The 115,343-nt window shown below is 42.7% G+C and carries 108 protein-coding genes and 1 pseudogene (1 of these 109 running past the window's edge); 77 read left to right on the top strand and 32 right to left on the bottom strand.

Annotation, left to right across the window (positions count from 1 at the left end; translation table 11 throughout):
- Nucleotides 1-166 precede the first annotated feature (166 nt).
- The 4 genes from LC454_RS24420 to LC454_RS24405 all read left to right on the top strand — a co-directional run bounded on the left by LC454_RS24420 (nucleotide 167) and on the right by LC454_RS24405 (nucleotide 2,652).
- Entirely contained in the window at nucleotides 167-532 is a 366-nt protein-coding gene (locus tag LC454_RS24420; RefSeq protein ID WP_223585059.1) for a hypothetical protein, read from the top strand.
- Nucleotides 533-658: 126 nt separating this feature from the next.
- Complete coding sequence (locus tag LC454_RS24415) at nucleotides 659-1,177, top strand: hypothetical protein (RefSeq protein WP_223585058.1); 519 nt, start codon at nucleotides 659-661, stop codon at nucleotides 1,175-1,177.
- Nucleotides 1,178-1,537: 360 nt separating this feature from the next.
- Entirely contained in the window at nucleotides 1,538-1,906 is a 369-nt protein-coding gene (locus LC454_RS24410; RefSeq protein ID WP_223585057.1) for an SMI1/KNR4 family protein, read from the top strand.
- A gap of 122 nt (nucleotides 1,907-2,028) precedes the next feature.
- Nucleotides 2,029-2,652 carry a hypothetical protein gene (locus LC454_RS24405; protein WP_223585056.1) on the top strand — a complete coding sequence of 208 codons (624 nt, stop codon included), beginning with the start codon at nucleotides 2,029-2,031 and terminating at the stop codon, nucleotides 2,650-2,652.
- A gap of 154 nt (nucleotides 2,653-2,806) precedes the next feature.
- Here LC454_RS24405 and ilvD read toward each other — a convergent pair whose 3' ends face one another.
- From ilvD to LC454_RS24390, 3 genes are all read right to left on the bottom strand, one after another.
- Nucleotides 2,807-4,495: a dihydroxy-acid dehydratase gene (gene ilvD, locus LC454_RS24400; RefSeq protein ID WP_223585055.1), complete on the bottom strand. Its 1,689-nt coding sequence runs from the start codon at nucleotides 4,493-4,495 to the stop codon at nucleotides 2,807-2,809.
- Between the two features lie 10 nt (nucleotides 4,496-4,505).
- Nucleotides 4,506-5,075 carry a Crp/Fnr family transcriptional regulator gene (locus LC454_RS24395; RefSeq protein WP_223585054.1) on the bottom strand — a complete coding sequence of 190 codons (570 nt, stop codon included), beginning with the start codon at nucleotides 5,073-5,075 and terminating at the stop codon, nucleotides 4,506-4,508.
- A gap of 589 nt (nucleotides 5,076-5,664) precedes the next feature.
- Complete coding sequence (locus tag LC454_RS24390) at nucleotides 5,665-6,174, bottom strand: dihydrofolate reductase family protein (protein WP_223585053.1); 510 nt, start codon at nucleotides 6,172-6,174, stop codon at nucleotides 5,665-5,667.
- Between the two features lie 88 nt (nucleotides 6,175-6,262).
- Between LC454_RS24390 and LC454_RS24385 the strand changes: the two genes are divergently transcribed.
- Nucleotides 6,263-6,610 (top strand): winged helix-turn-helix transcriptional regulator, encoded by a 348-nt coding sequence (locus LC454_RS24385; RefSeq protein ID WP_223585052.1) that lies wholly within the window; start codon nucleotides 6,263-6,265, stop codon nucleotides 6,608-6,610.
- A gap of 137 nt (nucleotides 6,611-6,747) precedes the next feature.
- Here the strand turns inward: LC454_RS24385 and LC454_RS24380 are convergent, their stop codons facing one another.
- From LC454_RS24380 to LC454_RS24365, 4 genes are all read right to left on the bottom strand, one after another.
- Entirely contained in the window at nucleotides 6,748-7,311 is a 564-nt protein-coding gene (locus LC454_RS24380; protein WP_223585051.1) for a hypothetical protein, read from the bottom strand.
- Nucleotides 7,312-7,487: 176 nt separating this feature from the next.
- Nucleotides 7,488-7,934 (bottom strand): GNAT family N-acetyltransferase, encoded by a 447-nt coding sequence (locus LC454_RS24375; protein WP_223585050.1) that lies wholly within the window; start codon nucleotides 7,932-7,934, stop codon nucleotides 7,488-7,490.
- Nucleotides 7,935-8,040: 106 nt separating this feature from the next.
- Complete coding sequence (locus tag LC454_RS24370) at nucleotides 8,041-8,556, bottom strand: HAD family hydrolase (protein ID WP_223585049.1); 516 nt, start codon at nucleotides 8,554-8,556, stop codon at nucleotides 8,041-8,043.
- Nucleotides 8,553-8,873 (bottom strand): hypothetical protein, encoded by a 321-nt coding sequence (locus LC454_RS24365; protein WP_223585048.1) that lies wholly within the window; start codon nucleotides 8,871-8,873, stop codon nucleotides 8,553-8,555. The genes LC454_RS24370 and LC454_RS24365 overlap by 4 nt, the downstream gene beginning before the upstream one ends.
- 213 nt (nucleotides 8,874-9,086) lie before the next feature.
- On the opposite strand from LC454_RS24365, the gene LC454_RS24360 reads away from it, so the two are divergent.
- The 3 genes from LC454_RS24360 to LC454_RS24350 all read left to right on the top strand — a co-directional run bounded on the left by LC454_RS24360 (nucleotide 9,087) and on the right by LC454_RS24350 (nucleotide 10,971).
- On the top strand, nucleotides 9,087-10,058 hold the full coding sequence (locus LC454_RS24360) for a DUF6985 domain-containing protein (protein WP_223585047.1): 972 nt from the start codon (nucleotides 9,087-9,089) through the stop codon (nucleotides 10,056-10,058).
- Nucleotides 10,059-10,077: 19 nt separating this feature from the next.
- Nucleotides 10,078-10,215, top strand: a complete 138-nt coding sequence (locus tag LC454_RS24355; protein WP_223585046.1) for a hypothetical protein — start codon at nucleotides 10,078-10,080, stop codon at nucleotides 10,213-10,215.
- Nucleotides 10,216-10,521: 306 nt separating this feature from the next.
- Nucleotides 10,522-10,971 (top strand): GNAT family N-acetyltransferase, encoded by a 450-nt coding sequence (locus tag LC454_RS24350; protein ID WP_223585045.1) that lies wholly within the window; start codon nucleotides 10,522-10,524, stop codon nucleotides 10,969-10,971.
- A 109-nt stretch (nucleotides 10,972-11,080) separates the two neighbouring features.
- Here LC454_RS24350 and LC454_RS24345 read toward each other — a convergent pair whose 3' ends face one another.
- Nucleotides 11,081-12,313 (bottom strand): IS256 family transposase, encoded by a 1,233-nt coding sequence (locus tag LC454_RS24345; protein WP_223585044.1) that lies wholly within the window; start codon nucleotides 12,311-12,313, stop codon nucleotides 11,081-11,083.
- 106 nt (nucleotides 12,314-12,419) lie between these two features.
- The gene (locus tag LC454_RS24340; RefSeq protein ID WP_223585043.1) at nucleotides 12,420-12,779 is read right to left on the bottom strand and encodes a winged helix-turn-helix transcriptional regulator; all 360 of its coding nucleotides are present in this window, start codon (nucleotides 12,777-12,779) and stop codon (nucleotides 12,420-12,422) included.
- Between the two features lie 195 nt (nucleotides 12,780-12,974).
- Between LC454_RS24340 and LC454_RS24335 the strand changes: the two genes are divergently transcribed.
- The 8 genes from LC454_RS24335 (at nucleotide 12,975) to LC454_RS24300 (ending at nucleotide 19,763) form a co-directional block, all read left to right on the top strand.
- The gene (locus LC454_RS24335; RefSeq protein WP_223585042.1) at nucleotides 12,975-14,057 is read left to right on the top strand and encodes a catalase family peroxidase; all 1,083 of its coding nucleotides are present in this window, start codon (nucleotides 12,975-12,977) and stop codon (nucleotides 14,055-14,057) included.
- 1 nt (nucleotide 14,058) lies between these two features.
- Nucleotides 14,059-14,718: a cytochrome b gene (locus tag LC454_RS24330; protein WP_209581863.1), complete on the top strand. Its 660-nt coding sequence runs from the start codon at nucleotides 14,059-14,061 to the stop codon at nucleotides 14,716-14,718.
- A gap of 107 nt (nucleotides 14,719-14,825) precedes the next feature.
- Nucleotides 14,826-15,293 (top strand): hypothetical protein, encoded by a 468-nt coding sequence (locus LC454_RS24325; protein WP_223585041.1) that lies wholly within the window; start codon nucleotides 14,826-14,828, stop codon nucleotides 15,291-15,293.
- Entirely contained in the window at nucleotides 15,290-15,514 is a 225-nt protein-coding gene (locus LC454_RS24320; RefSeq protein WP_223585040.1) for a hypothetical protein, read from the top strand. Before LC454_RS24325 ends, LC454_RS24320 begins: the two co-directional genes overlap by 4 nt.
- Nucleotides 15,515-16,198: 684 nt before the next feature.
- Entirely contained in the window at nucleotides 16,199-16,579 is a 381-nt protein-coding gene (locus tag LC454_RS24315; protein ID WP_223585039.1) for a YbjQ family protein, read from the top strand.
- Between the two features lie 26 nt (nucleotides 16,580-16,605).
- A complete protein-coding gene (locus LC454_RS24310; RefSeq protein WP_223585038.1) occupies nucleotides 16,606-17,601 on the top strand; it encodes a helix-turn-helix domain-containing protein in 996 nt (331 codons plus the stop codon).
- A 441-nt stretch (nucleotides 17,602-18,042) separates the two neighbouring features.
- Nucleotides 18,043-18,255 carry a heavy metal-binding domain-containing protein gene (locus LC454_RS26670; RefSeq protein ID WP_223585037.1) on the top strand — a complete coding sequence of 71 codons (213 nt, stop codon included), beginning with the start codon at nucleotides 18,043-18,045 and terminating at the stop codon, nucleotides 18,253-18,255.
- A complete protein-coding gene (locus LC454_RS24300) occupies nucleotides 18,252-19,763 on the top strand; it encodes a S8 family serine peptidase (protein WP_223585036.1) in 1,512 nt (503 codons plus the stop codon). Before LC454_RS26670 ends, LC454_RS24300 begins: the two co-directional genes overlap by 4 nt.
- A 624-nt stretch (nucleotides 19,764-20,387) precedes the next feature.
- Here the strand turns inward: LC454_RS24300 and LC454_RS24295 are convergent.
- Together LC454_RS24295 and LC454_RS24290 are read right to left on the bottom strand one after the other, a co-directional pair.
- Nucleotides 20,388-20,675, bottom strand: a complete 288-nt coding sequence (locus LC454_RS24295) for an antibiotic biosynthesis monooxygenase family protein (RefSeq protein ID WP_223585035.1) — start codon at nucleotides 20,673-20,675, stop codon at nucleotides 20,388-20,390.
- A gap of 403 nt (nucleotides 20,676-21,078) precedes the next feature.
- Nucleotides 21,079-21,480 (bottom strand): helix-turn-helix domain-containing protein, encoded by a 402-nt coding sequence (locus tag LC454_RS24290; protein WP_223585034.1) that lies wholly within the window; start codon nucleotides 21,478-21,480, stop codon nucleotides 21,079-21,081.
- A gap of 865 nt (nucleotides 21,481-22,345) precedes the next feature.
- On the opposite strand from LC454_RS24290, the gene LC454_RS24285 reads away from it, so the two are divergent.
- The 4 genes from LC454_RS24285 to LC454_RS24270 are packed head-to-tail and all read left to right on the top strand — an operon-like array spanning nucleotide 22,346 to nucleotide 28,601.
- Nucleotides 22,346-25,708: a SusC/RagA family TonB-linked outer membrane protein gene (locus LC454_RS24285; RefSeq protein ID WP_223585033.1), complete on the top strand. Its 3,363-nt coding sequence runs from the start codon at nucleotides 22,346-22,348 to the stop codon at nucleotides 25,706-25,708.
- Between the two features lie 11 nt (nucleotides 25,709-25,719).
- A complete protein-coding gene (locus tag LC454_RS24280) occupies nucleotides 25,720-27,075 on the top strand; it encodes a RagB/SusD family nutrient uptake outer membrane protein (protein WP_223585032.1) in 1,356 nt (451 codons plus the stop codon).
- A gap of 18 nt (nucleotides 27,076-27,093) precedes the next feature.
- Nucleotides 27,094-28,347 carry a TlpA family protein disulfide reductase gene (locus LC454_RS24275; RefSeq protein WP_223585031.1) on the top strand — a complete coding sequence of 418 codons (1,254 nt, stop codon included), beginning with the start codon at nucleotides 27,094-27,096 and terminating at the stop codon, nucleotides 28,345-28,347.
- Nucleotides 28,348-28,358: 11 nt separating this feature from the next.
- Nucleotides 28,359-28,601, top strand: a complete 243-nt coding sequence (locus tag LC454_RS24270) for a hypothetical protein (protein ID WP_223585030.1) — start codon at nucleotides 28,359-28,361, stop codon at nucleotides 28,599-28,601.
- Between the two features lie 86 nt (nucleotides 28,602-28,687).
- On the opposite strand, the gene LC454_RS24265 is transcribed toward LC454_RS24270, so the two are convergent.
- The 3 genes from LC454_RS24265 to LC454_RS24255 all read right to left on the bottom strand — a co-directional run bounded on the left by LC454_RS24265 (nucleotide 28,688) and on the right by LC454_RS24255 (nucleotide 30,197).
- Nucleotides 28,688-28,993, bottom strand: a complete 306-nt coding sequence (locus LC454_RS24265; RefSeq protein ID WP_223585029.1) for a hypothetical protein — start codon at nucleotides 28,991-28,993, stop codon at nucleotides 28,688-28,690.
- A gap of 89 nt (nucleotides 28,994-29,082) precedes the next feature.
- Nucleotides 29,083-29,637 carry a hypothetical protein gene (locus LC454_RS24260; protein WP_223585028.1) on the bottom strand — a complete coding sequence of 185 codons (555 nt, stop codon included), beginning with the start codon at nucleotides 29,635-29,637 and terminating at the stop codon, nucleotides 29,083-29,085.
- Nucleotides 29,638-29,732: 95 nt separating this feature from the next.
- A complete protein-coding gene (locus tag LC454_RS24255) occupies nucleotides 29,733-30,197 on the bottom strand; it encodes a hypothetical protein (protein ID WP_223585027.1) in 465 nt (154 codons plus the stop codon).
- Between the two features lie 306 nt (nucleotides 30,198-30,503).
- Between LC454_RS24255 and LC454_RS24250 the strand changes: the two genes are divergently transcribed.
- Nucleotides 30,504-31,535, top strand: coding sequence for a hypothetical protein (locus tag LC454_RS24250; RefSeq protein ID WP_223585026.1), 1,032 nt, complete (start codon nucleotides 30,504-30,506; stop codon nucleotides 31,533-31,535).
- Between the two features lie 57 nt (nucleotides 31,536-31,592).
- Here LC454_RS24250 and LC454_RS24245 read toward each other — a convergent pair whose 3' ends face one another.
- A complete protein-coding gene (locus tag LC454_RS24245) occupies nucleotides 31,593-31,841 on the bottom strand; it encodes a hypothetical protein (RefSeq protein WP_223585025.1) in 249 nt (82 codons plus the stop codon).
- A 542-nt stretch (nucleotides 31,842-32,383) separates the two neighbouring features.
- On the opposite strand from LC454_RS24245, the gene LC454_RS24240 reads away from it, so the two are divergent.
- The 14 genes from LC454_RS24240 to LC454_RS24175 all read left to right on the top strand — a co-directional run bounded on the left by LC454_RS24240 (nucleotide 32,384) and on the right by LC454_RS24175 (nucleotide 47,711).
- A complete protein-coding gene (locus tag LC454_RS24240; RefSeq protein ID WP_223585024.1) occupies nucleotides 32,384-33,139 on the top strand; it encodes a hypothetical protein in 756 nt (251 codons plus the stop codon).
- 3 nt (nucleotides 33,140-33,142) lie between these two features.
- Nucleotides 33,143-33,550 carry a DUF5675 family protein gene (locus LC454_RS24235; protein ID WP_223585023.1) on the top strand — a complete coding sequence of 136 codons (408 nt, stop codon included), beginning with the start codon at nucleotides 33,143-33,145 and terminating at the stop codon, nucleotides 33,548-33,550.
- Between the two features lie 219 nt (nucleotides 33,551-33,769).
- A complete protein-coding gene (locus tag LC454_RS24230; protein ID WP_223585022.1) occupies nucleotides 33,770-33,985 on the top strand; it encodes a hypothetical protein in 216 nt (71 codons plus the stop codon).
- Nucleotides 33,972-34,145 carry a hypothetical protein gene (locus tag LC454_RS24225; protein WP_172393503.1) on the top strand — a complete coding sequence of 58 codons (174 nt, stop codon included), beginning with the start codon at nucleotides 33,972-33,974 and terminating at the stop codon, nucleotides 34,143-34,145. The genes LC454_RS24230 and LC454_RS24225 overlap by 14 nt, the downstream gene beginning before the upstream one ends.
- Before the next feature lie 478 nt (nucleotides 34,146-34,623).
- Entirely contained in the window at nucleotides 34,624-37,782 is a 3,159-nt protein-coding gene (locus tag LC454_RS24220) for a SusC/RagA family TonB-linked outer membrane protein (RefSeq protein ID WP_223585021.1), read from the top strand.
- Between the two features lie 11 nt (nucleotides 37,783-37,793).
- Entirely contained in the window at nucleotides 37,794-39,251 is a 1,458-nt protein-coding gene (locus tag LC454_RS24215; RefSeq protein ID WP_223585020.1) for a RagB/SusD family nutrient uptake outer membrane protein, read from the top strand.
- A gap of 68 nt (nucleotides 39,252-39,319) precedes the next feature.
- The gene (locus tag LC454_RS24210; RefSeq protein WP_172393500.1) at nucleotides 39,320-40,000 is read left to right on the top strand and encodes a FadR/GntR family transcriptional regulator; all 681 of its coding nucleotides are present in this window, start codon (nucleotides 39,320-39,322) and stop codon (nucleotides 39,998-40,000) included.
- 58 nt (nucleotides 40,001-40,058) lie between these two features.
- Nucleotides 40,059-41,696: a sialidase family protein gene (locus LC454_RS24205; RefSeq protein ID WP_223585019.1), complete on the top strand. Its 1,638-nt coding sequence runs from the start codon at nucleotides 40,059-40,061 to the stop codon at nucleotides 41,694-41,696.
- 21 nt (nucleotides 41,697-41,717) lie between these two features.
- Nucleotides 41,718-42,641 carry a dihydrodipicolinate synthase family protein gene (locus LC454_RS24200; RefSeq protein ID WP_223585018.1) on the top strand — a complete coding sequence of 308 codons (924 nt, stop codon included), beginning with the start codon at nucleotides 41,718-41,720 and terminating at the stop codon, nucleotides 42,639-42,641.
- Entirely contained in the window at nucleotides 42,622-43,719 is a 1,098-nt protein-coding gene (locus LC454_RS24195; protein ID WP_223585017.1) for a galactose oxidase, read from the top strand. The genes LC454_RS24200 and LC454_RS24195 overlap by 20 nt, the downstream gene beginning before the upstream one ends.
- A gap of 97 nt (nucleotides 43,720-43,816) precedes the next feature.
- Nucleotides 43,817-45,049 (top strand): MFS transporter, encoded by a 1,233-nt coding sequence (locus tag LC454_RS24190; RefSeq protein WP_223585016.1) that lies wholly within the window; start codon nucleotides 43,817-43,819, stop codon nucleotides 45,047-45,049.
- A gap of 46 nt (nucleotides 45,050-45,095) precedes the next feature.
- Entirely contained in the window at nucleotides 45,096-45,365 is a 270-nt protein-coding gene (locus LC454_RS24185; RefSeq protein WP_223585101.1) for a hypothetical protein, read from the top strand.
- Nucleotides 45,250-46,566, top strand: coding sequence for a sialate O-acetylesterase (locus LC454_RS24180; RefSeq protein WP_223585099.1), 1,317 nt, complete (start codon nucleotides 45,250-45,252; stop codon nucleotides 46,564-46,566). Before LC454_RS24185 ends, LC454_RS24180 begins: the two co-directional genes overlap by 116 nt.
- A gap of 140 nt (nucleotides 46,567-46,706) precedes the next feature.
- Complete coding sequence (locus LC454_RS24175) at nucleotides 46,707-47,711, top strand: Rpn family recombination-promoting nuclease/putative transposase (protein WP_223585015.1); 1,005 nt, start codon at nucleotides 46,707-46,709, stop codon at nucleotides 47,709-47,711.
- Between the two features lie 74 nt (nucleotides 47,712-47,785).
- Here LC454_RS24175 and LC454_RS24170 read toward each other — a convergent pair whose 3' ends face one another.
- The 4 genes from LC454_RS24170 to LC454_RS24155 form a co-directional block, all read right to left on the bottom strand.
- The gene (locus LC454_RS24170; protein WP_223585014.1) at nucleotides 47,786-48,598 is read right to left on the bottom strand and encodes a helix-turn-helix domain-containing protein; all 813 of its coding nucleotides are present in this window, start codon (nucleotides 48,596-48,598) and stop codon (nucleotides 47,786-47,788) included.
- A 124-nt stretch (nucleotides 48,599-48,722) separates the two neighbouring features.
- Nucleotides 48,723-49,715, bottom strand: coding sequence for an SDR family NAD(P)-dependent oxidoreductase (locus LC454_RS24165; protein WP_223585013.1), 993 nt, complete (start codon nucleotides 49,713-49,715; stop codon nucleotides 48,723-48,725).
- A 195-nt stretch (nucleotides 49,716-49,910) separates the two neighbouring features.
- Complete coding sequence (locus LC454_RS24160) at nucleotides 49,911-50,132, bottom strand: hypothetical protein (protein WP_223585012.1); 222 nt, start codon at nucleotides 50,130-50,132, stop codon at nucleotides 49,911-49,913.
- A 12-nt stretch (nucleotides 50,133-50,144) separates the two neighbouring features.
- The gene (locus tag LC454_RS24155; protein ID WP_223585011.1) at nucleotides 50,145-50,648 is read right to left on the bottom strand and encodes a hypothetical protein; all 504 of its coding nucleotides are present in this window, start codon (nucleotides 50,646-50,648) and stop codon (nucleotides 50,145-50,147) included.
- Between the two features lie 313 nt (nucleotides 50,649-50,961).
- Between LC454_RS24155 and LC454_RS24150 the strand changes: the two genes are divergently transcribed.
- Nucleotides 50,962-51,537, top strand: coding sequence for a Crp/Fnr family transcriptional regulator (locus LC454_RS24150; protein ID WP_223585010.1), 576 nt, complete (start codon nucleotides 50,962-50,964; stop codon nucleotides 51,535-51,537).
- A gap of 189 nt (nucleotides 51,538-51,726) precedes the next feature.
- Here the strand turns inward: LC454_RS24150 and LC454_RS24145 are convergent, their stop codons facing one another.
- Complete coding sequence (locus tag LC454_RS24145; RefSeq protein ID WP_223585009.1) at nucleotides 51,727-52,632, bottom strand: helix-turn-helix domain-containing protein; 906 nt, start codon at nucleotides 52,630-52,632, stop codon at nucleotides 51,727-51,729.
- 157 nt (nucleotides 52,633-52,789) lie between these two features.
- On the opposite strand from LC454_RS24145, the gene LC454_RS24140 reads away from it, so the two are divergent.
- From LC454_RS24140 to LC454_RS24040, 21 genes are all read left to right on the top strand, one after another.
- Entirely contained in the window at nucleotides 52,790-53,611 is an 822-nt protein-coding gene (locus tag LC454_RS24140; RefSeq protein WP_121123244.1) for an SDR family NAD(P)-dependent oxidoreductase, read from the top strand.
- 34 nt (nucleotides 53,612-53,645) lie between these two features.
- On the top strand, nucleotides 53,646-54,839 hold the full coding sequence (locus LC454_RS24135; protein WP_223585008.1) for an MFS transporter: 1,194 nt from the start codon (nucleotides 53,646-53,648) through the stop codon (nucleotides 54,837-54,839).
- Between the two features lie 40 nt (nucleotides 54,840-54,879).
- Nucleotides 54,880-55,422: a carboxymuconolactone decarboxylase family protein gene (locus LC454_RS24130; RefSeq protein ID WP_077433726.1), complete on the top strand. Its 543-nt coding sequence runs from the start codon at nucleotides 54,880-54,882 to the stop codon at nucleotides 55,420-55,422.
- A 174-nt stretch (nucleotides 55,423-55,596) separates the two neighbouring features.
- The gene (locus LC454_RS24125) at nucleotides 55,597-56,421 is read left to right on the top strand and encodes an SDR family NAD(P)-dependent oxidoreductase (RefSeq protein ID WP_223585007.1); all 825 of its coding nucleotides are present in this window, start codon (nucleotides 55,597-55,599) and stop codon (nucleotides 56,419-56,421) included.
- A 125-nt stretch (nucleotides 56,422-56,546) separates the two neighbouring features.
- A complete protein-coding gene (locus LC454_RS24120; protein WP_223585006.1) occupies nucleotides 56,547-57,437 on the top strand; it encodes a helix-turn-helix domain-containing protein in 891 nt (296 codons plus the stop codon).
- A gap of 548 nt (nucleotides 57,438-57,985) precedes the next feature.
- Nucleotides 57,986-58,921 (top strand): NADP-dependent oxidoreductase, encoded by a 936-nt coding sequence (locus LC454_RS24115; protein WP_223585005.1) that lies wholly within the window; start codon nucleotides 57,986-57,988, stop codon nucleotides 58,919-58,921.
- Between the two features lie 266 nt (nucleotides 58,922-59,187).
- Entirely contained in the window at nucleotides 59,188-59,631 is a 444-nt protein-coding gene (locus LC454_RS24110) for a carboxymuconolactone decarboxylase family protein (RefSeq protein ID WP_223585004.1), read from the top strand.
- Nucleotides 59,632-59,855: 224 nt separating this feature from the next.
- Complete coding sequence (locus tag LC454_RS24105; RefSeq protein ID WP_223585003.1) at nucleotides 59,856-60,767, top strand: oxidoreductase; 912 nt, start codon at nucleotides 59,856-59,858, stop codon at nucleotides 60,765-60,767.
- Between the two features lie 13 nt (nucleotides 60,768-60,780).
- Nucleotides 60,781-61,755, top strand: coding sequence for an SDR family oxidoreductase (locus LC454_RS24100; RefSeq protein ID WP_223585002.1), 975 nt, complete (start codon nucleotides 60,781-60,783; stop codon nucleotides 61,753-61,755).
- A 29-nt stretch (nucleotides 61,756-61,784) separates the two neighbouring features.
- Nucleotides 61,785-62,588 carry a helix-turn-helix domain-containing protein gene (locus LC454_RS24095; RefSeq protein WP_223585001.1) on the top strand — a complete coding sequence of 268 codons (804 nt, stop codon included), beginning with the start codon at nucleotides 61,785-61,787 and terminating at the stop codon, nucleotides 62,586-62,588.
- 337 nt (nucleotides 62,589-62,925) lie between these two features.
- A complete protein-coding gene (locus tag LC454_RS24090) occupies nucleotides 62,926-63,483 on the top strand; it encodes a hypothetical protein (protein WP_223585000.1) in 558 nt (185 codons plus the stop codon).
- Nucleotides 63,484-63,496: 13 nt separating this feature from the next.
- Complete coding sequence (locus tag LC454_RS24085) at nucleotides 63,497-63,967, top strand: lipocalin-like domain-containing protein (RefSeq protein ID WP_223584999.1); 471 nt, start codon at nucleotides 63,497-63,499, stop codon at nucleotides 63,965-63,967.
- A gap of 1 nt (nucleotide 63,968) precedes the next feature.
- Nucleotides 63,969-64,937: an NAD(P)H-quinone oxidoreductase gene (locus LC454_RS24080; protein ID WP_223584998.1), complete on the top strand. Its 969-nt coding sequence runs from the start codon at nucleotides 63,969-63,971 to the stop codon at nucleotides 64,935-64,937.
- A gap of 44 nt (nucleotides 64,938-64,981) precedes the next feature.
- On the top strand, nucleotides 64,982-65,455 hold the full coding sequence (locus LC454_RS24075) for a Dps family protein (protein ID WP_223584997.1): 474 nt from the start codon (nucleotides 64,982-64,984) through the stop codon (nucleotides 65,453-65,455).
- 71 nt (nucleotides 65,456-65,526) lie between these two features.
- A complete protein-coding gene (locus tag LC454_RS24070; protein ID WP_223584996.1) occupies nucleotides 65,527-66,222 on the top strand; it encodes a LytR/AlgR family response regulator transcription factor in 696 nt (231 codons plus the stop codon).
- Nucleotides 66,223-66,304: 82 nt separating this feature from the next.
- Complete coding sequence (locus tag LC454_RS24065; protein ID WP_223584995.1) at nucleotides 66,305-68,494, top strand: response regulator; 2,190 nt, start codon at nucleotides 66,305-66,307, stop codon at nucleotides 68,492-68,494.
- Between the two features lie 229 nt (nucleotides 68,495-68,723).
- Nucleotides 68,724-69,545, top strand: coding sequence for an alpha/beta fold hydrolase (locus LC454_RS24060; protein ID WP_223584994.1), 822 nt, complete (start codon nucleotides 68,724-68,726; stop codon nucleotides 69,543-69,545).
- 357 nt (nucleotides 69,546-69,902) lie between these two features.
- Complete coding sequence (locus LC454_RS24055) at nucleotides 69,903-70,949, top strand: cupin domain-containing protein (protein WP_223584993.1); 1,047 nt, start codon at nucleotides 69,903-69,905, stop codon at nucleotides 70,947-70,949.
- 5 nt (nucleotides 70,950-70,954) lie between these two features.
- Nucleotides 70,955-71,647, top strand: a complete 693-nt coding sequence (locus LC454_RS24050) for a YoaK family protein (RefSeq protein WP_121123277.1) — start codon at nucleotides 70,955-70,957, stop codon at nucleotides 71,645-71,647.
- Between the two features lie 4 nt (nucleotides 71,648-71,651).
- Nucleotides 71,652-72,113: a redoxin domain-containing protein gene (locus LC454_RS24045; protein ID WP_223584992.1), complete on the top strand. Its 462-nt coding sequence runs from the start codon at nucleotides 71,652-71,654 to the stop codon at nucleotides 72,111-72,113.
- 2 nt (nucleotides 72,114-72,115) lie between these two features.
- On the top strand, nucleotides 72,116-72,622 hold the full coding sequence (locus tag LC454_RS24040; RefSeq protein WP_223584991.1) for a DsbA family protein: 507 nt from the start codon (nucleotides 72,116-72,118) through the stop codon (nucleotides 72,620-72,622).
- A gap of 71 nt (nucleotides 72,623-72,693) precedes the next feature.
- Here LC454_RS24040 and LC454_RS24035 read toward each other — a convergent pair whose 3' ends face one another.
- Nucleotides 72,694-73,032 (bottom strand): winged helix-turn-helix transcriptional regulator, encoded by a 339-nt coding sequence (locus LC454_RS24035; RefSeq protein ID WP_121123283.1) that lies wholly within the window; start codon nucleotides 73,030-73,032, stop codon nucleotides 72,694-72,696.
- A 103-nt stretch (nucleotides 73,033-73,135) separates the two neighbouring features.
- Here LC454_RS24035 and LC454_RS24030 point away from each other — a divergent pair, with 103 nt between their 5' ends.
- Entirely contained in the window at nucleotides 73,136-73,882 is a 747-nt protein-coding gene (locus LC454_RS24030; protein ID WP_223584990.1) for an SDR family oxidoreductase, read from the top strand.
- A gap of 141 nt (nucleotides 73,883-74,023) precedes the next feature.
- Here the strand turns inward: LC454_RS24030 and LC454_RS24025 are convergent, their stop codons facing one another.
- The 5 genes from LC454_RS24025 to LC454_RS24005 form a co-directional block, all read right to left on the bottom strand.
- Entirely contained in the window at nucleotides 74,024-75,082 is a 1,059-nt protein-coding gene (locus tag LC454_RS24025) for a serine hydrolase domain-containing protein (protein ID WP_223584989.1), read from the bottom strand.
- Nucleotides 75,083-75,339: 257 nt separating this feature from the next.
- Nucleotides 75,340-76,092: an SDR family oxidoreductase gene (locus tag LC454_RS24020; RefSeq protein ID WP_223584988.1), complete on the bottom strand. Its 753-nt coding sequence runs from the start codon at nucleotides 76,090-76,092 to the stop codon at nucleotides 75,340-75,342.
- A gap of 29 nt (nucleotides 76,093-76,121) precedes the next feature.
- Nucleotides 76,122-76,547 carry a YybH family protein gene (locus tag LC454_RS24015; protein ID WP_223584987.1) on the bottom strand — a complete coding sequence of 142 codons (426 nt, stop codon included), beginning with the start codon at nucleotides 76,545-76,547 and terminating at the stop codon, nucleotides 76,122-76,124.
- Nucleotides 76,548-76,700: 153 nt separating this feature from the next.
- Entirely contained in the window at nucleotides 76,701-77,567 is an 867-nt protein-coding gene (locus LC454_RS24010) for a helix-turn-helix domain-containing protein (protein WP_223584986.1), read from the bottom strand.
- Nucleotides 77,568-77,899: 332 nt separating this feature from the next.
- On the bottom strand, nucleotides 77,900-78,304 hold the full coding sequence (locus LC454_RS24005; RefSeq protein WP_223584985.1) for a winged helix-turn-helix transcriptional regulator: 405 nt from the start codon (nucleotides 78,302-78,304) through the stop codon (nucleotides 77,900-77,902).
- A gap of 293 nt (nucleotides 78,305-78,597) precedes the next feature.
- Between LC454_RS24005 and LC454_RS24000 the strand changes: the two genes are divergently transcribed.
- The gene (locus LC454_RS24000) at nucleotides 78,598-79,533 is read left to right on the top strand and encodes an aromatic alcohol reductase (protein WP_223584984.1); all 936 of its coding nucleotides are present in this window, start codon (nucleotides 78,598-78,600) and stop codon (nucleotides 79,531-79,533) included.
- Between the two features lie 254 nt (nucleotides 79,534-79,787).
- Here the strand turns inward: LC454_RS24000 and LC454_RS23995 are convergent, their stop codons facing one another.
- Nucleotides 79,788-80,750 carry an aldo/keto reductase gene (locus LC454_RS23995; RefSeq protein WP_223584983.1) on the bottom strand — a complete coding sequence of 321 codons (963 nt, stop codon included), beginning with the start codon at nucleotides 80,748-80,750 and terminating at the stop codon, nucleotides 79,788-79,790.
- Between the two features lie 105 nt (nucleotides 80,751-80,855).
- Here LC454_RS23995 and LC454_RS23990 point away from each other — a divergent pair, with 105 nt between their 5' ends.
- The 6 genes and pseudogenes from LC454_RS23990 to LC454_RS23965 all read left to right on the top strand — a co-directional run bounded on the left by LC454_RS23990 (nucleotide 80,856) and on the right by LC454_RS23965 (nucleotide 88,213).
- Entirely contained in the window at nucleotides 80,856-81,197 is a 342-nt protein-coding gene (locus LC454_RS23990; RefSeq protein ID WP_223584982.1) for a winged helix-turn-helix transcriptional regulator, read from the top strand.
- Nucleotides 81,198-81,444: 247 nt separating this feature from the next.
- Nucleotides 81,445-81,813, top strand: coding sequence for a hypothetical protein (locus LC454_RS23985; protein WP_223584981.1), 369 nt, complete (start codon nucleotides 81,445-81,447; stop codon nucleotides 81,811-81,813).
- 79 nt (nucleotides 81,814-81,892) lie between these two features.
- The gene (locus LC454_RS23980) at nucleotides 81,893-83,281 is read left to right on the top strand and encodes a TolC family protein (RefSeq protein ID WP_223584980.1); all 1,389 of its coding nucleotides are present in this window, start codon (nucleotides 81,893-81,895) and stop codon (nucleotides 83,279-83,281) included.
- A 6-nt stretch (nucleotides 83,282-83,287) separates the two neighbouring features.
- Nucleotides 83,288-86,453: pseudogene (locus LC454_RS23975) on the top strand (efflux RND transporter permease subunit).
- A 146-nt stretch (nucleotides 86,454-86,599) separates the two neighbouring features.
- On the top strand, nucleotides 86,600-87,709 hold the full coding sequence (locus LC454_RS23970) for an efflux RND transporter periplasmic adaptor subunit (RefSeq protein WP_223584979.1): 1,110 nt from the start codon (nucleotides 86,600-86,602) through the stop codon (nucleotides 87,707-87,709).
- 120 nt (nucleotides 87,710-87,829) lie between these two features.
- Entirely contained in the window at nucleotides 87,830-88,213 is a 384-nt protein-coding gene (locus LC454_RS23965; protein ID WP_223584978.1) for a YidH family protein, read from the top strand.
- Between the two features lie 50 nt (nucleotides 88,214-88,263).
- Here the strand turns inward: LC454_RS23965 and LC454_RS23960 are convergent, their stop codons facing one another.
- The 4 genes from LC454_RS23960 to LC454_RS23945 form a co-directional block, all read right to left on the bottom strand.
- A complete protein-coding gene (locus LC454_RS23960) occupies nucleotides 88,264-89,748 on the bottom strand; it encodes a DHA2 family efflux MFS transporter permease subunit (protein ID WP_223584977.1) in 1,485 nt (494 codons plus the stop codon).
- 77 nt (nucleotides 89,749-89,825) lie between these two features.
- Nucleotides 89,826-90,737 carry a helix-turn-helix domain-containing protein gene (locus LC454_RS23955; protein WP_223584976.1) on the bottom strand — a complete coding sequence of 304 codons (912 nt, stop codon included), beginning with the start codon at nucleotides 90,735-90,737 and terminating at the stop codon, nucleotides 89,826-89,828.
- 64 nt (nucleotides 90,738-90,801) lie between these two features.
- Entirely contained in the window at nucleotides 90,802-91,605 is an 804-nt protein-coding gene (locus tag LC454_RS23950; protein ID WP_223584975.1) for an SDR family oxidoreductase, read from the bottom strand.
- A gap of 513 nt (nucleotides 91,606-92,118) precedes the next feature.
- Nucleotides 92,119-93,537: an SDR family oxidoreductase gene (locus tag LC454_RS23945; RefSeq protein ID WP_223584974.1), complete on the bottom strand. Its 1,419-nt coding sequence runs from the start codon at nucleotides 93,535-93,537 to the stop codon at nucleotides 92,119-92,121.
- A 470-nt stretch (nucleotides 93,538-94,007) separates the two neighbouring features.
- On the opposite strand from LC454_RS23945, the gene LC454_RS23940 reads away from it, so the two are divergent.
- A complete protein-coding gene (locus tag LC454_RS23940; RefSeq protein ID WP_223584973.1) occupies nucleotides 94,008-94,268 on the top strand; it encodes a hypothetical protein in 261 nt (86 codons plus the stop codon).
- 322 nt (nucleotides 94,269-94,590) lie between these two features.
- Here LC454_RS23940 and LC454_RS23935 read toward each other — a convergent pair whose 3' ends face one another.
- The gene (locus LC454_RS23935) at nucleotides 94,591-95,295 is read right to left on the bottom strand and encodes an NUDIX hydrolase (protein ID WP_223584972.1); all 705 of its coding nucleotides are present in this window, start codon (nucleotides 95,293-95,295) and stop codon (nucleotides 94,591-94,593) included.
- Nucleotides 95,296-95,554: 259 nt separating this feature from the next.
- On the opposite strand from LC454_RS23935, the gene LC454_RS23930 reads away from it, so the two are divergent.
- From LC454_RS23930 to LC454_RS23880, 11 genes are all read left to right on the top strand, one after another.
- Nucleotides 95,555-97,243, top strand: coding sequence for a ribulokinase (locus tag LC454_RS23930; protein WP_223584971.1), 1,689 nt, complete (start codon nucleotides 95,555-95,557; stop codon nucleotides 97,241-97,243).
- A 16-nt stretch (nucleotides 97,244-97,259) separates the two neighbouring features.
- Nucleotides 97,260-97,952 carry an L-ribulose-5-phosphate 4-epimerase gene (locus tag LC454_RS23925; protein ID WP_410528670.1) on the top strand — a complete coding sequence of 231 codons (693 nt, stop codon included), beginning with the start codon at nucleotides 97,260-97,262 and terminating at the stop codon, nucleotides 97,950-97,952.
- Between the two features lie 42 nt (nucleotides 97,953-97,994).
- The gene (araA, locus tag LC454_RS23920; RefSeq protein WP_223584969.1) at nucleotides 97,995-99,497 is read left to right on the top strand and encodes an L-arabinose isomerase; all 1,503 of its coding nucleotides are present in this window, start codon (nucleotides 97,995-97,997) and stop codon (nucleotides 99,495-99,497) included.
- A gap of 73 nt (nucleotides 99,498-99,570) precedes the next feature.
- Complete coding sequence (locus tag LC454_RS23915; protein ID WP_223584968.1) at nucleotides 99,571-101,271, top strand: sodium:solute symporter family transporter; 1,701 nt, start codon at nucleotides 99,571-99,573, stop codon at nucleotides 101,269-101,271.
- A gap of 101 nt (nucleotides 101,272-101,372) precedes the next feature.
- Nucleotides 101,373-102,521 (top strand): aldose epimerase family protein, encoded by a 1,149-nt coding sequence (locus LC454_RS23910; RefSeq protein ID WP_223584967.1) that lies wholly within the window; start codon nucleotides 101,373-101,375, stop codon nucleotides 102,519-102,521.
- A gap of 10 nt (nucleotides 102,522-102,531) precedes the next feature.
- Nucleotides 102,532-104,076: an alpha-N-arabinofuranosidase gene (locus LC454_RS23905; RefSeq protein ID WP_223584966.1), complete on the top strand. Its 1,545-nt coding sequence runs from the start codon at nucleotides 102,532-102,534 to the stop codon at nucleotides 104,074-104,076.
- A gap of 7 nt (nucleotides 104,077-104,083) precedes the next feature.
- Nucleotides 104,084-106,066: an alpha-L-arabinofuranosidase C-terminal domain-containing protein gene (locus LC454_RS23900; RefSeq protein WP_223584965.1), complete on the top strand. Its 1,983-nt coding sequence runs from the start codon at nucleotides 104,084-104,086 to the stop codon at nucleotides 106,064-106,066.
- Between the two features lie 18 nt (nucleotides 106,067-106,084).
- Nucleotides 106,085-107,101 (top strand): glycoside hydrolase family 43 protein, encoded by a 1,017-nt coding sequence (locus LC454_RS23895; protein ID WP_223584964.1) that lies wholly within the window; start codon nucleotides 106,085-106,087, stop codon nucleotides 107,099-107,101.
- Between the two features lie 5 nt (nucleotides 107,102-107,106).
- Nucleotides 107,107-109,080, top strand: a complete 1,974-nt coding sequence (locus LC454_RS23890; protein WP_223584963.1) for a glycoside hydrolase family 97 protein — start codon at nucleotides 107,107-107,109, stop codon at nucleotides 109,078-109,080.
- A 38-nt stretch (nucleotides 109,081-109,118) separates the two neighbouring features.
- Nucleotides 109,119-113,138 (top strand): two-component regulator propeller domain-containing protein, encoded by a 4,020-nt coding sequence (locus LC454_RS23885; protein ID WP_223584962.1) that lies wholly within the window; start codon nucleotides 109,119-109,121, stop codon nucleotides 113,136-113,138.
- Between the two features lie 313 nt (nucleotides 113,139-113,451).
- A protein-coding gene (locus LC454_RS23880) for a SusC/RagA family TonB-linked outer membrane protein (protein WP_223584961.1) crosses the window boundary here: on the top strand, nucleotides 113,452-115,343 show its 5' portion. Its footprint extends 1,198 nt past the window's final position; only the first 1,892 of its 3,090 coding nucleotides appear in the window; it begins with the start codon at nucleotides 113,452-113,454; its stop codon lies off the right edge, out of view.

Raw genomic sequence — 115,343 nt, 5'->3', positions numbered from 1 at the left:
AATTGGTCAAGCAACGTGCACAGGCAATTCAAGTTGACGCTATTATAGGGCTTAGTGTAGATATCGACCAAATCTCAAGAAAGGGGAGTCAGATGTTTCTGCCTAGTATTATGATTATGAATCTTCTAAGGCAATTGAATAATAAACCGTATTATTTAGAGAATCTATGAAGTTTAGTATAGCTATGAATAAGTTGACAGTTTTAGAATCAGAATTGCTTTCTGTTTTCGCACAGAAATATCAGGCTTTAAATAGCCATATAGAAAAATTATATGTTGTAGAAAGGGAATGCACCGGTGTAGGGCAGTATGTATTTTTCAAGTATTATGACGAAGAAGATATCCTCCCAATTTCGGAGAATATTTTGTCGGTCGACAAAATCATAATAACCAAAGGAATTGATCCAGGTATTGGATTTGTTGGAAATATAGCAGATTTTAAACTGCATAGTTTAGAACTGTTCGTTTATGGTTCGGATGAATGGGACTGTACTTTTCAAAATTTTACTTTAAAGGATTTAAAACAGTTATGATGAAAAATCTAACATAGATCAGCCGAGCCAGCTTTCATACATTGAAGTGCTCCATTAGATCTGAAAGGAACTAAGCCGGTTTTAATAAGAATTGGCGGAAATGGTAAACATATCAGAATTAGAAAGATGAAAATTAACTATTCTTTTGTTGTATTTTTATACGCCTATTTGAATCAAATTGACCTTTCTTTGGATAGAAGTAGGTGGGAGTCAATTGATAAGTTGAGGGATTTTTATAGTACCCAAATTTCTCCTAAAAAAGTTGCAAATTATCTCGCTGATAAATTGGGGCTAGATGTTAAAAAATTGAATAATTTGATTTTTATTGGTGAAGAGTCTTTGTGGGATAAAATTAAAGATTCATTATTATCTTCCTTGAAGAGAGATGTTATTTTGGAAGACGATAAAGTATACTTTTTATGTCAGAAATTATTGCTTTTGGATAATTTTTTAGAAGATGGAGAACAAGTGCATAAATTAGAAATTGAGAAATTAAGGATAGAGTTTTCTAAACTAAATTATGGTACAGTCAAATTTAAACTTGCAAAAAAAGATCGTTTAAAGGCGAACAACATTGAACATTTCCTACAAAATGAAACATTGAGCACAATTAAAATTTGTGAGTTTAATAAAGGTTATTTTTAGATCAAAAGGAGATCTAGCCAAACGGCCTCCTTTAAATCGTATCGACTACGGCAGACACTTACAATCTGTCAAGGAGGTAAATCAATGTGAGCACATCGAAAAGGTTATTTTTAATAATTGTAGAAAAATAGAAGATTTTGAGCAGATCGAAAAGAGTCCAGGTCGAATTGTCCTGCATACCAGATTTTCCGGTTGATTTTATCAGTTTTGCACCTCCAATCGTTCGTCCAACTTTTTCCGTTCATCACTACCGGTCGCATGACATGGAAGTGGGATGAGCGCCAACGCGGTAATTATGCTGAGCATTCGCAATACACTAATTTTGGAATGATTTAATGAGATATACTAAACAATAAAACTATGGCAACGATTGATAGAAACATAGCTCCAATAAAGCAAGAAGTTGAAAATTTTTTGAAACAGATCGATTTTAAGCTTCCAGAGGGATTTATTGAATTTTTTAAGGATTCAAATGGTGCAGATATTAGTTCAGATGAGAATTATATAGTTTTATGGGCTTTAACGGATATGATCCAACTTAATAGAGATTATAACGTTGACGAATATGCTCCTGATTTCTTTATTTTTGGTTCCAATGGTGGTGGTACAGCCTATACAGTTAAAAAAAGCAATAGTGATATTTATGAAATACCATTTATTGGAATGTCAAATGAAGAAGCTGTTTTTAGAAATAAAACCTTTTCAGAATTTATTGAGGGGCTTACCTAATGTTTAGAAACAACTTAAAGTTTAGTTATATGGATAAATAGACATAAGTTATCAGGAGTTTTAACAGCATATCCAATTGATGAAGGAGTGTCCAATAATTTATTTCCGCAAAATAAGAGCCTATGAAAGAAATCAAAAAACATCACAATATGCGCACGCTAGCCATTGCACTATTTTCGGTGGTATTTATTTTTTCGTGTATCTCTTGCACTTCCATATCGCCCAAGTATTTAGCACAAACTGCTGCGGCACATAGCGTTTCGAAGGTAGGGTTGAAGCAGATATACATCTTTGATAATTATCCCCAGAAGATAATAGGCCATAATCATGGCAGTCAGGAGAAGAGCGCAGCCTATAATGAATATTGTCTATGGAACTATATTGAACCAAATTACTATAAAACTGATAGTCTGCAATATCTTTACAAAACTTCATTGGAGCTCACCAAAAAAAATAAAATCCATTTCAAACTAATTGATACCTTAGGAAATGTCGTGCGTGAAAGGACGAGGAAAATTAAGCCCGAACCGCAAAACTTTGTTTCTTTTAGAAATACCGACCTTGACATCTATGTATTAGTCAATAGATTCTTTACCAAAACTATTTGCTTTGCACTAGATAACCATGGTGATTTAGTCGTGCCGAGTGAGTCGACAGCTGGCGGTTTTCTTATTCTCTTTCCGCTCGCCGGCGCCCTCAACCATGATGCATATACTTATCGTCGTGTGGATACAGTCGCCAATTGAAAAATATAGATCGGAAAGAAATAATTTTAGTGGGTTTGTTTCCGTAGTGCAACTTTATGATATTATGTTCTTTTTCTTTTAACTTCCATATTTGCCTAAATAGATTAGAATTAGCCGATGACGTCAATTTTGCTAAACTGTAACGGTTTTATTTTCAAAAATCACAATTTAATATAGCACCGCTGCTTGCATTGCTAACAAGTTGCCGATATTGACTCAACCATTTAGAATTCAGTTTTTTTCTGATCGGAGTAAAGTTTTTTCCACGCAGTTGGATCTCCTCTTGGCTAATATCAGCTGAAAGTATATGTTTGTCAATATCAATAACAATGTGGTCTCCGTTTTTTAATAAGCCAATCAATCCGCCTTCAGCAGCCTCAGGTGAGACATGTCCTATCGCTATTCCGCGAGTAGCTCCGCTAAATCGGCCATCTGTTACCAACGCTACAGAACTGCCCAATCCCATCCCCATGATTAGGCTTGTAGGTGTCAACATTTCCTGCATCCCTGGGCCACCTTTGGGACCTTCGTAACGTATCACCACAACATCGCCAGCTTTGATCTCACCGGCAAGGATGCCTACTATGGCCTCCTCTTGACTATCATAGCAAACCGCAGTCCCGCTAAATTTCTTTTCGCCCGTGATTCCTGCGGATTTTACCACTGCTCCCTGCTCTGCAAGATTTCCGAATAGAATCGCCAATCCTCCAACAGGACTGTATGGATTATTTATTGTATGTATTATTGTTGCATCTTTGATCGCTGCATTGGCAATCTTTTTGAATAACATTTCGCCACCGACCGTCATATTATCCAGGAGGACATGGTTGCTGCGCTTGGTCATTTCGTTCATTACAGCGTTAACGCCTCCGGCGCGATGGACATCTTCCATGTGAACGGTGCTTAAACTGGGCGATATTTTTGCGATGTGCGCTACTTGATCTGATATTGAGTTAATGTCCCTAAGCTGAAAATCTATATCTGCTTCGTGAGCTACAGCAAGCATATGAAGGACAGTATTGGTACTACCGCCCATGGCCATATCCAATGCAAAAGCATTCTGGATGGCGTTTGCATTGATGATGTTTTTAAGTTTGAATTGTTTGGAAAGCTGATCGTCTTTGGCGATTTCACAGATCCTTCTGGCTGATTCCCGATATAAATTTTCACGCTCGGGTGTTAATGCCAATATGGTTCCATTACCAGATAGTGCTATACCCATAGCTTCCATCAGCGTGTTCATGGAATTTGCTGTAAACATACCCGAGCAACTACCACCACTGGGGCATGCATTACACTCGATGTCTTTGAGCTCTTCGTCACCGATTAAGCCTGCTTCGTGTTTGCCCACAGCCTCAAAAGCTGTAGATAGGTCAATGGCAGTGCCATCTTTGGTATATCCTTTTCGCATGGGGCCTCCACTGACAAAGATTGTAGGCACATCTACACGTAGCGCACCCATAATCATCCCGGGTACAATCTTATCGCAGTTTGGGATAGCTATCATTGCGTCCAATTTGTGTGCATTCATGACGCTTTCAATTGAGTTGGCAATCAATTCTCGGCTGGGGAGCGAGTACAACATACCATCGTGTCCCATAGCAATACCATCGTCAATACCGATCGTATTGAATTCAAAAGGAATACACCCGTTTGCCTTGATTTCTTCTTTAATGATCTCAGCAACCTTATTCAGAAAAAAATGTCCGGGTATAATTTCGATAAAGGAATTTGCCACTCCAATAAAAGGTTTATCAAAATCGTTATCATTTACGCCTGTGGCCCGAAATAGGGCTCTATGGGGAGTACGTTGGTATCCCTTCTTTACTTCGTCGCTTCTCATTTTTTATTAGTTAGATCGTAGATTTGAGCCTACTTAATGTTTCAGGTGATATTGCCAGATAAGCTGCAAGGTTAGCATTAGACAAACGCTGTACGAGCTCAGGATTATTTTTCAGTAGATCGCGATAGCGTTCTTTAGCGGTTTGGGTTAATAAGCTGCTGAGTTTATTATTTACAACAGTTAGTCCATATTCGAGGATGTAGATATAAAAATTGTCCCAGCCAGGCATGTTTTCTCTCAAAAAGGAAAAATCAGTGTTGCTGATGCTGAGCACCTCCGTATCTTCTACGGCTTGGATAAATTCTGTAGCTGGCTGTCTTGAAATAAAACTGACGATAGAGGTTAGGAAAGTATGTTCAAAAGCCATGAACCGGGTTGCCGTTGATAGCTCGTCATTGCGAAAATATAGGCGCAAACAGCCCTTGCCGACAAAGAAAAGATAGTCTGCAATGGAACCTTCGTTGAGCAGATGGTCATTTTTCTTTATCGATTGGGGTTTAAAATAAGTTAGGGCCTCCGTTAATTGCTGTTCGGTTAACGACGCTTTTTCCCGTAACAATTGTAATAGTTGCTCTCTCATCGCTTATTATTTATAGGTCAAAGATGCACTTTATATTAGGATATAGTCGTTGACATTGGTCAAAAACGTCAACGATTTATTAAAGTTTTATTCTCCTTTGGGATAATGGAACTTTGGTAAATTTAGAGCTAATACAACATTGAAATATGCACCAATTATTTCTTTGTTAGGTGCAAAAGCTGTTCGTTTGACTACAGCTCACCAAAAAAAATAAAATCCATTTCAAACTAATTGATACCTTAGGAAATGTCGTGCGTGAAAGGACGAGGAAAATTAAGCCCGAACCGCAAAACTTTGTTTCTTTCAGAAATACCGATCTTGACATCTATGTATTAGTAAATAGATTCTTTACCAAAACGATTTGCTTTGCACTAGATAACCATGGTGATTTAGTCGTGCCGAGTGAGTCGACAGCAGGCGGTTTTCTTATTCTCTTTCCGCTCGCCGGCGCCCTTAACCATGATGCATATACTTATTGTCGTGTGGATACAGTCGCCAATTGAAAAATATAGATCGGAAAGAAATAATTTTAGCGGGTTTGTTTCCGTCATTCAACTACTTTTGAAAGACATTTTTGGTCTGTTGTTATTCAGTCTTCTTTAGTTAGATGCAATTGAAGAAAACCGTTTTTAAGCTTCTGTCCTTTGTACCTGAACGTTGAACTTAACTCCACATTGTTTGCTAAAATTGCTCCAGCTCCAGTGATTATAGGGCTGACGTTAAAATAAATATCGGTAACCAAATCCTTGTCCAAAAAAGCGTTGAAAGTACCTGCTCCGCCTCCAACGGCTATTTCCCGTACCCCTTTTGCAGATATATATGCAATTGCCTCTTCAGGACTTGCTACAGTCTTGTAGCCATCAGCCGTATAAGATTTATCGGCCAATACGATGATTTCTATGCCATTAAAATATTCTTTTACTGGATCTGGAAAATTTAGAAAATCTTCAAATGTTTTCAATCCTATCACTACATTTCCAACCTGTCTTACAGATTCTATATAAAATTCCATTGCTTCGGGTGGCAGTTTATGATGCGGGTTATCGGATATCAAAATTCTTCCATTAGCCGAAATGTTTGCGATTACTGTTACTTTCATAATGATTTTTTAAAATTTCTGTTCAACAAAACTATCGGATATTCAATATATATTTACTATTCATTACCTTTAGGAAAGCAACTATCTTATGGGCAATAAAAAACGTGATATTGATAAAGAGACTATATTGGCATTAAAAGATGGCATTGAATTGCTCAGTGGTAAATGGAAATTTTGTATCCTGCACAATTTGCAGAAACACGGCACAATGCGGTTTAAAGATCTGCAAGAGATGGCTCAGGGAATATCCCCAAAAGTTCTATCCAAGGACCTTGAGGAATTAGAAGATAATTTACTGATTAGCAGAACGGTTAATAACACCAAACCTGTGACCGTTTCTTATTCGCTTACCGCCTATGCTAAAGAAACGGAGGAAGTTGCCAATGCTTTAATTAAATTTGGTCTAAAGCATAGAGATAAAATTAAAGCAAAATAAGGTTTATATTTTAACAGCTCATTTTTTGACTTCAACCCATAGAATGGTGTATTGTCGTCTCTTTCCAGAGAAAGATCCCTTTAGCCTGCCTGACGCAAGGCCTGTGTTATCAGCTGGGCTTTCTGTCAGTTGTTCTTTCATCTTAACTTTATTCCTTGTGTTTCAAGTTGGTCCGCGCCCGATAAAATACCGAAGCTTTCAATTTTTCTTACTGCCAGTTTATTATGAATTTGATATTTTAATTTTCTTGATGTTGCTTGAATTTCTGTCCAGTCCCAAGCATTTACTTTTCCGTTGAATGTAGTTGAACTTTCGTTTTTCAATGCTCCTCTTTCATTAAAATGTCCGATGTGAGATTGATTAAGTTCGCTGTTTTTTAGTCCACCGAAATATAATTGAATAAGTCCCCAACCTTCTGTTGAATACCGAAAAGTGTGGCCTTTACAATAATTGGGGTTAAGGTCAATTTTTCTGAATAGCGGTTGACCTTTATGTCTTGGTGTCCAAAGTTGAAAAGTAACAGCAAATTTGTCTCCATTGTCAAGGTCAAATTTTGATGATATTTCGTTAACAGTTTTGTATTGGCAAATCCCTTGCCCGTATGGTGAATCTGAGTCGTAAACGTGCAAGTCAGTGTCCTTGAAAATGAAGTCAAGAATTTCCAATTTGTCGGTTTTGTCAGCGAAAAAATCGTAGGTCATAGTTTAAGTTTTCTGTCGTTTTAGCCTTGTTGGTAATTAATTTTATGGAATCGTATAGTATTGACGGGTTAGTGAGTTTGTTTTTTACAATATTAAAGCTTTAGTTTCAAATACTGTTTATTATCAAAGCGCATCATTTAACTGGCTATATCACGAAGCCATAAATTACAGTTTCCTCAGATATTTGGTTTTTTAAACAGCATCAAGTAAGCGCTTTCAGTCTCATCAACAATCTTGAAACCAACATTTGAATATAGATTTTTAGCTTTATTGGTCTTTAGGACACTCAATGTTATCGTTTTTTCTGATTCAATAGCTTCTTCTATCAAATCATTTAATATTCTCCTACCGATTCCTTTGCCCTGATAGGTGACAGCTATCTGAATTTGTATCAGCTCGATATTATCCGCTTGCCTCACTATTTTTAATAGCCCTATAGCACGTTTATCTATCTCAATTATTAAGGCTTGTTCAAATTGATAGTTAATTCTTTGCAGATGAGCTTCGTCTGAGACTGGTAAAGAGCTAGCTGTTAAATGCGCATTCATCGTCTGTATCCTGAGATCCAACAGGAACTCTTGGTCACTTTTTAATGCAGGTCTGTATTTGATTTCCAGTATCATGTGTTCGCAAATTTAAAAATGTAAGCCGAAAACTATTGTAGTCGTGGGTCAGCAAATCATGTTTCACTATTTTGATTAGTTTAAATGAATAAATTCTACACGTGATTTACGTGGAAGTCTTTTGATTCCTCCAATATCTTTTGTCAGTTCTCCTGACATTATCAACATTTTTAAATTTCTTTAAATAGGAAGCCAATAGGAGTAACTCACCATCGTTAGCATTTCCTGTGAACTCAGCTATTTGAATTGCATTGCCATAGTTCAACATTGATTTTTCAGCGGTGTCATCTATTATAAGCATTCTTTCCAATAAGAAGCCCTTTCGTTTTACATTGGATAACCTTTTTATGTAATAGTATTCATCAGTCACACTCATCCGTTTTTTTGTCGTGCGAGATCGTCCCCAGACAAATTCAAAATCGACAGCGGCTGGTTTTATTTTATCAACGAGCTCATTAACGTAACTATCATCCGCAGAGCTCCAAATGGCCAGTTTAAAACCTCCAGCCATCTCTGATAAAAAATAGGCTAAATTTGGACGGACATATACATAATATGGCTCTACAATAAAGTCTTCATGCTGTACCGCCTGCTCCATGGAGGTCGGCTGTATCTGTATCATCTTGCCATCCAGGTGGTAGCCGTAGTAGCATTCCCAATCTTGGATGCCTCCAGTTCATTCCTGGCAATCCGGTAGACGATATCGGCAGACCGAAGAATGGGCAATACAGCATCCAAAGCCTTCGGTATATCCAGTAAGCTCACCGATAAAAAGAACAGGTAACCATCCGGAGCGGCATCGCCACCTACGGTGAGCCAGACATCGCCCTCATGGTAGTTAATCCCATGAGCGTCCAGTATCGGTTGAAAGTCCTTGAAAACGGGCTTGCCGCTGTAAGCTGCCCGCTGTGTTGTCCGATTCAATGTCTCCGCGTTCATCGGCTTTTTGTGCTATGTTTAAATAATCATGTTTTTATAATCACCAAGATAAAGTGAAAATCAACACGTAGCGCAGCTGCTTAGCGGGGGCGATGAAAAGGCATTTACGGTGAATAGCTGATGTGTCATGCAGGGCTTTTCTTTTGCCAGCCAATAGCGAAGAATTTTATTTTTTAGTAACTTTGGGGTAGTATCATTAATATATAATAAATAATGACTGGATGGGAACTTGAAAAACCGGGAGAGTTGTTGCAAACTAGCCGTAACAGGTTAAACAAAACATTGAATGAGTTTTTAAAGCGATACCCGCTGGCTACCGTAAGCGCGGACCATAGTATTTTGCTTATCATACGTAAGTACCACCCTTCACTAAATTGCAGTCCCAATAACGAAACTTATCAAACAGATGATTTCCGATATTGTATGGCGTATTATACCATAAACGCCTATACATATTTTGAATTGCCCACTTATGATTATCAATATATCTCTATGCAATATGATGCTGCTATAGGGGATTTTACTATCAGGATATCCGCAAAAGGAATAACCCGGATCACTAATATCAAGGAACTGTCACAGCAGCTCAATAATTTTATCGAGCGTGATGAAGCAACAAAACGTACTATTTTTGAATCACTGGCCAACAAGGTGCCAATTGTCACCAAACCGGCTCCCATCACCCAAACCGAGATACAGTCCGCCGTTGTCGGCAGATTAACTAATACAGAGTATGATGATTGGTGGACGGCCATAGATGAGGTCGACATTCCCTTCTTCAACAATGAAAAAATGCCGGTTTCGTTTACGGATTTTAATCCAAATGAAGACCATTCTTTTATCGAGGAAGCGGATGAACTGTTACGTAACTTCTTGGCACAGGATTACAGCCACCGCCTTACGGTATCGGCATATGTGTACCAAAATTGCATGGATTTTTTGGACGCCATTGGTTACGATGATGCTGATGATGCGATGTGGAAGATGAAGCAGCCTGAAGAGGTGTGGCAGTTTGTAAAATGTACCGGGCTATATGTAAGCCGCGAGCCGTATGAAGATAAAGGTGTATATCTGCAACTGCTTTGCGATTGCGATTGGGAGCAGGAACATGGGCTGCAGCTGGTGTACAATAAACAGGGGAAACTCGTTCGTGTAAGTGCGCAGGACGGACATATTATCGGCTAGAAAAGAATTATATTTAACTATGCATACTAATCATAATGACAAAAATTCATCCTTTTGGAAACTGCTGCCGATGGTCGGTTTTGTACCTATACGTTTCCTGATGCCCAGATCGGAGGTAGATAACTATCAGCATGAGCTGGGTTCGATTGTCGGGTAGCGGAGTGATAATTTGGATCAGCAGCTAACCAATAGCGCTATTTAAGGAATGTAATCCACCTTCCGTTAAAGCGCTAAAAAATTACAAACTTTTTCCATCTTTAAGGTTTGGGGATTTATTGGTCATAATATTTTTATTCGATTATATTGAGAAAGTTGTTTCTTCAAATATATATATTGGATCAAATCCTTGTGGTATTAATTTTTCTTTGATAATATTTTGTGAATATTAACTATCCATTTGCTGAATATAATTATATTGGCACGGTCAAAATATTTAAAATTGAATTATTAGCCTTTTATAACCATGAAATTTAGAGAAGCAAAAATTGAAGATATTAAACAGATCCAGATCGTTAGAAATTCTGTCAAAGAAAATACGCTTTCTGATCCAGCACTGGTAAGTGATAAAGACTGCGAAGAATTTTTATTTGAGCGGGGAAAGGGCTGGGTTTGTGAGATAGATGACCAAATTGTAGGTTTTGCGATTGCAGATTTAAAAGAAGATAATATCTGGGCACTTTTCTTAGCACCGGAATTTGAAGGACAAGGAATAGGCCGCAAGCTCCATCAAATGATGCTTGACTGGTATTTTTCTACGGGAAAGCAATTTGTATGGCTGGGCACAGCTCCTAATTCAAGAGCAGAAGGGTTTTATCTGAAATCAGGTTGGGAGAGAAACGGAATGCACGGCAGTAAAGAGGTTAAGTTTGAAATGACAAAAAGCACTTGGGAAAATATTAGGCAGGAGGCTTAGGACTAGCTATATCCAAAACTAAATAATTCCAATCGAATTTATTGTTATTATCTCGTTGGAAAGTTGGGACCAGGGGAGTGTAACACCAACTGTGTCATAGGATTAAAACTTAAAAACCTCTTTCGAGTTTGAGTCTATCCCCAAATCTAATATAAAGTTGGGATATGGTCAAGCCCCAGTTATGCATTGGCATCGTCCATTTTTTTGCGATATCCTTTATGATCAGATACATCAATTTCATTAGTGCCTGTTCGGAGTTGAAGGCCCCTTTAGACTTAATGATTTTTCGTATCTGACGGTGCATTCCCTCGATCGGATTTGTGGTGTATATAATCTTGCGAACCTGATCCTCGTACTCAAAGAAAGTGGAAAGATTGGTCCAATTATCCATCCAGGATTTGGCAGCAAGAGGATATTTCTTACCCCATTTTTCTTCAAAAGACAGGAGGTTTTCATATCCCATTTCTTCGTTCACAGCTTTATAGACTGGCTTTAAATCCTCCATAACAAGCTTTTTATCTTTCTCAGTTACATAGCGCATACTTGTTCTGATTTGGTGAACAATACACAACTGGATCTTTGTTTTTGGAAAAATAGCTTCTATGGCCTCAGGAAACCCTTTTAGACCATCAATACAAGCAATAAGGATGTCTTCAACGCCACGTTGCTTTAGATCAGTAAGAACTGAAAGCCAGAACTTAGCTCCCTCATTTTCTGAACTATAAAGACCGATCAGATCTTTTCTACCATCCATACCAACTCCTAGTATGTTATAAATAGCTCTTGATTCAACAGTTCCATTCTGACGGACTTTAATGTGCATGCAGTCCAGGAATACAAAGGGATAAACAGCTTCAAGAGGTCTACTACGCCATTCATTTACAGCTGGAAGTACGCTTTCGGTAATACGGGATATTTCTGTGGCAGAGATCTCCATGGCATACATTTCGCGGATAAACTCACTTATTGCCCGTGTGCTCATTCCTTTGGCATACATGCTCAATACGTGTCCCTCAAGCTGTTCAGTGATGATTAATTGTCTTTTAGGTACTACTTTCGGCTCAAACGTGCCAGATCTATCCCGACCTGTCTCCAGCTCAAAAGTTCCGGTATTGAGACCTCGGACTGTCTTTTTTGTCTTGCCATTTCGACGATTGCTATTGCCCGAAGCTTTCTCTTCGTTCAAGTGGTTTTCCAGTTCTCCATCCATCATCGATTCCAACAGATGCTTCATTAACGGCGCTAAGACGCCATCATTGGGAGATAAACTTTTACCTTCGTAAAGACCTTGCATAGCTTCTGCCTTGAAGCGTTCAAAGTCGAATGGGTCTTTTTCTTTCATGACCGTGTCGTTTGAATAATTGAATATAAATAATCTTATTGAATTATTCCTCTGACACAGTTTACGTTACAGTCTCTATGCCCCCAATTATTAATAAAAAGTAAGTTTATTCAGTACTGTACAATCGTTCCCTATAATTTATTCCCCACTCACTCATCACTTTAATTACCGAATGAAGACTTTTTCCAGATTCAGAAAGCTCATACTCGACCGTGATAGGCATTGTATCTTTTACTGTACGTTTTATAAGTTTATTTAATTCCAGTTCTTTAAGTTCTTTTGAAAGTACCTTAGGAGCTATTTCTTCAAGTTGTCTAATTAAATCCATAAACCGCATAGTTTTTTCATAGTACAGATGACTGATGATCAAACTTTTCCATTTACCACTCAACAGCTGATTTGTATCTTTAATCCCTCGAATTTGGCGCAAACACTCTTCTCCGAGTTCCAGTTTTGACTTCTTCACTTACATTACTTTATAGACATAAATATAAAAATTACTTTCAAATAATACACCTGATTACCTAAAAGTAACTAATTACCTAAAGGTAATATGTAACCCCAATTACTGTCTTTATTAATAACTTTGGTGAATTACAAATTTTTAAACTCAGCAAGATTTAGCTAAAACATTGTTGAATAAATCTAGTTTTAATAATAAATGGATAAACAGAAAATTAAATCGAAAAAAGCAATCATCCCTTTGGTATGTATCGGAGTGTTAGCAGCCGGTCTGGTTTTGATCTTTGCTTGGTCTGCAGGATTGCTTGGAAATAGAACGACAACAGCAAGCTTCCTCAAAGATATCCCAAACTCATTTCCTGCCGGTTATAGACGGGCACATTCGAAAGGAATTTGTTTCGAAGGCACTTTTCGTTCAACAGGCAAATTAGCTCCCTTTTCGAAAGCAACCGTATTTTCACAGGATTCATCTGCTGTATTAGGTCGCTTTTCAATCGGAACTGTAGATCCTTTCGCTGCTGACAATTCAACACGAACAGTTAGCATGGCAATGATGATATCGTCAGAAAATAACCAGCAATGGAGAATGAAACTGAACAATCATCCATTTTTCGTTACACATGATGCTTTAGGCGTAATTAGAAGATCAGATGCGTACAAAATCGACAGCACTACGGGTAAGCCAAACCCGGCATTAGTATCCGCTTTTCTTAAAGACTATCCAGAAGCCCAAAACTTTATCGATTGGGCTGATAAAGCGCCATGGGTAAATAGCTTTGCAGTAGCAGAGTACAATGTTATCAATGCATTCTATTTAATTGATTCTAAAGGGAATAAACATGCCGTTCGCTGGTCGATGCGGCCGCATGCGCCTTTCAGTGCCTGGTCTAAGGAGGAACGTGAGCATGCGAGTCACGACTTCCTTTTTGACGATCTAAAACAACGCCTAGATAAAGGGGCGCTCTATTGGGATTTGGTCATGACCTTTGCTGAACCTGGTGACGAAATTGAAAACCCTTCGAAGGCCTGGCCGGCAAATCGTCGTCAGATCGTCGCAGGTGTATTGGAAATTAAGAGAGTTTTTGACCAAACTGAGGGTGGATGCCGCGATATTAACTTTGATCCCACAAAAGTACCGGCAGGAATAGAGGTATCCAAAGATCCTGTTCTGACAGCTAGAGCAGGTATTTATGCCCATTCGTATAATGCACGTGTCCGGGAGATCGGCTATGGAAAGGCTACTGACGCCATTGGAAAAAAGGAAACTTCTAAAGATAAATAATATGTCACAACAGAAGAATCTAAAGTCTGGCTCAAGAATTCGTGAATGGTTCAAATCTGTAAAGATTTTCAAGCTAAGACGTCGTCATATTAATCGTTCACTTCCTTTAAACTTTAATCTTACAGGAAGAATTCTACATTGGTTGATGGCAACATTGATTTTATCGACAATGTTTATTGGCTTAGGAATGATGACTTCTCTTAGTAGTCGTCCCTGGTTGATCGATCTTCATATTCCAATCGGTGTAGCAATCCTGTTTCTTTGTATATTGCGTTTTGTGAATAGAATCATGAATCCGATTCCGGCGTTGCCAAGTGATATGCCAAAGATCGAAAAAAAGATGGCTCACTTTATGCATTGGGTTATGTATGCCTTCATGTTTGCTTTACCTATAACGGGTTGGGGACAGCTCTCCGCGGGCGGTTTCCAAGCCAAGCTATCCCAAAATATTATTCTTCCATCCCTTATAGATCAGAATCCTGTTTTATATGCTTGGCTGCATGACATTCATAGAGGTTTAGCCTGGTCTCTTTTTTTCATTGTTGTGGGGCACCTTTCTATTGCATTGTTGCATGCATTGGTAATGAAAGATGGAATTTTTTCAAGTATGACTTGGGGTAAGGATAAAATTAAAAAAGAAACTAAACGACCATCTGCATGATTAAAATAAGATTATTTATATCCAATTATCCAATGTTTTTAAAGTAAATCAAGAGGGATCGCCGTTTTTGTAATCAGTAATGCTAATATTATTAGTAATATTGTGAAATGAAACCGCTAGAAATCTTTTGCCGAAATCGGGTAATGTACGCTCAAATCACCGTGCATGATAAAAGCATGGGCATGAAAGATTATCGTCTTTACAACAAAAATGGTCTTGCTTATTATGTTTTCAGGAAATCTCAGGGAGTGTGGGAACTGGCATTCGGTGTACTTGCCGATGACATCAAGGAAGCGTGCATTGACGCCCTTATACTTCGCTTTGATACGGATTTGCCTGAGTTGTTTTATCATCATGGAAAACGTCAGATAGTGGAAGTTCGGGCCAAGAAATACAGCCTTTGGCATATTTATCTCAATAATGCTTATGTAGGAAGTATTCAATATGACACCTTCACTAAGCAGTTCAATTACCACCTTGAAGACAATGGCTTATTGACCGATGATCACGTGCAAAAATATATAGCCATGATACAACGTGGGGAATTAAAGTGGATAAAGGATGATAATCGATGAAAAAGAATATAAAGTTCGAATGTGACGTGTGTGGTCAGAAGCAAGTGGTGGAGGTTTCTGTTTTGCATAGCGGTGGAACCTTGCAAATTATGATTGATCGGTTTTTTATAATGGATGTAGATTTTCGCAATGGCAAATGGGTAATGCTATGTAACAATACGAGCTGGTTGACAACCGATGAACTTGTTATTATCCTTGATGAGTTGGGCTATGAGGAATAAAAAACCTTGAGTCTGGGAGGATCTCAAGGTTCCTAATTACAACCTATTTTTGAAAAGTACTATTAATACAATATCGAATCCTGTTTGGTTTTAAAAAAAAGTATTTCAAGCTGTTGATCACGGAGTACTAGCTGTCAATAAGTTTTCTATTATCGGATTTTTGACTATAGATGATCTAAGCACCAAAAATATTTTACATTGACGGATCAGGTGTGGATGATCATGGAAGAGCTTTTTGATAAATGACGGTTGTCATATCGAAGAGTAGGTTGATATGGAGTGATCGTGAAAATGATGATAATATTTGATGAAGTGAAATAGCCTTTTGGAATTAATTATTATTAGGATATAATTTTTGAACAACATTTTTTAAGAAATGAACAACAATTATCTCAACTAATCTCGCGATCTTTACAGTAGATGAATGCCAAAGCCGGTTAACATCTAGCCAAAATTGCCTCCCTTAACGGTTATAAGGGGGGCTTTTTTTATTTTATTGCCTTCTTAAAACCGCTGAATAAATCAGCTACGGTTTCCCGTAACCAGCTATTCTTTCAAACCCATACCTTAGCCTTACAGTTTGTAATAATCTTGAAAGTTAATAGCTGTAAACATATTAATTCAGAATAAATAATGTATATTAGGCTTGGGCATTAACCTTGCCCGATTGAAAAGTAGCATGCCATGATAGTAACCACGACCAATTCCATCGAAGGGAGGGAGATTTCACGATATAATGATCCAATAGCTGCCAATGTAGTCATCGGCACCAATATCTTTAGCGATATAGGAGCGAGCTATGTAGATTTTTTTGGAGGTCGCTCTACCAGTTATGAGAATAAGATGCAGGAAATGTACAAGCGTGTTACCGAAACTCTCAAGCAACGTGCGCAGGCAATCCGTGCTGATGCTATTATTGGGCTTAGTGTAGATATCGACGAAATTTCAGGAAAGGGGAGCCAGATGTTTATGATTACCGCAGTGGGTACATCGATACACCTTAAGGGACCGATTCGCGCTCCTATAGAAAAACGGGATGACGTACTTGATGGTGAACTGATCTAACAGATCGAGTATTAAAAATAGATTTTATGAGCAATTTATGTAATGAAATTTTCGGAAAGCCTCTCGTTGAATTAGTTATTGAGGATATCAAAGAGTATTTTTTGGAAGATCGGGAAGAAACTGATAATCTAGAATTTAAAAGCGGTCAAGTAGCAAAAAAAGAATTTATGGATGTGCTAGAATCAAATATCACCAAAGTAGCCTCATCGTTTCTCAATTCTACTGGAGGAGTAATAATTTGGGGCGCGCCGCAAATGAAAAAAAACAATGGCAAATTAATTTGTCAAGGCGATTTAACCCCTTGTTTTAAAGCTGACAAGGATCTGTTGATTAATAAGATTATCCAAAAGGTATCTTATATGCCTACAGGTATTTCAATTAAGCCAATCAATCTTTCTGAAACCGAATGTATCTATATAATTGAAGTAGCTGAAAGTGAAAACAAGCCTCATCAATGGAACAATTCGTATTATATAAGGCTGGACGGGCAGTCGAAACCAGCTCCTCACTATTTGGTTGACGCATTATTTAAATCAGTGAAATTTCCAAATGTAGTAGGAGGGATTCGCTTTAATAATATTTCATATAATGGAAAGTATTACATTTTGAATTTTGATACATTGATATTCAATCTTTCTCCATTAATCTCTGAAAAAAATCTTAGGTACAATGTAATTAATAGTGGAGGATTATTTAGAGATGATTCTTCAAGATTTGATAGTAGTTTGTTTGAGCAACTACATTTCGGGAAACCGTTAAGGAGACAGTTTTCTTTAAAGCTAAATATAAATGACTTGGCCGCTATGGATAATAAATTTACAGTTGGATTGATTTGGGGTGGAGATCTGGCTCCATCGAAATCAAGCTCTTATAATATTGATCTTACAGAAATAGAAATTGGTACCTTTAATTTCGAAAGATATATAGGGGGAAATTATTACGAAAGTAAAAGTTTCCATGAAAGACAGGCGGAAAAAGGTATTGATATGTTTACGCAGTTCCAGGAAATCTTAGGCCATTAAAAAAATGGGATGCTATGGGTTATTTTACACATTTAAGTTGCATGAAGCCGTTTAACCACGAATAAATGCCAAATCTTGGGCGAAGGAAAGTGTCCTTGAAGAATAAATATATGCCCCTTTTCTTTAGAAAAAAGATGTTTCAGCGGAAAATTGAGTATAAGAATTGAGGAGACTTTAATATGAAAAATATAGATATTAATGACATAAAAAGAAATTTGCATGAAATAAATGCGTTGATCACGAACTTACCAACTTGGAATCTTTAATGTATTGTTATATCAACTACTGTTTCCCGTAACTAATCCTATTTTCAAACCCATACCTTAGCCTTAATAGTTTGTAATAATCTTGAAAGTTAATATCTGTAAATATATTAATTCAGCATAAATAATGTATATTAGGCTTGGGTATTAACCTTGCCCGATTGAAAAGTAGCATGCCATGATAGTAACCACGACCAATTCCATCGAAGGGAGGGAGATTTCACGATATAAAGATCCAATAGCAGCCAATGTTGTCATCGGCACCAATATCTTTAGCGAAAGGGGCGAGCTATGTAGATTTCTTGAAAGGGCAATCTACCAGCTACAAGAAACAGTTGCATTTTTACTCTCGACAATTATTTTTAAAAACCAATTATTATTTATCTTATGAGTGCTAAATTACCACATCTTTATTTGAGAAATCCTTTTGGATACGCAAATAGATTCAACAAATCTCGGTATGTATCGGATACTGAAATACAAGCGAAAGATCCAGAGGTATATAGAGCGCATAAAGCAAAGCTTAATGCATCATTTATTAAGCTAAAGCAAGATAGGGTTGATCGCTTAAATCAAAAAACAATTGTCACCTCTAATATTGAGATAGTAGAAATACGTTTTTTAATACCTTTTAGTGATGGTTCCAAGTTTAAAACACGTACTCGATTTCTAAGAGAATTTGGGTTGAGTCCTGTATTCCAAAAAGATTTCAACAGAACTGTATTGTTTGCCATTGTTGATAGAGTAAAATTCCAGCGGTTTGACACCTTGCTTAACCAATACATCTTAAGCGAAAATCGCACTCCTCCTCAAGGTACGGCATATGCAATAATGACAACCTTATTTGATGTAAAATATCATACTGAGGATGATATCCGTAATCATTGTACAAGAGATCTTGTCTTTCAATTTATCAATAATAACCAGTATGTTGATGCTAGTTATCAATTGCAGCGTCAGCAATTAAACAATAAACTTGATACCCTAGTACTATTAGGCGATATTGATTCATTTGATGTGGACCCTTACGATAAAATGATTCAGCTAAAAGGAGCTAACAGAGATGTAGTGGTGGAACTCGCAAAGGAGTTTGATATACTAGCTCAAGCGCATTCTCTACGTAATAGAGTGATAAGACCTGATCGATATAATGAAGCACAATTAACTTGGGATTTAAGAATTCGAAACGATGGCCACCAGGAAACAATTGTTGGAGTGCTGGATAATGGAATAAGACCCATAGATCCGCTTAGAGATATTATCGTTGGAGGATCCGATATAACTAATACACAGAACGCATTGGATGCTGTTCACCAACATGGTACAGTTGTCGCTAGTCTTGCTGCTGTGGGCGCCCGATTTTTCTCAACCGAACAAGAGCTTATAGCGGATACCAGAATATATTCCATTAAAATATTAGAACGGGTAGATGGTTATCTAGATGTTATAAAGATAGTTGAAGCTATACGTAGTGCGCATCGTGAGCGAGGAATTAAATTATTCAATCTTTCTGTGTGTGGGCCGGGTAAAGCATACAACGAATCACCTTCGTTGTTCGCTTATTTATTGGACAAACTTGCCTATGAAGAAGATATTTTGATATTTATCGCAGCAGGAAATATGAACTATGATGATATAGTTGCCATGCAAGGTGATCGTCAGGATTTGCATAACTATCCAAATCACTTTTATAATCCAGGGATTTCATCTGATCTGCATTCATGTGAATTTACAAATATATGCATGCCTGCCGAAAGCATGAATCATATTTCGGTAGGAGCATTAGCTGACAACTATCGACCAGATACGGATACCCATCTCAGTAATGATAAACAGATGCAGAATAGTATGTTAATGGGATCCTTGGGATATCAAAATATTGAGACATTTTTTTATTAAACTTTATCTGTGTATTAATGTCTTTATCAACGTTTTTTAATCTATTGCGACTTATATAGTAAGTAATTTCTTCTTTCTCTTTCCTTTGCCATGTCTGCTCAATAAAATGTAGATAAGATGAAATTTTGACTGTATCGTTGTCGTATTTTGCTATTACATTGACAATAGCTTTTAGAAGAGGTTTGCTGGATGATATAAAACTGATCTTGACAATGTATTGCTTCTGGGGAACCCACGGTATAATCTCCATTACGCAAGGATTGAAAACACGCTGACCGCTATTGTTATTCTCCATATTCTGCAAGAAAGAAAACGGACTTCCAAATCGGTCAAAGTCAGATTTTTCACAGAATTTATACCTGTTAATATTGGTATAGTCATCCCTGACCCTTAAAAAGCTGTCTACAGTATTGACAATTTTTTGATTGATCGGTATATCTAAATCAACTATGGGAGACACCGCAATAGGAGGCGTATCTTGGCAATAGGCAGATGATAAGAAGGTACAAAGATTTAAAAGTATCAATAAATATTTCATAATCAAGTTGTTCGGTAAGCGGGACGTAATCTATTCCTCGGTATTGATTTTTAGCTCCTGAATCTAAGGTTACATAATAGCCTATTTCATATTTCTTCATAATGCAAAACCTGCGGAAAAGGATCATAATAGTTGTGTAGTAGTGTTTTCCATTTCTGGTATTGCGGTGACTGTCGGAATCCAACTTCATGTGCTTCGACAGAAACCCATTGCACCAATAAAATGTATTGGTTGTCTACCTCTATACATTTCTTTAGGGAGTGTTTTATATATCCGTCGATGGATGAAATATATTGGCTAGCTATTTGAAAATCATTTTCAAACTTTTCCGCTCTACCAAGTTTTACATTTAAAATAGCCACTTCTAAAATCATCGTGTTCTTATTTTTTTTAAATTAGGATTAGCAATGTCAATCAATATAAAAATCAATCTTTTACCAATTAAGGGAAAATACATCCTTAATTATGGCCATGACAAATAATATTATCAACGTACAAAAGAACAGATGTCCCATAAAGAACATTATCTGTTTTTTCCTTGGCTCTTCTTTGGCTTGATAGCTTCTCCAGCTGTAATACAAACCCATTGGAGCCAATATTAACGGAATTAATACAGGTAATAGTGTTATTGCCGATATCAGTATTAAATAATTCTGCCGTAAAGGCGACAAAAGCATAACGAGTAGAATTAAGATTAATGATGCAATAGTATAGAATCTAAATATTCTTATAGATTTTTTTAAATACTGTCTTTCTGCGATTATGGACATGTAATTATTATTTCTTACTCTGTTTATTTCCTTCCGCTTTAGTCTCCGCATCAACAACTACAATCTCAACGACTACATTTTCCATCAATTTTGAGTCTGTTCCATCAGCTTTTTTCTTCGGTACTTTTTTATATTGGATTACAATTTGCTCATCTTCAGGAATTCCATTGGGGAAAAAATCATCCAAGCTTTTCAAACGAAATATTTTCTTTAATATTCCCATATGGCGAAGGTTATACTTTTCAGGTTGGTCGAGCGATTCGCATTTACCCACAAATTTTACAGCAAAGCCCATTTTTTCACTTAACTCTTCTTGTGACCAGCCTTTTTTATCACGCAGAATTTTGATATTGCAAATCAATTCATACTCTATTCGAAATATAGCTTTTGTTTGATAAATCTCAATCATATAAATAAATTATACGACCAAATATTTGGTCGTCTTAAACCTTGTTTGTATATTTGTGTACCCAATCAAGGATTGGTTATAAAATAGTTAACTAACTCCACCTAAGTGGAGAGTGAGTTGAACGAGCCTCTGAATCCAAAAACTAGCAATTTTAAATTCAAAGCGAGGCAGCAGGTTTAACCCACGTCTAAAGATATTGTGTATATTTACGCAGTCTTTAGGCAGGGCCTGTTGATTACCGCTTTGAGGGCTGCTAGTCCCTGGATTCAGGTATGAGACAGATAACCCTGCCTTCTGCATTTTAGGTCGTTCAAATAAAACCAAAACGATTATGAGAACGAACACAAAAAACACCACCCATCACCCGGATTCGATCAGAGATCGCATCACGAGGTATTCTCGCAAATCACAATTAAAGAACATATTCCGCGCGCCTGAATAAGTCGCGCCTAATCAAAAACAGGCTGTAAAGAGTAATAAAAAGGGGAGGTCTAGACTTTCCTGAAAATGAAAAGACACCTGAACCTGGTTCAGTTTAATTTTCCCTCTTTATATCCCTGTCACCGACCTATACATTTAAATGATTGCATAAAAGGTAATAATGGCCAATGAAATAAGCTTGTTTTAATCTTGCACCTTAAAATTAAGCAAATTTTCGTTGAGTCCAAACTTTTTACCATTACTTTTTATTGTAATACAATAGTATGCTATGGGTCGGTTCTTCTTTAATTCCGGTAGGAAGCGTCATAATTATTCCTAATCAATGCCTTATAACCGTTTTGACGGCGCTTTTCGGATAAGCTAATTCTTTATTGTTGGATCAGCATTAGCCATAGCTATGGCCTTTGCACAACACATTTTTAACATGCAAAAATTTTGCAACGGGGAGCGTATTGCCTATTTGTTAGGAGCTGTCAGTAAACAGGCTCTTAATATTTTAAATGATTTTATTTGCCTTTCAAAGGCATTAAAGAATACAACAATGCTTTTGACATGCATTGCTGTATTTCATATGTTTAGTTTATCGGCTCAGACGCCCCGCAAGGACAGCGGGGCCAATGGGCCTTTAACGGTATCTGGTACAGTAGTTTCGGTACTGGATAGTAAACCGATACATGGGGTGTCGGTTCGTATCGAAGATGAAAAGGGGAGAGCATCCTCCAAAAGTGACGGCTCCTTCTCAATGCCAGTAAAAGCTTCCAAGGGAACCGTCAAGTTTAGCCATGTCGGTTATAAGCCTCTAGCCTTACCTTACTCCGCTGGAGTATCGTTAACAGTAAAATTGATACCACTGGAGAATCAATTGGAAGAGGTGGAGGTGGTCTCCACAGGATATCAAAAGATTCCCAAAGAACGCGCAACGGGAAGTTTCGAGTTCGTCGACAACAAACTGCTCAATCGAAAGGTGTCTACAGATTTTGTGAGTAGATTGCAGGATGTGGTGCCGGGGATATCTACCACAAAAATTTACCCCGATAATCAAGGGAATCTGTTAAACATAAACGTTCGTGGCGTGAGCACCTTACGATCGGATCCCTGGCCATTAATTGTTATCGATGGGGTTCCTTATGAAAATAGAGGAGCTGATGTAGGCAAGGGTGCATTTAACAATATCAATCCCAATGATATTGAAAGCATAACCGTGCTAAAAGATGCTGCCGCAGCCTCTATATGGGGAGCTCAGTCTGGAAATGGTGTGATTGTCGTAACAACAAAACGGGGTAAATTTAACGGAAAAACACAGCTTTCTTTTAATTCAAATATCACTTTTAAAGCAAAGCCTGATCTCTACTATTATCCGCAGATGAGCTCCTCGGATTATATTGATGCGCAGCAGTATTTGTTCGATAAAGGAAAGTACAATAGCTGGTTTAGAAATCGGCTGCGAAATCCTCAACCTGTCCTTTGGCTCATGTATAATCATAAGAATGGCGACATCTCCGAATCGGCATTTAACGATGAAATCGATCGATTGAAGAACTTGGATGTGCGGGATGACTTCTTGAAATACATTTATCGTACCGCAGTCAATCAGCAGTATCATGTACAGCTCCAAAGCGGCGGCGAGAAGGTGAATACGATATTTTCAACGGGTTATGATAAGAACTCGAATGAGCTGATCACCTCCTCATTCAACCGTTTGAATCTAAAATCCAATACGCAATTTAAGCCGATGAAAAACTTGCAGTTGGATCTGGGAATGCAGTATTCAACGATAAAAAGTGAGGATGCTTTGCTGGGCGCTGGTTACAACCGGTTGGCAAAAGGAATACAAAACTATCCTTACATGCAGCTGGCGGATGACAAAGGGAAAGCTTTGGAAGTAAACGTCGGTGGATTTAATCCGGTGTTTAGGGATACAGTTGCCGGTGGCCGCTTGTTGGACTGGGCATACAGGCCTTTGGATGAGCTGGACGATTCGAAAGAAACACAAAAGATAAATGAGTTTTTTACCACCCTCAATGCCAATTATAGTTTTGACTTTGGGCTGAAGTTAAACCTCATGTATGCTTACCAGAAGGCCAGTACTGCAATCGACCTGTGGCGAGGTATCGGTACAATGGGACAGCGCGACTATATCAATAGCTTTGCAAGCTGGGACAATAGGGGTGTGACATGGAATGTCCCTATAGGCGACTATAAAAGGATCTTTAATTGGGATAATGATACGCATCAGAGCCGTGGATCGGCGGAATATTATAAAAAATGGAAAGATAGGCACGAACTATCTCTGTTTGCCGGACTGGAAATAAGGAAAATTCAGAAAAGCGTCACTTCGAGCCAGTACCATGGATTTGATCCCAAAACGGGGTCGTTTAAGTCGGTGGCATACGGGGTATTGTTCCCCAAGTTGAATGGAATATCGGGTGTGTCTACCATAGAAGATGCCAGTGAGTATCAGCTATACCGCAATAATTTCCGTTCGTATTTTGCCAATCTTGGATACACCTATCTGGAAAGATATCTTTTGAGCGCTTCGTATAGAAAAGATGCTTCTAACTTATTCGGTGTCAAAAGTAATGATCGCGGACAGCCTTTTTGGTCTCTAGGCGCAGCATGGATAGTATCTAAAGAGTCTTTTATGCAACACAGTCCATTTGAACTTTTAAAACTAAGGGCTACCTATGGTTACAACGGAAATGTGAATAATACGGTATCTGCCTATCCTGTGATTTCCATCGAGAGTGATGCCCATTACATCACAAATCAGAACTATGGTATGATCCTATCACCTCCCAACCCGATGTTGCGCTGGGAACGTATCGGAATTACCAACCTCGGGCTAGACTTTGCCCTAAAAGGAAATCGATTCTCCGGTAGTGTAGAATATTATGTGAAAAATGCAAAGGACTTGATTGCCCCGGATAGAGTGGACCCAAGTACGGGATTTACGACATTGATGATCAACAGTGGGAACATTCGTACCAAAGGCTGGGATATTTCTTTCAATGCCATCCCGATACAGTACAAATATTGGACATGGAACAGCAACCTGGTCTTTTCCTACGCGCGTACCAAAGTGCTGCATTCCTACATTGAAAATGAAAATGGTAAGGATTTTATAGGGGCCGCGCAGGGGAGTCCAAGGACTCCGATCGATGGAATGGATCTCAACAGTTTGCTGGCTTACAAATGGGCTGGGTTGGATCCCTTGACAGGCGACCCAAGGGCATATCTAAATGGTGAAGTATCTAAGGATTATAATGCCATTTTAGCCATGAATGTGCATGACCTCGAATACCTAGGAAGTACCGTGCCCTTATATATGGGAAGCTGGCGCAACAGTGTGCGTTATAAAGCACTCGAGCTTTCTTGGAATATTTCCTATCAACTCGGACATAAATTTCTACGAAACTCATTTGACAACAACCTTTTTCTCAACAGTGATATTGGGCACAAGGACTATGCATTGCGCTGGCAAAAGCCGGGTGATGAACTGGCAACCGACGTGCCCTCTTTTAATTATCCTGCCAATCTGGGAAGTCAGGTTTATATGCGCTCTTCGGCACTTGTACAAAACGCTGGGCAGATTAAGCTACGGGATATTCAAATGAGCGTGAACCTACCCTTATCATCGCGGTTTAAACTGAAAAATTGTAGGGTATATGCCTATGTACAGAATGTAGGTACGCTATGGCGGGCCAATAAATATGGCATCGATTCGGAATATGGATCCAATATACCCGACCCGATCATGTCATCCTTAGGTTTCAGTTTTAATCTTTAAATCTATTTATCATGAAAATATACAAATCCTTATGTGGCATCTGCATGATACTATTGTGTACTGCCTGCGATAAGTTTCTGGAGGTAAAGCCGGATATAAAAATGGTCATCCCAAAAAGTCTGGAAGACGCCGAATTGTTGCTCAATGATTACTCAACCATGAATACAGGCTACCCCATATTTGGAGAATGGTCGGCAGATGAATACTATCTATCTGCCGAGACTTTTGACGGAATCTTAAATTACGACCAGCGTAATATATACACTTGGCAAGATGTGATTTATGACGATGCTGCACAATGGCAAAGACCTTATAAAGCAGTCTTCAATGCCAATCAGGCCATAGAAATTATCAACAATGCTACAAATGAGGATGCTGCAAAAGCAGACAATCTTTTGGGTATAGCTCATTTCTTTCGGGCCTTTGCTTTTCAGCAGTTGGTCGAAGTGTTTTCTCCGGCGTATCAGCTCAGCACGGCCTCCACAGAAATGGGGATTCCCTTACGTTTGAGCCCCAATATCGATGTGCCGTCAACGAGGGCCTCGGTACAGCAAACCTACGAACAGATTATTCGGGATTATACGATAGCTAGCCGCCTTTTACCGTTGAGTGAAAAGATCAATGGTAGGCCCTGGCGGGCAAGTGCTTATGCGGGGCTGGCAAGAACTATGTTGGTAATGGGTAAATACGAAGATGCATACGTCTACGCCGACTCCTGCCTGCAATTGAACGGGGATCTGATGGACTTCAACACGCTTAATCAAACTAGTGAACTACCGATTCCCAAATTCAATATCGAAGTACTTTTCCCTGCAGTCTCTACCACTGCAGGGCCGATGAGCCTGAATGATGGTTTGGTTGACTCAATGCTGTATAAAAGCTATGCTGACAATGATTTAAGGAAAACGCTATTCTTTCGTGAAAATGTAATGCCCCTTGGATCGTATGGTTATAAAGGCAGCTATGATAATGCGATAGCAAATCTTTTTGTGGGATTGACGACCAGTGAAATATACCTTATTAAAGCTGAGGCCGCCGCCCGGATTGGGAAAATTGATAACGCTCTGGAAGCTTTGAATAGACTGGGGGAACATCGGTTTAAGAGTGGGCTATATACGCTGGTTGTGGAGCGGGATCCCGGCCGATTGTTAATGCTATTGCTAAATGAAAGACAAAAAGAGCTGCTGTTTAGGGGGCGCCGATGGTCTGATCTAAAAAGATTGAATTTAGATCCCCGGTTTCAGAAAACACTGCGCAGGGAGATGAAAGGCGTTCTCTATCAATTGGATCCCAATAGTCGTAAGTACGCATTTAGACTGCCTGAATTGGTCGTCAATAATGGAAATATACCGCAAAATATTCGCTAATACTTCAAAAAAAATAACATGAAAATTTTAAAATCAATTGCGCTGGCCTGTTTATCCCTAATGAATATAACGCTCGTGAGTGCACAACAGGTCAATACGGGGAGTCAACATAAAGGGCTTAAAATAGGGGACGAGTTTATCGCTCCCACGGCGATACAGCAGCTACCTAATAGGGGCAATGCTATTGACCTCAAAAAGCTGAAAAATAAAGTCGTCATTCTGGATTTTTTTGACACCTATTGTGGTACATGTATCCAGTCAATGCCACATCTGCAGCAACTGCAGAACAAATTGAAAAGTAAAGTTCAGATTATAACAGTTGGCTGGCAAGATAAAGCCACGCTTGAAAAGTTCTACGCTAATAATGCGTTTTTAAAAGAAAATAAAGTCGATCTACCGGTTATTTATTCGGACGTATACATAAAGGAAAGATTTCCGCATCAAAGTGTGCCACATGTGGTGTTTTTATTTAAAGGCAAGGTGCAGGCCATCACAGGCGGAAAGCTGATCAGCGAAGAAAACATACTGTCATTGTTTAACGAAGGAAAGATCGATTTACCTTTAAAAGATGATTTTGGAAAAGTAGATCTTATGGCTAACACGGCAGATGTTGGTATGATTAAAGGTGCTGTCTCGCTATCAGGATATCAGAATGGCGTGCCTTTTGGATCTTTAAAAATGCAACAGGATAGTTCGACCGGACTGAAAAAGTCGTCCTTTTACAATGTCTCTATTTATAGCGCTGTACTGACAACATGGGCCAAAATCAAAAAGGCGGATTATCTGCCACGGCCAGAGCGGCTGCTCATGAATGTAAAGGATCCAAACCGGTATAAAGATATAAACAACATCGGTGATATGTGGTATCGCCAATATGCCATTTCATACGAGCGCCTGGATTCAATACAAAGAACTGATTCTGCCCAGGCGGCAATTGTATTGAATGATCTCCATAATTTTTTAGGCATACGTACTTATAAAGCGATGAAACCGATTGAATGCCTTATTTTAAAACCCTGCCCTGTAAAGCCGTACTCGGGAAAGGAACCCCTAAATGGTCAGGTCTATGAGGGGACCGATGTGATGACCGTAATGATAGATCTGAGCGGAAAATATCCCCCGGTTTTGGATCGGGTAAAAACGAAAGACAAGATAACTTTGGGAAATTATAGTAACCTGCAGGAACTCAACGAACAGCTGGCCGCTTATGGAATCAAAGCCGAGCCCGGTGTTGCCGACATGGAAGTACTGGTCATTGAAGAGACCAAATAACAATATAGGGTATGATCATTCATACCCTATTCTTCAATGTAGCGAGCGCTTATATCTTTGTGTCTCTTGCCTCTTATCTTGATTTCAAATGTACATTGGGTCCATCAACCTGGTTTTGTAAAGAGTTGATGATTTCATTTTTCAATGCATCTGTAATCACGGGTTTGTCACTGCCATTGTTTGCTGCCTGCAGAGCGCACATTTGCTCTGATGGGCTGCTACATGTTGGAGTTCCCGATGATGATAAGGTGTAAGATCCTGGTTGTGACGGGTCTGCGCCCGTATAACTAAACCATGCCATTTGACCTCCTTATTCTATATCATAATTTATTTTAATTGGTCACATCGCACTTTGCAGTTTGATGGCCCCGGCTTTCGCATAAAAAGCTTGATGGTACTGGCGGGGACTCCTTATTTGCCAGACCAATATCTTCTGTACCCACCATCGGGGGAAGAGCGCAAACTTACGCCTATACCTTGTCAAGGCAGACTCTTTGCGTACTCTTTTTCCTATCACGCACAAATATAGCTTGGTAAAATCCTGTCCCCAGTGGGTAATGCCATCTCCTGAATAGCGGAGTATGAGCACAGCGGTATGGATTGACCGTACTCTTTGTTTTGCGATATATTTAAAGTAACTCATCATTTTCCTTTTGTAATTATCTATTACAAAGGAGGGAATACTTTACAGCCCAAAATCGGGCATGAGGGCAGTATTTTACTTTTTTTCTCACTTTATGATCTGTTTCGGTAAATCGTCTTTGGATCAATGTAGAGAAATTGGCTCTGGAGTTGATTATTCAACCTATGCCACAATGCCGGCATCAGCTCCTTACACTTGGCTGACCGATCTTTGGGCTCCTGCGCCATAATTAGTCCTTTTTTATTGAAAAAATCTGATTTCTGCTGCCGCATGATACTAACAAAGTGATGCATACTCGGATACTGATCTTGCAGCGCCTGTAATACAGTCAACGGGATACAGGCAATGGTGCTCTTTTTGAGAAATTGAATATTCAGATCCTGACTATTAAAACTGTACTCATGCTTAGTGCCGGTAAAGTAATGTCCTTCAGTCGAGATCCAGTGGAGATATGGCTTTTTGAGTTTCATCTCATAAGCACCCACCATACCCTCGAGCACATAGCACCAATAGGGACGGCTCTCGTCCTCCCGACAGTAGATCTCCCCACGCTTCCCCTGGCGTATTTTGGTATGCTTTATTAGCTCATCGCGACATGGGTCATCTGCATTGAAATAGGTATTTAAATGTTTGATAAAACGTTTCACAGTTAATATATTGTAAATGAATAGTTCATAAAATAAAGAAAACGCCATGAGAGAGATATGGCCCATGGCGTTTTTGTTGAATTATTTTAGATTGCCTATAAAAGCGTGTAGTAAATCCTGACGATTAAATGCCCTTCCAAACGGCGGTTGAAGATCTCATTCGCTTCAGATTCGACGGGGATTTCCGGTGTATCTGACTGGATCTTGTTTGACTCATATTCGGTTACCTTGACCGAATCCCGGGGGAAGGTGCTGGTGTTTTTTTCATTAGTCTGCTTGTCCAAGGTGATGTCTGCCTGGTTATTAATGGCAAAAGCAATCTGTTGTGCGAGATTGTTTTTGAAGTCAGCGGACAGGGATATGATATAATCAACCTGGCTCTCCGAAAGTTCGAAGCGCGACATAAGCCAGCTGCGTAGGCACAGCAGGATCAGCTTTTGCTCCATCATCTGGAATTCGACCGTTGAGTTGTACAAGTCCCGGAGCCATCTCTTGACTCCAGCATCATCAAATGTGTATTTGTTCATACTGTTTAGTTTGTCGGTGACTGCTAGCGGCATGCCAAAGCTATTACCCCGGGTAACTAGTATTCACCTTTGTTAAAATTTTAATTATATTTTATAATTCGATCGAACAGCGAATCTAAAACCTAAATGCAAAAAAGTGAAGGAAATGAGGATCGAAATCCGTGAAAAGCAAATCGCTTTCGTTAAAACAGATTAAAAACAGGCTTAGAGGTGCCTGTGAAGCGATTGGCACAGCGACGAAGAAAGAAATGAATTCTACTATCTAATTGTAAAGGAAGCGTTACAATATGTTATTGTGAAATTTATTAATTTTATTGATAACTATATAATCAACCTTTTATGGCAATACTAAAGTCTTTTTTTCGCTCCTGGTATGGAAATTCATGGATAATATTGTTATTGGCGGGCATTTCATCTTGTTTCATCACTTTTTATACGACCTACGAATCGTTTTTCTCGAGTATAACCATGGAAAAACATGGTGTGATTTTTCTTTTCAGTTGGATATTAATGCTACTGGCGATAACGCCTGTTGCTTACGTTGTATACAAACTGGATACGAGTACTTACTTGGGACAAAACGATAAAATACGTTATCCGATCCAGTTTATAATCCTCGTGCTTCTATTAGGAGCTATTGCGCTCCGGGTGGTATATAAAATCTATTTGGCGTTATTTGGTGTGGATTTGCAAAAACGAGATTATTTTGAACGTGATTTTGTCGTTGTTATGTTTTGCCTCATTATGGTTCAATTTTACTATGCTTTTCGAAGAGAAAGAATAAGGAGTAACTATAGAAAAAAGCGATCAAAGGTAATGCAAAAATGGCTTTTGCAGAAAGATGAGCAGATAAAATTGCAGGAAATAAAGAATAATGAGCTGCGTATGCATTATGAGCACGAATTGGCCGAACTGAAGAGTCGGAAACAGCGGTTGCGTGCAAACCACGATCGTCTAAGTAGCCATGAAACCAAATTGAAGGCTTGCCTCAAAGAGGCCTCCCAACAGCTTGAGGTAATGATAGGTGCTGCAAATGAATGGGTAAGAATACCTCAGGTTGCTTATTTCCATCTAAAGGAAGGGTCCGCCAAATCCAAATTGGTCGATGTACGCCTACTGGATGGCCGCGAGGGTACAGTCGATATGGATTCGTTAACCAAAATTGAAAAATTGTGGCCCAATCTTTTTTTTCGCGCTGGACGGGGGATGTTGATACAACATATGGCGATTAAAGACCAATATAAAGATGAGAATGATTATATCGTTGAACTATTTGGCGAATCCAATGAACGCCTAAAGGTATCAGTAGAAGCATACGATAGGCTTTTGGAGATCAAGCGTGAATGGATGCAAATATTACCCGAGGAATAAGTATTAAAATCATTGGGGCGGTACACCGCCCCAATGACTATATACATTTTTTGAGACTCAAAGCCGTTCAATTACTTCTGCTAACGGTAAATCATAATAAGCTGCAAACTCATGTACGGTAAGGTGCTGGTGCTTGGCTTTTCCATAGGCGTCTCTTGCCTGTTGGTATTTGCGCTGCGCCTGTCTGGGGCTAAGGTCAAGTACGGATGCGACATCCTTTGCACTGATGCACAGTCGGTATTTTTTTGTCATTAGAAATCGGGCTGTGGATTGTCCTTGGACATAGCATGGGTATGCCGCGGACAATACCTAATGGTACCATGATTCTCCTGTCAGCTGGATACCTCTCTGTCCATATTCGTCAATGTGCGGTTATAGACAGCCCTTAAGAAAAAAATTAATAATCTACATTTAACGTTTGTGCAATTGTTTTGTTTTAAACAATTGTATTATAACATTTTGATACTGGTTATCTGATCTACTACATAGGGTCAGAAATCGGCATTAACGGCACACATATTCTTCCGATAACCGGGCACACGGCCCCCGCCAGATGGATGCGGTTCATTCACATTTTACATACTGTTACGCTACTGGTTACTGTAGCTCTTTGGTAGCTTTTTAGTAGCTCTCCAGTACCTTTTTGGTAGGGTATTGGTACCTTTTTGGTACACTCCCCGTACCCTAACAGTACTTAAACGCTGCTTCACGACAGACAGATAGTGCCATATTATGCCATTCCGAGTCTAATGCTGACTATTTAAGCCATGTTGGCCACATCCAGCCATTTTGGACAGGGATCAGTTTGGCACTCAACATCTTTGTGTTGTCATTAAAAACTCTATATCATGGCAAAACAAGAAAGTTTAATCAAGTTTAGAGGAAAGGTCGGGGACCTTTCCTTTAGCAAACACCGCAATCGCGGTTATGAAGTCCGCATGAAAGGTGGTGTGGACAAGGCCCGGATCCAGTCGGATCCTAATTTTCAGCGGACACGTGAAAACATGGCGGAGTTTGGCTCGGCAGCCGGTAGCGCCAAACTGATTAGGATGCAGCTCAACAACCTGCTCCGCACCTTTGCAGACAACACCATGCGCAATCGCCTGACGGCATTGATGCACCGTATCCAGAAGGCAGATTCATCCAATGCCCGCGGGGAGCGGATCTTTCTGGAGGAGAACAGCGCTATGCTCAAAGGATTTGAGTTCAATCAGGCGAGTTCACTAAAAACGCTCCTTGAGCAAAAATTGGAACCGGTTTATGACCGTGCTACTGGTGAAGCCACGCTTATCATTCCAGAGTTTAACCCACAGAATGATGTCATGCTGTTGAACGGGGCGACGCATATGCAGTTTACACTGGCGGTAGCAGAATTGAGCATGGATGATGTACCTCCGCGTCCGATGATGGCCAGATCGGGCTACATCCCGTTGATTGGTGTGCACGTCGAGGAGACGCTACAGGCACCATTGGTCGTAGATCCCACAAAAGTGGTTTACATCATTGTCGGTATTTCGATGTATCAAGAGGTCAACGATTCGTATTATCCACTCAAGAATAATCCGTACAACGCAATGACCATTGTCGAGGTAGATGTCCCTTAGTTGATGATGAAAACGAGACACACCCTCAAGCTCCTCCGGAAATATGGAGCTGAGGGAACAAATGGCACGATCACCTTCAACGGTGAGCATATCTGCCATACGATCGAACTACCGGATCGCAATAACATCAGGCGGATCAGTTGCATCCCGATCGGTCAGTACAAACTGGAGAAGGTTCGCTACCAGCGGCATGGTGAGCAGATCGGTATTCCGCATGTGCTAAACCGCGAAGGGATCTTGATCCACGCGGCGAATAACGCAAAGGACGAACTGCTCGGCTGCATCGCTCCGGTCACCAGCCTCACAGGAGAGGGTCAGGGAACTGGAAGTGGTAAGGCCCTGGCCAAGCTCAAAGCGTTGGTGTATTGCCTGTGGGATATGGGGGATGAAGTGTATTTGAGTATTCAATAACAATGAGGAGGACATGAATTGGCTCTGCATTCCTTTATGCCATCTTCTTAGCAAGCTGACGGCATAAATCAAACTCGCTACGCTCAGACAGTGATTTATGCTATCGTCATCTTGCGTCAGCGATAGGCAGTCGGAATGCGATGCTTTCAATTCTTTGTCCTCCTATATTGTACGAATAAAGTGGGTATGGGAGTGGGCTCTATTGAAAACGCAAAAAGGATGAAAAAAGTCTTTAACAAAATAGGACAGGTGCTGCAGCTGGTGCTGGCGGCGCCTGTTAAACTACCGGGTAAGGTGGGGAATGTATTGAAGTATGTGGCTATTGGACTGGGAATACTCGAGACGGTATTGGATGAGGAGCCACCGCCGGAAGTATCGGACAGCTCCAAAAAAATGGACAAGGTGGAAAGGAGCGGAGCCAATGAAGCTGAATGATATCCGCATATCGGCATTAGGTGGTACACTCTGCTCCATCTGGGCCAGTATATCGCTGGGCGATGTACTACAAACAGTGCTGACAGCTGCCCTGGGTACGCTGGTCAGTTTCGCAACGAGTAGGCTACTGGGGCGATGGGGCAACCGAAGGCAACAGTAGAAGCTGATAAAGCGCAGGGCATCTGTGTGCGTTACCAATTTTAAAATCCTGCAATATTGGATAACAATATTTTAGGACGTAATTTGGGCCAAGCGTTGTATATGCTTGGCCCAAAATTTTGCCTGGTTTAATGGTATCGGCATAAAGATAATGTGCGGTGGTATATGGGCATTGTGCACGAAGTGGCTTCTTTACTCAGCTGAGCGCTGAAAGTACATTGACAATTGAAAGCAAATTATTCCTGAACAGTAAAATAAATTTTGTTTTATTCATTTTTCTTCCTAACTTTATGTAGGACATAACAACTAATAAACATAAAAATAATAACCAATAGCTGGATGATTTGACCGATCATATGCCTTAATAACTACTAGATATTGTGCTGTACTACACTGATTTAGGATAGGTCATCGTTTAGCGAGCGTCTGCGGGGAAGCGCTCATTTGCATAAGTTTTCTACACTTATAAAATATAAATTATGATTTGGACAAGCAAAAAAGCTAGCTTATTTGTAGGGACCCAAATTATCCTTGTATCATCCTTATATGCCCAGCAGCATATCGAAGGGACGGTCCGGGATCAACAGGGAAAACCTTTACAATCCATTACGGTGTCAGGCCGCCGCTCGGGCAGCCAGACGCAGACGGACGCCAACGGAAAGTTCCGGCTGGATGTACAGCAGCTACCGGATACGTTGCAGTTCCGTTCGGTAGGCTATCAGCGATTGGACAGACAGGTGACCTCGACGGCGCCGCTGACAGTGGAACTTAGCGCAACGAACAGAAGCCTGGACGAGGTCGTGGTGGTCGGCTATGGCACGCAATCCCGTCGCACACTGACAACAGCCATCAGTAAAGTGGATGGCAAGGCGCTGGAAAATGTTCCGGTCAGCACCGTCGGTGAGGGACTAAAAGGAAAAGTGGCTGGTGCCCGGGTGTATCAGTCAAACAATAGTCCCGGAGCGGACCCGGTCTTTCGGATCCGCGGCGGATCGTCCATCAATAAAACCAACGATCCCTTGGTCCTGGTAGATGGTGTCGAACGTTCCTTTTCAGGGGTCAATCCCAATGATGTGGAGTCCATTGAGGTGCTGAAAGATGCGGCCTCAACCGCGATTTACGGTTCTCGGGCATCAAATGGGGTGGTGCTGATAACCACAAAAAAAGGGAAAACAGCTGAACAGGCGACCATCACCTTTGATGCTACTTATGCTTTTCAGCAGCCGGAATCTAAACTAAATATGATGAGCGCCCGTGATTATATCCAGCTCGTGCGGCCTGCTGTTGCCTTAAGCCCCAATCCCAATTATAATACGAGTTCGGGTTACTCCGCCAGTTCGGGCAATGATGCCAGCTCGATCTACTCCACGCGCTATCTCCAAGCAGGTGAGGCTGTTCCTGCCGGCTATCAAAGTATGCCGGATCCTTTGGATCCAAGCAAAACACTGATCTTCCAGGACAACAACTACCAGGACCTGCTCTTCCGGAATGTGGGCTGGCAGAATTATTACGTCGGTGTCAACGGGGGGAGCCAGCTTGTCCGATATGCCGCTAGCGCCGGCTATACGGATGATGCGGGTGTAGCACTAGGTACGGGGTACAACCGCTTCTCTGCACGGGGTAAGGGGGATGTGACCATTTCGAAAAAGCTGTCACTCAACACAGCCTTTGACTATTCCTTGACCAATTCGCAGGAGTTTGACAATCAGACGAACGTGATTGCCCGAGGGCTGGCCACTCCGGCAACGCAAAAGATGTACTTCGACAATGGCCGCCCGACACCGGGTTATAATGCTACCTCACCAAATCCGCTCTGGTGGGATTATACACGGGATTATGGCACCAAAGACCGGCGTTTATCGCTGATCGGTGGCCTGGACTATGCCATTATCGACGGCCTAAAAGCGCAGGTGCAGGTATCCAACTATTCGGATCTGGTCAACTACCATTATTTTGAAAAAGCGCATGAATTTTCTGGATTGCGGACGACCAGGGCGAGTCAGTCCCAGCTGGATCGTACCAAAGTGGATGCCTTACTGAAATACGATGCCAACTGGAATACAGACCATACCTTATCCCTGCTGGGCGGCTACTCTTATCAACAGACGGATTTTAATTCCTTTAACGCGACCGTCAATGGTGCGAGTTCGGACAAGGTGCCCACACTGTCGGCCGGACCGAATAAAACGGGTGCCGAAGAGGATATCTGGCAACAGGTTCTGATCGGCTATTTCGGCCGTGCCAACTATGCCTACAAACAAAAGTACTTATTGATGGGAACCTTCCGGTACGACGGCTCCTCGCTCTTTGCCAAGGAAAACCGCTGGGGATTTTTTCCGGGTGTCTCGGCAGGCTGGGTCGTGACACAGGAACCTTTTCTGCGCGATCAGCAGACGGTGAACTACTTAAAATTCCGTACCAGTTATGGCCAGACGGGAAATAATTCCATCGGCCTCTATGATGCGCTGGGAAAATACAGCACCGATATCCGGTACGACGGTGCCGCGGGGATCTATGCCGCAACCATGCCCAACCGCGACCTGACTTGGGAGACCTCAACGCAGTTTGACTTTGGCTTTGACCTGGCCCTGTTCAACAACCGGATCAATATCCAGGCGGACTATTTCAATAAGATCACCAAAAACCTGCTTTTTAGCGTACAGCTGCCCAATACCTCGGGCTTTTCAACGGTGCAAACCAATGTCGGTAAGGTGCGCTTCCGGGGTTTTGATATTGAAATCGGCAGTGAGAATATGCGTTCCGGCAAATTTCGCTGGGACAGCAAGCTGACCTTAAGTTTTGTTAAAAATAGGGTACTGCAGCTTCCTGACAATGGCCGCGATAAAAACCGTATTGGCGGGATCCAGCTGGCGGACGGCACAGCCTTTGGCGGGACCGCTGAGGGTGAATCGCTGTACCGCTATTTCGGCTACAAGGTGGACCATATTCTGCAGACACCCGAAGAGGCCGCTGCCGCCCGTTACGATGAGTCGGCACGTGGCTGGAGCCCCACGGACAAGAAGAACATCAAAGGGCGCAAAATGGCCGGTGACTACGAATGGCAGGACCGCGACGGCGACGGAGTCATCAGCAGTAAGGATCAATATGAACTGGGGGTCAGCGTACCGCATACCACCGGCGGACTGGCCAATAACTTTAGCTATGGCTCTTTCGGACTTAATATTTTTGTCGATTGGGCACTGGGCCATTCCATCAATCATACGGCTTATATGCGCTATTTCATGAATACCTTTGCCAACAACTACACCCTGGTGGATGAGGTCAACCAGACCTGGAAAAATCCGGGCGATCAGTCGAAATATGCCCGCTTTACCGCCAATGACCCGGATACCGGGAACAGCAATTTCTCCCGAACTTCAGATGTATTCAATTACAAAGGGGACTACCTCTGTCTACGGGAGGTATCTTTCCTGTATCAGCTGCCCGATACCTGGAGCAAACGCATCGGGATCCGCTCCATGCAGCTTTCGGTTTCCGGTCAGAACCTCTTTTATTTTTCCGCGCTGCGGGGAACGGGTATCTCACCGGAAGTCGGTGCCGGAACAACCTATGGTAACGATTATTATAACTATCCGGCCATCCGTAAAATCGCGATCGGTGCTAAGTTAACCTTATAAAAGAAACGAAAATGAAGACAAAAAGAATTTTATACGGATCAATATTATTCCTGGGACTCTTATCCGGAACCGCTTGTTCGGATAAACTGGATGCCGATCTGAAAGCTGCAATCAATGCCAACTCCATGTGGAAGGATGAGAGCGATGCTCAGGCAGCCGTAACAGGTGCCTACGTACGTATGCGCAGTACCTTTGCCACGGCTTATATCTTCTGGGGCGAATACCGCACAGGCTATTGGGGCGCCGGACTTGAAACCAATGCAACATACAGCACGGCATTCTTAAACCAGCTGAACAGTACACATGCCCATGCAAACTGGAATAATTTATATACCACGATCAACGACTGCAACCTGATCTTGAAACATCTGCCGGAAATCAGTTTTTCCACGGTGGAAAAAAAGAATGAATACCTCGCGCAGGCGTATTTTATCCGTGCGTTCTGTTATTATTGGATCGCCCGCATCTGGGGCGATGCACCGGTGCTGACCGCCGGTTTTGAATCACCCAATCAGGAGGATCTTTATCCATCACGTCAGCCTGTACAGGCAGTTTTCCAATTGGTCAAAGAGGATCTCGATCGGGCGGAGGAACTGATGCCGGCTACCGCCACAAAAGCACAGTATGGTAATCTGGATGCAATCCGTTTACTCAAAACAGACTTTTACCTCTGGATGGCCAAACGGCAGAATGGTGGCGCAGCGGCACTGAATATGGCGAAACAGTGCGTGGATAAGGTGTTAACGGGAAAGCACGCCCTGATGCAGAAATTCCCGGATATCTTTGCTACAGAATTGAATCCCGAAGTGATCTTTTGCTGGCGCCTGACACAGGATGAATTTACGGGTGGCTATCCCGCGGATTTTCTGGTGCCTATCCAATATGTTTCGCCTGGCCTGGTTGAAAATCCCATTAAAGTGGGCTCACATCAGCAGTGGATATTTCTGACGAACAGTTACAAGGCATTTTTGACGGAAAATACGGCCGACACCCGGGCAAAGGTCAGTTTTGATACGGCTTTCGACAAAGGTAAAAACCTGACTTTCCAATGGATCAATAAATATGCTGGGAAATGGGAGAATGCCACCCGCATCTTTGATGCTGACCTGATTGTCTACCGGTATGCGGATGCCCTTCTGTTCAGTGCCGAAATCGAAAATGCACTGGGGAACGGGCAGTCTGCCATCCAACAGTTGAACAAGATCCCAAAACGGGCGTATGGAACGGATAATTTTTATGCAGCCGGACTTCCGACCAATGACATCAATACCGCCATACTCAGTGAACGGAAACGGGAATTCGTGGCCGAAGGTAAACTCTGGTGGGACCTGATCCGCCTCGGCGTGGTGTTTAATGAAGTCGAGAGCCTAAAAAATCAACAGTCCAAAACAAACATCCTGTTATGGCCGGTTCACGATAGCTCAATCAACACGAATCCCAATATTAAACAGACCGAGGGCTACAATTAGGGCGCTTGGATTGCTATTCTTTTTTTGTTAATTTGTAGAACATAATAAATGATTTATTTGCTTATAATATGATCAATGACCTTACCCCAATAGCGACCAGTACCCGCGCTGATATAGTCGAAATACGCATAAGAGAATATCTTTCCAGCAAGAAATTAAAAGCAGGGGATACCCTCCCAACAGAACTGGAACTCGCGGAGGCGCTCGATGTAAGCCGCAATGTACTGCGGGAAGCCCTGAGCCGCCTGCGCATGCTGGGCCTGATCGAAACCAAAAAGAAACGCGGCATGGTGCTGTCCGCACCGGATATCTTGGGCTCGTTTGAACGGGTACTGAATCCGCAGCTGATGGACGAAAATACGATGAAGGACATTTTTGAACTGCGCCTGCTCCTGGAACTGGGGATGGCTGACCTGCTGTACCTGCGCAAGACGGATAAAGATATTGCCGAACTGGAACGCATTGTGAAAAAGGACAAAAATGCCGATGCTGAAGAGTTCAGAATTAGTCAGGAAATTGCATTTCACGGTAAGCTGTATGAAATTACTGGCAATACTACCCTGAAACGTTTCCAAACGATGCTGATGCCGATCTTTGGTTTTGTATTGAACAAAAGCCACCATAGCATCAAATCGGAGGTCTCTCACAGCGATCTGGTGCAGATACTCAAAACCGGCGACCGCGATGCGTTTTCAAAGGCCATGCAGGAACATTTGCGCCCGCACCTTGAATTTCTTGGGGAACGCTAGCCGCTTCCCAATATTTTTTTATACTATAATGTAGTACATAAGTACCTAAAAGATGATAATGATAACCAAAATACACTACAGCTTGCTCGCCCTTTTCAGTTTACTGACAGCGACCTCTGTAGCCCAGGTAAAGATTGCCGAACGGCATTATACCTTGCCTGTATTGGCAGATCAACCGATAAATGTCCTCAAACGGCTGGAATTTGTGGCAGACAAACAGCAACGTGTCGATGCAGAACTTAGGATCAGGGTCGATGCACTGGGTGCGGAGCAGATCGATAGCCTGAGCTGCTGGTTTGCCGGCACGGACTCGACGCTTATTGAAAACGGAAAACCCGGCGCAAAGCAGCTGCTGATCGCTCAGAAATGGAAAGGAAAAACAGGAAAAATTGAAATTCCGCTAACCCTGGAGAAGGGCGTCAACTACCTTTGGGTGACGGCCAAAGTACGTCCTTTTAAACAGTTGAACCGAACTTTTCAAGTGGCCATAACTGGTGTTTCACTCGCGGGCTTGGCATCTAAATCGCTGCTTTCGGGCAAATTCAGCAACTATAGACCTGCAATCGCTGTTCACCGTCAGGGTGCTCAAGCTGTACATACAGCCCGTATCCCGGGCATAATTACGGCCAAAGACGGCAGTCTGGTCGCGGTATACGATGCCCGCAGGGAGCTGGGTCGGGACCTGCAAGGCGACATCGATATCGGCGTCTCGCGCAGCCGAGATGGGGGCCTGACTTGGCTACCCATGGAGATCGCCATTGATATGGGTGCCTATGGTGGCCTGCCACAAAAATTCAACGGCGTCTCGGATGCAAATATCCTACTCGACGAGCGGACGGGAACAATCTATATTGCCGGACTCTGGATGTATGGTGTGCTGGATGAAACGGGCACCTGGTATCCCGGGATCAAAGATGGCCGCGAAATCCATAACCATCAATGGAAAAACAAAGGCTCACAGCCTGGCTTTGATCTCAAACAGACATCTCAGTTTCTACTGGTGAAAAGCGAAGACAATGGCCGCACATGGTCCAAACCAGTTAACCTGACTCATTTAAAACAGGCGGACTGGTGGCTCTGGGCACCTGCACCTGGCCATGGCATTACCCTGCAGGACGGCACGTTGCTAATGCCGAGCCAAGGACGCGACCATACCGGCAAAGCTTTTTCCAATATCACCTACAGCAAAGACGGTGGTACAACCTGGAAAACCTCCAATCCGGCCCTGGCAGAATCCACAACGGAATGCATGGCCGTCCAACTGGATAATGGAGAGATCATGTTAAATATGCGGTCAAACTACAATGCTACCCACAAGGGGGATGACAATGGCCGCGCAATTGCCGTAACGAAGGACCTGGGTGAAACCTGGACCGAACACCCCAGTTCGCATAAAGCGCTGATTGAACCGACCTGCATGGCCAGTATCCACAGGCATGTCTATCAGTCCGGAAAGGACAGCAGATCGCTGCTGGTATTCTGCAATCCCGATTCAAAATTTGTCCGTTCACATATTACCTTAAAAATCAGTAAGGATAATGGCGACTCCTGGCAGCCCAAGGTTTTGCTGGACGAAGGTAAGGGTCGGGGTTATTCCTGCATCACTTCGGTGGACGAGCATACGCTTGGCGTGCTCTATGAAAGTAGCCAGGCAGATCTGATCTTTCAGCAGATACCACTAAAAGAATTGTTATAACCTCAACTATTGCAAAAAATAATGGAAAAAAAACATAAAATAAAAGGCTTGATCGCCGCGGCATTTGCCAACTATGATCCTACCGGAAATATTGACCTGGACGCTATTCCGGCCATGACGGAGCACCTTGTCAGCCAGGGGCTGCGGGGGATATTTATCTGCGGGACCAATGGTGAGGGACCGAGCCTTTCGACGGCGGAACGCATGGCAGTCGCCGAACGTTATATCAAGGCCATTGACGGCCGGATCCTTTCTTTTGTCCATGTTGGGCATAGCTCCATTGCCGAAGCCAAGCGCCTTGCAGCGCATGCCGAAAGCATCGGTGCGGATTATATTTCAGCAGTCTCGGCCTTCTATTTTAAGCCTTCATCCGTAGAAAATCTGGTCGACGCCATGGCCGCCATTGCGGCCGCGGCCCCTCATACGCCATTCTACTATTACCATATTCCGGCTGTCACGGGGCTACAGATCGATATGCTCCGCTTTCTTGCCCTGGCGGAAGAGAAAATTCCGACCTTTCAGGGAGTCAAATATACGGCGGCGACCTTGCACGAATACCAGGCCTGCCTACAATACAAGGAGGGCAAATACGATATCCTGTTTGGCTACGATGAACTGCTGTTGCCGGCACTGGCGGTGGGAGCCACTGGCGCCATTGGCAGTACCTACAATTACGCTGCCCCCCTGTATCTGGAGGTAATCCGCCGGTTTGAGGCCGGTGCCCACGAAGCGGCACGCAACCTGCATTTTGAAGCCGTGGAGATGGTGCAGCTGCTGGTAAAATATGGGCCTATCCCAGTGCAGCGCGCGATTATGAAAAAAATCGGATTAGATCTGGGGCAGCCGCGGCTACCATTGACGCTGTTGGATGAAGTCAATGAACAGCTGCTGCTGGCCGAATTGGAACAGTCGAAATTCTTGGATCATGTGGCCTTATATCAGTAAACTTCTTTTATTTTCTTTATTATTTATGGGATATCGAGATGGAATAGCACAGGTGCTGAGCGATCGGATGGTCTGGGACACAAGCGGGCAGGTCGCTGATCCGATGGGTTATGCCGGTGCCTATGTCGGCCAGGCAGGGGGTCGCGTGTACGCCTTGGGCGGGGCCAACTTTCCTTCGGGAATTCCGCCCTGGAAGGGTGGCCAGAAGGTCTGGTCGGACCGAATTTTTGTGATCGAGGAAGACGGATCCTCACATGCGGCTTCGTTTCGTTTACCTCAGGCGATGGGCTACGGCGCCTATGCTTCGTATCTGGACTGTATCTATATTGCTGGTGGCAGCGATCAGTCGGGGCATTTACAGACCACCTATCGCCTGGAGATTTCGGCAGATAGCGGCAGGTTCACCGGTCTGCCGGATCTTCCGGCTCCAATTGCCAACTGTGCCTCGGTCCGGATCCAAAATTATTGGTATATCCTGGGTGGCATAAATAGCCCCGATGCCTTGACGGCAAACAATAACTGCTGGCGACTGGACCTGGATCACCCCGAAAAAGGCTGGACGGTAATGACCGCCATCCCCGGTCCAAGCCGCATGCTTGCCGTGGCCGGAAATGCCGATGGGGAGCTAATTGTGCTGTCGGGTGTAACACTGATCAATGGCAAACGGAAGTATCTGAAAGATGCCTATCTGCTAACGGCAGATGGAACTTGGCAGCAGCTGCCGGCCCTTAGTCATGCTGTCGCGGCGGCACCCAGTCCCGCCGCCTTTGACGTCAAATTGGGACAGCTCCTAATTTTCGGCGGTGATGACGGCACATTGGCTGCGGCAAGCCCTGTGGGGCATCCCGGCTTCTCGGACCGGATCCTGGCATATAATATCCAGCTACGCACATGGGTGGATGCCGGTCAGCTTCCTTTCCGCAACAACAGCGGTCGAGCGGAGCGTCTGGCAGTAGCAGTATTGCCCCCGGTGACGACGGGTCTGGTACAATCGGATGATAAAATCGTTATCCCAATGGGTGAGGTGCGGCCCGGTGTGCGGACAAACCGGATATTAACGGCCCGTTTTAAACCTTAATGTACTAAAAGTAACTCGTTTAATACGTTAGTAGCGTATCACGCTTAAGAATGTACTAGCGTATAGCGGTTAACAAAACTTGAATAAACCCAAAATAATGATAAACACGACATCAAAACGTTATGCTTGGCTGATCGTCATCTTGCTGTGGGTGGTCGCCTTTTTAAACTATTTTGACCGCCTGCTGATGACTTCGATGCGGGATCCGATTCTCAGTGAATTTAAGTTGAACGATGCACAGTTCGGCTTGCTCACCGCCGTCTTTTTATGGTGTTATGGCATTGTGAGTCCCTTTGGCGGCTATATGGCTGATCGCTACTCCCGCAAGAAAGTGATTCTTTTCTCGGTATTCGTCTGGTCTGCGGTTACGCTTTGGACAGGCTATGCGCGTTCCTTTCCCGAGTTGTTACTGACAAGGGTGTTGATGGGTGTCAGTGAGGCTTGCTATATTCCTGCCGCCCTGGCACTGATCAGCGATTACCATAGCGGCCGTACACGTTCCCTGGCTACGGGGCTGCATATGTGCGGACTGTATACTGGAATGGCCATGGGCGGGCTGGGGGGATATATCGCCGAATATTGGGGCTGGCGCGAGGGATTTCACGTCTTCGGCCTTTTTGGTGTTGTGTACGCACTGCTACTGGTTTATACCTTGCGCGACCGGACTGTTCCCACCGCTCCGAACGAACCGCTACCGGAGCAGGTAGGGAAGGTGCAGCTCAAAGCCATCCTGCATAGCTTATTTCGCCTGCCTTCCTTTTATGTCATTATGGTCTATTTTGCGGTGCTGGGCATGGCAAACTGGTTGATCAACGGCTGGCTTCCGACGTTCCTGAAGGAACAGTTCAGCCTGGATCTTGGCCAGGCCGGTATTTCGGCCACGGGTTATATGCAGATCGGGTCTTTTGCCGGTGTCATTGTGGGAGGCCTGTTAGCGGATCGCTGGCAGCGCCGAAATAAACGCGCCCGGCTCTATATGATCGTCCTGGGCTTTGTGCTGGGGGCCCCCTTTTTGTTTTTTATGGCCTGGACTAATGTTTTTGCCTGGGCAATCCTTGCCATGCTTATTTTCGGACTGGCACGCGGTTTCAATGATGCCAACCTGATGCCGCTCTTGCGGCAGGTGGCCGACAGCCGCTACAGCGCCACGGCCTATGGCTTCCTGAATTTTTTGAGCACCATTGTCGGCGGACTGATGGTGTATGTCGGGGGTGCCCTGAAAGATGCCAATGTAAGCCTGGCAATAACCTATCAGGTCGTAGCAATCGGGCTGCTGCTGGCTGCACTGGCACTGCTGTTGGTGAAAGTTAAAAATGATACGATACAATAAGATCCGGCAAAAAGACCTATCCCAAGGAAAACGAAAATAAACGGGCTTGGCCAGGAATAGCGACGGACTAATTGCGCCAGGCTGGCGCATAAACAAAAAAGAAGATGAAAAAGAAAGTAGGACTTATAATCGCCTGTTGCCTAATACTATGCCAGGCACATGCGCAAAATTTACGGCTGCCGGCATTCTTCTCGGATCATATGGTGCTACAACGGCAGTCTATGGTGAATATCTGGGGTTGGGCCAAAGCCGGACAGCAGGTCAAACTGATTCCATCCTGGTCCAAAGATACCCTATCAGTGGTGGTCAGCGGTGACGCGACCTGGCGCACGCAGCTGGAAACCCCGAAAGCAGGTGGGCCGCACAGCATTAAACTGGTCACTCCGCAGCAGAAGCTGGAACTTAAGGATATCATGATCGGCGAAGTCTGGCTTTGTTCGGGCCAGTCCAACATGCAATGGTCCAGCGCCAATAAGCTGCAGGAGATCCTGGATATCCTCCCAGGCAGCAGCAATCCGAATATCCGCTTGTTACAGGTCAGTAATATCGCTGCCCAAACCCCGCAGCACAATATCTTTGACAGCTGGCAAACATCACGGCCGGAGACCGTCAAGGACTTTTCGGCAATCGGCTATTTCTTTGCGGAAAAACTATCGCGCGAACTGGATGTCCCGGTGGGTATCATCAATGCCAGCTGGGGTGGCACAGCCGCAGAATTCTGGACACCAAAGGAGAAGATCTTAGCTAACGAGCAACTCACGCATTATGCGGCACTACAGAAGCTGGCGCCCCGCAAACCCCATCAGCCGGGGGTACTCTGGAACGGTATGCTGGCTCCATTGGCGGGCTATACGATAGCCGGTTCCCTCTGGTATCAGGGGGAGGATAATACCGTATCATATGCCGGGTATGATCAACTGATTCAGACCATGGTGGGTGCCTGGCGCGAGGCCTGGGGATACCAATTCCCTTTTTATTTTGTACAGATTGCCCCCTTTGTTTACACGCAATATAAAAAGCCTAATGCGGCATTGCTCCGTGAGCAGCAGGCAAGGACCGCCCGAAAACTGCCGCGGTCGGGGATGGTGGTCACCACTGATCTTGTCGATGACCTAAAGAATATCCATCCGACAAGAAAAAAAGCAGTAGCCTCGCGGCTCGCGGATCTGGCCCTGGCCGAGGTCTATGCACGGCCCTTGGTGGATTATAAATCACCGACCTTGCAGGACTATACAATCGAAGGTGACAAGATTATCCTTTCCTTTGCCGGCCTGGACGGCAAGCTGCTTGTCCGTGGAAAAGAAATCACCGATCTGTACATTGCCGGCGAGGACCGCAAATTTTATCCCGCCAAGCATACAGTAAAGGGATCGCGGTTGTTGGTCTTTGCCGATCAGGTAAAGGCACCGACGGCGGTACGTTTTGGTTTTACCAACAGCGCTAGGCCCAATCTTTTCAATAGCAAAGGCTTACCGGTATCACCGTTCCGTACGGATGACTGGCCTGATTTTGAATAAGGAAGCCCATTTTTTTTGTCACGTTTAAACCTTGCCGGAATATTGAGGAAGGGAAAGTGTTATATTTAATTTTACTAAAAATATTAGTTTTATTAAATTGTTTTTGCGATATTTACATTGAACAACCAATTATTGTATCTATGAGCGAGCCAGTTTATATAGATCTAGTTTCAGACTATGCTTTTAAGCGCATTTTTGGATCCGAACCCAATAAGGATTTATTGATTTCGCTATTGAATGGGTTATTCCGTGGACGGAAATCTATTGTCGATTTATTGTACGAAAAGAATGAACATGTAGGAGATAGCGAGGAGATCGGTACCGTGATCTTTGACCTGATCTGCACTGCTGATAATGGTGAGAAGTTTGTGATCGAAGTACAACGTACGGCACAGATAAATTTGAAAAAACGTATGCTTTACTACAGCAGTAAGTTGATTGCGGATCAGGCTCCCAAAGGAAAACGACGAGCGTGGAATTATGCGATCACCGAAGTATACATTGTGGTACTCATGGATGGATTTACTTTTTCACAAGCAGAAGAATCCAGCGCTGTTCTTCACGATATCTGTTTGTGTAACAGGGAGACAGGTCGAGTTTTTTATGAAGAGTTGGGGTTTATTTACGTTCAATTGCGTAACTTTACAAAAGTAGAGGCGGAATTAGAAAATGATCTTGATCGTTGGCTTTATGTTTTACGTAATATGTCAAAACTGAACAAGATCCCGGTCTATCTGAAGAAGACTATATTTGAAAAATTATTTAAAATAGCGGAATACGCAAAGTTGAATAAGGAGGAACGAGCAATGTATGATGTAAGTCTAAAACGTAAATGGGATGCTGAAGCTGTGCGCCAATATCAGGAGCAACAGCTTAGCGAGGCTATTCAGAAAGGTATCGAAACAGGTATTGAACAAGGAATTGAACAAGGAATTGAGACTGGTATTAAACAAGGTATCGAAACTGGCATTAAGCAAGGAATAGAAAAGGGAATAGAACGAGGTGCTGAGGAGAAAAGCTATATTGTAGTGAAAAATTTGATTAATGAGCTTAAGCTTACCGACGATATTATCGCGCGTGTTGCTGGGGTTTCGCTTGATTTTGTAAAGCAAGTACGAGCTGATCTAGCCAGAGACAGAAAGTAATTATTCCCAATATAGACGAAGACCCTATTCGTAGGCAATTGTATCTTTTGGACCTGCAGAAAGAACGCCTGAAACTAGGATAGGGGATCAACCAAACGACTGGGAGCCAATCCAAACTGCTTTTTGAAAGCAAATGAAAAATGGGAGAGATTTTCAAATCCGACCTCATAACAGACTTCCAAGGGCTTTTTTTTCTTTTCTGTAAGCTGATAATAGGCAAGTTCCAAACGTTTATGTGTTAACCAGCGTTGTGGAGTCATGGTGAAAGCCTTTTTGAAGTCCCGCTTAAAGGTTGTCAGACTTCTGCCCGTCAGGTAACCAAATTTTTCCAGTGGAAGATTGAACATAAAATTCTTTTCCATATAATCGACAAGGTTGATTTTTCCGGGCTCTTCAAAATTAGCAAGCACATGATCGATCTCTTGGTTCAGCGTTCGGAGAATACTGATGGCTTCGGTAATTTTAATGGAAGCAATATCCACAGGGATGTCCTTCATGTCGAAATAGGGGATAAGTGATGCCAGGCAACTTTCCAGGAGCGGGTGATTATTGAAACAAAAAATCTTCGGCGAATTTTTGGGTTGGGGAATTATATTCTTGCCTGCATAGAAATCCGTTAAAGTTTCTAATGATAGATGCATGACAACAGTTTTATGAGGTTCACCCTCTTTAGGATAATTAATAATAGTCGCCAACTGATTTCTGGGAATTAGAAAAATATCCCCTTTTCCAAATATATAGGTAGCATCAGCCTGTACAATCTTGGTTTCTCCGGAAAGAAACCAGACCAGCATATGCTGGTCAAACATGATATCTGATTTGAAAAACTTGTCTTCGTAGCTTGAAAGCTTTATATCTTCGGTAATGTATCGGGCTTGGTATTCCATGATTTTTGCTTTTTTATGAAGGAAATCAATAACTTAAAGATAAGAAATAATAGCATTTACTTTGTTTAAAAGTTCATTGCGAAATTGGGGCAAAATGCAGATCCTGCCCCAGTAGTAAGCTGATTTACGGATTGAAGCGAATACCCGTCATCTCTTCTGTCAGTTTCCATAGTTTCTTCGCATTGGTTTCATCGAGTGAATAAGGGTGTACGCCTTTTTGGTCGGTCATATCTGATGATAGTACTGCAATGTCCCCATCCTCACAATAGACCCCTCCAATATGCTCCAATAAAGGGCTTGTAGCACACCATACTGTTGTAGCTGCTCCCTGTGGGATCGTTTTTAATGATGCCGCTACCTCAGGCAACATGTTGCCATTTACATCCACAAAACCCATTTTTTGAAATAGTTCCAGTGGAGCTTCTCTGCCCAATTCAGTCCCACCAATAGAACCTGGATGAACGGCATAGCTTCTGATATGGGAAGATTGTCCCCGCACATCCAGTTCCATTGAAAAAAGATTGACAGCGGTCTTGGATTGTCCGTACCCCTGTAACGTTTCATATGCTCTGTGAAGGAAATGAGGATCATCAAAATTAAAAGGCGCAAAATGATGACCGTAGGAAGAAACATTAATCACGCGTGCTCCATTGGCTTTTTTTAGTGACGGCCATAGTCTGGCGCTGAGCTGGAATAAGGCTAAATAGTTGGTCGCCAGCTGGGATTCTATACCCCGTGCATCTCTGCGAAGTGGTACCCACATAATACCTGCATTGTTGATCAGTAAATGTAAGGGTCTTCCTGACGCGATAAAGTTTTCCGCGAAAGCATCAATAGATGTGGGAGACATTAAATCCATTGCGACAATTTCGACATTTCTAATTCCTTCCAGATTCTTCTTTGCCTTTTCAATATCGCGCGCAGGTATGATTACTGTAGCTCCAGCTGCGGCGAGAACTTTTGTGGTTTCTAGCCCAATTCCTGTGTTGCCGCCAGTGACAATAGCGATTTTTCCGGTAAGATCGATGTTTTGAATGACATCATTGGCTGTTGATTTTGCATTGAAGCCCGAACCGATAGGCTGTTGTTGAACTCCCTGATAATTATTCTTTTCCATTTTGAACATGTTTAATTGTTATTACTGAGACAAAATTAGGCCGGATTAACATGCGCTGTTTTGTTCAAAAGTCCTAATTAGCTTTGTTCAAAAGGGCAGGTGATTTTATAACAATACCCGTAGTTCGCTTTTCTTTTTTGTGAGGAAAAGTTGCTGGCCATGATAGAAATAAGCATGTTGGCAAGATTCAACTTGTTAGACTGAGCTCGGGCGGGCATCTGATTTCCGTTTCCGATATTGATTTACGTCCTTCCAATCGGATGCTAAATTGGGTAAACGGAAAAGATGAGTAGGGAAACAATGGCGCACGTTGTCGTGCGTCTTTGTTGTATAGCTTTTCAAGATATTCAGCCGTTCAGCAATATATCCCATCTGCGGTAGACCATTAAATTCGGTTTCGTCAACATGGTGTACCACACTTAATAGGAATTATCCTTGCTGGTAGACCAGGTCTTTGCTGATGCAATGTTCTTCCCAGGGCATTTCTATAAGCCGGCTATGCGCGTTTTGTGGAATGATACTTTTTGATGTCGGCAGGTAAAAATGGGTTTTATTTCCACTTCTTAACGTATCGCGTAAATCGGGGATCTTTTTGAGGGTGCGTTGCAAGGCCGCAAAAAATGCTTTTGCGGATTTGTCAGCTTGCTTCATGATCTGCCGCAGGTGGATGATTTCTCTCGTACGATCAGTTTCATAACCACCACTTCCTGCGATTGTATATTCGGCTACAGGCGAATCGTAGAAGAGACCGGAACTTCTGATAGCCTCCTGATCTGAAAAGGGATAGGTGGACAGAAAAAATCCATAATAATCCGATGATGAAAAGCTTTCCAAAAACGCCGACTGATTTTCCTTGCTATATTTCACATAATTACGCTTGCCTGAACCGCGGTTTATCGTTTCAATATAGGCGTGCGCACGATGTTTTTCCATCGTTTCTCCGCAATACTGAAAAAATAGCTCTGCAGGTATGGCAATCCAAAAGTATTGACCCTTTTTTTTCTTGTATTTAATTTAACTAATATAGGATATTTACTCTTCCGTATCATTATTGTAACCAATGGCCAAAGGCTTTTGACCATCCACAACATAAGCTTCGTAACAGGTAACGCCTAATTTTTTAATGCCCTGAATGTAGGCAGGCAAGTAAATATACTAAAAGAATCAGACCAAGTATGTTAAGGTTATATAACTTATTTTTTACTATCTTAATGGCACTAAAAATGATGAAAACAGATTTAAAATAATGCTTGAACAGTTCAAAAAACACCTGGATAAATTTATAAAGGTTTCCGATGATGAATTTGCCGACATTACTGGATATTTTGAGCCCCAGACGCTTAAAAAGAAAGAAAACTTATTGACCGAAGGGCAGATCTGCAAAGCAAGTTATTTTGTACTGGATGGAATTATAAGAAAATTTTTCATCAACGAAAAGGGTGTTCAGCAGACTACTGAATTCGCGATCGAAAACTGGTGGATGACGGAGACGTTCTCTTATATAAATCAGACACCCACAGAGTTTTATATTCAGGCTGTACAGCCAACGGAAATTCTGGTCATTCGCCAGAATGCCTTCAATGATCTAATGGAAAATCACCCGGTCATGGAAAAGTATTTTCGCATGGTGTACCAGAAAGCCTATGCTGCTGCACAGATGCGTGTCAAGATGCTTTACGAACATTCCAGGGAAGAGCTATATCGTCAATTTCTCAAGAATCAACCTGCATTTCTCCAACGTGTACCGCAATATCTCATTGCTTCCTATCTAGGCTTTACACCCGAGTATCTCAGCGAAATCCGCAAAAAAAAATTTTCTTAAACCCGTTTAAATTTTCCCGGCTCTCTATTATCCAATTTTGTAGTATCAAATTAAAAAATAAGAAAAATGGAAAAACGAATCAACATCAGCACAACAGAACCACAGGCATTCAAATCGGCTACCAAATTTTTCACCGAGGAGGAGCAGATCAATTTCAAACATTTTGTACTATTACCCATACTTATGAAATCAGTTCTTGGCTTCCTTAAATTGAGCAGGTGTAACACCTACCAATTTTTTAAACAAACGGGTAAAATATGAAGGGCTTTCAAATCCCAGATCATAGGCTATGCCAGAAATGTTGCTGTCCGATCCCAGCAATAGATTTTTCGCCTCTTTAATCAGGTAAATATGAACATGTTCCAGAGCGGTTTTCCCGGTTTCCTGTTTAAGAAGATCGCTCAGATACCTGCTTGATAGAAAAAGTTCTCCCGCAAGATAATTTACGGTGGGCAAACCTTCTTTAAGGTGCAGCTTCTTATCAAAATAGTTCTGTAATACTGTCTGAAACCTTTTTAGCGTGGTTCCCGAAACGTTATTACTTCGATCCACAAACTGTCTTTTATAAAAGCGGTCGGAATATTTTAGGATGGAATCAATATGTGACAGGATAATTTCACGGCTGAATTCATCTGAGTTTTCGTCATATTCCTTGCGTATTTTTTCATAGAGCTCCCACATGATAACCTCCTCAGCAGGAGATAGGTGCAAGGCTTCATTTATTTCATACTCAAAATAGCCATAGTTTTTGATCTGGTCATGCAGAATATGGCCGGCCAGATAATCCTCATGAAAAAATATAACAAAACCCTTTTCTGCAAACTGTACATTACTGACCTCAATAATTTGCCTTGGCTTCATAAAAACGGTAGATCCATTACTGTGGTCATATTTTGTTTTCCCATATAGCACATAGCCCGATTTGATCTTTTTCAAAGCAACCATATAAAAGTCTCCGGTGAACCTGTCTTCTCCGACCGAATACGTCATAAGTTCTTTACAGGTCATCAGGCTCAATAGTGGATGCTTCGGAGTTTCAAAGCCACTTTTTTCATGAAGTTCAGTTATGCTTTTATAATGATTGATCTTTTCCAATGTCTCTAATTTTAGGAATTTGCTTGTTGAAATGTTTCAAAATTACATTTTCGTAAATCTGTGCTATTCTTCCGCTGATATGGAGTAGAGCAGAGGCCGGTTCTGGATATAACTTTGTCTTATCAAAATAACAAATAATAATTTAAACAATAACAAAATGGCAAAGACAATTTTTATTACAGGAGCAACTTCAGGATTTGGAAAACTTTGGACAGAAGCACTATTGCAACGTGGGGACAACGTCGTGGCAACTTCCAGAAAAGCGAATGCTTTTACAGCATTATCAGAAAAGTATGGCGATCAGTTACTACCCTTACAGCTGGATATTACCGATAGAGAAGCAGTATTTGCTACCGTAAACAAAGCCAAGGAACATTTCGGTCAGCTTGATGTGGTGATCAACAATGCAGGGTATGGCGTTTTTGGTGCAGTGGAAGAAATCGGTGAAAAGGTAGCCCGGGATGTTTTCGATGCAAATCTGTTCGGAACACTATGGGTGACACAGGCAGCATTGCCAATCCTAAGAGCACAGGGACATGGGCATATCATCCAGCTTTCAAGTGTACTGGGCGTATGGAGCCTTCCGACTTTAGGCATTTACAACGCAACAAAATTTGCGGTGGAAGGCCTCAGTGAGGCGCTGGCCAGCGAGGTAAAAGATTTTGGCATCCATGTAACGCTTATCGAACCAAATGGGTATAAAACAGAATTTGGTGGAAGTTCGGCAGTTTTTGGCGATTCGCTCGATGTTTATAATCCGCTAAAGGAAAGCCTGAGCAAAATAGAGGGGCTTGGCCCAGACGATTACGGCACTCCGGAAGCGACTGTTCCAGCAATCTTAACACTGATCGACAGTGAAAATCCGCCGTTAAGATTATTCCTGGGCAAATTGGGATATGTCAAAACAGAAAGGGTGTATGGTGAAAAACTTCAACAGTGGAAGGAATGGAAAGATGTTTCAGAAGCAGCGCACGGGTAATTCCGTGCTTCTTTTCACATAGTTAAACATAGTTATGAAAGCCCAAAAAATAGAATATTTACACATCAGCACCCTGCTCGCCTTTATCCTCATTCCTCTTGGAGGACTTACCACCGATATTTATATTCCCTCGCTGCCGGCGATGGCAGGTGATCTGGGCGTTTCCATGCAGCAGGTGCAGCTTTCTTTATTGCTTTTCATGGTAAGCTCCGGACTCAGCCAGCTTTTTATCGGGAGTATATTGGATAGCTTTGGGAGATACAGGATCAACTTGTTTGCCCTTATTGTATTTTCAATCGCCAGTTTTATTATTGCACTGGTTCCCCATATCGGTGTTATCTATGGAATGCGGATAATACAGGGAATAACAGTATCGCTGATTATCGTTGGAAAGAGGGCATTCTTTGTGGATATGTACAGTGGTGAAAAGCTGAAGCACTACACAAGCCTATTTTCAATTGTATGGGCAACGGCTCCTATTGTCGCACCATTTATTGGCGGATATCTACAGGTAACATTTGGCTGGCAGTCGAATTTTTATCTATTGGGCTTTTTGACAGCAGCTGTTCTGTTTTTCGAGTGGAGATATACCGGTGAATCGCTCCGGAAATCCCAGTCCTTTAACCGAAAGCAGATCCTAAATGTCTATTCAGGTATGCTTAAGACAGCGGATTTTAGTGTAGGGCTGCTTATTATCGGACTGAGCTATTCACTACTCGTTGTTTACGGTATCAGCAGTCCGTTTATTATTGAAAAAGTTTATGGTTATTCACCTGTTGTGACAGGCTACAGTTCGCTGGGTTCAGGAATTGCACTGATGCTGGGCGGAATCACCTCAAAGGTGTTGATAAACAAAAATCTCTTCTTAAAAATCAATACAGCCGTGATCCTACAATTGATTTTCGCAGGTCTGATGACCATTATATCATTTGGGGCGAATGGATTTTATGTACTGCTTATTTTTACGCTGCTTATTCATTTCCTTTCCGGCTTTATTTTTAATAATGTCTATGCATACTGTTTACAGCGTTTTAGCAAGAATGCAGGAGTAGCAAGCGGGCTGACCGGCGGCGGTATTTACGTCATTAGCTCCATTGCCGGTTACGGCCTGATCAATTTATTTGAGATAAAAAATGTTCAGAGCATTGCAATGGTCAATCTACTGATCGTGGTTTTGACTTTCCTTGGGATTGTTATTTTTAAACGATCAGTCGTTAGACGGGGGTGAAATTGAAAGATTCAAGTAAACAATAATAAATAATAAGAATATGAAAACTATTACAGTTCCAAACAAAGAACAATTGAGCGAAGAAGCTCAGGTCATTTTATCATCTGTAGAGAAAAAAATGGGCAAGATCCCGAACCTTTATGCTACTATCGGATATTCTTCATCAGCTTTAAAAGCGATGCTGGAAACAGAAGCAACCTTAGCGCATCATTCTTCTTACACCGCAAAAGAAAGGGAAGCGATCAACTTGGTGGTGTCCCAGGTAAATGATTGTGATTATTGTCTTGCTGCACATACCATGCTGGCTAAATTAAATGGTTTTAGTGAGGAGGACACTTTAGCAATCAGAAAGGGAAGTGTTGAGGATGTTAAATTGGATGCCATTATAAAACTGGCCCAATCGATCGCAAACAATAAAGGCAATGCCGGAAATGCTGCACTGGAAGACTTCTATAAAGCTGGTTTGGATGAGAAGGCGCTCGTAGAACTTACAGCCTTGGTTGCCCTTAGAAGTTTTACGAATTATGTTTTTGCAAATACCCAGATCCCGATTGATTTTCCGGCAGCAAAAAGTTTATCATAAGTGTTTTAATTGAAGTGTTGGTGAGAGCTTCTTTTAGAAATTGAAGAAGCTCTCTTTTTAACTAAGGTGTACAGCTAAAGCCATATCGTAATTATGTGCTATTCTTCAGCTGAAATGAGTTAGTGTATAAGTATGGATAAGGATAATTTTGGATTAACAAAAAAAGAAAAAACAATGAGCAAAATAATTTTTATAACAGGAGCTTCCAAAGGATTTGGAAAATTATGGGCTGAGGCCTTACTTAAAAGAGGCGATAAAGTTGCAGCTTCAGCTAGAAATATTGATGCGTTGCAGGATTTAAAAGAGAAGTACGGTGACAGCATTCTTCCTGTGAAACTGGATGTCAACAATCGTACAGAAGTTTTTGAAGTGGTGGAGAAGGTAGAAAAACACTTTGGAAGAATCGATGTTTTGATTAATAATGCTGGTTTTGGTTTATTCGGAACGACGGAAGAAACAACAGAACAGCAGGCGAGAGACCAAATGGAAACCAACTTTTTTGGTTCACTTTGGGTAGCACAAGCAATTTTACCGGTGATGAGAAAACAAAGAAGTGGACATATCATTCAGATTTCCAGCTTTTTGGGATTAACGACGCTACCGCTTTTAGGATTGTACAATGCTTCAAAGTTTGCAGTCGAAGGACTAATTGAAACGATTGGTTCAGAAACAGCACATTTGGGAATCAAAACCACATTAATTGAACCTAATGGATTTGCAACGGATTGGGCAGGAGCTTCAGCGGTTCAGACTTCTTCGGATATTACCGATTACAATCCGGTACGAGAGGCATTTGCGGAAACAGGGGATAATCCTGATACTTGGGGAAAACCTGAATCGACAGTAGTGCCAGTTTTGAATCTTATTGACAATCAAAATCCTCCACAAAGATTATTGTTCGGTAAAATTGCTTATCACGTAGTCAATGAGGTTTACAACAAAAGATTGAACGATATCCAAAATTGGAAAGAGGTCAGCATTGCCGCACATGGGCATTAGATTTATAGGAATGATCCGCGCAAAGAAATTGTTTTCTACAGTTGTACTGGTTTGCTTTTTTAGCTTAACTTCAGAGAATCAGTTGTAATAGAAAGAGATTGTCGAACATTCGATAAAAAAATAAAATGAAACATTATAAAACCCTTACAGAATTGCACACCGGAAATGGCTGGGACGCTCCGGAGCACCCGCTCTTTAGTATGATCGGCTGTCAGGCGGCCTGTCCGCTGGGAAATAGGGAATTTACCACAGATTGCTACATCATCGCTTTCAAAAAAATAACATCAGGGATGTTTATGTACGGACGTACAAAATACGACCACGATAATGGCTGTCTATTTTTTGCCAAACCACGGCAGATCATTGAAATGAAAGACCTTGAATTTGAAGAAAAAGGCTATATGTTGATGATTCACGAAGATTACCTGAACGGTCACGAGCTCTTTAAAAGCATTAACAATTATGGCTTCTTTGACTACGATGTAACGGAAGCGCTGCAACTTTCTCCAAAAGAAGAGCAGATTATTCTGGAGCTTCACGCGAAAATTCAGGGCGAATATTTTAATAATCCCGATGAATACAGCCGTGAGATTATCTTGAGTCATATATCATCGATTTTGAAATATGCACAGCGCTTTTACAAAAGACAGTTTATCGACAGAGAACAGGTTATTGGAAAAACAGCATCTAGATTCAATGATATCCTTAAAAAATATATTGATGAAGGAGGTCTGAAAAAAAGCGGGTTGCCAAGCGTTACCGATATTGCCGACCAGCTGTTTATTTCGCCACGTTATTTAAGTGACGTACTGAAACAGGAAACAGGGAAAACTGCTTTGGAACTCATTCATATATTTTTGATTTCAGAGGCTAAAAATCTATTGAGGTTGGGAGAGAAGGGAGTTGCGGAAATAGCCTATCACTTAGGATTCGAGAATGCTTCTTATTTTACAAAATTATTTAAGAAACAGACTGGTCTGAGACCTTTGGAATTCAGAAAATCACAGCTGAACTAATTACTGCAATTCTGCTTTTTTTAATGATCCGATCCCCGGATTATTAATAATATTATGACTTTTTCGTTGGCGGCGAACAAGCAACTTTTGCTTAGAGAAGCGCTAAGCTTTCCTGGATTATCCTCCGTTATTGGAGGATTTTACATTTCCGTACATCTGTGCTATTCTTTCCGTAAAATGAACTATTTATCCGCTGCAGTGCAATATAACTTTACTATATCAAAAACAAAGCAAGTTATGAAGATAATAATTGGATTGATAGCATTTATGGCAGCCGTTTCATCGGTAAAAGCACAGCTTATTCCCGTAGCAAGGAGTGCCAACACAATCTGGGCAGACGCTTGATGGAATGATGACAATGGATATCTATGGATTCCGACAGGCCAGCTGAACCGTTTGGCGGCGTTTGAGAACGGAAAAAGTAAAGTGACATTTCCGGTTGTGATATATAAGCTGAAAATCAATGCGAAACCGCTAAGAAATTGAACTCATTTCAAGATTTAAATTAAAGTAATTCAAATAAATAACATTTAAAAAATATCAATATTATGAAAGCAATTGTATTAAAAGAAGCAGGAAATGTAGACAATTTAGCATACGTAGAATTGGCAAAACCAACCATTAACGAAGGCGAAGTATTAATTCAAGTAAAAGCCATCAGCATCAATCCGGTAGATGTAAAAAGCCGTGCCGGAAAAGGAGTTTACGGAAGAATTAAAACAGAAAATCCATTGATTTTGGGTTGGGATATTTCCGGAATAGTAGAAGAAACTAAAAGTTCAGCTTTTAAAGTTGGCGATGAAGTTTTCGGAATGGTCAATTTTCCAGGCCACGGAAAAGCGTATGCAGAATATGTCGCAGCTCCAGCCAATCAATTAACCCTAAAGCCCAAAAATATCTCTTTTGAAGACGCCGCGGCTTCTACTTTGGTTGCGCTAACTGCGTATCAGGCTTTGGTTCACCATGCGAATATTCAGCAAGGGCAAAATGTTTTGGTCCACGCAGCTTCTGGTGGAGTAGGACATATCGCTATACAGATTGCCAAATATTTAGGGGCGAAAGTGACGGGAACTTCTTCCCCAAAAAATAAAGATTTTGTCATGAGTTTAGGTGCAGATTCCCATATCGATTATCACGTCTTCGACTGGAAATCAGCAGGCAGAACTTTTGATTTTGTATTGGATACAATTGGCGGGGACAATATCGACCATTCGCTCGAAGTGACCAAAGAAGGCGGTTCCATCATCAGTATTCCGACAGGTCTGAATGAAGATGTAACTTCAAAAGCAGAATCCAAAGGTGTGAAAGGTTATTTTATTCTTGTACAGTCCAGCGGAGAGGATATGAAACAGATCGCTTCTTTATTGGAAAGTGGAGCCGTAAAACCTCATGTTTCCAAATCTTTTCCCTTTGAGCAAATGAGAGCAGCGCATCTGGAACAGGAAACGGGGAGAACGGTTGGTAAAATCGTGATTACTCTATAAATTGTTTCAGCATTAGAATTAGGCCTTTACTTTATTGTACCTGGGATCCTTTTTATATGCTCTTCGCGGTTGCAGCGCCACGCCTGGCCTTCTATCTGCAGGTGACGTAAAATGCAAATGTTGGAAGGCTTAACGTTGCTTCCTATCTGGGCTTTACAACCGAGTATCTCAGCGAAATCCGCAAAAAGAATTTTTCTTAAACCCGTTTAAGTTTTTCCGGCGCTCCATTTTCCAAATTTGTAGTATCAAATTAAAAAATAAGAAAAATGGAAAAACGTATCAACATCAGCACAGCAGAACCACAGGCATTCAAGGCAATGTTAGGATTGGAAGGCTATCTGTCAAAAATTGAGATCTCGCAAACGCTTAAAGAACTCGCCAAAATCCGTGCATCACAGATCAACAACTGTGCTTACTGTATCAGCATGCACACCAAGGATGCCATCAAAAACGGTGAAAGACCAGAGCGTATCTTTTTGTTAAGTGCCTGGAGAGAGGCTACCAAATTTTTTACCGAAGAGGAGCAGACCATACTGGCAATGACGGAGGAAGTAACCCTTATACACCAAAACGGATTAAGTGAAGAAACCTACAGCAAGGCATCCGAAATTTTCTCCGAAAACCAGATCGCTCAGATCATCATGCTCATCGTCACCATCAATGGCTGGAACCGCATTGCTTTGAGTACTCATCTGGAAATAGAAGATTAATACATACGTTTATAGGGAGCTGTGGAAATGGACCAGAAGTATTTCATTAGCTCCCTTATTCTGATAAATCCTATAGCAAAGGCGATGTAACGCGGCCAGCAAAAACGAGCAGTGGCCATCAGATTATAATCAACAGAGTTGACCTTCACAACAAAGGAAATTTGAACTCCACAACAAAACGACATAACAGCAATTCGACGAACTTTGTAAAAAAATTAAAGATTATGTGGACAAAAAATAACATCCCTGATTTATCGGGGAAAATAGCAATCGTCACCGGATCAAACACCGGTATAGGGTTTGAAACAGCAAAAGCGCTGTATGAAGCAGGTGCACATGTGACCATTGCCGCAAGGGATTTCCAGAAAGGAAAAGATGCTATCCAAAAAATCCAGTCCGAAACGGCTGGGGTAGGAACATTGGACTATGGAATGCTGGACCTCGCAAACATCGGCCTGATTCGGGAATTTGCAGATCACTTTATGCAAAAGCATACAAAACTGGATATGCTCATCAACAATGCCGGAGTGATGGTTCCTCCAGCTGCTAAAACGGATGACGGCTTTGAAATGCAGTTCGGCGTAAACTTTATGGGGCATTTTGCGCTGACAGGATATTTGCTGCCGCTCGTTAAGCAGACCGCCAATGCCCGAGTAGTGACACTTTCCAGTGGGGCGGCTACTTTGGTGGACAGCATTGACTTTGACAACCTCAGACTGGAAAAGAACTATGATGAATGGCGTGAATATGCCGTAAGCAAGCTGGCAGATATCTTGTTTAGCTACGAGCTGGACCGGAGATTCAAAAATGCCCGTATATCGGCCATTTCTGTGGCGGCGCATCCCGGCGTCACGCGAACCGATCTGCAGCGGAATATCCCGGGTGAAAATCTGGAAGGTATGTTTGCTGCATTTGATCAAGTGATGGAGCCCTGGCAGGGTGCCCTGCCAGGCCTATTTGCAGCAACAGATCCATCCGTTGAAGGCGGTAAATTCTACGGCCCGGACGGTCCGAAAGAATATGCGGGATATCCGGCCTTGTCCGGCCATCATACAGCAGCCATGAACGATGAAGCGCTTGCCAAAAGGCTCTGGGAATATGCGGAAAACGCCATACAATTGACTTACAAATTCTAATAATTGATCTGAAATGAAAAATCAAACAGTTTTAGTAACCGGCGGTACCGGATTTTTGGGCGTAAATATTATTCTTGAATTACTCAAAAAAGGATTTACCGTAAGAACAACACTGCGCACGCTCTCCCGTAAAAACGAAATTTTGGATGCCCTTACAGCAGGTGGCATCAGCACTTTTGATCAGCTGTCTTTTTATGAGGCCGATCTGCTCTCCGATAATGGTTGGGATGAAGCAGCACAAGGTTGTGATTATGTCCTTCATGTTGCTTCCCCATTTGTGGCTGAGCAGCCCAAAGACGAAAATGAGCTGATTATCCCCGCAAAAGAAGGTACGTTGAGAGCGTTGAAAGCTGCGAAAAAGGCTGGGGTTAAGCGCGTGGTGCTCACATCCTCTTTTGCTGCAATCGGTTATAGCATCGATCCCAGAAATCATGTTTTTACAGAACTTGACTGGACCGATGAAAACGCACCGGTACAGGCTTATATAAAATCAAAAACAATTGCAGAAAAAGCCGCATGGCAATTTATGGAGGATGAAGCCCCTGCTATGGAGTTAACGGTCATCAATCCCGTCGGAATTTTTGGTCCTATACTTGGCGGTATTTCCTCGGCCTCCCTGGATACTGTCGTCAAGGGAATTGTGGAGGGACACATTAAGGAAAATGCACCATTTACATTTGGTGCGGTGGATGTGCGCGATGCTGCTGATATCCATATCAAAGCCATGTTACATCCCGAAGCTGCCGGACAGCGATTTCTAGCAACATCGGAAGGGGCGATGTCTTTTTATGATGTGGCGGAACTGATCAAAAAAGAACGGCCCAAATTGGCCGGAAAAATTGCTACTATGCAGCCCACTCCAGTCGAAGAGTATACGCAGATGTCCAATAAAAAAGCCGCTGAAACACTGGGCTGGAAGCCCCGCACCAGAGAGGAAGCGATACTTGCAAGTGTGGACAGTTACAATTTCAGTAATACGCAAAATTAATCTGTAGGGATCAGTATATTTGGTAAACCATGAAAGTTAACAACATCCAATCCTGTCACCTTGGCCCGGAGATCTCTCCCGAGAACTATATACCGGAAAACTATTTTCTATACTTATTGAAGGGCGATATGAAGGCTTATGACGGCGAAAAAAACTACACAATGAAACCGGGCGACTATTGTATCGCCCGGAAAAATCATTTGGTACGTTATACGAAATACAAGGACAATGATGCGTTTGAAAAAATCATCATCACCCTGGATGAAGCATTCCTGAAGCGCTTCCTTGAACGGCATGTTTATGACGTCCGGCCATCAACCATCAGTGACTCCTTTATTTTTATACCGGAAAACAAGCTCATCAAGAATTTTATAATATCACTGGAACCTTACTATACCGGTGATCTTGAGATCAGTGCGGATTTTGTTGACGTAAAGAGAGAGGAGTTATTGATTATTCTATTGAAATCGAATCCTGACCTGATTAACATATTGTTCAACTTCTCGTTACCTGATCGGATTAATTTAAAGGAATACATGAACAAAAATTTCAGGTTTAACATCAGCCTGGAAAAATTTGCATTTTTTACGGGGAGGAACCTATCGACCTTCAAGCGGGATTTTCAACGCATATTCGGAACGACCCCGGGCATCTGGCTCAAGAAGAAAAGATTGCAGGAAGCTTATTTTCAAATCGCCGAGCAATCCAAGAAACCAAGTGATGTCTATCTCGAAGTAGGTTTTGAAGACCTGTCGCATTTTTCCTACGCGTTTAAGAAAGAATTTGGAAAGACGCCAAATGAGATAGCAAAGCCAATTTCAAATCGCATTTAATAACAATTAGCAAAAGTTCAACTAAAAATCCAGTTGACTGTGAGGTTAAACCAAAAAACCTCCCAAGGGCATTTCATCTATAATGCCGTTCTTGAAGCTGAAATAAACTTAAGGAAACCATCAGATTACATAAGGACATTAACTGACACTCTGAGCGCAAAAAACATATAGCGACTGCGCGTTTTGCAGCGGACTTTACCGACCATCCCCCCAACGATCAATATTCCCTTTTTAACGATACTTTATGCCCGTCCGATGGATAGTGAATTCAGCGGACGGTAAATAGGCATAGATTTACATCAGTAAAAACAAATCAATCATTCAAAAATTTAGTATTATGGAAATTATTCAAACCTCACAAAACGCATTGTCACATTCAGCAGTTACAGCAATCATCAATGCCCCAATTGAAAAGGTAAATATCGCAGACTGGTTATTGAACCTGCCTGATGCGGAATACCAAAGGTGTTCAACACAGCATATCGGTGCAGCAATCTCCACAACATTTGACGGAGAACCGGTTTCGCTTAATGTCGAAACAATAGGAGACGCATTAATGGTACAGCACTACGTAGCTGTTGTCCATGAACCTGCTTACTGTCGGATGCTTTCGATTTCAGATTCAATCACTAAAGGAGGCCGTACAAAAGTACAGGTACTTTGGGAACTTAAGGCTACCAGAATTGACGATAACTCCTGTCTTTACACCAATGAGATCCACGCGACTGCTACTCCAGAGATGCTGGCTTATATTAAAGAAAATGGAATAAATCTTTCCGATGCAGCAGCAGCAAGACAGGCCGCTTCGGATGCGCACAATCATGAAGAGACACCCAACTTTGCTAAAAGTATAGAAAATAAAGCCCTTACAGGAAAATACAACCAACCTTTTTAAAAATTTCTTTAAAATGGAAAATACATTATTTGACAAATTGATCGGTACCTGGACATTGGTGGAGCTGGTAGAAGTAACACTTGAAAGTGGGGACATTTCCTACCCCATGGGTGAAACACCAAAAGGTCTGATTATATATAATTCTGATGGCTATATGTCCGCGCAGATCATGAATCCAGATCGGAAGAACTTTAGCGAGGAGCATTGGACCGGAGCTACAGCAGAAGAATACATACAGGAAGGCTCTACCTATTTAGCATATTCAGGGCCTTTTGCTGCTAATCATAACGAACAGACATTAAGCCATACAATGTATATTTCTCTTTTTCCGAATTGGACAGGTCAAACACAAAATAGGAATATACATTTTGAAAATGAATATCTGATCTTAGAAAGCGGCAAACCCTTCCTGTCTGAGGGAAAAGTAGTTATCCATAAACTGAAATGGAAAAGAGCAGAAAATTTAAATCTAAAAATTGATTAAAATGAAAGCGGTTGTAATGTCAAGCTATGGTGGTCCTGAGGTACTACAGCTTAAAGAATTTGAAACTCCAAAAGCTACAGGTGATGAAGTTTTGATCGAAGTAAAAGCAGCAGGACTTAATAGATCGGATATATTTCAGCGACAGGGCAATTATCCCGCTCCCGCAGGTGTCCCGGCAGATATATTGGGTCTTGAGATAAGTGGGGTTGTCGTGGAGTGTGGGCCAGAGGTGTTGAACTTTAAGGTGGGAGATAAAGTGTGTGCATTGCTTGCAGGCGGGGGATACGCCGAATTTGTTTGTGTACGTGAAGGGCAATGCCTTGAAATACCTGCTGATCTCAGTTATGCCGAGGCTGCAAGTCTACCCGAGACCGTGTTTACCGTATGGTCAAATGTCTTTCAGAGAGGAGCTTTAAAACCTCATGAAACCCTTCTGATACACGGCGGAAACAGTGGTATTGGTATTACTGGGATTCAATTGGCACATGCGCTCGGGTCACGCGTCATTGTCACCGTCGGATCTGATGAGAAAGGTCAGAACTGTATCGATTTGGGAGCAGATTTTTATATTAATTATAAAAAGCAGGATTTTGAAAGAGAACTCCAGCAGGAGGGCGTTGACGTTATCCTGGATATGATCGGAGTTGATTATTTGCAAAAAAATGTCAATATATTAAAACCCGAGGGGAGACTTGTTCATATCAACGCCGTTTCGGGCAGCCATGTCGATCTGGATCTCTGGAAGATGATGGTAATGCGTCTCACTATAACAGGCAGTACGTTAAGAAACAGAGCATATGAGTTCAAAAAATACTTGACAGCTGAAGTTAAGAAGAATGTTTGGCCATTGCTAGAATCAAAGAAGTTCAGACCCATCATTTACCAGACATTTCCCTTTAAAGAAGCTGCACAAGCGCATAAATTACTTGAAAATGGCGCACATACCGGTAAGATCGTTCTTGTCAGATAAACATTAGAAAAATATAATTATCAAACACTTAATTTATAAATACCATGAAAGCGAATATTGGAATTACCGAAACAGATACAAATGCTGTTGCTGAACAATTGGCAAAATTATTGGCCGATGAAAATATACTTTATATCAAAACTCGAAATGCCCACTGGAATGTGACCGGAGAAAACTTCCATGCAAACCATATTTTCTTTGAAGAACAGTACAAGCAGTTGGACGGGATAATCGATAGCGTTGCAGAACGCATGCGAAAAATTGGACATTATGCTCCGGCAACGATGAAGATCTATTTGGAACTAACACACCTTACGGAATACAGTGAAAGGACAAATGATGGCCTTGGGTATATGAAAGACCTACTGGCAGATCACGAAAGTATTATCGAATTTTTACGTGGTCATATTATTCCTTTTGCCGAAGAATTCAAAGATTATGGAACCAGCGACTTCATTACGGCACTGATGGAAAGCCATGAGGAGATGGCATGGATGATCCGTTCATATTTTAGATAGGAGCTATTGATTAGCGATAAAAAAAGAAAGTAATAAGTATATTTGTCATATTAACATATATACTTATTACTATGAAAGCTCTGATTGTTGACGATAATGATATTGCAAGAACGACTTTAGCCCATTTGGCAAAGCAGGTTCCAGACCTTACCATTGTGCAGGAATTTTCAAACGCTATGGACGCCTACCATTTTATTCAGAAGAACGAGGTTGACCTGCTCTTTCTGGATATTGAAATGCCCGAAATGACAGGTATTGAACTTACCAAAAGTTTATCGGGAAAAGATACAATCATCATTTTCACTTCCTCCAAAAGGGAATATGCGATCGAGGCTTTTGAGCTTAATATCGCGGATTATATTTTAAAGCCCATTTCTCCTGTCCGTTTTTTACAGGCGGTGGAGAAAGCCCAGTCAATCCTTGATAGCAGAAAAGAGAATGTGCATGTCACCAATGATGAATTTTTGTTTGTCAGAGACGCTAACGTGACAAGGCGCCTGAAGCTTGAAGATATCTTTTACGCTGAGGCGATGGGAGATTATGTGAAATTTTATACGAGAGAAAAGATGTTTGCCATTCATGGCAAGATGAAAACCGCAGAGGAGCGTTTACCAAAAAACGACTTTATCAGAGTACATCGGTCCTACATAATATCCGTCAGTAAAATAGATACATTACAGGATGGTGGTATTATTATAAATGGCCAGTTTATTCCTGTAGCAGATGCCTATCGAAAGGCTCTTAATACAAGAATGAATGTATTTTAGTCGTAAACTGCTGTTATTTTCGTCCTGATCCACGAAGCCGCCAAAATCTTCTTAGCTTTTATATATGACAAAAAACTCTGTAATGAACAGTAAACGGTTTAGCTATTTTATAATTCTGACATTTATTGCGGGAACAGTACTTCTGATCGCCGTTCAGGTTAATTCGGCCAGCAATACAAAGGCGCTGATACAGAATAATAACACACTTTTGGCTGAGCTCCGTGCGAGTAATCATCTGAGGGAGATCGATCGCGATATCCTTGGCGTGGAAAGTAGGATCAGGGCATCGATAGCAACAAATGATACGACCCATCTGGAAGGTATCGACAAAAAGATAAATGAGATCGAGAACTTTCTTGATTCTTTGTCCAAAGATAATGCAGACCCTGTGGAAGAAAAGCTGATACAGCGACTCGGGGTACTGGCTATGGACAAAAAAATAGTCCGGGATCAGCTTCTGGCACGTTATAGTTCCTTAGGAAACATGGATGACCAGACCTCTATTGCCAATCCAAGAGCCCGAATTATTTCTAATGAAATTACAGCAATCACGGCTAAGATCTATAAAAGCAGGCAGTTGCACATGAGTGACCTCAGTAGACAGAGTGAAGCAATGGGCAGAAAAGCAAGGATCTATGATATCTCTTTGTTAATTTTATTGATTTTGAGTGGCTCCGTGGTGGGATTTCATATCCTCCGCCAATTCCGCCGACAACGGGTGCTGATCGAGGAATTGGATGCTGCAGAAAAGAAAGCTTCTATTGCAGCTCAGACCAAGGAAAATTTTCTTGCTAATATGAGTCATGAGATAAGGACTCCGCTCAGTGGAATCCTTGGTTTTACCAATCTACTCCAAAAAAGAGCGCTGGATGAGACTTCTTCCGAATTTGTGTCATCCATTCAGCGATCCGGCGAGAATTTGATGACGATCATAAATGACATACTTGATCTTTCTAAAATAGAGGCCGGAATGATGCGCATCACTGTTGGGACATTTAGTATCAGTGGGTTGTTAAATTCTGTAGAAACCTTCTTCACTGAAAGGGCAAAAGAAAAAGGACTATTGATTTCAAGTAAGATCGACAAGTCGATTCCGGATACGCTAATGGGGGATGCGACGAGGTTAACACAGATTTTGGTAAACTTGATCGGTAATGCCATTAAATTTACCAAACAGGGCAGTATCAATATCGAAATTTATAACAAAAGCATAGGTGAGGGTAAAGTTGTTGTTGGATTTATTATTGCCGATACTGGAATTGGAATTGACAAGGAAAAATTAGGCGATGTGTTTGAACGTTTTAATCAGGGAGAGGATTCTATTACGCGTAATTACGGAGGAACAGGACTTGGATTGTCTATTGTAAAAAATCTGATTCTACTGCAACATGGTGATATCGAGGTTCAGAGTGAGCAGGGAAGAGGGACGACTTTTAATTTTTTTATTCCTTATGGGATAGCACAGGAACAATTGTTAGCCGCTTCGGTGGTCGATACCGATTATTTCAAGGATTATTCAAATTTACCACTTCATATTTTAGTCGTTGATGATAATACGATGAACCAAAGTCTGATGAAGCATATGCTGGGGCAATGGAATGTTGATTTCGGAATTGTTTCCAATGGACTGGAAGCCATTGAATATCTGAAAACCAAACATTGCGACTTGGTATTGATGGATTTGCAGATGCCCCAAATGGACGGATATGCAGCGACACAACATATCCGGGAAGTATTAAAATTGGATATTCCGATCATCGCCATGACTGCGCATGCCCTGGCAGGTGAACGGGAAAAATGCCTCAGTAGGGGAATGGATGAATATATTTCTAAACCTATTAACGAAGAGGAGCTGTTCAAACTTATTTCACATTTTGGGCTAGGGATTGATGGCAAACAGCAGATCGAAGATAAAAATAGTGAAGATTTCAATTATTTAAATCTGGCTTACATGCACACAGTGAGCCGTGGAGACATAAGTTTCGAAAGAAAGGTGACCAGCCAGTTTATTGACAAAATTCCAGGCCAGCTTCAGGAGCTAAAGACTGCTTACGCAAATCAAGATTTCTCCAGATTTAAATTAAGAGCACATGATTTTAAAACCAGCGTCGCCATTATGGGATTGCTTCCTGTTCTTGATGATAAATTGGGAACACTTGAACTTACAACCGAACAGAACACATTATCGGAAGGTGTTTTAAAGGAAGTCGAGCAGATCCTTACCATAGCCGTCGAGGAAGCTCAACGTTTATTGGCAAGTTATACGGACTAAGGTATACATTAACAATAAGTAATTGAAAAGATCATCAAGTCGTGCTTGATGATCTTTTTTGTTGTTTCATAGTATGATGAAAATATGTTGAATTCAGTATTTTTCTGATAATCGTATTTTAACGATTCATTTTGCCCATTCGTCGAATGATTATTGAAATTGGCTAACTGTTCGTGTAGTTTTATGGTAGCAAAAAGAAAATACATATTCACATTTAAACCAAATAGCGATGAGCACTTTAAAACTAAAAGACGGAACAGAAATTTTTTACAAAGACCAAGGACAGGGTCCAGTATTGATGTTTCACCACGGCTGGCCATTATCTTCCGATGACTGGGATGCACAGGTGATTTTCTTCCTACAGAGAGGTTATCGCGTAGTCACTCATGATCGGAGAGGCCATGGCAGATCGAGTCAGGATATTTATGGACACACCATTGAGCAGTACGCTGCTGACGCTGCCGAGCTTGTTGAATTTCTCGACCTAAAGGATGTCATTCATATCGGTCACTCAACAGGCGGGGGTGAGGTAATTCGTTATGTGAACAAATATTCGAAAGGAAGAGCTAAAAAAGCTGTACTCATCAGTGCTGTTCCTCCGATCATGGTGCAAAACGAAAGTAACCCAGATGGTGTGCCGATTGCGGTATTCGATAATATCAGGGATCAGACTTTGAACAATAGACAACAATTTTATATCGATCTAACACTTCCTTTTTACGGTTACAACAGAGCGGGAGCCGATATTAAAGAAGGAATTCGGAGAAACTGGTGGAGACAGGGTATGATGGGGGGAATTGTTGCCCATTATGAGGGTATCAAAGCTTTTTCTGAAACAGATTTCACAGAAGATTTGAAAGCAGTTGATATTCCTGTCCTGGTGCTGCACGGTGAGGATGATCAGATTGTTCCTTATGAAAATGCCGGCGTTAAATCTGCTAAACTCTTAAAGAACGGAACGTTGATTACTTACCCGGGGTTTCCCCACGGCATGCCTACGACTGAGGCTCCTACGATTAATAAAGATATCCTAGCTTTTATTGAATCCTAAAACAGTCATACAAAAAGTATAAAAAAGTGAGCTCCATGGCTCACTTTTTTTGTTAACGTGTAATTAAGAATGCCCCACTCAATTTTATAAGCCTTTCAACTTAGCACATTTAGATTGTGCGAATTAGTACATGCCAGCTTATCGCCGAATACTTACATTCTAAAAAAGGTAAGTCTAGAAGCGACTCCCGATAAACGAATAATTTGACTGATCATTTGAAGGACGAATGTCTTGCTATAGCACTGTTTCAACGATCATATCTGCCTGTTCACCGAAAGTCAGCAACAACAGCGTCCTTTCTTCGGTAAATTTACGTTAGTAAAAAACAGGAATATCAATCGTTAAAAAAAAAATATTATGAAAACGACATCTTTAAGCTTCAAGTACGAATTAGAAAAAAAAGAACCACGTACAAACGATGGTGGGACTACCAGAGGGGCTTCTGTAACTGACTTCCCAGCTTCGATCGGAATCGCAGGTGTGTCGATGCGATTACAGCCGGGCAGTATGAGAGAGCTTCATTGGCATGCAAATGCTGCTGAATGGGCTTATGTAATTTCAGGAACTGTTCGTACGACTATCATTCATCCGGACGGTCATAGTTATACTGACAATTTTGAGCCGGGTGATGTATGGTACTTTCCTAAAGGTTATGGACATTCGATACAGGCAACAGGAAATGAAGAGTGTCATTTCATCCTGATATTTGACAATGGTAATTTTTCCGAAGACCACACATTTAGCGTAACTGACTTCGTTGCCAGTATGCCTCCAGAAATTGTAGCACAGAATTTAGGGTTGACTTTGGAAGAAGTTGCTGCACTACCGAAAAAAGAAGCCTATTTCGCAGCTGGTATTGTCCCGGATGAATTGTCGTTTAATGCTACTGCTAGACCAGAAGAATCTGACATAGAACTTACTAATCTACATCGTTATCCGCTTCACGCACAACAGCCTAGAATCATTCCCGGGGGCGGTCTTCAGCGATTGGTTACAAGTAAGGAGTTTCCGATCAGTACGACCATGGCCGGTTCTATTCTTGAATTGCAGCCTGGGGCACTTCGGGAAATGCACTGGCATCCGAATGCCGACGAGTGGCAGTATTATATTTCGGGCCAGGCGGAGATGTCTGTTTTTCTTGCTGAGGGTACTGTAGTCACCGAACAGTTCAATGCAGGTGACGTAGGCTATGTACCCATGGGAGCCGGGCACTACATTAAAAATACAGGCGATACCCTGTGCCGTGTTCTTATCGGATTTAACAGCGGGAAATACGAGTCTATTGATCTGAGCGAATGGCTTTCAGGCAACCCTAAAGATGTCGTGGTGACAAATTTCGGGCTGACGGATGGTGAAATTGAAAAATTTCCAACAAAAAAGATTTTTATTCAACCTAAAAAATAAAACTTATGTTGCCAGAAAAGAAAGCTTTTCTGTCCGCTGACAAAATAGGGGTACAAGAAAAATTAGCGATACTACTTGCTTTCATAGCTGGGTATATCGATGCAGTTGGGCTGATCAAATGGAAAACCTATGTTTCTTTTATGAGCGGGAATACCACGCAGCTTGGAACAGCGATAGACACAGGAACAGTAGAAGTCATCAGCTCATCGCTGTGCGTAATTGGGAGCTTTGTAAGTGGTATCTACCTGGGCACATGTCTCTCGCAGTGTCAGAGACAGCGAAAATTTTCATCCAAATTCTTTATTGTGGCCGGCATTTTAATCACTTACAGTATCGTTGGTAGCTATTATCAGATACCGAACTATAGCTCGCTGGTCATTATCGGCTTTTCAATGGGGATGATGAACACGATCGTTACTTCGGTAGGAAAGCAAAATGTAAATACCGATTTTGTGACGGGGACGTTAAACAGTCTGGCAAAGAACTCGGCGATGTATACTATGAGCAATAGCAAAGAGGATAGGACTACCTATAGATCGAATACCATCCGTTTGTTGATTCTTTGGATAGGTTTTATCTTGGGCGCTTTTATCGCGCCGATGCTTCTTGATATGCTTACAAAGTGGACACTGCTTCTACCAGCGTTTTTTCTACTGGCATCTGCATTCTTATTCCCTATATCAATTATTAAAGATTAAAATTATGTTAGAAAAAAATACTGTTGCGCCTGATTTTACATTATTTGCAACACCAGACCAGAAAGTTACATTATCCGAATTTAAGGGTCGTAACGTGATCTTAGCATTCTATCCTGCTGACTGGAGTCCGGTCTGCAGTGATCAGATGGCACTGTACAATGAAATGCTCAAGTACTTTAAAAAGTATGACGCAGAACTGTTCGCAATTTCTGTGGACAGCAAATGGTGCCATCTGGCTTTTTCGCAGTCCCGTAACCTACACTTTCCGCTCCTTGCAGACTTTGAACCAAAGGGGGGAGTAGCAAAGAAATACGATGTCTATAATGAGAATGAAGGTCAGTGCAACCGCGCTCTTTTTGTAATCGATAAAGAAGGTATCATCCAATGGAGCTACAAATCACCGACGGCGGTAAATCCCGGTGCAGATGGAATATTGGACACTCTTGAAAATCTTAAAATAAAATAATTATGTCATTAAAAATACCTGTCAGTACTACTGACCACGCCCAAGGCAATCTAAATGCCGATTTAGTTATCGTAGAATATGGTGACTACCAATGTCCCTACTGTGGAGCCGCTTATCCGGTGCTAAAGAAGCTCTTGAAAAAATTTAGCGGAGAGGTGAAATTTGTATTTAGAAACTTCCCGCTTTCAGAAATGCACGAATATGCGCTTCCAGCCGCGATCGCTGCAGAAGCTGCTTCTTTGCAGGATAAGTTCTGGGAAATGCATGACGCTATTTACGAAAATCAGCAATACCTGGACGACCTGTATCTTTTTAAAATGGCAGAAGAAATAGGATTAGATATGGAAAAGTTTAAGTCCGATATACAAAAAGAGGAGCTGGCGAATAAAATAGATGCCGATTTTCAGGGCGGAGTTATCAGCGGAGTCAATGGGACACCATCCTTTTATGTTAATGGCAAGAAGTTTGACCCTGGAGCTGAAGACCTTTTCAAGCTTTTCATTAAATAAAAAAGGAGATTTATTGGAGCGGTACTACCATCAGCGGCTTTTTAGCTGATGGTAGTACATAGAATACGATTCTAAACCTTATCCTCCACAATCATTTTTCGATGTTCTCTACCCCAAATAATCATTTCCGAAATAATATTCCCGAAAGTCCTGCAATATTCAGTGGGTTCATATTCAATTAAAACAGGAATATCGGGATAAACAGTTCGTTTAACCAACTTATTTAACTCCATATCTTTCAGTTCTTTTGAAAGCATTCTTGTCGTAATCCCGGGGATACTTCTTTCAATTTCGCGAAAACGTCGGTTGCCGTTGCAAAGCGAATTAATAACAGGAATTCGCCACTTTCCTCCAATGAAATAGAGTGTGTCCTGCAAAGCTCTAAGTTCTTCTGTCTGATCTCTTTCCATGATCACAAAGTTAAATGATATAATTGATGATACTGATATACTCCGTTATACTGATAACAAAAGTATACCATTTCCCCTATAACTTTGTAAAAAAATCAAAGAAATGAATAAGTTCAATAACAAATTAGCCATCGTAACAGGTGGAAACAGCGGAATAGGATATGCAACCGCAAAAGAATTAATCGCAGAAGGAGCACAAGTAATTATCACCGGAAGACGAAAAGAAGCCATTGAAAAGGCTGCTGCAGCGTTAGGGGCTATTTCTTTTGTGGCAGATCAAGGGAAATTGGAAGATATTGAAAATTTCAAAACCCAAGTTGAAAAGCAATTCGGAAAAGTTGACATCCTGTTTATTAATGCAGGCATCACTGGAAGTTTAGGTCCGATCGAAAATATGAGTGCCGAAAATTTTGACGATGTAATAGGTATTAATTTCAGAGGAGCTTATTTTACCTTGAGCAAATTTATTCCCCTGTTGAACGATGGTGCTTCAGTGGTATTTCTTTCATCCAACGTCGCGACCACATCTAAACCAAATAGCTCGATTTACCAGGCAAGCAAAGCAGCATTGAATTCCATTGCGAAGACCGCTGCTGCAGAACTGGCACCAAGAAAAATCAGAGTAAATTTAGTGAGCCCGGGGCCTACAAAAACGGAGATTATGACCAAAGCAGGACTGGATGAAAAAACATTGGAAGGTCTTGATGAATGGTTAATCAGCGGAATCCCTTTACAAAAAATGGGAACTGCGGAAGATGTAGCCAAAGCTGTTATTTACCTGTCAGATAACAATGTGGCAAGTTTCATGACCGGAACAGAAATCCTTATGGACGGTGGAATGGTTTTATAATTGGGGCTTCATTTTTTGGAATGTGGGTGCTGGAAGCTTGAAAAAATTCCAGCACTTTCTAATGATATACACCAACTACTGAACGTATCGATTTTTAGGAAATCCAGCTCAGCAAAGGGCATCTGGAACATGAGGAAAAACTTACTTAAGTTCTGGAAGTTTAACCTCTCTATCATAAAGAACATTAACTACATTTTTTATGAAATCTTCCTTTTTGATCCGTTCACCGTTGGTATTATAAGCAATTGAAATATCGGCTTCTTTATTATAAATTAGAACCGCATGGGATCCCAGGGTATCCCCACCATGTCCATAAAATATGGTCCCTTCAAAATCCCAGACTGCGATTCCTCTTCCCCAATCTTCTTTTCCTATTAGAGGTTCCATTAACTGAAGCGTTTCCTTTTTAATAATATTGTTGTGGAACAAATTGTTCACGAAGACATTTAAATCATACGAGGTTGCAGCAATATCGCCGACGCCTATAACATTAAGAAAGTCGAGATCTTTATCTAATAGATGCCAAGAATTATCATTATAGCGATAAGGTGGATAAACGTTTTTTTGATTGGGCCTGAAAGAATCTAAATTTTTTAATCCGAGCGGTTTTATAATTTCATTTCTAACAATTTTTTGATAGGACTTTCGGTATTTTTCTTCAAGGATTTTTGCAAGTAGATAATATGCGGAATTTGAATAAGCGACCTTTTCATCCGGTTCAAAATTTTTCCCCTGTTGGATGATCAGGTCCATGATTTGTTTATCAGTTGTCTTCTCAGTTACCCATACTTCGCCATCTTTAACAACATAACTGCCTAGTCCGCTGGTATGGCCAAGAAGATGTTTTATGGTTATTTTATCCGAATTGGGAATTTGAGGATAGAACTCAGCAAGTTTATCGGTCAAATGTAATTTGTTATCCTCGATTAACTTAAAAATTAGAACTGCTGTAATCATTTTGGTAACAGAGCCAACCTGATACTTTGTACTTTGATTGTAGATCAATCCAGGTAAATTTTTTTGACCAAAATGTTTGGTATAGACTTCTTTCCCATTCTTAAATATAGATAGACTGCCGATCCCTAGATTTTTATTTTCAATTGAATTAAAATAAGTATCAAGTTTTTCGGAATTAATATTTTGTGCAAATAGAAAGGTTGGAAGGATAGCAATTAATAGAGCGGCTAGTTTATTTTTCATTTTAAATCTGTTTTTTCTAATATTCGTATGACAATCAGCTATTGACATATATTGCAATATCGTGTTATTTACTTTAGGAATGATAAGTTTTGGCAAAATCTAGTTTGGTAGTACTCAAAAGGAAACAACTTACTTGAAACAATATTCAAAGGCTGATCTCGATAGCGATCAACAATAAATGCAAGTCGACACCGACCTGCATTTAAGGATAAAAGAACTACGAAAGAGCATCTAGCGAAGTGATCATTTTTAACGGCTTAACTTACCACAGTATTCAGCGCCCAGTCCTCAAAATGAATCTTGCCTGCATTATATTCTTCAGCAGGGACGAGCAGTGATCTAGGAACAACAAGATGCATATATTTGCTATTGTCATCAGAAACAACCTTTATGGGCTTTCCGGATATCGCAATATATTTTGCCACAAAATCATCCATATTTGCCCTTGTAGGCCCAGCAATCTCTACCGTACCATTTTTAGGCTCTTCGAGTGCAAACTGTACAATGTAATCTGTGACATCTTCCAGGGCAATGGGCTGGTAGTCGATCTTCGAAACAAATACCTCGTCAGCCTGTCCCTGAACGGCAATGATCGCATCGGTATGCTCATAAAACTGTGTTGAACGAATGATTGTATAAGGTATTCCCGAGTTTTTGATGTTGTCTTCCTGGTATTTCTTTGCGCGAAGATATCCGATCTCCAGCGCATCGTCTGTTCCGACAATGGAAAGTACGAGGTGATGCCTGATGTTTGCAGCCAGCTCCGCTTTTACCAGATTCTTTCCGGCGGTCTGAAAAAAGTGGATTGCATTTTCTTCTTCAGGAGAGGAGGAATTGGATAGATCGATTACTATTTCCGTATTTTCCAGTGCTTGCGAAAGACCTTCTCCGGTCATGAGATCTACTCCATGTGAAGGTGAACCAATGATCACCTGATGACCAAGGTTTGCCAGTTTTTTTGTGACCAGCCTTCCAGTAAGACCTGTACCACCGATTACTAAAATTTTCATATGTGAACTATTTAATTTTGTGAAATTGATTAAAATAAGCTGCGCACCTGTACGCCGAATGGATTTCCAAACCAGCACCGCCAATATCCGTCCCGTCCTTTCTTTGCGTAATCGCTTGAAGTTCCGGTAATATTTACTTTTTCGCCGTTATTTCCTGTCCCAGTGATTCTCCAATGCAGGACCAATGAGGCCAGATTATCGGTCGAATAAATATTCCTGGCAAAAATTTCTATCGGCAATCCAAAACCGAAGGACTGCTGCAGCTCATGGGCGATCGCTATTTTTCCGCGTTTGGGCTCACCGCTGGTACTGATAACGACTGCATCATCCTCATAGAAGCCGAGCATGGTTTCAATATCCCTGGAATTAAAATGATCCAAAAGAGAATCGACAATTCCTTCAGGGGTGGTTGATAATTTATAAGTCGGACTTTCTGCCAAATTATGACCTTCCATAACACCTAAGAATTAATATTATGCGATCTACTGTACCGTACAGTGTATCTATAGTACAAAATTGGTCAAAAAATGAATGCAGGAAAACTGACAAACAAAGGTAAAAGGTAGACAAAAAAAGAAGCAGGTTCTAAGTTCAATAGGATAGTTTGTCTAATCCAGGTCTGGATTGGAACGTAGTGTCTTTCTGTAATCACCCGGTGATCGTCCAGCTTTTTTTGTGAAAAGCCTGATAAAATACTTGGTATCTTTATAACCTAGCTGGACCGAAATTTCCTTAATACTCAATTGCGAATAATAGAGCAGGCGCTGTGCTTCGCTTAGTATTTCCTTCTGGATCAGTGCCGATGCAGATAAGCCCGTCACTTTTTTAACAACATCGTTTAGGTGGGCCACGGAGATATTTAACCTTTGGGCATATGCTGAGGGGCGTTTAAGGCTGCGGTAATCACGCTTTACAAGATTTCTGAATTCGTTGGTTATACTCATAACCCTGGGGCTGTGACTTATGGACCCAGCGGCCGATCTGCGATCGTGACAAATTACCGCCTGCGTTATAAAAGCTGACAGCAAGGGCTGTTGCACTTCCTTATTTGCGGTATTGTTTATACTGTCCAAATTTTTTAGGGAGTCCAGGATTGCCGTAAACCATTGTTGCTCGGGCGCTGAGAGTGACAATATAATGGTTTCATTTAAAGATGCATCAAGTATGTCCTTGGCTGACCTGGTCATATGATGGCCTTCAAAAGAAATGTAATAGCCAGATGCCCCTAAAGCCGTGGTGATCTGATGTACCTGATGCGGTGGGCAGACAAAAAGTGTTCCTGCAGGCATGGTCAGCTGTTCAAAATCAAATAGGACTTCCAGCTGCCCAGCTTCAACAAGCATGCAGGTATAGTGGTCATGCCGATGTGGATTCAGCGCTTTTAGGATGCCCGGAGTGGAACCATCCCATAGGCCAACAGCCATACTGCTGCTGGAATCCATGCTGTTCACTAAAATAGAATCTCTTTTTGGCATGTGGCGCAATTTTAAACTCAAATTTAGTTCATATACTTTAAGAATTGCTATCGATTATGCTTTATTATCCTGATTTTCTAATTATTTATTACGCCCCTTTTTGCTGTCCAAGAAAGTGACATCAGCTATGTGAACCATAAAAAAATCAATGCATGGGAAAACGTTGCTCAGAAAGTAAGGTTTGGCGGAATTTTGTTTTCAAAAAGTGAATAATCTTTTTGGAAATAGTACTATTTATCAAAAAGTCGAACTTACGTGATGTGTTATCTGCAGCTGGATATCATATCGTGCTGTTGGTGCTGAGGAAATCTTTAAATGTCGATGTTAAAGGACTACTTACCAATATGTTTTTCATAATTTGTCCTCGCGCTTGTCAGTTCTTCCGTATGCCGGGCAATCCATAACCAGAGCGGCGTGACTTGGACCAAAAGACCTTTACCTAGTTCAGTAAGCTCATATTCTACTCTTGGTGGTACCTCAGGAAAAACGCTTCTTGATATCAATCCGTCTCTTTCCAGTTCCCGTAGGCATTTTGTCAGCATCCGCTGACTGATACCCTTAATATGGCTTTCCAAATTCGAAAAGCGCATCCTACCGTCAATTCCAAGTGCATGAATAACAAAAAGTGACCATTTATTACCAATATGGCTAAGTATATCACGTTTCAGGTCTTCCTGGTCTTTGTTCAGCACCTTGCAAATATCATCCCAGGCCGCAGCTATTTCGTTATCGGTCATTGCTCTATCTATTTTTTTAAGTTAAAATGCGCTTTTTGTTGGTCAAAGATAGTTGATTTTGACAATAGAACTTGTAAGAAAGGATTGATTTTTGAATGGTGACGGCAGACGGACAAAAAAACTGTAACGAAACAAAAACTAATCTACCTAATTCTCAAAAGACTAACATCGGTGTAAGCAGCTCACAGCGAGATACCTTATTGTTTGACGGAATTGGACTCCCTAACTTTGCGTAAGAAAGAGGAACTCAATCAATTAGTAATGGATTAACTTCCTGACAAATTCTTTTTGAAATGAAAAATACATCAATTTTAATATTGGGAGCAGGTGAATTAGGAATGCCTGTCATTCGTCATCTGGCAAATAAAGCCAAAAACTACAGCGATACAACAGTTACAGTTCTGCTTAGAGAAGCAGCCATAAACGCTGAAGATGCAGATAAGAAAAAGAATATAGCCGAACTCAGAGATCTGGGTGTTAATTTACTTGTGGGAGATCTGTCTGCTCCTTCTTCAGAGCTTGTTGCTATTTTTAAAAATTACGATGCTGTTGTTTCATGTACGGGGTATGGAAGCGGTGCCGGAGGTTTTCAGCTGAAGCTGGCAAATGCTGTTTTGGATGCTGGAGTCAAAAGATATTTTCCGTGGCAGTTCGGAGTTGATTTTGAAGTGATAGGCCGGGGCAGTGCTCAGGATCTATTTGACGAGCAGCTCGATGTACGTGAGCGTCTTCGATCACAAAGTGCTACAAAATGGGTTATTATTTCCACCGGTATGTTTACAAGCTATCTTTTTGAACCCTTTTTCGGCCTTTTGGATATGGATAACAAATCTTTCAATGCTATTGGGGGCTGGGATACTGCGGTTACTGTCACAACGCCTGAGGATATCGGAAAACTTACCGCTGAGATATTTTTTGCGGAGCCAGCGATTGAGAATGAGGTCGTTTATATTGGTGGCGATACGATCACCTATGGACAGTTGGTGGATATCGCTGAATCGCTTTCAGGGCAAAAGTATGAACGTACACTTTCCGATATGACGGAAATACAGCAGGACCTTAAAAATGATCCGACCAATTTCGTAAAAAAATACCGTTCAATTTTTGGTGCCGGCAGAGGTGTTTCTTGGCCATTGGAGGTGACATACAATTTCAAACATTGTATTGAAACGATTTCTGCAGCACAATGGGCAAAGGATAATATTGACTGGGATTCTTTTAATAAATAGGACGTAGGTTATTTATTCGGTAACGGATTGTAAAGTTAGCAAGGGATACTGACTGCCAGGAGTGTAAAAAAAATGATCAAAATAGGTACTTTGCCATTTGTTTTAGATTATCGTAAAATAGAGGTGGGTGACTCAATCTGAGCCCTTAAACTCAGCTCGATTGCTGATCATCTGCAACGTTATATCAATGATACGAAAGAAGTAACCACAAAAGTTAATTCTTTCGTATTTGTATTAGTTTCAATCTTTCAAAATCAACCACGTACCGTATTCAACAGATCGTGCGGATACCCGAGGCTAATGGAGCTTAAAGCATCCAGTTTGGCCAGCTCGTCAGCTGTCAAATTAATTTCAGTAGCGCTAATACTTTGCTCAAATTGATTGATATTGCGCGCTCCTAGCAATGGGAATGCCTCTTTTGATAAATTCCATGCAAACGCAATCTGACCGGGAGTTGCTTCATATTTTTCCCCGATTGATATCAGTTCATCAATGATCAGTTTGGTTTTCTCGTCTTCCGTATATTCAGTGTCATTAGAGTGACTGATGCGTCCTGCTTCTCCCTTTCTATATTTAGCGGTGAGCAGTCCGCCCGCCAGTGGCGAATACATCATGACTCCTAAACCAAATTCCTTAGCCATCGGGATCAGTTCACGATCTGGGGTACGTTGCAGCAAATTGTACTCAATTTGTAAGGTCGTGAGTTTTGTAGACCCCGCGATTGCCGATACCTTCCATGCCGGGAAATTCGTCAGTCCTGCATATAGTATTTTTCCTTCTCTGATCAGATCCTGTAGCCCTATGGCTATTTCTTCCAGCGGAGTTACCCCGTCATCATAATGAGGCATATATATGTCAATGTAATCAGTCTTCAACCTTTTCAGACTTTGTTCAACAGCCTGACGCATGGATTTACGGTTATTTCCAAAATTACAGATTGCGGGGCTTGGGTCGCTGCTTCGGGTATATTTTGAGCAGATAATAAAATTGCTTCGCCGGCCTTGTATAAAATTACCAACGATTTCTTCAGCCTCTCCAAATTGGTAAACATCAGATATGTCGATAAAATTACCACCTGCATCTGTATAAGCTGTTAAAATCTTTCTCGATTCTTCGGGATCGGCCCCGTAGCCTTTTCTTGTGCCAAAGTTGGCTGCTCCCAAAATTATTTCACTGGCATGCAGTCCTGTTTTTGATCCAAATAACTTGTATTTCATATTTTTATATTTACTTTGTTGCAAAGTTAAGGGCATAAAGTAACCGTGTCAATTACGGATAAATTTATCTATACTCACTTTATATCTTCGTAAAATATATCAGCTATGTACGAAAAAAAGCTTCCGGTCAATTTAGATTGTGGTTTACATCTGTTTTTGCAGGTTGTTCAGGGAAAATGGAAAATAAATCTGCTTTGGGCAATACATTCAGGTATCAAGCGTCCGGGTGAGCTGCAGCGGAAAATCCCCAATGCAACCCGTCGTGTACTTGATGCGCAGCTTGGCCAGTTGATTGAACACGGATTAATCAATAAAGTCGTCTTTGATCAGCTTCCGCTGAAAGTAGAATATGAACTGACTGGGCTAGGTGAAAGTCTCATACCGGTCATCGAGGTAACGGCCCAATGGGGCGAGGATCACAGAAATGAATTGGAACAGTTTTTTTAAGCCTAGTCATAACCTATAAAGAATCACGGTGGTGCTATCGGCGTGGAACGTGAGGTAAGATAGAGAGCAACGTTCTGGTTCACATTGCCCTTGTAGCTTTGTTGGATATCTGAATGGAGCAATGTGATTGCAACATCATGTTTACAAAAGCTTTCGTTACGTCAATGTTACATTCGCCTACTGCGTCATTGTTTATATTTGTAGCGTACACAAATCAAAATGCTGTGCATTAGATAACATACAACCTATGTTAAGACGAGTCATATTTCAATTTCTCTTACTGGTAAGCGCGATGCTGCTGATCGTGAAGCCTTTGATCGGGTTTTCATTGTATCATCAGGCAAAGACGCAGGGCGAGAATGAGTTTATCACCGTTATCAAGGCCTTTAGTAAACGAAAACAAGAATACCTGGATTGGGTTGATGTAAAAGATGTTGTCTGTCTGACGCTCTCGCCGCTTCGTCACTTTGTCGCCAAAGTAAAGGAGTTTTTCATTACCCACTTTTTCAACACGTTCTTTCCGAATTCGGGCACGTTTTCGATTGGTAACTTCTTTTCTAAAATAGTATTGCCACTCGAACGGCTATACCTGCGTAATCTTCAGCTGACTTTATGATAAAAAGGCCATTTTAATCGTATTGAGTGGGTCCCAATGGGACTGCAAACATTCATTTATTTTAAAATAAGCTTTTTATATGTTTCAGAAACTTGTCCTTATGGGGCATGTGCTGCTCTGCTGTAGCTTTTTTAGCTATGGACAGGAGAGTCATGTGCCTATCAAACTCAACCAGCTGCTGTCGTCGGTAACGCAGCATGCACCATCCTTACGCACCGACTATGTCCGTACACAGGTGCAGCAGGCCCGCGCAGCAGAAGCCAAAAACAACCGTCTGCCGAGCCTACAGCTATCGTATCAGGCAGACGTCGGCTCCAATAATAATGTGCCGGGGCCTTACTTCGGTTTTGGCCTTGTTCCGACCAATAATGGTGGTATACGTCCCAATAATAAGTATCAGGCTGTGAGCAGCAATCTTGGCATTGCGGCCTTCCAGTGGGAGGTCTATAATTTTGGTCAATTCAATGCCCAGGATCAGCTCGCGCAGGCGGAGGTGACCGTGGAGAACCGCCGTTTTGAACAGTCGAAGTATGACTTACAGTCCTTCACGATCTATAGTTATCTGCAGTTATTAAAGTTGCATGACCTGATCGGCATTCAGTCGCGCAGCATAGCCCGTAACCAGGAAATACGTCAGTCGATATTTGCGCTGGTCAAAAGTGGTATCCGGGCAGGGGTGGATACCAGCATGGCGGATGCTGAAATATCGCGTAGCCAGCTTGGCCTCATCGAACTGGATAATCAGCAACAGCAATTGCAGATTCAGCTGGCTACGCTGGCGGGTATGTCCCCAGCGCAGATTGTAGCGGATACCACTGCCGAAAAGATTCTTTTCGAGCAGGTAAAGAACGCACCCATTGAACTCGATGGCGGCCGCCAGCATCCTATGGTCGCCTATTATAATGCGCTGTTCGACAAGACCAAGATGGAAGAGAAGCTGGTCTCCAACAGTTACCGACCCAAGCTGTTCCTCTCGGGCGCAGTCTGGGGCAGGGCATCCAGTGTACATAGCGATAATAATTATGGTTCGCTAGCCGATGGTTTTGGGCTGCAACGTGGTAATTACCTTGTTGGTCTAGGGATCAACTACAACCTGTTTGATCTGCGCCGCAAAAAGGTGAAACTAAACACACAGCGCCTTATGGTGGACGAGGCTGGGCAAAAGCTACAGGAACAACAGGCCAACATCGCCATGAATATAACACAGTCGGCCACTGAAGTGGCAACTGCAGAAAGACGTCTGAAGGAAATTCCGCGTCAGACCAAGGCCGCAAATGCCGCCTACCGCCAGAAGTTTTCCTTGTATAAAAACGGGCTGATTGATATTGTGGAGGTCAACGTTGCACAGAACATGCTCAATCAGGCAGAGCGCGATTACATTACCGCCAAGTATAATTATTATCTGGCATTGTTCCACCAGGTGGTCGCACAAAACAATGTCGATGGCTTTCTTCAACTTTTTAACTAATCACTTATGTCACTAGTCACAGCTGCTTTACGAAGGCCGATCACCACAGTGATCATCACCCTGAGCCTGCTGCTCTTTTCGGTACTCGCTGTACTGAAAATACCGATCGATATATTTCCGCAGCTCAATTCACCGACCATTTACGTCATTGAATCTTACGGCGGGATGTCCCCACAGCAGATGGAAGGTTTTTTCTCCTCCCGGATGCAGGATCAGTTTCTCTATGTCAACGGAATTAAAAATATATCCGCCAAAAATATTCAGGGCCTTACGCTCCTGAAACTTAGTTTTTACGAAAATACCGATATGGCCGAAGCTTCAGCGCAGGTGGCGCTGCAGGTAAACCGTGCCATGAAGTTTTTTCCGCCGGGAGCATTGCCACCGCAGGTGGTCCGTTTTGATGCTTCCTCTTTGCCCGTAGGTCAGTTGGTGCTTTCTTCGAAGACAAGAAGCCTCAAGGAGATTTACGATATGGCGAGCACGCTGGTACGCCCCATGTTCTCTGCTGTACCGGGCCTCTCCGCGCCGCCACCATTTGGCGCCAATTCCAGGACGATCACGGTAAATGTGGACCCCAATAAATTGCGGAGCTACAACCTGACCGCCGATGAGGTGGTGATGGCGTTGTCCAAATTTAACGTGATGTCGCCATCCGGTAACCTGCACCTCAACAATACAATGTATGTAACCACCATCAATTCACTGATCAAGAATGTTGCAGATTTTGCTGATATCCCTATTCTGACAAAAAATGGGATCCCAATTTATATCAAAGATGTCGCACGCGTATCGGATGCCTCGGATGTGACGGTAAGTTATGCACTGATCAATGGTCGGCGCTCTGTTTATATTCCTGCGGTTAAGACATCGGATGCATCCACCTGGGCAGTGGTCAGCAACCTAAAGGCCAAGCTGCCGGAAATCCAGAATCTGCTGCCGGAGGATGTGAAGGTGTCTTATGAATTTGACCAGTCAGTAGCGGTTATGAACTCGGTGCAGAGTCTTTTGCACGAAGGTGGGCTCGGCGCTTTGCTTACCGGTCTCATGGTACTCTTGTTTCTGCGCGACTGGCGGAGCAGCCTGATCGTGATCGTCACCATACCGGTATCCATCCTGATCGGGGTCCTGCTGCTAACATTGTTTGGCCAGACCATCAATATCATGACCTTGAGCGGCTTGGCTCTGGCCATAGGTATCCTTGTCGATCAGGCCACGGTGACCATCGAAAGCATACACCAGCATCAGGAACAGGGTACACACAAGCGTAAGGCGATCTACAATGCCTGTCAGGAGATTGCCGTTCCACTACTATTGATCCTGTTCTGTATTTTGGCCGTATTTGCACCTTCCTTTATGATGACGGGGATTCCCCGGGCGATGTTTCTGCCACTTTCGTTATCCATTGGATTGACGATGATCGCTTCGTACTTTATGGCGCAGACCTTGGTACCTATTTTATCCAACTGGTTGCTCAAAGAGCATCATATCGGTCATTTCAAGTCCGACTCGCCGGGCTTTTTCGATAAGATCAAAAAGCGTTATCGCTTCAGCCTATATCGCTCCATGCGCCATAAGGGGAAAGTCATCATCGGTTATCTGTTGCTCACGCTGGCGCTTGCGGCAGTGGCATTTGTGTACATCGGCAAGGATATCATGCCCAAAGTCAACAATGGGCAGTTTCAGTTACGGATCAAAGAGCCCGATGGGACCCGGCTGGAGCGTACCGAAGAGTCCGTCAAACAGGTGCTGCAGGTAATCGATAGTACGGTCAACCATCAGGTCGCCATCAGTTCGGCCTATGTTGGCCTAGTGCCCAGCAGCTATGGGGTCAGCAACCTCTATGTATTCAATACCGGGACGCATGAAGCCGTGATCCAGGTCAACCTGAATGCGGACTATCACGTCAATATGGATGAACTCAAAGATGTCTTACGGCGTAATATCCATTATAAATTACCCAAATTGCGCCTGAATTTTGAGCCTATTGATATGACCGAAAAGATTATGAGTCAGGGCGCTGCAACGCCGATCGAGGTGCGCATAGCCGGAAAGAAAATGGACGAACTGAAGGTCTACGCGGATCAGGTAGTCAGCTCATTACGGCACATCGACTATCTGCGTGATGTGCAGATCGCGCAACCGCTCAGGCTGCCAACCATTTCTATTTCGATCGACCGGCTCAAAGCCTCCCAGCTTGGTCTACAGATGGATGATATTGCTCGTTCGGTAACGGCCAGCACTTCATCGAGCCGATTTACCCAGAAGATCCAATGGCTTGACGAAAACAATACCTATACTTATCAGGTACAGGTGCAGGTACCTGAATATGTGATGAATACAATGGACGAGCTACGTGAAATTCCGCTGGTGAAAGGGCAGCTTACACCAACTTTGGGCGATATCGCTACTTTCAATACACAATATTTACCAGGTGAATATGACCGGCAGGGGCCAAGGCGGTATTTGACAGTGATGGCAAATATCCATAAGAAGGACCTGGGGACAGCAACAGCTGACGTGAAACAAGCTATCCGCGAACTTCCGGCTCCACCTCGCGGTGTTGTGGTGGAAATGAAAGGGATGTCGACACTATTGCTCGATACCATGGGTAGTCTGCAATTAGGTTTAGCCTGTGCAGTTGTTGTTATATTTCTGCTGCTGGCAGCGAATTATCAAAGTGTGAAGCTTTCGCTGACCGCATTGGTCACTATTCCTGCAGTGATCCTAGGGTCGTTGGGCATGCTATTGCTCACCGGATCTACGCTCAACCTGCAATCTTACATGGGTATGATTATGTCTACTGGGGTCTCCGTAGCCAACGTCATTTTGATCGTATCCAATGCTGAAACGCTACGGCTGGACTTCCGCAATGCTAGGACTGCTGCCCTGGCCAACGCGGCTACGCCCGATACTGATGACCAGTATGGCGATGATTGCCGGTATGATTCCCATGGCCATGGGAATGGGAGAGACGGGTGAACAGGCCGCGCCACTGGGTCGGGCCGTTATCGGTGGTCTTTTTGCCTCCACTTTTGCGGCCCTCTTTATTCTGCCGCTCCTGTTTGTGTGGATGAAGGAAAAATCCACGTTCGATTCCAAATCACTGTTGCCACAGGACGAGCCCGATCATCGAAAGCCACTCGTGGAAAAAGACACGTATAGTGTAAACTAAAAAAATACAGTGGGCTTTCCGAATCGAAATCCAACAGTAGGAACTGCAATGATAAAGTAAGAATGTACCATTGAACAGGATAAGAATCGTATTTAAAGATATAACCGCCAAAGGCAGCATGTATGCCTTAAAGACACAATTGAGTAATGAATAAGAAAATTAAACGGATGAAAAAAATAGGCTATTTATTATTTTTGACAGGCTTACTTTCCGCTTGCGGTCACACCGAAAAGCCGATTGACCTGACGCCGAAAAATCCGGCTAAGGCCAGTACCTATCAGACAACAGTCATACAAGAGAAAGTCATGTCCAGCAGTGTGCGTTTACCCGGTAAGCTCAAACCCTTTAATGAGGTAAATATATATGCCAAAATGAACAGCTTTGTTAAGCATATCTTCGTGGACAGAGGAGCGGTTGTCAAAAAGGGGCAGCTGCTGATGCAGCTGGAGGCACCAGAAATGCTTGCTGCGGTACAGGCCGCGCATTCACGTTTTGTGCAGGCACAGGAGACCGCTTCTGCGAGTAAGGATAAATATATAAGGCTCAAAAATGCCGCACAGGAGGAAGGGGCAGTATCGCCGCTTGATCTGGACAATGCGCTATCAAAGATGAAAGCTGACGAAGCGGTAGCCATGTCGGAAAAAGCGAATGTGGAAGAAGTTGAAATGTTGCAATCTTACCTGAATATCAAAGCGCCATTCAATGGTGTCATCGTGCAGCGTAACGTTTCTGAAGGAGCACTGGTGGGACCGGGAAAAGGAAATGATCAACCCCTGTTGATCCTGCAGGATCTCAATAAATTACGGTTGGAAGTGCAGATCCCCGAGACCTATGTCGATAAAGTAGACCTCTCGAAAAAGGTCGCTTATCGTTTTAATAACACCCCGAATAAGGTGTTTGAAGGGATGATAGCCCGTTCAGCAAATTCGTTGGGTGCCATGCAGTCCGAAGCGATAGAGGTCGATGTCGCCAACTCAGATAACAAACTCAAACCCGGTTTATACTGTGAGGTCGATATTCCATTGTCTGCCGGAGCCAATTCTTTATTGGTGCCATCCAATAGTATTGTACGTTCGACAGAAAGGCAGTATGTGATTCAGCTCATAGATGGCAAGACACATTTTGTGGATATCAAAGAAGGGGTATCCACGCATGATTCTACCGAAGTTTTTGGTAAGCTGAACAGGAGTGATCAGATCTTGCTGCATGCCAATGACGAAATCAAAGAAGGAGTCAAACTTCCCTTGGATAAGTAGGTATACTGTCCATTTTTTTAGATGAAAGGTCTTTCCGGACCTTTCATTTTCTTCATAGTAATCTATTCAGTCAATTTTTTAAAATCCCTAACTTAGTTATTGAACAAAATTTATTTTTATATGGCAAATAGTATTGTGCAAAAAAAAGTGAGTGACCACCTTGCTAACGAAAGGACATTTTTGGCGTGGATCCGAACAAGCCTCGGCATAATGGGCTTTGGATTTGTGGTTGTTAAGTTTTCGCTCTTTATTCGTCAGATCGAGTTGGTTCTGAAAACCGGAGCAGTCCCACAATCACATCATGGATATTCGGGCGTTGTGGGTGTAACCATTGTGATTATCGGTGCATTGACAGTCATATTGGCCTTCTTTAAGTACCGTAAAACAAATAGGCAAATCGAAGATGAAAATTTTGCTCAGGGCTCCTTCGGGATTACCATTACAGCAGTACTGATTTTTATTATCGGGATTATTTTGAGCTGGTATCTTATAGATAGTTTATAATGTCTTATTGATCCGACCTGAGGAATAGTCCAAAATTTTGTTGATCTAAGCTAAGCGGCTTTCTGGATTTCTTTGGTTGAGGGCAGTCCCCTTAAATTACGTCCGTCGCTCGGTTTAATTTTGAAATATTCGATTAAGGATAGCAAGGATAAAGCGGCAATTAACTGCAAGGCCAAACTAAAATCCCGCATCTGATAAACGCTGTCCTGATAATAACTGCTTGCCAGGTGAAGTGTTACTGCTCCTAAGGCGATACCCATACCAAGCGCCATTTGCTGCGCGGTGTTATACAATGTATTCGCGTTGCTCATCTGTTCATTTGGCACGTCTGCGTAGGCCAGGGTATTTAAGCTTGTAAATTGGAGTGACCGTGTAAGGCCTGAGAAAAAGAACACAATCGCCACAAGCCAGATCGGTGTTTGTATTGAAAGCAGGGAAAGTCCAGCGGTTACAAGTGTTAAAATAATACCGTTTCCAATTAAGACCTTACGGAAGTCAAATTTTCGTGTGATCCACATGGCTACGGGTTTCATACTCATACTACCCAACATATTGGCCATATAGAGTAGACCTGCATGAAATGGGCTCAGTCCAAAACCCAACTGTAACATAAGGGGCAATATAAAGGGCGCGACATTGATCACCATTCGGGTGATCGAGCCTGAATATACCGTAACCCGGAACGTTTTTACTTTGAGAATACGATAATCAATCAAAGGATACTTGATGCGTTTGGAGTGCCAGACTGCAACTGCCATTAGCGCAAAGCTTGTTGCAATAGTCACAAGTGGTTTTGTATAATTGCCTTTGGCTGCGCCGATCATTTCAGTACCCAGCATGATTCCGGCAAGACCGATACCGCTGATAAAAAAACCGATAATATCAAGCGGACGGCTATTTTCTGAGTCCATGGCTGGAATAAATTTATTTACTGCCCACAGCGCAAATATGCCGAATGGTATATTGATAAAGAAAATCCAGTGCCAGCTAAAATACGTCGTAAAAAATCCGCCCAGCACGGGACCGATAATAGGTCCCAATAGCCCAGCCCAGGCAATATAACCGATCGCTTCGACCAGATCTTTCTTTTCGGTATGCTTGAGCACGATGAGACGACCTACTGGTACCATGAGTGCCCCGGCTGTACCCTGGCAAATACGTGCTATGACAAATGCTGTTAAGTTGGTACTTAGTCCACATGCGATTGAAGAAAGTATGAATCCCATAATTGCCAAATTGAAAACTTTTTTTGCGCCATAGCGGTCGGCAATCCAGCCGCTGATCGGAATAAATACGGCTAACATGACGGTGTAGGAGGTAATGCCCGCACTGAGCTGTACAACATTACTCTCAAAATCATGTGCCATTTTGGGTAAGGCCGTCGATATCGCCGTGGTGTCAAGCATCTCCATAAGCAGTGTGCCACCTACAATGAGCGATATGATGCGTGATTCTTTCTTCATTCTGCTCTTCTTAAATCCCGAACGGGAGACATTTGCGACAAAAGTAAGCCTATCTAAAAAAAGAAAAGTCATATAAAGGCAATTAAAAGTAGATTAATCTGGCCATTAAATACAGGAACAGGAAATCGAGTTGGATGGCTGAGGAGCGGTCAATTAAAAGATTGTCTGAACACTAGAGGGGAAACATTGGTTTTTTTCTTAAACAACTTATTGAACGATTGTGGATGTTCAAAACCGAGTTGGTAGGCAATTTCTGCCACGGAAAGACTTGTCGCCGTGAGTTTTTCCTTGGCTTCTTCAATTAACTTATCGTGAATATGCTGTTGTGTGTTTTTACCGGTAACTGAACGTAGTAAATCGCTTAAATAACGTGCTGATACATGAAGGCTTTCTGCTAAATGTTCTACAGTCGGAAGCCCTTGTTTTAATGTTTCTTCGCTGTCGAAATAATCATCGAGCAATTTTTCCAATTGTGTCAGCAGCGCATGGTTAACCGCTTTTCGTGTGATAAATTGACGCTCATAGAAACGGTTGCTGTATTGCAAGAGCATTTCAATTTGCGACAAAATAATACCTTGAGTATGTTTGTCGATATGCTGATATTCTCTTTCGATTTTAAGAAAAATCTCTATAATGTCTCTTTCTTCCCGTTCGGAAAGATGTAATGCTTCATTAAGCGCATACGAAAAGAAATTGTAGTTTTTTATTTTGGTGGCTAGTGGGTGTGTATACAAAAAATCAGGGTGAAATAGGAGCATGTAACCTTTTCCGCATTCGACATTCATCTTTCTGATTTCAGCAATCGTCAAAGATTGGACCTGCTTGGGAGCAATAAAGTTCATTGTTCCTTTGTCGAAATCGTAATAGTGTTGTCCGTATTTTAATTTTGCAGTAACATCTTTTTTAAGTGAAATACTATAGAAATTCACGTAGAACTGCTCCCAAATGTCGCTTTCATCGGGTTTGATTCCAGATACATCAATGACACTTACCAGTGGATGTAATGGGGCGGGCAAGGACAATTGCCTATGAAATTCGGATATGGAATTGATACTATGCATCCTGTTTTTGTTTTACAAATTTACAAAAAACAACTGCCCGGAGAGACAGTTGCTCTTTTAAAAATTATGCCTCAAATTGTTTTGCGATTTCTTGCCTGAAGGCTTCTTTCCCGATTTGTAGTCGTCTTTCATAGAGCGCATGTGCATCTTCGCCTGCCAGATAACGTATTTGATCTTTATTGTCCGTTGCAGCTTCATACACCACTTGGGCAATTTGCTCGGCCGTGGATGCATTTTGCATCATCAGACCCATTTGTTCGAACAGTTTGTCTTCAATGTCCTGATAGTCGGAAGTTCGGTTCATATCCAAAGAACGGCCAGCAAAATCTGTTGCTATTCCGCCCGGAGCAACTGTTTTGATTGCTATTCCAAACTTTTTCAATTCAAAGGACATGCTTTCGCTCCAGCCCTCCAAAGCGAATTTTGTCGCATGATACATGGAATGTAGCGGGAATCCCATAAATCCACCAATTGATGTGGTCGAAATAAATAAACCACTTTTCTGTGCTTTAAAATGGGGAATAAATGCTTGTGTAACGCGCAATACCCCCAACAGATTCGTGTTGATCTGGCGAAGTATTTTTTCGTCACTCAATGTTTCAAACGCTCCCATTAACCCATAACCCGCATTATTGAAAACGACATCAATTTTGCTTAAAGAGATTGCTTTTGCTACAGTTTCTTTGATCTGGGCAGGATCGGTAACATCTAATTTTAATAGTGTAATGTTTTCGATCTCGGTAAGTTCGGTTTCATTTTCGGGATTTCGCATGGTTGCGATCACATTCCAACCCGCCTGTTGAAATAGTTTGGCAGTTGCTTTTCCCAGACCGGAAGAAGCTCCTGTAATGAAAATTGTCTTTTGCATCGTGTTATTGTTTGATTCCATACCACAAATGTCTAAAGAAGGCGTAGGGTATCTGTTTCCAAATTGAGCTTGATTGTAGCCAAAATGACGCATGCTTTATTTGTTGACTAAATGCCCTCCATTACCCTGTTGCCATGACCTTGTGGAAGGGTGCATATTAACGTATCGTAAAACATTTTACCCGTGCCGGCATGAGTCTACCATTCGGGTCTTGTGGATGGTAGATACCGTATTCAATAAAGTAATTGCCATCCGACTCTTCGCTAAGCGCATCAGCTATGGCAGTAATAACACGTTCCTGATCCTGTTCTAAGATGGACGCAATAGCGGTCGATAGCTCCAGTTGCTCCTCATTGGCTAAACCAAACCATAATTTTAACGTCGCTGTTCTTTGTGCCGATCAGTACCAGGCTTTTAAACCCGTCCAACGAGTTGATAAAATTAGCACGATATCTTCTCTCAAATGCAGCAATTGCGTTTTCATTATACATCATAGTATATGAATTCTTATTTTTAAGTTGTAGCGATCCTGTTGATCATGCCCCTGAATATGAAGCCATGGAAGGGCCATACAGCGTACCAATATAGCCTTCCGGCGATGCCCAGGGGCCTAAAGGTCGCCGTCTGTATCAGGACATTATCTTCGATTTTAAATTCTAACCAGGCCTCGCCCGGGAGCTTCATCTCCGCATAAAGCAGTAGTCTTTTCGCTTTTCTATCTGCGATCAGTACGCGCCAAAAATCAAGTGCATCGCCTGCTGCAAGATCGCTTTTATTTTTTCGTCCCCTTCGCATGCCCACGCCACCGACCAATTGATCCATAAACCCACGGATTTTCCAGAGCCAATTGCCATAATACCAGCCAGAATTTCCCCCAATGGACCAGATTTTGGTCAATGATGCGTCACTATTTTGGAGCGAAGCCTTACGGATATCCTTAAAGCAACCATAACTGGGCACTTCAAGTAGCCTGGTGAGCCCTCCCGATAAAATTTTACTGGTCTGTGCGTCTTTCCAGCTCGACACAACATTGTCGCTTTCAATTTTTTGAAAAGCTAATTGTATGGATCCTCTATAATTGATCAACTTAATACCGAGTTCGTCCACTAGATTATTTGGTTTACAGATTACTTCGACCTTCATGCTGTCGACCAGGTTTTTGGCCAGGTTATAGGAAGTCGAAGTAACAAAATAAAGCCAGTAGGATGAGAGCCTCGGCGTCATGAGCGGAATAATATAGATCTTTCGCCTAAGTTTTCGTTCGGCAGCATATTGCAGCAGCATCTCTTTATAGCTCAGGATGTCTGGACCACCGATATCATAGCTTTTGTTAAATGTATGTGGGTTAGCGATTACACCGATCATAAATTCGATCACATTGCGTATGGCGATAGGTTGACATTTGGTTTGCAACCATTTGGGTGTAATCATAATGGGGAGTTTTTCCACCAGATCTCGTATGATCTCGAACGAGGCGCTTCCAGAGCCAACGATGATGCCCGCGCGCAGGGTAGTGATAGGAATCCGCCCGTCGGCCAATATGCTTTCAACATTCCTCCTCGAGTCGAGATGTTTTGATAATCGGTCTGAATTAATTATTCCGCTCAGATATATGATCTGTTGCGTGTTGGTTTTTTCAATAATGTTTCTGAAGTTGTTAGCGCATTCGGCTTCCATCTGCTGGAAATCACCGGATTGGGTTGCCATAGAATGGATCAGGAAATAGGCTATATCAATTCCAAGCGGAATATTTTTTAAACTTTCTTTATCCAGGAAGTCGACTTCAATAACTTGAACATGGTCCGAGATTGCCGATGGATAAAAACGATCCTTATCCCTTACACAACAAATAACGTCGTGTCCCTGTTCCAACAACACAGGTAAAAGACGTTTTCCGATATACCCTGTAACACCGGTTAAGAGAATTCTCATATCCTGAATTGTTTATTGCCGCCATCAATTTTTTAATACATAAATATACTAAAAACATATTTATTACGAGCTATTTTAGTTTAAATATATTCTAATTTAGAATATATCCAGTTCAGGTTTACTGGCCTACAGTCCGCGGATTCTTGAACTGTTTTTGTAAAGAAAGGGGGAAATGGTAAATTGCCATTAAACACAAGAATAGGACATCGAAAGAACCGCAGGCGAAAGGCCAATTAAACAATTGTCCGAACCTTAGAGGTGAAACATTGTACAAAAATCAAAGTCGGAAAAAAGATGACAGATTATCATTTTTTTACAGAAAAGATGATAGATTTTGGCACGATTATTTATTGATATTCGTTATAAAAAGTATAAAATGTTGATCTGATTTTCGCTCGATTAATATACTTTTCATTGTATTCGTATTGGCGTAATTGTTATATTTTAAAAATTTTAGAAGGTTTATATTTATGCAAGGCACATTTGACAGTGTAAACGGAGAGCAGCATCGTTCACAGGTGTTCCGTTTAACTTACAAAGGACAGGATTACCAACTGGTGTTGTTGAAAAAGTCTTTATCAAAGCTCGATACGGAGTTGCCAATTTTGCTTGATGGAATTGATCAAAAATTAGTAAAAAGAGGAGACAACTGGTTTTTCGAAAATATGCATTCGGATCAGCACTTTGCGACCGAGATTTGGCGTAATTTATCACTTCGATATCGCCTCTAATGCCAAAATTTAATTTTTCTCAAGATACGGAAGGCTTTTATGAATTTGATATTAGCCTGTAGCCATCTTTCTTCTAAATTCAAGTGGCGAAACCACTGCGAATAGACCAGCAACAGGTCTATAAAACTGACAATGGCATCTTGGCTATGGCTGTCAATCGGACTTTCATATTCGCTTAAAATCCCTTTTCCGATATTTCGGATATGCTCTTTTTCACGGTCGGACAGAAAAAGAGCTTCAGATACCGAACGAAAGCTTGAACAATTATAAATGAATAAAAAAGGACTCGTATCAACAGCGGACTTGCCACTGTTTTACCGGATTAGTTTTCGGGAAACCAGCTTGGTAAATAGCGCAAAAACGACATGATTTTTTCCTTATATATGGCTGTATTCAATTTAAAATAAAAAGCGCCTTTTTTGGAATTTTCCTTGTCCTTTTCATCCAATTTGATAATGAGATCCGAAGAAAGCAACTTGCGGCTAAAATTGCGTTTATCAAATTCGATATTGTATACCCCCTCGTATAAAGCTGCAATCTGGGGAATGGTAAATTTCTCTGGCAATAATTCAAATAGAATAGGATAGAGCGCTGCTTTCATTCGCAGTCGATGCTGTGCGGAAGCAATCATCTGGTCGTGATCGAAGATTAAAGTCGGATAGTTTTGTAATGGAAACCATTTTGCCTCATACTCCTCGCTTAAAATATGTGTATATTTTTGCGTATCTATCAGCGCAAAATAACAGATACTGACAACCCGGCTATTGGGCTCACGTTTTGGATCACCAAAAACACTGCACTGTTCCATGTATACATTTTCAAGTCCCGTCAGTTTTTTTAACACCCTGCTGGCAGCTAGTTCAGGACTTTCGTCCGGTTGAACAAAACCTCCCATCAAACTCCATTTGTTTCGCTCCGGCTCAAAATCCCGTTTTATCAGTAATACCTGCAGGGATTCGCCATTAAACCCAAAGATGATACAATCTACTGCTAAAAGGATTGCTGAGTCTTCTCTATAATATTCCATTGTTTATTGTTTTGTCTCTCTTTTGCTTTGATCGATTTATTTGATCAAACTTAAAACCTTGTACCTATCACCCTCGGATTTAACCTATTTCGATGAGATGAAGATAGTTCAATTTTTTAAATATGAAAATTTTCTTTCATATTTAAAAAAATAAATGTTAATTTGACACTAATTATTTTTAGGCCCATTATCCAACTGGACAAACGCCAAAAAATAAGCTTTAAATCGAATTATAGATTATAAACCAAATTCAGTTAAAATGAGTAAATCATATGTCATCGGGATAGATTATGGCAGCGATTCTGTCCGTGCAGTCTTGGTTGATGCAAGTTGTGGGGCGGAGATTTCGTCTTCCGTATTTTATTATCCGCGTTGGAAAAGGGGTGAGTTTTGTGATGCTGCGCTCAGCCAGTTCAGACAGCACCCCCTGGATTACATCGAGGGCCTGGAAGCTACTGTAAAAGATTGTTTACAAAAATCCGGGATACAAAATATAGGGGAGCTGGTCAAAGCAATTTCGGTGGACACCACGGGTTCCACACCAGTTGCTGTGAATGAAGCGGGTGTGCCGCTGGCATTACTGGCGGAGTTCAAGGATAATCCCAATGCCATGTTCATCCTCTGGAAAGATCATACCGCTGTCAAGGAGGCCAAAGAGATTAATCGGTACAACCAACGCGATGCTTTTGATTACCTGAAATACGTAGGGGGCGTTTATTCTTCGGAGTGGTTCTGGGCCAAATTGCTCCATACCTTTAGAGTGGATCCGCAGGTGCGCCAAGCAACATTTAGCTGGGTGGAACACTGTGATTATATTCCTTTTTTGTTAACGGGTGGAAAACAGGCTAGCGCCATTAAGCGTAGTGTCTGTGCTGCTGGGCACAAGTCGCTCTGGGCTGCTGAATTTGGTGGCCTACCTCCCAATGAATTCTTCGCCGGCATTGACCCCCTGTTGGACGGCTTCGTCGATCGCCTGTTTTCAGAAACCTACACTTCGGATAGGCCGGCGGGAAGCCTTTCTCCGGAATGGGCTGAGCGTTTGGGTCTTTCCACCTCCGTTGTCGTTGGTGTGGGCGCATTCGATTGCCATATGGGTGCCGTAGGTGGGCAGATTGAACCTTATTACCTGAGCAAAGTGATGGGAACATCCACCTGCGATATGCTGGTTGCCCCAAAAGAAGATGTGAAGGGGGTATTGGTAAAGGGTATCTGTGGTCAGGTGGACGGTTCCATCATCCCCGGAATGATTGGCATGGAGGCTGGTCAGTCTGCTTTTGGAGATGCCTATGCCTGGTTAAAGCAGTTGCTCTTATGGCCAACATACAATCTGATACCAGAGATGGAGGGACTTAGCGATACGATGCGTGAAAATATGCTGGCGACACTGGAAGACAAATTGTTGTTGCGATTAAGTGAAAAGGCGAGCAAATTGCCACTAACTGCGGATTCGGAACTGGCGGTAGACTGGCTCAATGGCCGTAGGACTCCGGATGCGGATCAGTCGCTCAAAGCGGCAATCATGGGATTGCAGCTCGGTACCGATGCTCCGGCTATCTTCAGGGCAATTGCAGAGGCGACCTGCTTTGGCGCCAAAGCGATCGTGGAGCGCTTTGTGGATCAGGGGATCCCAATAAAGGGCCTGATCGGACTTGGTGGCGTAGCCAAAAAATCGCCTTTTATTATGCAGATGATGGCCAATGTAATGAATATGCCGATTCGTATCCATAAAAGCGAGCAGACCTGTGCACTTGGTGCTGCCATGTTTGCAGCCACCGCTGCCGGATTATATGATCGGGTAGAGGATGCTATGAAAGCCATGGGGCAGGGCTTTGAATGCACTTATGAACCGCAGGAAAAATGGGTGCCCCGCTATGCCGAACGTTATGAAAAATATAAAGCCCTTGGTGCTTTTGTAGAAAGTAGTGTATCACTACCTGTTACTGTTTAACCACAAAATGAGTAGTATGTATAATTCAATTAAAGAAGAGGCTTATCGCTGCAATATGCAGCTGCCGCAGTTGGGGCTCGTGCTTTTTACATTTGGAAATGTGAGCGTTGTCGACCGTCAGCAAGGTGTTTTTGCGATTAAACCCAGTGGTGTGCCCTACGAAGAGTTGTCTCCCGAACTGATGGTGGTGGTAGACTTTGACGGACAGGTAATCGAAGGCAAACTTAGGCCTTCATCAGATACAAAGACACATGCGGTGCTGTATAAGCATTGGCCGGATATCGGCGGCATCACCCATACCCATTCTACATATGCCACTGCCTGGGCGCAAAGCCAAAGGGATATACCCATTTTCGGGACGACGCATGCCGATCACTTAACATCGGATATTCCCTGCGCGCCGCCGATGGATGATGAGATGATTGCTGGCAATTATGAACATGAAACGGGCTTTCAGATCATCAATCACTTCAATCAGCAACAACTGGATTATAAGGAAGTGGAAATGATCCTTGTCGGAAATCATGCGCCATTTGCCTGGGGTAAGGATGGAATGAAGTCTGTTTACAACAGTGCAGTATTGGAACAGGTGGCCAAAATGGCCTGGCTGACCGAGCAGATTAACCCCAAGGCTGGACGGTTGAAGCCGGCATTGATCAAAAAACATTATGAGCGCAAACACGGTACTAATGCCTACTATGGCCAGTAGCCTGTTGTTTGACAAAATCTATAACGAAACTAATATTGAAAAATGAATATCGATTTAAAAGAACTCGAGGTCTGGTTTGTCGTTGGCAGCCAGGATCTATACGGTGAAGAAACATTAAAACAGGTCGCAGCACATGCAGAAGAAATTGCACATTATCTGAATGACCAGACCCTGATTCCGGTAACGGTGAAGTATAAACCCATCGTAAAAAATACGGATGAAATCTATGCGACGCTAACGGCTGCAAATAGCACAGCAAATTGTATCGGTATCATCACCTGGATGCATACATTTTCCCCGGCGAAAATGTGGATACGGGGTTTAAAGGCATTGCAAAAGCCGTTGTTGCATCTCCATACACAGTACAACCGCGACATTCCATGGAGTGGCATTGATATGGATTTTATGAATTTAAATCAGAGTGCACACGGTGACCGTGAATTTGGACATATCGTCAGCCGCCTCAAAATAGGACGGAAAGTCGTCACAGGGCATTGGCAGGATGCGGAGGTGCTCCAGCGGATCAATGTCTGGTGCCGGGCGGCAGCGGGTTGGCATGATTGGCAGGGAGCCAAATTTGCACGCTTCGGCGATAATATGCGCTACGTGGCGGTGACGGATGGCGACAAGGTTGAAGCGGAAACACAATTTGGTTTTTCGGTCAATACCTATGCCGTTGGGGATCTGGTCGAGGTCATCAACGCCAGTACGGCCGATGAAATCAATGCTTTACTAGCGGAGTATGAGGCCAATTATGAACTGGCGGATAATGTGAAGGCGGGTGCTGAATTCCATGATAATCTGGTCGAGGCGGCTAAGATTGAGGTGGGGCTGCGCAAGTTTTTGAAACAGGGGAACTTTAAGGGCTTTACAGATACTTTTGAGGATCTGCACGGGATGGTTCAGCTTCCGGGACTGGCGGTACAGCGCCTGATGGCTGAAGGATACGGTTTTGCAGGTGAAGGGGACTGGAAGACGCCGGCATTGGTAAGGGCTTGTAAGGTCATGGGAGCGGGCATGGCTGGAACTACCGCCTTCATGGAGGATTATACCTACCATTTTGACCCGCAGAATGCCATGGTGTTGGGCTCGCATATGCTGGAGGTAGACCCTGCACTGGCTGTCGGAAAACCACGTATTGAGGTTCACCCACTGGGTATCGGCGGCAAAGCGGATCCTGCCCGCCTGGTTTTCAATGGTCAATCTGGCGATGCCTTGAATGCTTCGCTTGTGGATATGGGAACACATTTCCGTTTGATCGTCAATAAGGTATTGGGCGTAGAGGTGCAGGCCGAACTGCCAAAGCTTCCCGTTGCACGTGTGCTGTGGAAGCCGCTTCCGGATATGAAAACGGGCTGCAGTGCCTGGATCCTTGCCGGTGGAGCGCATCATACGGCGTATAGCTTATGCTTAACACCGGAATACCTGCAAGATTTTGCCCGTATGGCCGGAATAGAATATGTACTGATCGACGAGGATACCACGGTGGCAAAACTCGAAAATCAATTGAAATGGAATGACCTTTATTATTTACTTGCTAAATAATAGAGACAAGTGATCTTCGGGTACCTGAATGCTATCCGAAGGTCGCTTAGCAATACAACCAATTAGGGAAAATATGGAAAAATTTGCAATGGTAGACTACGTGATCTTCGTGGTTTACTTCTTCATTGTGGCGGGATATGGTTATTATATCTATCGTCAAAAAAACAATAGCTTAAGCAGCAGTAAGGATTATTTTTTGGCCGAAGGTTCATTGACCTGGTGGGCAATCGGCTCCTCCTTGATTGCATCGAATATTTCGGCGGAACAGTTTATTGGCATGAGTGGCAATGGATTTGAAGTGGGCATTGCTGTGGCGGCCTACGAACTGATCGCTGCTGTCGCACTCATCATTGTCGCGGTGTGGTTTATACCAGTGTATCTGAAAAACAAGATATTCACGATGCCACAATTTTTAAATAATCGATACAACGAGACGACCAGCTTGATCATGGCTATTTTCTGGCTGTTTTTATATGTATTTGTCAATCTCACATCGATTTTATATCTGGGTGCGATAGCCATTTCGAGTATGGCCGGAGGTGGGGACAGTTTCCATACCATCACCGTTGCCCTCGCCGTATTTGCTGTCATCATTACGCTTGGCGGAATGCGTGTTATTGGCTTTACCGATGTCATTCAGGTAGTGGTATTGATTGTCGGTGGTATCGCGACGACTTATGTCGCGCTGACCCTGGTGAGCGAGCATTTTGGATTGGGCAAGGATGTGCTTGCTGGATTTAATAAGCTGATGGAAGACGCTCCGGAGCATTTTAACCTGTTTGTGGCCAAACCGGGAGCCGGGGCCAGTCAAGAGGAAATCAATAAGTATCTGATGCTACCGGGAGTCGGAATGTACCTGGCAGGGATATGGATCGTCAACCTCAATTACTGGGGCTGCAATCAGTATATCACGCAACGGGCCTTGGGTGCCGATCTAAAGACCGCGCGCACTGGGATTCTCTTTGCGGGTTTTCTCAAGCTGTTTATGCCCATCATTGTGATGCTCCCGGGGATTGCGGCTTACGTCCTCTATAAAAATGGGGCCTTGCAGCAGGAGATGGCTCCAGGCGGTGTATTCCATGCAGATAATGCATATTCAGCGATATTGGGCTACCTGCCCAATGGAATGAAGGGACTTGCGCTGGCGGCGCTAACAGCAGCTATTGTAGCTGGATTGGCGGGAAAGGCTAACAGCATCGCAACGATCTTTACCCTCGACATCTATAAGAAATACATCCGTAAGGATGCCAGTGAAACAAAGATGGTCTGGGTAGGCAAAATCACGATCGTTGTTTCGATTTTACTTTCGGTATTATTTACCTGGAATGATAGCCTGGGAATCGGGGGTGCCGGTGGATTTACATTTATCCAAAAGTATACAGGGTTTATCAGTCCCGGCGTTTTCGCAATGTTTTTACTGGGCATGTTCTGGAAAAGAACGACTGGTGCAGCGGCGATCACCGGCCTGATTGCAGGTTTCGCCCTGTCTGTATTTTTTAATGAGTTCGCAACGAAGGTATTTGGTCCCGAAACATGGATCTATACAGCTTACCCAAATAAAGCGGGCGTTTATGAGATCCCTTTCCAGATCTGTATGGGACTGGCATTTGCCTTTACCATGTTGGCTATGATCGGCGTCAGTTTATTCGGCCCGAAAATCAATCCAAAAGCATTTGTCTTGGATCGTTCAATGTTTAAAGTGGAGCCATCGGTACTTGCACTGATCGTGGTAACACTATTGATGGTAACCGCAATATATGTTCGTTTTTGGTAGGATAAGGTATGCTGTTGAATAATTAATCCATTTATACACCTTCTCCTGGGTTAACGAGGAGAAAATCCATCGGAAAGATGGAATTAAAACCTGAATAATTAATGAAAGATAAAATGATTATTGGTCTGTTAGCCTGCGCTTTATTGACCTACGGCTGCCAATCCAATTCAACAAAAAATAATCCGCAGCATGCTGGGCTGGATACCGCCGCAAGCCATGCTTTTGATAGCCGGATAGATGGAAAGGATGTCCGTTTATACCTCTTGAAGAACAATAAACTAGCCGTGACGCTGACAAATTATGGTGCACGTTTGGTAAGTCTTAGCGTTCCCGAGAAGAATGGAAAAATGACTGATGTGATATTGGGTTACGATTCGGCGAAAGAATATAAGGACAATGCAGATAATTTTTACGGCGCGATAGTCGGGCGCTATGGTAACCGTATCGGTAAAGCTACTTTTACACTGAACGGTACAACTTATGCGCTGGAAAAAAACGATGGCGATAATTCGCTACATGGCGGCACCAATGGTGTATACAACAAGGTGTGGGATGTGGTCAACAATAGTGATACTTCAATTACCTTGGCATATACATCTCCGGATCAGGAGGCTGGATATCCGGGAACGGTCAAGATGCAGGTCACTTATACACTGGAAGAAAATGGTGGTCTGGACATTGCCTATCAGGCTACGACGGATAAAGAGACTGTTTTAAATCTGACCAATCACGCTTATTTTAACCTCAATGGTGCCGGTGATCCGTCCATCCTGGATCATGAGCTGCAGATTGATGCCAAAGCGATCACGGAAGTGGACAACACGCTGATTCCTACAGGAAAAAGCTTGCCTGTATCGGGTACGGCATTTGATTTTACAAAACCACGGCTCATGGGCGCCCATATTGAAGATGAGAACGCGCAGCTGAAGATCGGAAAGGGGTATGATCATAATTTTGAGCTCGACAAGAATGCTGGTTTTCAGAAAGTCGCCACGGTGTACGCCTCTAAAACAGGTATTCAAATGGATATTTTCACGACCGAACCTGGACTTCAGTTCTACAGCGGCAACTTTATGACTGCGGATGATCCGAAGGGAAAAGCCGGAAAAAGCTATCCTTTCCGCTCGGCTTTCTGCCTGGAAACGCAGCATTTTCCAGATGCTCCAAACCACCCCAATTTTGCATCAACGGTATTAAAACCTGGCGAAAAGTATAGTTCAAAAACAGCATATCGTTTTACGGTGAAATAAAATTCTCTTTATGATGAAACTAAATTTAAAACTAGGAATTGCTTTCATGCTGATCAGTGGAGTGATCCATGGGCAGAGTAGCATGAAACTGGAACGTTCGGCGCAGGAATTTACGATCAGCAAACATATTTACGGCCATTTTGCCGAACACCTGGGACGCTGTATTTATGATGGTTTTTATGTGGGAGAAAAGAATGACTCGATTCCGCATGCCAATGGCGTGCGGACGGATGTCATCGAAGCCCTCAAGAACCTGAATATCCCCAACCTGCGTTGGCCCGGTGGCTGTTTTGCGGATACCTACCATTGGAAGGATGGAATAGGTCCTAAGGAGCAGCGTCCAACCATGGTCAACAATTGGTGGGGCGGGGTGACCGAGGACAATTCATTTGGCACCCATGATTTTCTGAACATGTGCGAACTGCTGGGGGCTGAACCGTATCTGGCCGGAAATGTGGGCAGCGGCGAGGTGCAGGAGCTTGCCGATTGGGTGCAATATGTAAATTTTGCCGGCAAAAGTCCCATGTCGGACTGGCGGCGCAAGAATGGGCGCCAAGAGCCCTGGAAGGTGAAATTCTGGGGCGTAGGAAATGAATCATGGGGTTGTGGCGGCAATATGACCGTGGATTACTATACGGATATCTACCGCAAGTACGCTACGTTTATGTCTGACTGGACCAACGGAGCTGGACTGTACCGAATTGCCTCCGGGGCGAACAGTGCGGATTATAACTGGACGGAAACGCTCCTTAAAAATATTCCAGGCAGCTTGATGAAGGGGATGGGGCTGCATCATTATGCGGTGATCAATTGGGACAAAAAAGGTTCAGCAACAGATTTTTCGGAAGCGGAATATTTTAAAACCATGAAGTCCGCCTGGTTTATGAATGAACTGGTCGAGAAGAACATCGCCATTATGGACAAATATGATCCGAAAGGAAATATTGATTTGATCGTGGATGAATGGGGTGGTTGGTATGAAGTCGAACCGGGTACAAATCCGGGCTTTCTGTATCAACAAAATACCATGCGCGATGCCATGATTGCAGGAATGACCCTCAATATTTTCAATAATCACGCCCGGCGTGTGAAAATGGCCAACCTTGCTCAAGCGATCAATGTATTGCAGGCGGTAATCTTGACAGAAGGTAAAAGCATGGTGCTGACACCGACTTATCATGTCATGGAGATGTATAAGATACATCAGGATGCGAAATTGATCCCGATTACATTGCAGTCGACAGATTTTGAATTTAACAACGAGAGAATTCCGGCGGTATCGGCATCGGCATCACAGGATGCGAAAGGGCGCATACATATTTCCCTCGTGAATATTGATCCTAAAAAAACGAATAAGATTCGTGTGGACCTGGGCGGACTGAAAGCTTCGAAAATCACAGGAAGAATCTTACGCGCCGACAAGCTGCAGGATTACAACTCATTCAAGGTGCCCTCAAAAATTGCACCCTCGGCCTATAACAAGGCGAAGGTTCAAAATGGGCTTGTGGATATAGAGATCCCGGCATTTTCCGTGATTGTATTGGAGCTTAATTAAAATTGAGATGAAGCAAATTAGACGGATGAAAAAAAAGATTTCGATGTTGCTCTTGGCAACGGGCCTGGCAGCTTCGGCAAGCGCACAATTGCCGGTTGAATTGAATATACAGCTGGATAACCCCAAAGGCAAGATATCACCGCATATGTGGGGTGTGTTTTTTGAAGATATTAACATGGGGGCAGATGGTGGAATCTATGCTGAGCTGGTCAAAAATAGATCCTTTGAATTTGACAACCCCTGGATGGGCTGGAAAAAACTGGAACATGCTTCAAGTGAGGGGGCTTACCTCTTGCTTAATGATCAGCAACGCAAGGGCAATAAGCGATATGTAAGATTAACGAATAGTGCGGGCAGCAAGCTGGGCTTACAAAATGAGGGCTTTCGGGGCATGGGCATCAAAGCGGGTGCTACGTATGAATTCAGTCTGCAGCATAGAAGTAATGCCCCTGGCTTACAGGTCCACGTGGCGCTAATGGACGAAGGGGACCAAGTGATCGCTGAAGCGCAACGGCCACTGCATGCGACAGCAGCATGGTCTGAGACTGCGCTGAGACTGCAGGCTACAGCCACGACGGGTAAGGCAAAACTAAAGATATGGTTTACGGGCGAGGGGACAGTGGATGTCGATATGCTATCGCTATTCCCTCTGGATACCTGGAAGGGGCGACCGAAAGGGCTGCGTAAAGATATGGTCCAGATGCTGGCAGATATGAAGCCTGGATTTATCCGCTTCCCCGGCGGCTGTATTGTCGAGGGCAGGGATCTGGCCAACAGGTTCCAGTGGAAAAAAACCGTGGGTCCGATCGATGAACGCGAATTGATCATCAATCGCTGGAACACGGAATTTAACCACCGTTTGACGCCGGATTATTTTCAGACATTTGGACTTGGATTTTATGAGTATTTCTTATTGGCTGAAGATATTGGGGCGGCGCCGGTTCCGATTCTCAATTGCGGCATGGCCTGTCAGTTTAATAGTGGCGAACTGGTGCCGATGGACCAGCTCGACGAATATGTACAGGATGCGCTGGATCTGATTGAATTTGCAAATGGATCAACAGCGACCAAATGGGGTAAGCTACGTGCGGATATGGGCCACCCCCAACCCTTTAACCTCAAGATGATCGGTGTGGGCAACGAAAACTGGGGCCCGCAATACATTGAACGTCTTGCGGTCTTCAAGAAAGCGTTAAATGCAAAGCATCCCGAGATCGCGATTATAGCGAGTTCAGGAACGGATCCGGAAGGTGAGCGTTTTGAATTTCTGGACGATAAACTGCGGGCGATGCATATTGACATCATCGATGAACATTACTACCGACCACCGTCCTGGTTCCTGTCCAGTGCCAGCCGCTACGACAATTATGATCGCAAGGGCGCGAAGATTTTCGCAGGTGAATATGCCTCACATACCACCAGACCCAATGGTCCCGGAAAAAGCACTTGGGAGGCTGCGCTTTCCGAAGCGGCATTTATGACTGGTCTCGAACGCAACGGCGATGTTGTTGAGATGGCATCTTATGCGCCCTTATTCGGACATGTGGATGGTTGGCAATGGTCGCCGGATTTGATTTGGGTGGATAATCTCCAGGTTTATGGAACTCCTAGCTATCAGGTGCAGAAATTATATTCTACGCACAAAGGCTCGGATATTATTTCGGTTCACAGGGATGGTCAGCCCGTTGCAGGAAGGGATAGTTTGTACGCTTCGGCGGTATACGACCAAAATACGAAGGAACTGCTGATCAAAATCGTCAATTACAACAGCAAGCCGATGCCTTTGCGTTTCGCCATCGCGACCGACAGAAAATTTGCACAGGTTGCCCAAAAAATCAGCCTCGCCAACAAGGATCTTAATGTCAGCAACAGCATCGAAGAACCATTGAATATACAGCCAAAGCAAACGGATATCAGGTTTAAAGGCAAGACACTCACAGACAGTCTCGCACCATATTCGTTTACCCTGATTAAACTTCAAACCAAATAGTAGTTAGTTTATAAACCCATGAACAACATTGTTACTCTGCTTAGTCCCTTGCTCGTGGCTGCGACAATAACGGCTACCGCGCAAACTGCTACGACTGATTCCTTGCACTCCGGGAAAAAACTGGAACAGGGGCAGCACTATGACTTTGTAGCGCAGGGAAACCCCATCATCAAGCATCATTATACCGCTGATCCGGCGGCGCTGGTCAAAGGTGATACACTGTGGCTTTTTGCAGGGCATGACTTCGCTGGTGGACAGAAAGGCTATAAGATGAAAGATTGGTTGGTATTCTCAACTACCGATCTGAAAAATTGGATTGAATACCCTGTACCCATGAAAATTTCGGATTTCGCCTGGGCCAAAAGTGGTGATGCTTTTGCTGGGCATGCCGTGGAGCGAAACGGTAAATATTACTGGTACATCAGTACCAATTGGTCGGGTATTGGCGTTGCTGTGGCTGACCGGCCCGAAGGACCTTACCGGGACGCATTGGGGAAACCGCTCCTGACCAACAAGGATTGTTTTGCCTCCACCCATGCATGGGCTTGTATTGATCCCGCGGTACATATAAGCGATGACGGGCAGGCCTGGATATTCTGGGGTAACCGCGAATGTTATTATGCCAAACTGAAAGATAATATGATTGAGATTGACGGGGAGATCAAACAGCTTAAGTTCGATGGCTTCGAATTTACCGAGGCTCCTTGGCTGCATCAATATCAAGGTAAATACTACCTGAGCTATGCAACGGGATTCCCCGAGAAAATTGCTTATGCCATGGCTGATCATATCGCAGGACCATATACCTACAAAGGCCTGTTAAACGAGATTGCAGGAAATAGCAATACCAACCACCAGGCTATTGTCAACTTTAAGGATCAATGGTATTTTATCTACCATAATGGGGGCATCAATACGGATGGGGGGAGCTATAGCCGATCGATCTGCATCGACAAACTGGAATATCGTGCCGATGGTACCATAAAACGGATCAACATGACGAGCGAAGGCCCTTTTAATGAAATAGATCGATAATGTGTATGAAATATAAGATGTATTTATTGACCGTAAAAAAACGAATCGTCCTTGGCGTATTGTTAATGCTGCTATTTTCGGGCTTGCGTGCACAACAACTGCGTGTAGCCGGGCCGGACGGAAAATTGGAGGTAAACTTATCGTTAGACAAGGGCAAGCTTTATTATCGCGTGAGCCTGGCTGGACAGGAAATGTTAGAACTGTCGCCTTTGGGCTTGCGGGGCGACAAGGTGGATCTTGCCAGTAATCTGCATTTGGTTGCCTCGGACAGCCGGGCAATTGACCAAACGTATGAGGAACCTAAAATCAAACGTAAGTTGGTACATTATCAGGCAAATGAACTGCAATGTACCTTGGAGAATGACTTAAAAGAGCAGCTTGTAGTGATTTTTAGGGTCAGCAATAACGATATTGCATTCCGTTATGGTATCCCACAGGTGGGTGAACCCGCAAATTTTCGGGTCGAGGAAGAAATGAGCGGCTTTAAATTTCCCGCTTCAACCACCACCTTTCTGACTGCGCAGGCGACACCAATGATCGGCTGGAAGAAAACAAAACCGAGCTATGAAGAAGCTTATGTACCGGATCAGGCGATGGGCGTACCTTCGCAATACGGCGTCGGTTACACTTTTCCGGCACTGTTTCATGTCGGTACCCGCGGTTGGGTACTGCTTTCGGAAACCGGATCGAATGGCAGTTACTGTGGCACCAAGCTCAGTGAAGGCACAAAATCGGGTTTTTATAAAATTTCCTTTCCTGAGAAAGGTGAAAATAATGGCATGGGCGATGCAGCTCCAACGCTGGCGCTACCGGGCTTTACGCCATGGCGCACAATCACTGTGGGCAGTACGTTAAAACCTATTGTCGAAACCACGGTTCCCTTCGATGTGGTCGAACCGCAGTATGCTGCAAGTAAGCCTTATACCTTTGGACGCGCCACCTGGAGCTGGCTGGAGTGGCAGGATGGCAGTATTAATTTCGAAGATCAGAAGAAATTTATCGACCTATCTGCTGCTTTGGGTTACGAATTTGTCCTGGTGGACAACTGGTGGGACAAGCAGATCGGACACCGTAAAATCGAGGAACTTGTGGCCTATGGCCGGGAGAAAGGAGTGGGGCTCTGCCTCTGGTACAACTCAAACGGATTTTGGAACGACGCACCTCAGACGCCTAAAAATCGGATGAATACGACTATCGCGCGTAAAAAGGAAATGGCTTGGATGCAGGCTGCAGGAATCAAAGGAATCAAAGTGGATTTTTTTGGCGGTGACAAACAGCAAACATTACAGCTGTATGAAGATATTCTTGCCGATGCAAATGACTATGGACTGACCGTGATCTTCCATGGATGCACCTTACCCCGGGGTTGGGAACGCATGTATCCTAACTTCGTGGGAAGTGAAGCGGTATTGGCCTCTGAGAACCTCATCTTTACACAGGATGCCAACGATAAAGAAGCTTTCAATGCGACTTTGCACCCCTTTATACGTAATACTGTTGGAGCTATGGATTTTGGTCCTGTACTGCTCAACAAACGGCATAATCGCGAAAACAATGGGGGGACAACCCGGAAGACAACGGAAACATTTCAGCTGGCAACGGCGGTGTTGTTTCAGACTCCGGTACAGAATTTTGGGCTGACACCCAATAATCTACTGGATATGCCAGCGCATGTGATCGACTTCATGAAGCAGGTTCCCACCCTTTGGGATGAGACGCTGTTTGTGGATGGTTATCCCGGAAAATATGTGGTGCTGGCGCGACGCAAAAAAGAGCAATGGTATATCGCTGCTGTGAATGCTGAAGGGAAAGAGAAGACGATCGAAGTAAACCTGCCCATGCTTTCTGAAAAGCTTGTGCAATATATCGGGGATAATAAGTCACGCGGGTCGGAGCAGAAAACGATCAGCCTAAGCCGAGAGAAAACCGTCAGATTGACCTTACAATCAGGTGGTGGGGCCTTATTGTACGGAAAATAGTTTTTTATTTCCCTTTTTTTGCCTTTTTTTGTTGTCCCATGAAGAAATTGTTGATAGTTCTCATCTTAATATGGCAATGCCTAACAGTATCTGGACAAGTGGATCGGACTCATTTTTTTTCGCTGCCCGAAGGTCTGACAAACCAGCAAGTGCTGGATATTGTACATGATGACGAGGGCTTCATGTGGGTTGCGACAGAACTTGGATTAAACCGATTTGCTGGCAAGTCATTTAAGCCTTACTATGCTTCTAAAAAGAAAGATGGGCACACCGTCAATAGTAACGAGATCAATACGCTGCTACATGACGATAAAAAACTGTATATCGGCACACGCGCTGATGGTCTGAATGTCCTTGATTTAAAGACAAATAAATTCAGCTATTATGTGCATGATCCGGCTGATCCAAAATCCATTGCTACAAATGATATTACGGATATGATCCGTGCCAGGGATGGCGGTCTATGGCTAGCGACTTATCATCAGGGGATTCAGCATTTCGATCCGGTCAGAAAAGAATTTCAACACTTCAATAGAAGCAATTTACCGGGTTTTCCGGAAAACAGCATATGGTCCTTGGCCGAAGACCGGAAAGGAATGCTCTATGTGGGCCATGTCAAAGAAGGAATGACGATCTTGGATCCGGTACGCCGATCTTTAAAACATTTGACTTACCAAAATTCCGGGGCTGAATTGCCTGATAACGAGGTTAAAGTTTTGTTTTGTGATCAATATGAAAATATCTGGATCGGCACCCGGAAAGGGCTTGCCGTCTACCATACCTCGAGTGGTCAGCTAAAGCATATATCGTTGTCTGCGTCGTCTAAAAATGGAAATGAGCCCTTTATTTATGCAATTAGAGAATTTGGAGGCAAGCTTTTGATAGGGGCAGAATCGTCTCAGCTTTTTGTTATACAACCCGGGTATGGATATGACAAAAGGGTCGAAGGGGTCAGGCAAATACAGCTTTTTGACCTGGGGAAGGGAAATAATGCCATGGTGCAGCATATTACACCGGACAAATTTGGGAATGTCTGGCTCGCGCTATATGGCGGTGGTGTGGGGGTGATCAGCCATATCAAACCCTTTTTTAATGTTTTCCCGACAGGGTCTTTATTGCCGGATCAGCTGGCAACAGTGAGTAATATTATCGTCCGAGGTGCAGACGCAGTCTGGTTGACTACCGAAGGCTCGGGAATCGTAGAGATGGGCAAAAATGGCAGATTACTCAAATGGATGACACAAAAGAATGGCAGTCCTGATGATTTTATATTGGCTTCATTCAAGGATCATAACCAGCATGTCTGGTTAGGTTTACGAAAAGGTGGTGTTGCAGTTTGCTATGCCGGATCCACAGCCTGGCATACGATAGATCTTGGTGAGCCAGTGTCAGAGGTTCGCGCGATTTATGAAGATCGCCGCGGTGCCATCTGGATTGCTGCATACCAAGGCCTGTTTATCTATGATCCGCACAATCATAGCGTACAAAAATTACTGATCAACGATCCGATGCTGGGAGACTATGCTCCACGAGCGCTTGTCGAGGACGGACAGGATAATATGTGGGTAGGAACCTATGGGCAGGGGCTCTATGTGTATAATAATAATCGACAGCTGATTCGGAAAATGGATAGCGGCAATGGATTGCGCAATAATACCGTCAATCATTTGCTATGCGATAAAAATAACAATATCTGGATTGCGACAAATCAGGGAATAGCTCTGCAGGAAGCGCAACGAGGAATTGGTGATTTAACAATTTTAATGCCTCCGGGAGACGATGCCTGGCTGTTTGTCAATGGCCTTTCGGAAGATCAGAATGGGCATATCTGGTGTTCGACCAAGTCAGGAATGCTACGCTTTTTACCCAAAGAAAAACGTTTTTTGCAATACGATCAGTCATTCGGCCTGCCACTTGGAGGTTTTATAAATGGAAGTGTGGGGCGGGATCTGGCAGGACGCCTGTATTTCGGGATGCAAGACGGCATATGTTATTTTGATCCGAATGAAATTCCCTCAAAACTGCCAAAATCTCCGATTCGGGTGAGCCGATTTATTGTTTTCCGCTCCGGCGAATCCAATGCACAGGAAGACAAATATCTTACATCATCTGATGAGATCAGGCTGGATCATAACGAGAATAGCTTTCGTATTGAGCTTGCGGTCATGGACTATGCGCTGGATGGATTGGTCGAGTTTGGATACCAGCTGCAGGGACTTAATAACGACTGGATTTTTCTGGGCAACGAAACTAATCTTGATTTCCGGAATGTGCCCTATGGAGATCATGAACTGTTGATTCGCACACGCATGAAAAATGGGCAATGGTCTCAGTCATATCAACGTTTACTGATTAAGATCAAACCACCTTTCTATCTGAGCCTGCCGGCAAAGGTCACTTATTTTCTGATCTTTTTGTTGGTCATCTATACCCTTATTTTCTTTTATATCAAAAGAATAAAGGCCGAGTCCGAACTGAGACTCAAAGAGCGCCAGCACCTTCAAGATGAACAGTTGCATAGCGAGCGCATGAATTTCTATACCCATATCACGCATGAACTGCGCACGCCGTTAACACTCATATTAGGACCTCTCGACGATTTGTCTCAAAATGAGCAATTATCTCCCAGAAACAAGGGATTAGTTCATACAGTTCAAAAAAGTGCTAATCGGCTTTTTACATTGGTTAACCAACTTCTGGAGTTCAGGAAGGTCGAATCGCAGTTTAAACCGCTAGTACTTGAAGCTGGGGCCTTGAGTGACATGCTTACCGATATCGTGGATAAGTATCGAACCTTAAATAACAAACCAAACGTTGAGATATATGCAAATTTGCCCGAAACAGATTATCGTACTTTATTTGATGCAGAGATCATACAGTTGATTGTAGATAATTTGCTTTCCAACGCCTATAAATATACGGATTCGGGCCATATCAGGCTGGACCTTAAGTACGAACAATCAAATTTAACCCATTGGGCAGTATTATCCATTGAAGACACGGGGCGCGGGATCCCGGCGGACCACATGGATCGAATTTTCGATAAGTTCTATCAGATTCCCGGCAGGGGAATCCACGGAACGGGCATAGGTCTGGCACTGGTCAAAGAATTGACAGCTATCCATCAGGGTAAGATCGAGATTAAAAGCTTGGAAGGAGCGGGAACGACGGTATCAGTCCGTTTTTTAGCAAACAAAGTCGGCGTTGATAGCCCAAAAATAGTGGAATGGATCGCGGAATCTGATCATATAGCTATGGACTTCAGTCGCCCATTGATCCTTTTGGTTGAAGATGATCCTGATTTACGCGCCTATCTGGGAGATACCTTGTGCTCAACTTACGAAGTTTTGGTTGCTGAAAATGGAGCAGTTGGATTGGACATTGCACAAAATAGGATACCCGATCTTCTGATAAGCGACATCATGATGCCCGATATGGATGGTTTTTTGCTGGCTGAAAAATTGAAGGCTGAGCGTTCGACAAGCCATATACCATTAATCCTGTTGACGGCGAAAGATACGGACCTGGACAGGCAGCGTGGCTATGACCTCGGAGTAGATTCGTATCTCACAAAACCGATCGGTGCAACCGTATTGCGCAAACGTATTGATAACCTGTTGCGCAAACAGAAGGTCATGAACAATGCTATTTTACAGAAAATCAAATTAGATCAGCCAACGGATTTTGTAGAAGACCGGCAAACCGAAAAAGATGAGTTATGGCGTGAAAATGCATTTGTTCAGGATTTTGTGGCGATCGTAGAACAGCATATGCAAGATGAGGTATTGGATGCCGCTACCCTGGCAGAAAAGATGAATATGAGCCAATCAACCTTATATCGTAAACTAAAAGGTATTACGGGGAAGAATATCAATCAACTTGTGCGTAAAATACGGATACATAAAGCCGCTGAGCTGTTGCGTTCGGGAGCATACAACGTGACCGAAGTTTCTTTTATGGTCGGAATCAATAGCGCTATTTACTTTCGGCAATGCTTTAAAGAAGAGTTCGGGCAGCTTCCTTCGGAATATCAAAAGTCCGGAGCGAAGGGATGTTAATCACTGGCTAATATCTTGTGGTACCTTTGCGATATAAGCGATCGTGAACAGGGCGACCGAATAAGGTCATGAAACGAAAAACCCACTGATTTTTGTTGAAAAGCCACTTTTTGACCGAAAACTATATGGTATTTGACGGATTTGTATATGGTCTAAAGCTTTAAAATCCCCTAAGTTTGACGGTATAATCAATTATAAATCTCGCAGGAAGTAGCAATGCATCTGATGTAACCTATGTAAACCATCGCTTATCATCTTCACTGTCTATTCTGGCCAGATTGTATTATTTACTGTTTAATTCGTATAGAAATTTATGAACAACCTAAAAATTGTTTCTTTGTATACGGTGTTGAGCGTTGCGCCAACATTGTTATACGCCCAGGGGAAAATTTCGGGACAGGTCCTGAATATGGCCAACGAGCCTATCGCAGGTGCAACTGTGATTATGGAAGGCGGGGCGAAAGGGACTTCAACAGACAAATCGGGAAAATTTGAATTGAGTGCCGCTAAAGGCGTGCTTGTTGTCTCCTTCATTGGCTACAAGACCTACAGAGTCCCCATGAACGAAACTACAAATCTGACAATTCGGCTTGAAAAAGATGACCGTGTGCTAGAAGATGTCGTGGTGGTGGGGTATGGTACACAAAAAAAAGCAACGTTAACGGGCTCCATTTCTGAAGTGAAAGGTAAAGATATCGTGAAAAGTCCACAGCCTAATTTATCCAATTCACTCGCCGGACGTTTTTCTGGCGTGGTAATCAACAACCGGAGCGGTGAGCCCGGTTATGACGGTTCATCCATTACGGTACGTGGACAGGCAACTACAGGAAGTAATGATGTATTGGTTGTCGTAGATGGTGTACCCGGACAAATAGGCGGCCTGGAGCGTCTGGATCCAAACGATATTGAAAGTATTTCGGTACTGAAAGATGCTTCAGCGGCAATTTATGGTAACAGGGCAGCAAATGGGGTTATTTTAGTCACGACCAAACGTGGAAAAAGTGGCAAACCTTCAATCACCTATAGCGGAAATCTCGGTGTCAGTTCGCCGACACGGTTGCCTAAAATGGCTGATGCCGCAACTTATGCCATTTTAAGGAACGAAATTGCTTATGGAAATAGTTCTTCCGGAGGAATGAATCAGATTTATTCAGCAGAACAGATTCAAAAATTTAGAGACGGATCTGATCCACTGTTATACCCCAATACCGATTGGGCAGATGTCACCTTGAAAAAAGCTGCAATACAAAGTCAGCACAATCTGTCTGTCGCAGGCGGGACCGAAGATGTGCGATATTTTATGTCTCTGGGTTCGGTCTATCAGGATGGTTTATACAAAAATGGGGTCACAAAATATAAGCAGTATAATTTCAGAACAAATCTCGAAGCCAATGTAACCGATCGCTTTAAGGTCGGACTCTCTCTTTCGGGAAGACAGGAAGACCGTAAATTCCCCATCGCATCTGCCGGAGATATTTTTCGTTCCATATATAGAGCGTATCCTACAGTAAGCGCATATTATCCAAATGGCTTACCGACGCGGGGTATTGAGGGATCCAATCCCGCCTTAATGGGCACGGATATCGGTGGGACCGTGGATAATCCCAAACAGGTCTTCAACGGCATACTCAAAGCAAGCTATCAGCTTCCTTGGGTAGAAGGTCTATCCGTTGATGGTTTTCTTTCGGTGGACAAATCCGCAAATTTCAGCAAAAACTTCAGTGTGCCCTACGTGTTAAATGCTTATGACCAGGCAAAAAACACTTACGAGGAATCTATTGTCGGCGGCAATAACAATAAGGCCACATTGACCGAATCACATACCAATGAATCCTTGATCACAAGTAATATAAAACTGAATTTTGAACGGACCTTTGGTGCCCACGCAATCAATGCTTTTGTGGGATATGAGCAAAGTAAAAGGCATTTGGAATATTTTGACGCGCAGCGTTTTAATTATCTCTCCAACCAGCTGCCTGAATTATCACAAGGTGGATCCGCTGCGACAGATTATCTTAATTCAGGTTATAGTTCTAATTATACGAGACAGAGTATCATTAGCCGGATAGCTTATAATTATGATGAAAAATACCTGTTTGAAGGACAGCTCAGGGCAGATGGTTCTTCCATTTTTCCGTCAGGCAAGCGATGGGGATATTTCCCTTCCATATCCGCAGGGTGGCGTATCAGTAAAGAAGATTGGTT

The sequence above is a fragment of the Sphingobacterium sp. GVS05A genome, assembly GCF_019969845.1.
Classification (GTDB): domain Bacteria; phylum Bacteroidota; class Bacteroidia; order Sphingobacteriales; family Sphingobacteriaceae; genus Sphingobacterium.
Note: the sequence above shows the minus strand (reverse complement) of the source record. Positions and strands in the feature narration are given on the sequence as shown.

Bases quoted from the DNA above. Each gene is read 5' to 3' on its own strand.
- LC454_RS23950 (WP_223584975.1), bottom strand. From the start codon at position 91,605: ATGCAAAAGACAATTTTCATTACAGGAGCTTCTTCCGGTCTGGGAAAA.
- LC454_RS24140 (WP_121123244.1), top strand. From the start codon at position 52,790: ATGGCAAAGACAATTTTTATTACAGGAGCAACTTCAGGATTTGGAAAA.
- LC454_RS24330 (WP_209581863.1), top strand. From the start codon at position 14,059: ATGTCACAACAGAAGAATCTAAAGTCTGGCTCAAGAATTCGTGAATGG.
- LC454_RS26670 (WP_223585037.1), top strand. From the start codon at position 18,043: ATGATAGTAACCACGACCAATTCCATCGAAGGGAGGGAGATTTCACGA.
- LC454_RS24080 (WP_223584998.1), top strand. From the start codon at position 63,969: ATGAAAGCGGTTGTAATGTCAAGCTATGGTGGTCCTGAGGTACTACAG.
- LC454_RS24200 (WP_223585018.1), top strand. From the start codon at position 41,718: ATGGAAAAAAAACATAAAATAAAAGGCTTGATCGCCGCGGCATTTGCC.
- LC454_RS24320 (WP_223585040.1), top strand. From the start codon at position 15,290: ATGAAAAAGAATATAAAGTTCGAATGTGACGTGTGTGGTCAGAAGCAA.
- LC454_RS24365 (WP_223585048.1), bottom strand. From the start codon at position 8,873: ATGAACGCGGAGACATTGAATCGGACAACACAGCGGGCAGCTTACAGC.
- LC454_RS23985 (WP_223584981.1), top strand. From the start codon at position 81,445: ATGTTAAGACGAGTCATATTTCAATTTCTCTTACTGGTAAGCGCGATG.
- LC454_RS24150 (WP_223585010.1), top strand. From the start codon at position 50,962: ATGCTTGAACAGTTCAAAAAACACCTGGATAAATTTATAAAGGTTTCC.
- LC454_RS24255 (WP_223585027.1), bottom strand. From the start codon at position 30,197: ATGCCGCTAGCAGTCACCGACAAACTAAACAGTATGAACAAATACACA.
- LC454_RS23980 (WP_223584980.1), top strand. From the start codon at position 81,893: ATGTTTCAGAAACTTGTCCTTATGGGGCATGTGCTGCTCTGCTGTAGC.
- LC454_RS24155 (WP_223585011.1), bottom strand. From the start codon at position 50,648: ATGGAAAAACATCGTGCGCACGCCTATATTGAAACGATAAACCGCGGT.
- LC454_RS24060 (WP_223584994.1), top strand. From the start codon at position 68,724: ATGAGCACTTTAAAACTAAAAGACGGAACAGAAATTTTTTACAAAGAC.
- LC454_RS24380 (WP_223585051.1), bottom strand. From the start codon at position 7,311: ATGACCTACGATTTTTTCGCTGACAAAACCGACAAATTGGAAATTCTT.
- LC454_RS24010 (WP_223584986.1), bottom strand. From the start codon at position 77,567: ATGCCAAAAAGAGATTCTATTTTAGTGAACAGCATGGATTCCAGCAGC.
- LC454_RS24020 (WP_223584988.1), bottom strand. From the start codon at position 76,092: ATGAAAATTTTAGTAATCGGTGGTACAGGTCTTACTGGAAGGCTGGTC.
- LC454_RS24300 (WP_223585036.1), top strand. From the start codon at position 18,252: ATGAGTGCTAAATTACCACATCTTTATTTGAGAAATCCTTTTGGATAC.
- LC454_RS24415 (WP_223585058.1), top strand. From the start codon at position 659: ATGAAAATTAACTATTCTTTTGTTGTATTTTTATACGCCTATTTGAAT.
- LC454_RS24115 (WP_223585005.1), top strand. From the start codon at position 57,986: ATGAAAGCAATTGTATTAAAAGAAGCAGGAAATGTAGACAATTTAGCA.
- LC454_RS24275 (WP_223585031.1), top strand. From the start codon at position 27,094: ATGAAAATTTTAAAATCAATTGCGCTGGCCTGTTTATCCCTAATGAAT.
- LC454_RS24270 (WP_223585030.1), top strand. From the start codon at position 28,359: ATGATCATTCATACCCTATTCTTCAATGTAGCGAGCGCTTATATCTTT.
- LC454_RS24195 (WP_223585017.1), top strand. From the start codon at position 42,622: ATGTGGCCTTATATCAGTAAACTTCTTTTATTTTCTTTATTATTTATG.
- LC454_RS24290 (WP_223585034.1), bottom strand. From the start codon at position 21,480: ATGATTGAGATTTATCAAACAAAAGCTATATTTCGAATAGAGTATGAA.
- LC454_RS23915 (WP_223584968.1), top strand. From the start codon at position 99,571: ATGGAAAAATTTGCAATGGTAGACTACGTGATCTTCGTGGTTTACTTC.
- LC454_RS24220 (WP_223585021.1), top strand. From the start codon at position 34,624: ATGATTTGGACAAGCAAAAAAGCTAGCTTATTTGTAGGGACCCAAATT.
- LC454_RS24395 (WP_223585054.1), bottom strand. From the start codon at position 5,075: ATGAGAGAGCAACTATTACAATTGTTACGGGAAAAAGCGTCGTTAACC.
- LC454_RS24050 (WP_121123277.1), top strand. From the start codon at position 70,955: ATGTTGCCAGAAAAGAAAGCTTTTCTGTCCGCTGACAAAATAGGGGTA.
- LC454_RS24405 (WP_223585056.1), top strand. From the start codon at position 2,029: ATGAAAGAAATCAAAAAACATCACAATATGCGCACGCTAGCCATTGCA.
- LC454_RS24100 (WP_223585002.1), top strand. From the start codon at position 60,781: ATGAAAAATCAAACAGTTTTAGTAACCGGCGGTACCGGATTTTTGGGC.
- LC454_RS24025 (WP_223584989.1), bottom strand. From the start codon at position 75,082: ATGAAAAATAAACTAGCCGCTCTATTAATTGCTATCCTTCCAACCTTT.
- LC454_RS24240 (WP_223585024.1), top strand. From the start codon at position 32,384: ATGGCAAAACAAGAAAGTTTAATCAAGTTTAGAGGAAAGGTCGGGGAC.
- LC454_RS24205 (WP_223585019.1), top strand. From the start codon at position 40,059: ATGATAACCAAAATACACTACAGCTTGCTCGCCCTTTTCAGTTTACTG.
- LC454_RS24285 (WP_223585033.1), top strand. From the start codon at position 22,346: ATGCAAAAATTTTGCAACGGGGAGCGTATTGCCTATTTGTTAGGAGCT.
- LC454_RS23905 (WP_223584966.1), top strand. From the start codon at position 102,532: ATGATGAAACTAAATTTAAAACTAGGAATTGCTTTCATGCTGATCAGT.
- LC454_RS23930 (WP_223584971.1), top strand. From the start codon at position 95,555: ATGAGTAAATCATATGTCATCGGGATAGATTATGGCAGCGATTCTGTC.
- LC454_RS23935 (WP_223584972.1), bottom strand. From the start codon at position 95,295: ATGGAATATTATAGAGAAGACTCAGCAATCCTTTTAGCAGTAGATTGT.
- LC454_RS24000 (WP_223584984.1), top strand. From the start codon at position 78,598: ATGAAAAATACATCAATTTTAATATTGGGAGCAGGTGAATTAGGAATG.
- LC454_RS24135 (WP_223585008.1), top strand. From the start codon at position 53,646: ATGAAAGCCCAAAAAATAGAATATTTACACATCAGCACCCTGCTCGCC.
- LC454_RS23960 (WP_223584977.1), bottom strand. From the start codon at position 89,748: ATGACTTTTCTTTTTTTAGATAGGCTTACTTTTGTCGCAAATGTCTCC.
- LC454_RS24335 (WP_223585042.1), top strand. From the start codon at position 12,975: ATGGATAAACAGAAAATTAAATCGAAAAAAGCAATCATCCCTTTGGTA.
- LC454_RS23885 (WP_223584962.1), top strand. From the start codon at position 109,119: ATGAAGAAATTGTTGATAGTTCTCATCTTAATATGGCAATGCCTAACA.
- LC454_RS24040 (WP_223584991.1), top strand. From the start codon at position 72,116: ATGTCATTAAAAATACCTGTCAGTACTACTGACCACGCCCAAGGCAAT.
- LC454_RS24370 (WP_223585049.1), bottom strand. From the start codon at position 8,556: ATGATACAGATACAGCCGACCTCCATGGAGCAGGCGGTACAGCATGAA.
- LC454_RS23890 (WP_223584963.1), top strand. From the start codon at position 107,107: ATGAAATATAAGATGTATTTATTGACCGTAAAAAAACGAATCGTCCTT.
- LC454_RS24170 (WP_223585014.1), bottom strand. From the start codon at position 48,598: ATGGAATACCAAGCCCGATACATTACCGAAGATATAAAGCTTTCAAGC.
- LC454_RS24075 (WP_223584997.1), top strand. From the start codon at position 64,982: ATGAAAGCGAATATTGGAATTACCGAAACAGATACAAATGCTGTTGCT.
- LC454_RS24130 (WP_077433726.1), top strand. From the start codon at position 54,880: ATGAAAACTATTACAGTTCCAAACAAAGAACAATTGAGCGAAGAAGCT.
- LC454_RS24005 (WP_223584985.1), bottom strand. From the start codon at position 78,304: ATGACCGATAACGAAATAGCTGCGGCCTGGGATGATATTTGCAAGGTG.
- ilvD (WP_223585055.1), bottom strand. From the start codon at position 4,495: ATGAGAAGCGACGAAGTAAAGAAGGGATACCAACGTACTCCCCATAGA.
- LC454_RS24225 (WP_172393503.1), top strand. From the start codon at position 33,972: ATGAAGCTGAATGATATCCGCATATCGGCATTAGGTGGTACACTCTGC.
- LC454_RS24165 (WP_223585013.1), bottom strand. From the start codon at position 49,715: ATGGAAAAGAATAATTATCAGGGAGTTCAACAACAGCCTATCGGTTCG.
- araA (WP_223584969.1), top strand. From the start codon at position 97,995: ATGAATATCGATTTAAAAGAACTCGAGGTCTGGTTTGTCGTTGGCAGC.
- LC454_RS24015 (WP_223584987.1), bottom strand. From the start codon at position 76,547: ATGGAAGGTCATAATTTGGCAGAAAGTCCGACTTATAAATTATCAACC.
- LC454_RS24120 (WP_223585006.1), top strand. From the start codon at position 56,547: ATGAAACATTATAAAACCCTTACAGAATTGCACACCGGAAATGGCTGG.
- LC454_RS24390 (WP_223585053.1), bottom strand. From the start codon at position 6,174: ATGAAAGTAACAGTAATCGCAAACATTTCGGCTAATGGAAGAATTTTG.
- LC454_RS23970 (WP_223584979.1), top strand. From the start codon at position 86,600: ATGAATAAGAAAATTAAACGGATGAAAAAAATAGGCTATTTATTATTT.
- LC454_RS23895 (WP_223584964.1), top strand. From the start codon at position 106,085: ATGAACAACATTGTTACTCTGCTTAGTCCCTTGCTCGTGGCTGCGACA.
- LC454_RS24410 (WP_223585057.1), top strand. From the start codon at position 1,538: ATGGCAACGATTGATAGAAACATAGCTCCAATAAAGCAAGAAGTTGAA.
- LC454_RS23955 (WP_223584976.1), bottom strand. From the start codon at position 90,737: ATGCATAGTATCAATTCCATATCCGAATTTCATAGGCAATTGTCCTTG.
- LC454_RS24095 (WP_223585001.1), top strand. From the start codon at position 61,785: ATGAAAGTTAACAACATCCAATCCTGTCACCTTGGCCCGGAGATCTCT.
- LC454_RS24210 (WP_172393500.1), top strand. From the start codon at position 39,320: ATGATCAATGACCTTACCCCAATAGCGACCAGTACCCGCGCTGATATA.
- LC454_RS24375 (WP_223585050.1), bottom strand. From the start codon at position 7,934: ATGATACTGGAAATCAAATACAGACCTGCATTAAAAAGTGACCAAGAG.
- LC454_RS24215 (WP_223585020.1), top strand. From the start codon at position 37,794: ATGAAGACAAAAAGAATTTTATACGGATCAATATTATTCCTGGGACTC.
- LC454_RS24315 (WP_223585039.1), top strand. From the start codon at position 16,199: ATGATAGTAACCACGACCAATTCCATCGAAGGGAGGGAGATTTCACGA.
- LC454_RS24035 (WP_121123283.1), bottom strand. From the start codon at position 73,032: ATGGAAAGAGATCAGACAGAAGAACTTAGAGCTTTGCAGGACACACTC.
- LC454_RS24250 (WP_223585026.1), top strand. From the start codon at position 30,504: ATGGCAATACTAAAGTCTTTTTTTCGCTCCTGGTATGGAAATTCATGG.
- LC454_RS23910 (WP_223584967.1), top strand. From the start codon at position 101,373: ATGAAAGATAAAATGATTATTGGTCTGTTAGCCTGCGCTTTATTGACC.
- LC454_RS24110 (WP_223585004.1), top strand. From the start codon at position 59,188: ATGGAAAAACGTATCAACATCAGCACAGCAGAACCACAGGCATTCAAG.
- LC454_RS24230 (WP_223585022.1), top strand. From the start codon at position 33,770: ATGAAAAAAGTCTTTAACAAAATAGGACAGGTGCTGCAGCTGGTGCTG.
- LC454_RS24345 (WP_223585044.1), bottom strand. From the start codon at position 12,313: ATGAAAGAAAAAGACCCATTCGACTTTGAACGCTTCAAGGCAGAAGCT.
- LC454_RS24085 (WP_223584999.1), top strand. From the start codon at position 63,497: ATGGAAAATACATTATTTGACAAATTGATCGGTACCTGGACATTGGTG.
- LC454_RS24055 (WP_223584993.1), top strand. From the start codon at position 69,903: ATGAAAACGACATCTTTAAGCTTCAAGTACGAATTAGAAAAAAAAGAA.
- LC454_RS24420 (WP_223585059.1), top strand. From the start codon at position 167: ATGAAGTTTAGTATAGCTATGAATAAGTTGACAGTTTTAGAATCAGAA.
- LC454_RS23940 (WP_223584973.1), top strand. From the start codon at position 94,008: ATGCAAGGCACATTTGACAGTGTAAACGGAGAGCAGCATCGTTCACAG.
- LC454_RS24310 (WP_223585038.1), top strand. From the start codon at position 16,606: ATGAGCAATTTATGTAATGAAATTTTCGGAAAGCCTCTCGTTGAATTA.
- LC454_RS24045 (WP_223584992.1), top strand. From the start codon at position 71,652: ATGTTAGAAAAAAATACTGTTGCGCCTGATTTTACATTATTTGCAACA.
- LC454_RS24125 (WP_223585007.1), top strand. From the start codon at position 55,597: ATGAGCAAAATAATTTTTATAACAGGAGCTTCCAAAGGATTTGGAAAA.
- LC454_RS24070 (WP_223584996.1), top strand. From the start codon at position 65,527: ATGAAAGCTCTGATTGTTGACGATAATGATATTGCAAGAACGACTTTA.
- LC454_RS23945 (WP_223584974.1), bottom strand. From the start codon at position 93,537: ATGAGAATTCTCTTAACCGGTGTTACAGGGTATATCGGAAAACGTCTT.
- LC454_RS24175 (WP_223585015.1), top strand. From the start codon at position 46,707: ATGAGCGAGCCAGTTTATATAGATCTAGTTTCAGACTATGCTTTTAAG.
- LC454_RS23925 (WP_410528670.1), top strand. From the start codon at position 97,260: ATGTATAATTCAATTAAAGAAGAGGCTTATCGCTGCAATATGCAGCTG.
- LC454_RS24090 (WP_223585000.1), top strand. From the start codon at position 62,926: ATGGAAATTATTCAAACCTCACAAAACGCATTGTCACATTCAGCAGTT.
- LC454_RS24360 (WP_223585047.1), top strand. From the start codon at position 9,087: ATGACTGGATGGGAACTTGAAAAACCGGGAGAGTTGTTGCAAACTAGC.
- LC454_RS23965 (WP_223584978.1), top strand. From the start codon at position 87,830: ATGGCAAATAGTATTGTGCAAAAAAAAGTGAGTGACCACCTTGCTAAC.
- LC454_RS24065 (WP_223584995.1), top strand. From the start codon at position 66,305: ATGAACAGTAAACGGTTTAGCTATTTTATAATTCTGACATTTATTGCG.
- LC454_RS24030 (WP_223584990.1), top strand. From the start codon at position 73,136: ATGAATAAGTTCAATAACAAATTAGCCATCGTAACAGGTGGAAACAGC.
- LC454_RS24295 (WP_223585035.1), bottom strand. From the start codon at position 20,675: ATGATTTTAGAAGTGGCTATTTTAAATGTAAAACTTGGTAGAGCGGAA.
- LC454_RS24180 (WP_223585099.1), top strand. From the start codon at position 45,250: ATGGTGCTACAACGGCAGTCTATGGTGAATATCTGGGGTTGGGCCAAA.
- LC454_RS24235 (WP_223585023.1), top strand. From the start codon at position 33,143: ATGATGAAAACGAGACACACCCTCAAGCTCCTCCGGAAATATGGAGCT.
- LC454_RS24350 (WP_223585045.1), top strand. From the start codon at position 10,522: ATGAAATTTAGAGAAGCAAAAATTGAAGATATTAAACAGATCCAGATC.
- LC454_RS23900 (WP_223584965.1), top strand. From the start codon at position 104,084: ATGAAGCAAATTAGACGGATGAAAAAAAAGATTTCGATGTTGCTCTTG.
- LC454_RS24355 (WP_223585046.1), top strand. From the start codon at position 10,078: ATGCATACTAATCATAATGACAAAAATTCATCCTTTTGGAAACTGCTG.
- LC454_RS23990 (WP_223584982.1), top strand. From the start codon at position 80,856: ATGTACGAAAAAAAGCTTCCGGTCAATTTAGATTGTGGTTTACATCTG.
- LC454_RS24385 (WP_223585052.1), top strand. From the start codon at position 6,263: ATGGGCAATAAAAAACGTGATATTGATAAAGAGACTATATTGGCATTA.
- LC454_RS24190 (WP_223585016.1), top strand. From the start codon at position 43,817: ATGATAAACACGACATCAAAACGTTATGCTTGGCTGATCGTCATCTTG.
- LC454_RS24280 (WP_223585032.1), top strand. From the start codon at position 25,720: ATGAAAATATACAAATCCTTATGTGGCATCTGCATGATACTATTGTGT.
- LC454_RS23995 (WP_223584983.1), bottom strand. From the start codon at position 80,750: ATGAAATACAAGTTATTTGGATCAAAAACAGGACTGCATGCCAGTGAA.
- LC454_RS24105 (WP_223585003.1), top strand. From the start codon at position 59,856: ATGTGGACAAAAAATAACATCCCTGATTTATCGGGGAAAATAGCAATC.
- LC454_RS24325 (WP_223585041.1), top strand. From the start codon at position 14,826: ATGAAACCGCTAGAAATCTTTTGCCGAAATCGGGTAATGTACGCTCAA.
- LC454_RS24265 (WP_223585029.1), bottom strand. From the start codon at position 28,993: ATGATGAGTTACTTTAAATATATCGCAAAACAAAGAGTACGGTCAATC.